Consider the following 115343-nt stretch of genomic DNA (forward strand, 5'->3'; position numbering starts at 1 on the left):
ACCGGGTTCCATTGCTGGAGGTTGGCCTGTTGCTCGCGGGCATCGAGCAACGGCAGTTCGACGACGCGCTGTTGCGGGTCAGCGACAATCGCCTGCAGCAGGTTCTGCCAGTGCCGGGCCAGACGCTCGATGGTCGCGGCGTCGAACAGGTCGGTGGCGTAGACCAGAATCGCCGAAAGGCCATCGGCCGTTTCCGTGGTGTCCAGCGTCAGGTCGAACTGTGCAGTGTGGTTGTCCCAGTCCAGACGCTCCACCTCCAGGCCCGGCAGTCGCTCGATGGCGCGCAGTTCACCGGCATCTTCGCTGTGGTGGTTGAACAGCACCTGGAACAGCGGGCTGTGTGACAGGCTGCGGCCCGGTTCCAGGGCTTCCACCAGTTGCTCGAACGGCAGGTCCTGGTGGGCCTGGGCCTGCAGGGTGGTCTGGCGCACCTGCTGCAGCAGTTCGGCGAACGACAGATCGGCACCAATCCTCGCCTCCAGCACCAGCGTATTGACGAAGAAGCCGATCAGGCGCTCGGTTTCAAGACGGTTGCGGCTGGCCACCGGCACCCCGACCCGCACCTGCGCCTGGCCGCTGTAGCGGTGCAGCAGGGTCTGGAACGAAGCGAGCAACAGCATGAACGGGGTCACTCCTTCGCGCTGGGAAAGCGCGCGCAGGCTACGGGCCAGTGCGGCATCGAGCACGATGTTCAGCTTCGCGCCCTTGAAGCTGCGCGTGGCCGGCCGCGGTCGATCGCTCGGCAGCTCCAGCACCGGCTGCTCGCCGCCCAGTTGCCGGCACCAGTAATCGAGCTGGCGCTCGCGCTCGCCGGCCTCCATCCACTGGCGCTGCCACTGGGCAAAGTCGGCGTACTGGATCGGCAGGGCCGGCAACTGAACTTCGCGCCCCTGGCTGTAGCCCGCATACAAGGCGATCAGCTCGTCGACCATCACCTGCATCGACCAGCCATCGGAAACGATATGGTGCTGAACCAGTACCAACACATGGTCTTGCGCCGCCAGCCGCAGCAGCCTGACCCGCAGCAGCGGCCCCTGGTCCAGGGCAAACAGGCGGCCGTTCTGGGCCTCGATACAAGCCTGGATCTGCGCCGCCGGATCGTCCCCTGCATACAGCACCTGGAGGTCGATATCGACACGGGCCTGCTCGGCAATAAGCTGACGCGGCTCGCCCTGCACCTCGACGAATGTGGTGCGCAGGCTTTCGTGCCGCGCCAGCAGGCTGTCGAAACTGCGCTGCAGCGCCGCAACGTCCAGCGCCCCGCGCAGGCGCAGGGCGGCCGGCAGGTGATAGGCACTGCTCTGCGGGTCCAGCTGCCAGAGGAACCACTGGCGCTCCTGGGCATACGACAGCGGCAATGGCCGGCCGCGCTCGACACAGGTGAACGGGGGCTCGCCGGCGGCCTGCCGCCCCCCCAGCGCTGCCACGAAGTCGCCCAGCCGGCTGCGCTCGAACAGGGTACGCAAGGCAACCTCCAGCCCCAGCACCTGACGCACCCGCGACACCACCTGGGTGGCCAGCAACGAGTGCCCGCCGATCTCGAAGAACGCATCGTCAAGCCCTACCCGCTCCAGCTTGAGCACGTCCTGCCAGATCGCCGCCACCTGTTGTTCCAACGCGCTTTGCGGCGCCACGTAAGTGTGCTGGGCCTGGCTGGCATCGACCGGTGGCAGGGCCTTGCGGTCCAGCTTGCCGTTGGGGCTCAGCGGCAAACGTTCAAGAAACAGCAGGTACGCCGGCACCATGTAGGCGGGCAGCACCGCGCGCAAGTGTGCGCCGATCGCTTCGCGCAACGCCGCCTGGGCCTGCGCCTCCAGTGCCTGGCGGCTGTCGCCGGGCACCACATAGGCAACCAGCTGCAGGCCGTCGGCAGCGGGCTGGGCCAGCACCACCGCCTCGCGAATGCCCGGTTGTTCGAGCAGGCGCGCCTCGACTTCGCCCAACTCGATGCGAAACCCGCGAATCTTGACCTGATGATCGATACGCCCGGCGTACTCGAGCACCCCTTCGGCATTGAAGCGGGCCAGGTCGCCACTGCGGTACAGGCGCCCACCCGGCTGCGCGGCGAATGGGTCGGGGATGAAACGCTCGGCCGTCAGGCCCGGGCGGTTGAAGTAGCCACGGGCGAGCAACTCGCCGCCGATCACCAGCTCCCCCACCACCCCTACCGGCGTCGGTGCGCCGCTTGCATCCAGCACATGGAGGCTGCGCCCGCCGAGCACCCGACCGATCGGCATGCTCAACGGGGTGCTGCGCACACCGCTGACATAATCATCGCATTCGAGGGTGGTGACACAGACCGTGGCCTCGGTGGGGCCATAGGTGTTGAGCAGCGCCACCTGCGACAATCCGGCCTGGCGCCAGGCTGCCACCCCTTCAGGTGGCATTGCCTCGCCGCCGATGTGCACGCGCCTGAGCTTGCCGTAATCGCGTGGGCCAGCGGCGGCAAAGTCCTTGGCCAGCAGGTTCCAGTAGGCGGTGGACAGGTCGGAAACGCTGACCTGCTTGTCGATGACCTCGTGGTAGTAGCGTTCGCTGTCCCAGAGTTCCTGGCCGCGCAGCACCACGGCAGCGCCGCAGATCAGCGCAGGGTAGAACTGCTCGACGAAGGCATCGAAGTTGAAGGTGGCAAACTGCAGGATCCGGTCGTCCGGCCCGAGCCTGGAGAACTCACGCGCGACCTGCGCATGCCCGGCCAGCGCCAGGTGGCTGATGCCCACTCCCTTGGGGCGCCCGGTGGAGCCGGAGGTGAACATCACATACGCCAGGTTGTGCGCATGGGCGGTATTGGCCAGGTCGCTGGCGTCGAGCTGGCGCCAGGCCGCATCCTGGTCCAGGCACAGGCTGCGCACCCCGCACGGCAGGCCCAGGCGCGCCAGCAACGGGGTCTGGGTCAGCACCAGCGGCGTGGCGCTGTCCTCGATCATGCACAGCAGGCGGTCCTGCGGGTACTGCGGGTCCAGCGGCACATAGGCGCCACCGGCCTTGAGCACCGCCAGCAGCCCGACGATCATGTCGATGCCGCGCTCCACCGCGATGCCGACCGGCACCTCCGGCCCTACCCCGCACGCCACCAGGTGGCGCGCCAGGCGGTTGGCACGCTGGTTGAGCTCGGCATAGCTCAGTTGCGTCGACTCGAAGATCAGCGCCAGGGCCTGCGGGCGCTGCGCCACCTGCGCCTCGAAACGCTGGTGCACGCGCAGGTCGGGACAGGTCAGCGGTGCACGCCCCCATTGCTCGAGCAGACACTCGCGCTCCTCGCTCGAGAGCAACGCCAGTTCGTCGAGGCGACACGTCGGGGTGGCGACCACGGCCTGCAGCAGGGCCACCCAGTGGCGTGCCATGCGCTCGATGGTCGCGGCCTTGAACAGGTCGCTGGCATAGGTCCAGGCCACCTGCAACTGGCCGCCCTGCTCGTAGGTGTCCAGGCTCAGGTCGAACTCGGTGGTACGGCTGCGCCAGTCGAGCATCGACAGTTGCAGGCCCCCGGCCAGCCTGAGCGCGGACACATCGGCCACGTGCGGCTGGTGGTTGAACATCACCTGGAACAACGGCGAATGGCTCAGGCTGCGCTCCAGTTGCAACCCTTCGACCAGGCGCTCGAATGGCAGGTCCTGGTGCGACTGCGCGCCGCTCACCGTGTCGCGGGTAGCCTGCAGCAACTCGAGAAAACTCATGTGCCCTGCCAGCGGGGTGCGCAACACCTGGGTGTTGACGAAAAAGCCGACCAGGCCTTCCAGCTCGCTGCGATTGCGGTTGGCCACGGGGCTGCCGAAGCGCACGTCGGTCTGCCCGGTGTAGCGATAGAGCAGCACGTTGAAGACCGCCAGCAGCACCATGAACAACGACACGTTGTGTTGCCGGGCAAAGCCACGCACCTGCTCGGCCAGCCCTGCGTCCAGCGTCAGGCAATGGCGCTCGCCGTCGAAGCTGGGCGACGAGGGGCGCGGGCAATCGAGCGGCAGTTCCAGCACCGGATGCTCGTCGCCGAGTTTTTCACGCCAGTACGCCAGTTGCCGCGCCTGCTCGCCGGCCTCCAGCCAGCGACGCTGCCACAGGCCGTAGTCGGCGTACTGGATCGGCAGCGCCTCGAACTGCGGCGCAAGGCCTTGGGCACAGGCGTCATAGCTGCGCGCGAACTCGTCGATCAGGACATTCATCGACCAGCCATCGGCGACGATGTGATGCAAGGTCAGCAACAGCACGTGCGCCTGTTCATCCAGCTTGAGCAGGCGCAGGCGCAGCAGCGGGCCCTGTGCCAGATCGAATGCACGCAGCGACTCCTGCTGCGCCTCGTGCTGCACCCGCGCTTCACGCGCAGCGGCCGGCACCGCGCTCAGGTCCAGTTGCTCCAGGCGCACCGCATGCTCCAACGGCACCTGCTGCACGCTGCCATCGGGCTGCGAGCGGAACACCGTGCGCAGCACCTCGTGACGCGCCACCAGCAGGCTGAACGCACGCTCCAGGGCCGCCACATCCAGCACGCCGTTCAGGCGTACCGCACCCGGCAGGTTGTAGGCGCCGCTGTGCGGGTCCAGCTGCCACAGAAACCACATGCGCTGCTGCGCATAGGACAACGCCTGGCGGTCCGGCACCTGGACCCCGGCAGGAATCGGGAACTGCGAAAAGTCCAGGCCTTCCTTGCTCAGGGCCTGCAGAAACAGGCTGCGCTTTTCCGGCGCCAGCTCGATGAAACGACAGGCCAGTTGGAGGGACTTCTCAGCATTCATCGAATGGTTTCCGTGCAGGGTGGATAGCGGGCAGCGCCCCGGTTATCCCTACGAAACGGATACACCCCAGGAAAAATTAAACACCGCCACGGCCCCCGTTCATTGCTCGCGGCTAAATCAGCCGTGCCGCTAGCCGTCTATCTAGGGAACCCGTAGCAAGAAGGTACATGCCATGACTTCCGCCTCCTCCCTGACCCGCGCCGTCGGGCGCGGCCTGCGCAAGCTGGCCGGCGCACAGCCCGAGCGCGCCTACCGCCTGTTCGATGTCACCCTCAAGCAACGCATCCAACTGAGCCCGTCGCTGAGCCGCCTGGTGTTCACCGGCCCGGACGTGGCCCGGATGCACACCCTGGCTGCCGATCAACGCGTCAAGCTGTTCTTCCCCGCCGCCGACGGCAGCCCGCCCGAACTGCCCAACGACCTGCACTGGAACGAAGCCCGCCGCGCCCTGGCCGAGGCCAGCCGCCCGCCCATGCGCACCTACACCATCCGTGCCCTGCGCCGCGAACAGGCCGAGGTGGATATCGATTTCGTACTGCACGGGGTCAACGGCCCCGCCTCGGCCTGGGCCACCCACGCCCGCACAGGCGACCGTCTGCAGATCCTGGCACCCAACCTGGCCTTCGCCGGCGACCCCGGGGGCTACGAATGGAACCCGCCCGCCGGGGTGCGCAACATTCTGCTGGTAGGCGATGAAACCGCCTTGCCAGCCATTGCCGGCATTCTCGAAACCCTCGCCGGGCAAGATGACCCGCCCCAGGTCGAAGCCTATGTCGAGGTGCCGCTGCAACAGGACTGCCTGGCCCTGCGCTGCAATGCCAGCACCACCTTGCACTGGCTGCCACGCGACCAGCAACAGCGTATCCAGGGCCAGGCCATGGTGCATGCCGTGACCCAGCTGGCCACCCTGCCCGCCAGACGCCCGCCCGCCGACACGCGCCTCGAGGAGGTGGACATCGACCAGCAGATCCTCTGGGAACGTGCCAGCGCCAGCCACCAGAGCTTCTACGCCTGGGTGGCCGGGGAATCGGCTGCGGTGATGCAGATCCGGCGCTTTCTGATCAACGAACACGGCCTGGACCGCAACGCGCTGACCCTGATGGGCTACTGGCGCGCCGGCCGCACGTTCGAGTAGGACCGCAGGCGTTTTCCAGGGCTCCGGGCGGCAGGCCGGGAGCCTTGGAAACATTTGCTTGCATTTTTTAGTGCAGGATTTCTGCTTCTCATTCGTCCTAACAATTACCACTGCACCCTTTCGAGCGAGCCTGAGCCCAGACACCCCGTGCTCCGGAACCTCATGCTCACCACACTCCGAATCGAAGTTGCCTGCCCAATGTCGAAAAAGTCACGTTCAAAACTCTGGTTTCTGGTCCACAGCTGGCTAGCCCTGCCGATCTGGTTCTTCGTGCTGATCGTCTGCTTCACCGGGACGCTGGCCGTGGTCAGCCAGGAAATCGTCTGGTTGGCGCAGCCCGAGGTCCGCGCCTCCAAACCCGACGGCGACCCGCCGATGCTGGGCTTCGACCAGGTGCGCGCCGCCGTCGAGGCCGCGCAGCCGGGGGTGTATGTCAGCACCATCGTGCGCCCGGACGAATCGCATTTCGCCCTGACCGTCAGCGTCACCTACCCCGACTCGCGCTCCACCACGCTCTACGTCAACCCGTACACCGGGGTGGTCCAGGGCGAGGCGGCGCAGTTCAACTTCCAGGCCTTTACCCGCGCCCTGCACGGCTGGTGGCTGGTGCCGTTCACCAATGGCTACAGCTGGGGCTGGTACCTGGTGTCGCTGCTGGGGCTGCCGATGCTGGCCTCGCTGGTCACCGGGCTGGTGGTGTACAAGCGCTTCTGGAAGGGCTTTCTCAAGCCGACCCTGCGCCTGAAGCACGGTGCGCGGATTTTCTGGGGCGACTTCCACCGCCTGAGCGGGATCTGGTCGATCTGGTTCATCGCCGTCATCTCGATCACCGGTACCTGGTTCCTGATCCAGGCGATTCTGTTCGACAACCAGATCTCGATTTCCAGCAACCAGGTGCTGCCGGTGATCGCCCGCGAGAACGTGCCCACCGCGCCCGCCGGCCAGCCGGCCCCGGTGCTGAGCCTGGATGCCATCGAAAAGATCGCCATCGAAAAGATCCCGGGGCTGGACGTGAGCTTCATCAGCCTGCCGAGCAACGCCTACAGCCACACCTCGGTGGGGGGGCGCAGCTGGTACCCGCTGATGTTCCAGACCGCATCGGTCAACCCCTACAGTGGCGTGGTCGAGGCCCATGAGCTGCTGTCCGACCGCAGCAAGCTCGAATTCGTCACCGAGTCGATGCGCCCGCTGCATACCGGCGATTTCGGGGGTATCTGGATCAAGCTGATCTGGTTCGTGTTCGGCCTGCTGCTGAGCATGATGGTGCTCAGCGGCCTGCTGATCTGGACCAAGCGCACCGCCATCGCCACGGCCACCGCCCTCAAGCGCAGCGAAAAACCGGCACGCGCCAAGCGCGCCGCCGCTGCCACCCCTACCCCTTCGGAGAGCCAGGCATGAGCAAGGCAATCGCTGCACAACCGCCTTCGCGCCTGCGCCAGTTCTGGCTGAAATGGCGTTTTCACATCAACATACTGCTGTTGTTGGTACCGCTGGGTTTCATGCCCAAGTACTTTGCTGATGCGGCCTTGTTTCGCGGTGACGTGGGCCTGGGCGAACGCGAGATCGGCGAGGTCCAGGTCGGCCCCTGGAGCCTGAAGCTGGCCGAGCTGCGCAACGAGGCGCCGCGCCAGGACGGGCCGGCCGGCTACATGAAGAGCTTCAACGCCAGCCTGTGCGAAGCCTGTATCCCACAGGTCAAGGCCACCTACCTGCGTATCGGCAAGCCGCGCAGCCTGCGCGCCGCCGGCGGGATCTTCTTCGGTTCCCCTTACCGCATGGGCGCCACGGTGCCGGTGCCGCTCAAGACCAGCCCCGACGCCGAACTGTGGGTGACCATGGAAGGCTGGGACGGCAGCATGCACCAGGGTTCGGTCCCGCTCAGCAAGGCTTCGCCAAGCACTGTCGCCTGGCTTCAAAAACAAGGAGGCAAATGATGCCTGTTTCTGACCTGCTGCGTCGCCTGGGTGGCGCGGCACTGCTCACTTCGCTCGCCACCTTCAGCAACCTGGCGCTGGCCCACAACCCGATCTGCGAATGCAAGCAGATCGAAGGCGGCCAGATCCAGTGCACCGGCGGCTTTTCCGACGGCAGCGGCGCCCCCGGCGTAACCCTCGACGTGATCGGCTACGACGAAAGCATCCTGGTGCCCGGCAAGCTGGGCGAAGACTCCAAGCTCACCTTCAAGCGCCCCGATGCCGAGTTCTACGTGCTGTTCGACGCAGGCCCCGGTCATGTGGTGGAAATCGACCAGGCCGACATCGAGGCACCATGAGCACCCCGACCACGACCCAGACCATCCGCCCGGCCGGTGCCGGCCATGAAACGCTGTACGTGCTGCTGTTCTGCGCCCTGGTGCTGCTGGTGGCCGGCGCGGTGGTCAGCTGGCGCGGCGAAACCACCGAAACCAGCGAAGTGGCGGCCCATCAGTTCGATGCGCGCCGCGACCTCACGGCCGGCGAGCAAGGGGTATACGCCGACCTGCGGGTTACCCTGGAGGAGATCCAGCTGCGTCAGCAGGAAGAACAGCGCCTGCCCACCCCGGCCGAGCTGGATGCCGAGGGCTACGCCCCGTTCGCCCGCGACGCCAGCGCCGTGAGCCGTGGCGGCCACACCTGGCAGTTGCTCGAAGGCGGCGCCTACCTGGGGCTCAGCCAGGCCAGCGAAGTGGCCGGCTCGTTCCTGATGCGCCTGGGCGCACAGCCCGACAGCCCGGCCGATATCTGGCTCAACCGCAGCACCGACCTCACCGCCCCCCACGACCTCAGCGACGCCGCCTTGAGCGCTGCGGGCTGGCAACAGGTCGTCGCGCAATTCGATGCCGGGGTCACTCGCCAGCATCGGCACTGAACCCACGGATACACCTGAGAGAAGACCGCCTGCCCATGTCTATTTCATCGTTTCTGGTCAACCGCCGACGCATCCTGGCCGGCGTGTTCGCCCTGTGCCTGGCGCCCCTGGCGCACGCCGAAGAGGCCAAGCGCCTGCGTATCGGCATCACCCTGCACCCCTACTACAGCTACGTGGCCAACATCGTCGGCGACAAGGCCGAGGTGGTGCCGCTGATTCCGGCAGGCTTCAACCCGCACGCCTACGAGCCACGCGCCGAGGACATCAAGCGCATCGGCACGCTGGACGTGGTGGTGCTCAACGGCGTGGGGCATGACGATTTTGCCGACCGCATGATCGAGGCCAGCGAAAAGCCTGGCGTGGCCACCATCGAGGCCAACGCCAATGTGCCGCTGCTGGCGGCCACCGGCATCGCCGCACGCGGCGCGGGCAAGGTGGTCAACCCGCACACCTTCCTGTCGATCAGCGCCTCGATCGCCCAGGTCAACAACATCGCCCGCGAGCTGGGCAAGCTCGACCCGGCCAACGCCAAGGCCTACACCGCCAATGCCCGCGCCTATGGCAAACGCCTGCGCCAGCTGCGTGCCGAGGCCCTGGCCAAGCTCACCAGTGCGCCCAATGCCGACCTGCGCGTGGCCACCGTGCACGCGGCCTACGACTACCTGCTGCGTGAATTCGGCCTGGAAGTCACCGCCGTGGTCGAGCCCGCCCATGGCATCGAACCGAGCCCCAGCCAGTTGAAGAAGACCATCAACCAGCTGCGCGACCTGGACGTGAAGGTGATCTTCTCGGAGCTCGACTTCCCGTCCACCTATGTGGACACCATCCAGCGTGAGTCCGGCGTGCGCCTGTACCCGCTGTCGCACATCTCCTACGGCGACTACAGCGCCGAAAAATACGAAAAGGAGATGACCAGCAACCTCGATACCGTGGTGCGCGCGATCCAGGAGGCCGGGGCATGAGCGCCATCGAGCCGATCACCCTTGCCAGCCAGGGCCCCGGCGTGGAGTTCGACGCCGTTGGCCTGACCCTGGGCCGCACCACCATCCTCGACCAGGTGAGCTTCAAGGTGCGCCCTGGCAGCGTGCATGCGCTGGTGGGGCCCAACGGCGGCGGCAAGAGTTCGCTGATCAAGACCCTGCTCGGCCAGATGCCCCACCACGGCCGCCTGAACCTGCACTGGGCCGGCGCCCCCGGTTGCATCGGCTACGTGCCGCAGGCCCTGGAATTCGACCGTGGCCTGCCGATGACCGTGGACGACTTCATGGCCGCCATGTGCCAGCGCCGCCCGGCGTTCCTGGGGCTGTCGCGCCACTACGCGGCGAGCATCGGCCAGGCGCTGGAGCGCGTGGGCATGCAGGACAAGCGCAAGCGGCGCATGGGCGCCCTCTCCGGCGGCGAGCGCCAGCGCGTGCTGCTGGCCCAGGGGCTGATTCCGGCGCCGCAAATGCTGGTGCTGGACGAACCGATGTCGGCGCTGGATGAAGCCGGCATCCGCATCTTCGAACAACTGCTGCTGGACTGGCGCGCCAGCGGCACCACCGTGCTGTGGATCGAACACGACCTGGAGGCGGTGAAACGCCTGGCCGATCACGTCACCGGCCTCAACCGGCGCATCCTGTTCGACGCGCCGCCCGAGCAGGCCCTGCGCCCGGAGGCGCTGCTGCAACTGTTTTCCACCCACCCGCGCAGCGCTGCGGTGACCGGGAGCCACGCCTGATGAACTATGAAGAATTTCGCCTGATGATCCAGGGCCTGGCGTCCTCGGGCTACCTGCCCGAAGCCCTGGCCTATGGCTTCGTGGTCAACGCGCTGCTCGCCGGCCTGCTGATCGGGCCGGTGCTGGGCGGGCTGGGCACGCTGGTGGTGGTCAAGCGCTTTGCGTTCTTCTCCGAGGCGGTGGGCCACGCGGCCCTGACCGGGGTGGCCATCGGCATCCTGCTCGGCGAACCCTATACCGGCCCCTACGGCAGCCTGTTCGGCTATTGCCTGCTGTTCGGCGTGCTGCTCAACTACCTGCGCAACCGCACCGGGCTGGCCCCGGACACCCTGATCGGGGTGTTCCTGTCGGTGTCGCTGGCGCTGGGCGCAAGCCTGCTGCTGATACTGGCGGGCAAGATCAACGTGCACATCCTGGAGAACGTGCTGTTCGGCTCGGTGCTGACGGTCAACGGCAACGACCTGCTGGTGCTGGCCATCGTCGGCGCGCTGGTGCTGGGCCTGAGCCTGCCGCTGTACAACCGCATCATGCTGGCCAGCTTCAACCCGCAGCTGGCGGCAGTGCGCGGGGTGGCAGTGAAGACCCTGGACTACCTGTTCGTGGTGCTGGTGACGCTGATCACCGTGGCCGCGGTGAAGGTCATCGGCGCGATCCTGGTGGGCGCACTGCTGGTGATCCCGGCCGCTGCCGCCCGCCTGCTGAGCCAGTCGCTCAAGGGGTTTTTCTGGACCTCGGTGGTGATCGCCACCCTCAGCACCCTGAGCGGCATCCTGCTGCCGATCGTGTTCGACCTGCCGTTGCCTTCGGGCGCCGCGATCATCCTGGTCGCCGGCATGGCCTTCGCCCTGGCCGCCATCGCCCGTGGCACCCTGCCCAGCCTGAAAGGAAACATCGGATGAAGCCGACATTTCGCCAACTGACCCTGGTACTGGCCCTGAGCGGCGCCTTCAGTGTTGCCGCACAGGCCGCCGAAGCCGCGCGCCCGGTGCAGGTACTGGCGTCCCTGCCCATCACCTACGGCCTTGGCCAGTTGCTGCTCGACGGCAGCGAGGTGAAGCTGCAACGCGCCGCCGCGGCCAACCTGCCCGGCTCGCGCCAGACCGCCTACTTCAGCGGGCGTGGGGCGCCGGCCCTGCAGAAGCTGGCCGTGAACGCCGATGCGGTGATCGGCCTGCGCTCGGTATGGGCGGACGACCCGCTGTACCCGATGGCGCGGCGCAGCAATATCCGCATCGTTGAAGTGGATGCCGCACGCCCGGTGGATGGCAGCCTGCCCGGCATTGCGGTGCAGCCGGGGGCGCCAAAGGACGGCCTGAACAGCCAGCCGTGGCTGTCGAGCAACAACCTGGGGCGCATGGCCGACGTGACCGCCGCCGACCTGGTGCGCCTGGCGCCGGCCGCCAAGCCGAAAATCGAGGCCAACCTGGCCACGCTCAAGCAGCAGTTGCTCAAGCTCAGTGCCGACAGCGAAGCGCGCCTGGGCGAAGTCGACAACCTCAGCGTGGTAAGCCTGTCGGAGCGCTTCGGTTACCTGATCGGCGGGCTGAACCTGGAGCAGGTGGCCTACAGCGTACCCGCCGAAGACCAGTGGACCCCCGAGGCACTGCAGCAGCTGACCGCCCTGCTCAAGGACAACGACGTGGCGCTGGTGCTCGACCACCGCCAGCCGAGCGAGGCGGTAGCTGCGGCAGTCGCCAAGGCCGGCAGCCGCCTGCTGGTGCTGGAGGGCGGCGGCGAAAATCCGGTGAGCGAACTGCAGGGCAGTATCGATGAAGTGATCAAGGCACTCGCCGCGAAGGCCTGAAGGTCGGCAAAAACAAAGCCCCAGTGCGCAACGCCTGGGGCTTTTCAGTTGCGCCGAACACCAGCGTGCGCGCGATCAGCGCGCCGGCAGCGGTTGCGGCACCGGCAGCGGCCTGCCAAGCAGCACACCGACCACCACGGCGAACACCAGCGCCGCCACCCCGGCGCTTTGCAGCACCGTCTCGAAGCCGCCGATGAAGGCGTGCTGCGCCAGCGGCGCGAGGGTTTCGCGCAGTGCCGGGTCGACCATAGCCAGCGCTGCCGGCAGGTCACCGGCGGCAACCCGGGTGGCCATGTCGCCGACCTTGTCCAGTTGCCCAGGCGCCACCCCTGCCACCGCCTCGCGCAGCAACTGCCCGCTGCGCGCCGCCAGGATGCCGCCCAGAATGCCGATGGCCAGCACGATGGCACCAAAGCGCGTGGTAGTGCTCAGGCCCGAGGCCATGCCGGTGCGCTCGCGCGGCACGCAGGCCATGATGTTCTTCTGCGTGTCACCGTTGAGCAGACCGGCCCCGGCGCCCAGCACGATGCTGGCCAGGGCGAAGCTCAGGTAGCCGCCATAGCTGGCCGCCGCGCCGCACAGCAGGTTGCCCGCGCCCACCAGCAGCAGGCCCAGGGCGAACACCTGGGCGCTGCTCAGCCGCGCCGACAGGCGCATGCCCAGGCGCGGGGTCAGCAGCATCGCCAGGGCAAACGGCAGCATGCCCGCGCCGGCGGCCAAGGCCGACAGTTGCAGGCCGTTCTGCAGGTACAGCGGCAGCAGGGTCATCATCACCTGGGCGCAGGCGGCGTAGGCGAACATGCCCAGCAATGCACCGATGAAGCGTGCGCTGCGCATCAGTTGCAGGTCGATCATCGGCCGCGCCTGATTGCGCTCCACCAGAATGAACAGGCCGAACAGGAACGCTGCGATCACCAGGCGCCCAAGGGTCTGGGCACTGCCCCAGCCGACCTGGTTGGCATCGATCAGCGCCCAGATCAGGTAGCCCAGGCTGCCGGCGAAGGTCAGGCTGCCAAACGGGTCCAGCCGCGCGGCGGCGCTGTCGCGGGACTCCTCGACACTGCGCCGCACCATCACCGCCAGCACCGCCACCAGCGGCAGGTTGATGTAGAAGATCCAGCGCCAGCCCAGGGTGCTGGCGATCAGCCCGCCCAGCAGCGGCGCGAAGGTGATGGTCGCGCCCATGCACGCGCCCCAGAACGCCCAGGCCCGCATGCGCGCCTCGGGCTCGTGGAAGCGGTGGCCGATGGCAGCCAGTGCCGAGGTCAGCAGCAACGCCGCGCCCACGCCCTTGGCGGCCCGTGCGATGTCGAGGAACACCAGGGTGGGCGCCGCGCCGCAGGCCAGCGAGGCGAGGCCGAACAGGCCCAGGCCCAGTTGCAGCATGCGCCGGCGCCCGAAGCGGTCGGCCAGGCTGCCGGCGGGCAGCAGCAGTGCGGCGAAGGCCAGCAGGTAGGCGCTGACCACCCATTCGATGTCGGCGAACGAGCCGGACAGGTCGCGGGCGATGCTCGGCAGGCTGACGGCGACGATATTGGTGTCGAGGATGATCAGGGCGCACACGGCCGAAGCCGTGAACAGGGTGAAACGGGCGGAGGACATTGCAAGGCTCCCGTGCAAGGCGATCTGGGGCCGGTGTCGCGGTGTCCGAGCAGGCTGCCGCGACAGGGCCGGTGTAGCCACCGGATGCTCATCGGCGCAGCGGCTTTGCCGCCACGTCACGCATCTTGTAGTGTTACTACACATTACCGCCGCTACGGCCTGGCCTTGTTAGCCAGGATCGCCTGCGTCATTAGCCTGCAGCTAACGAGACCCCATGGAAATCCGCCATTTCCGCTATTTTCTCAGCGTCGCCCGCCTCGGCCACTTCACCCGCGCCGCCGAGCAACTGGGCATCGCCCCGCCGACCCTGAGCCGGCAGATCCAGGACATGGAAAGGCAGCTGGGTGTGCGCCTGTTCGAGCGCAGCCAGCGCGAGGTGTGCCTGACCGCCGCCGGCGAGGCGCTGCTGCCCGAGGCCGAACAGGCGGTGCGCCAGTTCGATGCCGCGCAGCTGGGCGCACAACGGGCCGGGCGCGGTGACGTGGGGCGTATCGAGTTGGGGTATGTGGCCTCGGCGGCCTTTTCGGGGCTGCTCCAGCAGCAGGTGACGCGCTTCAGCCAGTCGCACCCGGGGGTGGTGCTGAACATCCGCGAGCAACCCATGGCCGAGTCCCCCGCGCTGGTGCGTGACGGTGTGCTGGATATCGCCTACGTGCGCACGCCGATGGACCTGCCCGACGAACTGGTCGCGATGGACCTGCACGAAGAAGGCTTTGTCCTGGCCCTGCCGGCCAGCTCGCGGTTGAACGAGCTGCCGCAGATCATGGCCGCACGCCTGGCCACCGAAACCTTCATCTTGCCCGAGCAGATCTCCGGCACCCTGGCCGTCGCCGCCCAGGGTGGCTTCGTGCCGCGCCTGGGGCCGCAGCCGGGTAGCCTGGTGGCGGTCATCACCCTGGTTTCGCTGGGCCAGGGCGTGGCGCTGGTGCCCGAGTCGGTGCTGCAACACATCACCCTGCCGCAGGTCAGCTACCGGCGCATCGCCGACAGCCAACCCACCTCGTGCCTCACCGTGCTGCATCGGCGTTTCGAGAAGGCGCCCGCGGTGATGCGCTACATCGAGGCCCTGCGCACCGGCCAGGGCTGATCGCACCCGCGCGCCTTACAGACGCTGCAGGGCCGCCGGCAAGGCGCGGGCGAAGCGCTCGGCCACGTCGTCCACCTGCGCGGCGGTAATGATCAGCGGCGGCAGAAAGCGCACCACGCAACCGTTGCGCCCACCCAGTTCGATGATCAGCCCGCGCTTGAGGCATTCGTTCTGGATCAGCGAGGCCAGCTTGCCGAACCCCGGCGCATGCCCCAGCGCATCGGCGGCCCCTTGCGGGTCCACCACCTCGACGCCGAGCATCAGCCCGCGACCGCGAATGTCGCCCAGGTGCGGGAAGTCGCGCTGCAGCACCGCCAGGTGCTCGCACAGCCGTGCGCCCATGGCCTCGGCGTGGGCGGCCACGTCGTGTTCCTTGAGATAACGCATCACCGCCGAGCCTGCAGCCATGGCCATCTGGTTGCCACGGAAGGTGCCGGCGTGGGCACCCGGCAGCCAGGTGTCGAGCCAGTCGCAGTACACCACCACTGCCAGCGGCAGGCTGCCGCCGATGGCCTTGGACAGCACCACCACGTCCGGCACGATGCCGGCGTGCTCGAAGGCGAACATCCTGCCGGTGCGGGCAAAGCCGCTCTGGATCTCGTCGACGATCAGCGCCACGCCCGCCTGCTCGGTGATGCGCCGCACGCCGCGCAGCCAGTCGAGGTCGGCCGGGATCATGCCGCCCTCGCCCTGCACCACCTCGACGATCACCGCCGCCGGCAACTGCACGCCGCCTTCGGGGTCGCTCAGCAGGTTTTCCAGGTAGCGCAGGTTGACCTGCACGCCCTGCTCGCCGCCCAGCCCGAACGGGCAGCGGTAGTCGTAGGGGTATGGCAGGAACTGAACGCCGTTGCCCAGCAGTGCGCCCATCGGTTTCTTCGGCCCCAGGCTGCCCATCAGGCTCAGCGCGCCCAGGCTCATGCCGTGGTAGCCGCCCTGGAACGACAGCACCGTGCTGCGACCGGTGGCAGTGCGTACCAGCTTGAGCGCGGCCTCCACCGCATCGGTGCCGGTCGGCCCGCAGAACTGGATCCGGGCCTGGGCGCTGAAGGCCGGTGGCAGCAGGCCGAACAGGTCCTGCACGAACTGGTCCTTGACCGGCGTGGTCAGGTCCAGGGTATGCAGCGGCAGGCCGTCGGCCAGCACCTGCTGGATCGCCTCGATCACCACCGGGTGGTTGTGGCCCAGGGCCAGGGTGCCGGCGCCGGCCAGGCAGTCGATGAACTGGCGGCCCTCGACGTCTTCGACGTAAAGCCCCTGGGCACGCTTGAGCGCCAGCGGAATGCGCCGCGGGTAACTGCGTGCATTGGACTCCTGCTGCTTCTGTCGCGTCAGCAGCGGCGAATCTTCGAAGTGATAAAGCGTTTCGCCAGGCTCGTCGGCTGAAGAAGCCGGCTGTGCCTGGGCAAGGCAGGTAGCGACTGACATCGGAAGTAACCCTCGCAAGCAAGCGGATGGTCCCGCCACGCGCCGATGGCCAGCGTTGTGTCGGGATGTGTACTCGCTTGAAAGACGCACCACCGCCCTGCGGATTTAGCGCGCGGGGCGGTCTTCTAGAAGGTTTTGTGCATCAGTTGCAGGTGCAGGCCATGAAATCCCAGCGCCTCACCGCTGGGCGAATAACCCAGGCGTGCGAAAAAATCCTGGGCCGAGGCGGTGCTGTACAGCGATGCATGGGTACAGCCCCAGCGGCGCAAGGCGTGTTCCAGGTCCAGCACCAGTGCCCGACCGATGCCATGCCCGGTGTGGTCGCGCTGCACGAAGCACTGGCAGATCTCGCCGCTGCGCAAGGCCAGCGCGGTAGCCACCGGGCGACCCTGCCAGCGCCCCAGGTTCAGGTACAGGGCCGGGTCGCCCAGCCAGTCGGTGATCTGCGCACGCTGCTTGCTGCGCGACCAGGCGTCGATCACCTGCAGGTCGCCGTGATGGTCCTGGTCGGCTGCGGTGGCGATGCTCTGCTGCATCAGCCGCTCGATCAGGGCGGCCTCGGCCGGCCGGGCCCTGGCAATGCGAATCCGTTCGTCCATGAGTGCTCCCTGGTGCTGTGCGGTCCACACCTTACGGGGGCGACCGGCGCCTGACGAGGCCGGCGGGGTTACATTTGATGTGCACGCAACGGCATCTGCAGCAACACGCGCAAGCCGTCGGCGTGGCTGTCGAACGTCAGCGAGCAGGCGCAGCGCTGCACGATCGCCTGCACGATCGCCAGGCCCAGGCCACAGCCTTCGCTATGGCCATTGCGCCAGAAACGCTGGGTCACATGCTGCAGGTTCTGTGCATCGATGCCCGGCCCATGGTCGCGCACCAGAAAGCCCACGGTGTTCGCCTCGACCTGAACATGCAGCTCCACCGGCGCATCGGCGGCGCTGTGGCGCAGGGCGTTGTCCAGCAGGTTGCGCAAGGCCGCCACCGCCAGCGCCGCGGGCATGTCGGGAAACACCTGGCCCGCCGGCGCCGCAGCCTGCAGCACGATGCGCCGGTTGTCGCCCAGGCCCGCATCCTGGATGGCCTGGCGGGCGATCTGCTCGGCGCTGTACTGCACGCCATCATCGAACGACAGGCTGCCCTCCACCCGCGCCAGCAACAGCAGCTGCTCCAGGGTACGGTGCAGGCGATCGGCGCCCTGCTCGGCATGCTCCAGGGCCTGCTCGCGCACCTTGCCATCGGTCATGCGGGCCACTTGCAGGTGGGTCTTGATCGCCGTCAGCGGGCTGCGCAGCTCATGCGCGGCATCGCCGGTCAGGCGCCGTTCGCGCTCGATGGTCTGGCCGATGCGCTGGAACAGCTGGTTCTGGGTTTCGAGCAACGGCTGCAATTCGCTGGGCAGGGCACGCACCTGCAACGGCTCCAGCGAATCGGGGCTGCGCCTGCGCAGTGCGTCGCGCATGCGGTTGAGCGGCGCCAGGCCCTTGCCCACCCCCAGCCACAGCAGCCCGAGGCTGCCCAGCAACGCCACCAGCACGGGTGCCGAGGCCGCCAGCAGGATCGAGCGGTTCAGCGCCTCGCGCTCCAGGTGCCGGTCGGCAGTGGTGATGCGCACATCACCGCGTGCATAGGTGAAGCTGCGCCACAGTGCGCCATCGATCTTCTGGTCGTGAAAGCCGCTGCGCTGATCGTCGAGGGTCTGGTCGGCATGGTTGTGGCTGCGCGCCAGGATCTCGCCGCGCAGCGAGCTGACCTGGCAGGCCATGCCGTCGGGGATGCTGAACTGGTCGGTGCTCAGGCGCGTGCCCTCGCCCTTGCTGGTCAGCGGCTGCGGCAACTGGTCAATCAGCCCGGCGACCATGCGCGCCGACGCCACCAGGCGCTGGTCGAGGGAGAACATCATCTGCTGACGCAGGTCGCACAGCATCCACGTCGCGGCCAGGGCCCAGATCAGGATGAAGGCAGTGCCCAGAATCAGGCTCAGGCGCAGGCGCAGGCTCATCGTTGCAACGCCTGCGGCACCTGGGCCGGCCCCAGGCGATAACCCAGGCCGCGCACGGTCTCGACGATGCCGTTGCCCAGCTTGCGGCGCAGGTGATGGATGTGCACGTTCAGGGCATTGCTTTCGACCTCGTCGCCAAAGCCGTAGACGCTGTCCTTGAGCTGCTCGCTGGACAGCACCCGGCCGCGGTTCTGCAGCAGGGCCTGGAGCAGCGCCTGTTCGCGGCGCGACAGGTCCACCGGCTGACCGGCCAGGTGCGCTTCGCAGCTGGAGGGGTCGAAGCTCAGCGGGCCGTGTTCGATGACGTTGACACAGCGCCCGGCCACGCGGCGCAGCAGGGTGTGCAGGCGCGCGGCCAGCTCGCGCAGATCGAAGGGTTTGAGCAGGTAGTCGTCGGCGCCGGCCTGCAGCCCGTCGACCCGGTCGGTGACCGCATCGCGCGCGGTCAGGATCAGCACCGGCAGGCTGTGGCCCTGCTGGCGCAGGCGTTGCAGCAGCTTGAGGCCGTCTTCGTCGGGCAGCCCCAGGTCCAGCACCATCACGTCGAAATGCGCGGCCTGCAGCATCGCCCGCGCCGCACTGGCGCTGGCCACGCGGTCGACGGTCAGGCCCTGGGCACTCAGGCCGGCAATGATGCCGCTGGCGATCAGGTCATCGTCTTCACAGAGCAGTACGTGCATGGGGCGGGCTCGGTCGTTGGCAGAAAGGCCCAGTGGGCCACAGGCGGATTAACCGGGGATTATGCCGCGCCCAGGCGCACACGTCGCCTGCGAGGCGACGGCTGCCCATCGGTTAACCCTGGGTTAATCCATGCCGGTCAGTCTTGCGGGCTTATCGCACTGCCAAGGCGTCGACATGCGCGTATTTCTGCTAGCCCTGCTGTGGCTGTTCAGTTCGCTGAGCCAGGCCCAGCCCTTCAACAACCCTTTTGCCCAGAGCGAATTCCTGCCCGTGGAAAAGGCCTTCGTGTTCAGCAGCGAGCGCCTGCCCTCGGGGCAGATGCGCCTGCACTGGCAGATCAGCGACGGCTACTACCTGTACCAGAAGCGTCTGAAGTTCGACGGCCTGGCCCCCGAGGCGGTACCACCATTGCCGCCGGCCCTGCCCCACAGCGACGAGTACTTCGGCGAAACCCAGGTGTACCGCGGCGAACTCGAGCTGCTGATACCGGCCAACGCCACCGGCCAGTTGCGCATGGGCTGGCAGGGCTGTGCCGACGCGGGGCTGTGCTACCCGCCCCAAACCAGCCCGGTCGACCTGGGCGGGCAGGCCGCAGGCGCCGAGCAGGCCAGCGACCAGGCCCTGGCCGGCAGCCTCGGCGAACACCCGCTGGCCTGGAGCCTGCTGGCCTTCTTCGGCCTGGGACTGCTGCTGGCCTTTACCCCCTGTTCGTTGCCGATGCTGCCGATCCTGGCCGGGCTGGTGATGGGCAACGGCGCCAGCACCCGCCGCGGGCTGGTGCTGGCAGGCGCCTACGTGCTGAGCATGGCGCTGGTGTATGCCGCCCTGGGCGTGGTCGCCGCACTGCTTGGCGCCAGCCTGCAGGCATGGCTGCAGCAGCCTTGGCTGCTGGGCAGCCTGGCCGCGCTGTTCGTGCTGCTGGCCCTGCCGATGTTCGGCGCCTTCGAGCTGCAGCTGCCCACCTTCGTGCGCGACCGCCTGGAGCGCGCAGGCCGCAACACCCGTGGCGGCAATCTGTATGGCGCGGTACTGCTGGGGGCCTTGTCGGGCCTGCTGATGGGGCCGTGCATGACCGCCCCGCTGGCCGGCGCGCTGCTGTACATCGCGCAGAGCGGCAATGCCGTGCATGGGGCGCTGGTGCTGTTCAGCCTGGGGCTGGGCATGGGCCTGCCGCTGTTGCTGCTGGTGACCGTGGGCAACCGCTACCTGCCACGTCCGGGGGCCTGGATGAACCGGGTCAAGGCGGTGTTCGGCTTCGTGTTCCTGGGCATGGCGCTGTACACCCTGCGCGCGGTGCTCGACCCTGCGCTGTGGCTGGGCCTGTGCGGGGCCTGGCTGATCGCGCTGGCCTGGGGCGCCTGGCCCGCGGTCCACACCCTGCGCGCCCTGCAACCGGCCGTGCTGCTGGCGGGCCTGTGGGGCGCCTTGCTGGTGGTGGGCGCGGCCGGTGGCGCGAGCAACCTGCTGCAGCCCCTGCAACCCTATGCCGGTGGCACCGGCAATGCCGTGGCTGCGCCCCACGCCGACGCCTTCACCACGGTGCGCACCCCGGCCGAGCTGCAGGCGCAGCTGGACGCCGCCAAGGCCCAGGGGCAGTGGGTGTTCCTGGATTACTACGCCGACTGGTGCGTGTCGTGCAAGGTCATGGAAAAACAGGTGTTCGCCCGCCCCGAAGTGCTCGCCGCGCTGGAAGGCGTGCGCCTGGTACGCCTGGACGTGACCGCCGATGCCCCGGCCAGCCAGCAGTTGCTGCAGCGCTACCAGGTGCCCGGCCCGCCGAGCATGCTGTGGATCGGCCCCGAGGGTGACGAGCGCCGGGCCAGGCGCATCACCGGTGAAGTCAACGCCGCCACCTTCCTGCAACACTGGACCGCCACCCGGAGCCAAGGCTGATGCTGACCGTTAACCTGGGCCCCCTGACCATCGCCCTCGACCACCTGCTGCTGCTCTGCGCCCTGGGCCTGGCCACGCTGGTGGGCTGGCGGGTGGCCAGGCGCGGCGGCGACAACCCCGAGGCCGCACTGTTTCGCCTGTTCCTGCTCGGCCTGCTGTGCGCCCGGCTGGGGTTCGTGGCGCGCTACTGGTCGATGTATGCCGAAGACCCGGTGCAGATCATCGACATCCGCGATGGCGGCTTTTTGCCCTGGGCCGGCCTGGTGGCGGTGCTGCTGGGGGCGGCCTGGTACGCCTGGCGCCAGGCGAGCCTGCGCCGGCCACTGGGCTGGGGCCTGTTCAGCGGCGCGCTGTTCTGGTTGCTGGCCAGCTGGGCCAGCCACCTCTACGAACAGGGCACGCAACTGCCGGACCTGGCCCTGCGCGATGCCCAGGGCCATTCGGTGGCGCTGCACAGCCACCGCGGCCGGCCGTTGGTGATCAACCTGTGGGCCACCTGGTGCCCGCCGTGCCGGCGCGAGATGCCGGTGCTGCAACAGGCCCAGCATGATTATCCGGACGTGACCTTCCTGTTCGTCAACCAGGGCGAAACCCCGCAGATCGTCACCAACTTCCTGGCCACCACCGGCCTGAACCTGTCCCATGTACTGTTCGATACCGGTGGCCAGCTGGCCCAGCAGGTCGGCTCCATGGCGCTGCCCACCACCCTGTTCTACGACGCCGAGGGGCGCCTGGTGGGCAGCCACCTGGGGGAGCTGTCCCGTGCCAGCCTGCGCCATGCCCTCGAATCCTTCGACCGCGATACCGCGCTCGCTCCCACCGTTCCAGCAAGGACGACACCATGAAAGTTTCCGCCATTACCCTCGCCCTGGGCATGTTCGCCACCCAACTGGCCGTCGCCGAAGAATTGCCCAAGGCCGTGCAGCAGATCGAGGCCAAGGGCGCCAAGGTCACCGGCAGCTTCGATGCGCCCAATGGCCTGAAAGGTTATGCCGCGCAGTTCCAGAACCGTGGCGTGGCCCTGTACCTGACCCCGGACGGCAAGCACGTGCTGGTTGGCAGCCTGTTCGACGAACAGGGCCAGGACCTGAGCGAGGCGCCGCTGGAGAAGCTGGTGTATGCGCCCATGGCCAAGCAGGTGTGGGCCAAGCTCGACAAGACCGCGTGGATTGCCGATGGCAAGGCCGATGCACCGCGGGTGGTGTACCTGTTCAGCGACCCCAACTGCCCGTACTGCAACATGTTCTGGCAGCAGGCACGGCCGTGGGTGGACTCGGGCAAGGTGCAATTGCGCCACATCATGGTCGGCATCATCCGCGCCGACAGCCCGGCCAAGTCGGCCGCGTTGCTGGCCAGCGCCGACCCGCAGAAGGCCTTGCAGGCCCATGAAAGCGCGGGCAAGGCCAGCACGCTCAAGCCGCTGGCGAAGATTCCGGCGCAGGTGCAGGCCAAGCTGGATGCGAACCTGGCGCTGATGGAGGAGCTGGGATTGTCGGCTACGCCGGCGATCTTCTACCTGGATGACAAGGGGCAGTTGCAGACCCAGCAGGGTGCGCCGCGGCCAGAGATGTTGGGGAAGATACTGGGCAAGCGCTGAGACTCACCACGCCAACAGATATCTGAAGCCGGGCACCAGGGCTGGCGATGCAAATCCCACAGGCCATTTTCTGCAACGCACCATGGCCTTTGGGGGTTGGGGTGGCGCTACAGCATCACCAGCGTCAACACCACCAGCAACGGCAACAGCACCGCACACGACCACGCCATGTACCCGAAGAAGCTCGGCATCTTCACCCCGCGCTGCTCGGCTATCGCCTTGACCATGAAGTTCGGCGCGTTGCCAATGTAGGTCATCGCCCCCATGAACACCGAACCCATGGAGATCGCCAGCAAGGTCTGCGGCATGCGCTCCATCAACACCTGCGCATCCCCAGCCGCCATGTTGAAGAACAACAAATAGGTCGGCGCATTGTCCAGGAAGCTCGACAAGGTCCCGCTCAACCAGAAGTACATGCTGTCGATCGGCTCGCCCTGCGCACCACTCACGCTCGCCACCAACCACGCCAACTGGCCGTCACTGCCGGCCCGCAATATCGCAATCACCGGGGCAATGGTGAGAAAGATGCCCGCAAATAACTTGGCCACCTCGACGATCGGCCCCCAGTCGAACTCGTTGGCAACCCGCAGGCCGCGCGGGGTGAACCACAACGACAGCAAGGCCAGTACCACCAGCAGGCCGTCACGCAACAGGTTCTGCACCTCGACCCGCGTGCCCATCAGCTCGACGCCAATCCCCGGTTTCCAGAGGCCCGACATCAATACCGCCAGCACCACGCCCGCCAACAGCAGGAAGTTGCGCTTGCCCAGCAGGCGCAACGGCGCATCCGGCGTCGGGTCTTCGGCCAGCATTTCGTTTTCGCGGCGATAGTAGTAGCGGTCGATCAGGTAGAACACGCCCAGCAACGGCACCGCCAGCAGCACCACCGGCAAGGCCATGTGCTGCAGGGTCCAGGCAAAGCTCACACCCTTGAGAAAACCCAGGAATAACGGCGGGTCGCCCAACGGGGTCAGGCCGCCGCCGACGTTGGCCACCAGAAAGATGAAGAACACCACCACGTGCGCGGTGTGCTTGCGGTTGTCGTTGGCACGCAGCAGCGGGCGGATCAGCAGCATCGCCGCCCCCGTGGTGCCCATCACCGAGGCCAGCACCGCCCCCAGCGCCAGCAACCGCGTGTTGAGCCACGGCGAGCCATGCAGGTTGCCCTCCACCACGATCCCGCCCGAAATGGTGAACAGCGCAAACAGCAGGATGATGAACGGCAGGTACTCGGCCAGCAGTACGTGCACGCCCAGCCCCAGGCTGGCGTGCCAGCCGAAGGCAAAGCAGAACGGCAGCGCGAACAGCAGCGTCCAGCCCAGGGTGATCTTGCCGAAATGGTGATGCCACAGCGGTGCGGCCACGATGGGCAGCAAGGCGATGCTCAGCAGGATGCCGGCAAACGGCACGCCCCACAGCAGGCCCATGCGCGCGCCATCGACCTCGGCGGCGCTGGCGATGCCCGGCAGGCACAGCAACAAGAGGGCCGCCAGCAGCGACAGACAGGAACAACCACGAAACAAAGCAGGGAAAAGGCGCATCGATACCGACCGTGTGCAGATGAACAGCAGCGCGCCAGCCCGAAGGCTGGCGCGCATGAGCGAAGCATGGATGCTAAACCAAAATGCCCCGCTCGGCTGCCTACAACGCCTCCAGCGAAGCCATCAGGTCACTCAGCCGGTCGACCTTGTCGTCGCTCAGCACCGTGGCCTCGAGGCCCTCCACATAGATCGCCAGTTCCTCCACGCTGCTGCATTCGAACATGGCCCGCAGCGGCACGTTCAGTTGCAGCACCTTCTGCACCCGCGAAGCAATCTGGGTGGCCAGCAGCGAATGCCCGCCCAACTCGAAGAAGTTGTCGCGCACCCCCACCCGCTCGACCTTGAGCACATCGGCCCAGATGTCAGCCAGTTGCTGCTCCAGTTCGCTGCGCGGCGCCAGGTAGGCCTGGCTGTGCTGCTGGCCGAACTCGATGGCCGGCAGCGCCTTGCGGTCGAGCTTGCCGTTGGCGTTGCGCGGCAACTCGGCCAGCCACGCCCAGTGCAGCGGCACCATGTACTCCGGCAGTTCGGCGCGCAGGCGCTGGCGAACCTGTTCCAGCAATGGCGCCGTGTCGGCACGGCTGTCGGCCGCCACCAGGTAGCCGACCAGGTGCTTGCCGTTTGCACCCTCCTGCACGCCCACCGCCGCGTCACGCACCTGGACCTGTTCATGCAGGCGTGCCTCGATTTCGCCCAGTTCGATGCGGTAGCCGCGAATCTTCACCTGGTGATCGATGCGCCCCACGTACTCCAGCACCCCGTCGGCACGCCGGCGTGCCAGGTCGCCGGTGCGGTACAGGCGCTCGCCCGGGGCGCCGAACGGGTGCGGGATGAACGCCTGGGCCGTGCGCAGCGGGTCGCCCACGTAGCCGCGCCCTACCCCGGTGCCGGCCACGCACAGCTCGCCCACCGCGCCTAGCGGCACCAGCTCGTGATCTTCACCGAACAGGTACAGGCGGTTGTTGTCGGTCGGCGTGCCGATCGGCAGGTAGCTGCCCTGGGTGGAGGCCGCATCGACGCGGAAGAACGCCACGTCATCGGAGCATTCGGCCGGGCCGTAGGCATTCACCAGGCCGACCTGCGGGTAGCGCTCCAGCCACTGCCAGGCCAGCTCCGGCGGCATCGCCTCGCCGGTGGGCAGCATCCAGCGCAGGCCGCTCAGGTGCTGGCGCTCGTTGACCAGCATGCCCTGGATCAGCGACGGCACGCTTTCGAGCACCGTGATGCCGGCGGCCTGCACATGCTCCAGCAGCCCTTGCGGATCGTGCGCGATGGCATTGGGCACGATCGCCACCTGCGCGCCGAACAGCGGCGCGGCAAGGAACTGCCACACCGAGATATCGAAGCTCTGCGAGGCGGTCTGCGCGATCACGTCCGCCTCGCCCAGTTGCAGGTACGGCACCTTGCTCAGCTGGTTGTTGAGCATGCCGCGCTGCTCGACCATCACGCCCTTGGGCAGGCCGGTGGAGCCGGAGGTGTAGATCACGTAGGCGAGGTTCTCCGGCGCGCTGTAGATGCCCGGGTTGGCTTCGCTGCCGTCGCCGGCCTGAATGTCCTCCCACACCAGCAGGCGCGGCCGCCCGGCACACCCCAGTTCGTCGAGCAGGGCCTGTGCCTGGGCCAGGCAGGCCCGGGTGCAGACGATCACCGGGGTGCGGCTGAGCTCGACGATGCGTTGCAGACGCGCGCCGGGCAGGCCCGGGTCCAGCGGCAGGTAGCCGGCGCCGGCCTTGAAGCTGCCGACGATCATGCCCAGCAGCGCCAGCCCGCGCTCGGCCAGCAGTGCCACCGGCTGGTCGACCTGCACCCCGGCCGCCACCAGGGCATGCCCGAGGCGGTTGGCCTGGCAGTTCAGCTCGGCGTAGCTGCACTGCTGTTCGAGGCAGCGTGCGACCACCCGCTCGGGATGCGCCGCCACCCTCGCCTCGAACAACGCCGCGTAGCTCTGCTGCAGCGGATAGGCATGCTCGCTGCGGTTGCAGTCCTGCAGCAGGAAGCGCTGTTCCTGCTCGCCCAGCAGTGCCAGCTGCGCCACATCGCCGTGCAAGCCCTCCATCAGCGCCAGCAGCAGGCGCTTGAATTCGCCCAGCAGGCGTTCGACGGTGGCGCGGTCGAAGTAGCGCTGGTCGAACGACAGGTGCAGGCCCAGGTCGTCGCCGGGGTAGCACACCGCCGTGAGCGGGAAGTTGGTGTGGGTGCGGCCCGAGTCGGAGGTTGCATTCAGGCTCTGGGCGCGGTCCAGCACCGCCACTTCGACCGGGGCGTTCTCGAACACGAACAGGCTGTCGAACAGCGGCTGGCCCTTGGGCAGTTCGCTGCATTCCTGGATGTTGACCAGCGGCAGGTACTCGTACTCGCGCACCTCCATGTTGCGTTCCAGCAGGCCCTGCAGCCACTGGCGCACCGAACACCGCTGGCCGGGGGCCGGCAGGGTGACACGCAGTGCGATGCTGTTGATGAACAGGCCCACGGTGTGCTGCATCTGCGGCAGGCTGACCGGGCGCCCGGCCACGGTCACGCCGAACACCACGTCACGCTCGCCGCTGAAGCGGCTGAGCACCAGCGCCCAGGCCGCCTGGGCGAAGGTGTTGACGGTCAGCTGATGGGCCTGGGCCAGCTCGCGCAGGCGTACCCCGTCCTCCACCGCCAGGCGCGTGTAGCAGTCGCCCACCTGCATGCCGCCGTGATCGCTCGCGTGCTCGCGCAGCAGCGGGCGGTCGCTTGGAAGGTAGGTGGTGCGCTCGAAGCCCTGCAGATTCTGCCGCCACCACTGGCGCGCCTCGTCCAGGCTCTGGTGCTGCAGCCAGCCGATGTAGTCGCGGTAGCGCGGCGGCGTCGCCAGCTGCGCCTCACGGCCCTCGCCCAGGGCCAGGTAGAGCTCGAAGAAGTCGTTCATCAGCAGCGAGCGGCACCAGGCATCGATGAGGATGTGGTGGTTGCTCATCATGAACCAGTACTGCGCCTGGCCCACGCGGATCAGGCGCAGGTGGAACGGCGCCTGCTGCAACAGCTCGAAACCGGCCTCGCGCTCCTGCTTGTGCAGGGCCTGCAGGCGTGCTTCGTGATCGGCCTGCGGGTCGGCGCTCCAGTCCTGATAGTCGATGGGCGTGGTGCCGGGCTTGTGAATGATCTGCAGCATGCCTTCGCCGGCATTCCAGCAGAACGAGGCGCGCAGGGCTTCGTGCCGCGCCACCACCGCCTGCCAGGCCTGGGCGAAGCGCTGCGGGTCGATCTCGCTGTTGATGCGGTAGCGGTCCTGCATGTAGTAGATGCCGGTGCCCGGTTCGAGCAGGGTGTGCAGCAGCATGCCCTCCTGCATCGGGGTCAGCGGGTACACGTCCTCGATCTGCGCGGCGGGCACCGGCAGGCTGTCGATCTGTGCCTGGGTCAGGCGCGCCAGCGGGAAGTCCGACGGCGTGAAGCTGCCGTTGGCGTCATCCAGGCAATGGACGATCAGGCTCGCCAGCTCGCCGAGGTAGGCGCGGGCCAGCTCTTCGATGGTCTGGGTGTCGAAGCGCTCGCGGCTGAAGGTCCAGCGCAGCTGCAACTGGCCGCCGTACACCTGGCCGTCGACGCTCAGCCAGTTGGGCAGCGGTGCGTCGAGGTCGTGGGCCAGGCCCGCGGGTTCGTCCACCGGCTGATACAGCGCCGCACTGCCGAACTGCTGGTCGAACTGGCCCAGGTAGTTGAAGGTGATGCGCGCCTGGGGCAGCGCGGCCATGGCTTCGCGGGTGGCGTCATCGGCCAGGTAGCGCAGTACCCCATACCCCAGGCCCTTGTGCGGCACGCTGCGCAGTTGCTCCTTGATCGCCTTGATCGAGGCCGCCTGCCCGGCGGCCTCCTCGATGTTCAGCGGGCTCAGGCGCAGCGGGTAGGCGCTGGTGAACCAGCCGACGCTGCGGCTCAGGTCGATCTCGTCGAACAGGGTCTCGCGGCCATGCCCTTCGAGCTGCACCAGCACCGAGGTATCGCCGCTCCAGCGGCACAGCACCCGGGCCAGCGCGGTCAGCAACAGGTCGTTGACCTGAGTGCGGTAGGCCGCGGGGGCCTGCTGCAGCAACTGGCGCGTCTGCCCCTGGCTCAGTTGCACGCTGACGGTGTGCGCCTGGCGGTGCAGGTTGGCACCCTGGGGGTGGTCGCACGGCAGCTCGCGGGTGGCGGCACTGAGCTGCGCCTGCCACCAGTGCTGCTCGTCACGCAGCGAGTCGCTGCCGGCATAGGTGGCCAGGCGTGCGGCCCAGTGGCTCATCGCGCTGGTCTTGGCTGCCAGCGGCTGGCCACGGTACAGCGCCTGCAGGTCTTCGAGCAGCACGCGCCACGACACGCCATCCACCACCAGGTGATGGATCGCCAGCAGCAGGCGCTGGGCGCCCTGCCCGTCCTCCACCAGCAGCGCACGCAGCAGCGGGCCGTCGGCGAGGTCGAGGCTGCGCTGCACATCGCTGTACAGGGCCTGGCAATCCTGCAGATCGGCCACCGAAGCCTGCCACAGCAGTGCGCGCGTATCGGCCGGGGCGTAGCTGGCGCGGCCCTCGCAAAAGCGCAGGCGCAGTGCATCGTGATGCGCCACCAGCGCCTGCAGGGCCTGTTCCAGCGCGTCGCCGGCCAGGCGTTCGGCAGGCGCCAGCAGCACGGCCTGGTTCCAGTGCTGCGGTTGCACCACGTCGCTGTCGAAGAACCAGTGCTGGATCGGCGTGAGCGCTGCGGCGCCGCTGAGCGGGCCCTGTTCGATCAACGTGGCCTGGCTGCGGCTGACCACCGTGGCCAGGGTCTGCACGGTCTGCTGCTGGAACAGGTCGCGGGCGCTGAAGTGCAGGCCCAGCTGGCGGGCGCGGCTGACCACCTGGATCGACAGGATCGAGTCGCCGCCCAGTTCGAAGAAGTTGTCCTGCAGGCCCACGCGCTCGACGTTGAGCACATCGCGCCAGATCGCGGCCAGTTGCTGCTCCACCTCGCTGCGTGGCGCCTCGTAGTGCTCGTGGCCCTGCTCCCTGTCCGGCAGCGGCAACGCGTGACGGTCGAGCTTGCCGTTGCCGGTCAGCGGCATCTGATCCAGCAGCACCAGGTGGGCGGGCACCATGTAGTCGGGCAGGTTCACCCGCAGTTGCGCCTTGAGGCTGTCGCGCAGCGCCGCCTGCTGTTCGGCGCCGGCCTGTGCCTGCTCGCACACCAGGTAGGCAGCCAGTTGCTTGCCGCCGGGCATGTCCAGCGCCAGCACCACAGCCTCGCGCACGTCGGCATGTTCCAGCAGGCGGCTTTCGATCTCACCCAGCTCGATACGGAAGCCGCGGATCTTCACCTGGTGGTCGATACGCCCCATGTACTCCACCAGCCCGTCGGCGCGCTGGCGCACCAGGTCGCCGGTGCGGTACAGGCGCCCGCCCCGCTGGCTGAACGGGTCGGCGACGAAGCGTTCGGCGCTCAGCCCAGGTCGATCATGGTAGCCCTGGGCCAGGCCTGCGCCACCGATGTACAGCTCGCCGATGGAACCCTGCGGCAGCAGCGCCAGGTCGGCATCGAGGATGTACGCCACGCGGGCGCCGATCACCCGGCCGATCGGCACGCTGCCGACGCCCGCTTCAAGGGCCGGTGGTGCCAGGCAGGCCAGCGGCATCACCACGGTTTCGGTGGGGCCATAGGCATTGAAGAACTGCGCCGGCTTGAACGCCTCGCGAATGCGTTGCAGGTGCTCGCCGTTCAGGGCTTCGCCGCCGGTGATGCACAGGCGCACCGGCAGCTGTTCGTCGCGGCTGGCCAGCCATTGCGCCAACTGGCTGCCGTAGCTCGGCGTGAAGCCCAGCACGCTGACCTGCTGCTGGCGGATCAGCGTGCAGATTTCCTCTGCGCCCCACTGCCCCTGGGCGCGCAGCACCACCCGTGCGCCGCTGAGCAATGGCACCAGCAGGCGCTCGGTGGCCGCGTCGAAGTTGATCGAATAGAAGTGCAGCTCGCAGTCGTCGCTGCACATGCCGAACGCCTTGATCACCGCCAGGCAGTGCATGGCGATCTCGCCATGGCTGACCACCACGCCCTTGGGCTTGCCGGTGGAGCCGGAGGTGTAGATCAGGTAGGCCTGATGGCCCGGCAGGCTGAGTGACGGCAAGGCCTCGGCGCTGTAGCCGTGCAGCGCCGCCGCGTCGTCGTCCAGGCACCAGCGGGCCACGCCGGGCGGCAGCTCGCCCAGCCTGTCGAACAGCGAGCGCTGGCCCAGCAGCAGGCCGATGCCGCTGTCCTGGATCATGTACTGCAGGCGTTCGAGGGGGTATTCCGGGTCCAGCGGCACGTAGGCGCCGCCGGCCTTGAGGATCGCCAGCAGGCCGATCACCAGCTGCGCCGAACGCTCCAGCGCCAGGCCCACCCGCACCTGCGGGCCCACGCCACGTTCGCGCAGCACCCGCGCCAGGCGGTTGGCCCGGGCATCGAGCTGGGCGTAGCTCAGGTGTTCGCCGGCAAAGGTCAGTGCCAGTGCATCCGGGGTGCGCTGGGCCTGTGCACTGAACAGGTCATGCACGGTGCGGTTCAGGCCCGGCGCTGCGGGGTCGCCGGCCAGGTTGTCGAACAGGGCCTGGCGCTCGCCCTGGCCCAGCAGCGGCAGTTCGCACAGGCGTTGCTGCGGGTCGGCCAGCAAGGCGTCGAGCAACCGCTGCCAGTGCGCCGCCATGCGCGCGATGCGCGGCGCGTCGAACAGGTCGCAACTGTAGGTCAGGCAGCAGCCCAGGCGACGGTCGAGGTCGGTGACTTCCAGGTTGAGGTCGAACTTGGTCGCCCGGGCGTCGTTGACCAGGTACTCCACCTGCATGCCGGCCAGTTGGCGGCTCTGCTGGAATTCCCAGCGCTGCACGTTGCACATCACCTGGAACAGCGGGTTGTAGGCGGCGCTGCGCGGTGGCTGCAAGGCTTCGACCAGGTGGTCGAACGGCAGGTCCTGGTGCGACTGGCCGTCGATCACGGTCTGACGCACCTGCTCGATCAGGTCGGCCACGCGCATCTGCCCGTCCAGCTGGCAACGCAGCACCTGGGTGTTGAGGAAGGCGCCGATCAGCCCCTCGCTTTCCGGGCGGATGCGGTTGGCCACCGGTGCGCCGATGCGCAGGTCGGTCTGCCCGCTGTAGCGGTACAGCAGCAGCGCCAGGGTGGCGGTCATGGTCATGAATAGGGTCAGGCCATGCTCGGCATTGAAGGCGCGCACCCTGGCGGCCAGCTCATCGCTCAGGTCGAAGCGGTACAGCTCGCCGCGGTGGCTCTGCACCGCCGGGCGCGGACGATCGGCGGGCAATTCCAGCACCGGGTGTTCATCGCCCAGCTGTGCGCGCCAGTAGTCCAGCTGGCGCTGGCGCTCGCCGGCCTCCAGCCACTGGCGCTGCCACACGCTGTAGTCCAGGTACTGCACCGGCAGCGGTTCGAGCGGCGAATCGCGGTCGTCGAGAAACGCTTCGTACAGCTCGCCCAGCTCGCGGGCAAAGATGTCCATGGCCCAGCCCTCGGTGACGATGTGGTGCAGGGTGAGCACGAAGTAGTGCTCCTGCTCGCCGGCCTTGACCAGGCAGGCACGCAGCAGCGGCCCGGTTTCCAGGTCGAACGGTTGGTGCGCCTGCTCGTCCGCCAGGGCCTGCAGTTGCTGCTTACGCTGCACCTGGTCGTGGGCCGAAAAGTCCAGCCAGTTCATCACCAGCCCGGTGTCGGGCGAAACGGCCTGGTACGGTACGCCATCGATGCTCGGGAAGGTGGTGCGCAAGGTCTCGTGGCGCACGATCAGCGCCTGCAGGGCCTGTTCGAAGCGGCTGACGTCCAGCACCCCGCGCAGGCGCGCCATGCCGCCGACGTTGTAGGCCGGGCTGTCCGGCTCCATCTGCCAGAGGAACCACATGCGCTGCTGCGAGTACGACAGCGGCACCGGCTGGCTGCGGTCGATGCGCGTTATTTCGCCTTGCAGGTTGTGCTGCCCGGCCAGTTGCAGGGCCTCGATGCGCGCGGCGAAGGCGCCCAGCGCGCTGGCTTCGAACAGGGTGCGCAGCGGCAGTTCGACGTCGCAGGCCTGGCGCGCGCGGGCGATGATCTGGGTGGCCAGCAGCGAGTGCCCGCCGAGGGCGAAGAAGTCATCGTCCAGGCCGACCCGCGCCAGGCCCAGCACATCGCACCAGATGGCGGCGATCTGCTGTTGCAGCGGCGTGACCGGGGCAACATGCACGCGCTGCTGCCAGCTCGGCTCGGGCAGCGCCTTGCGGTCGAGCTTGCCGCTGGGGCCCAGCGGCATCTGCGCCAGGTGCACCAGTTGCGCGGGCATCATGTAGGGCGGCAATTGCGCCGCCAGTGCGCTCAGCAATGCTTCGCCGCAGTCGTGCGCGTGGGTGTAGTAGCCGACCAGTTGCGGGCCGGCCGCCGTGTCGCGTACCAGCACCACGGCCTGCTCCACACCCGGCTGGGCCAGCAGGCAGGCCTGCACCTCTTCGGGCTCTACACGAAAACCGCGCAGTTTGACCTGCTGGTCGATGCGGCCCAGGTATTCCAGTGCCCCCAGGTCGGCCAGCCAGCGCGCACGGTCGCCGCTGCGGTACAGGCGCTGGCCGTCGGCGCCGGGCACGAAGCGTTCGGCGGTGAGGCCCGGCCGGCCCAGGTAGCCACGGGCCAGGCCCGCACCGCCCAGGCACAGCTCACCGGGCACCCCCACAGGCGAAAGCGCCAGCTCCTCATCGAGCACCTGGCACTGCACGTTGGCCAGGGGCCGGCCGATGGGCGAGCGCAGGCCGTCTTCACGGCGGCAGTGCCAGTGGGTGACATTGATCGCGGTTTCGGTCGGGCCATAGCGGTTGTGCAGTGCCACGTGCGGCAGTACCTGCAGCACACGGTCGCGCAGCGCCGCCGGCAACGCCTCGCCGCCGGAGAACACCCGGCGCAGGCTGATACAGGCGGCCGCCAGGGGCTCCTGCACGAACACCTGCAACAGCGGCGGCACGAAGTGCAGCGTGGTCACGCCATGCTGCTGCACCAGTTCGGCGATGCGCTGCGGGTCACGGTGCTCGCCGGGGCCGGCCAGCACCAGCGTGCAGCCCTGGGCCAGCGGCCAGAAGCATTCCCACACCGACACGTCGAAGCTGATCGGGGCTTTTTGCAGCAGCACGTCGTGGTCGTCCAGCGCATAGGTGGCCTGCATCCAGTGCAGGCGCTCGGCCAGGGCCGCATGGGTGTTGCCCACGCCCTTGGGCTGGCCGGTGGAGCCGGAGGTGTAGATCACGTAGGCCAGGTTGTCACCGTGCAGGTGCAGGCCCGGCGCCTGGCTGGGCCAGTTGTCCAGGTGCAGGGTGTCCATGGCGATGGTACTCACGCCCTCGACCTGGGGCAGGCGTTCGAGCACCTCGCTGTGGCTGAGCAGCAGGCTTGCGCCGCAGTCGGCGAGCATGTAGGCCAGGCGCTCGGCCGGGTAGTCGACGTCCAGCGGCACGTAGGCACCACCGGCCTTGAGAATCGCCAGCAGGCCCACCAGCAGCTGCGGCGAACGCTCGGCGGCAATCGCCACGCACACGTCCGGGCCCACGCCCTTGTCGCGCAGGTAATGGGCCAGGCGGTTGGCCTGGGTGTGCAGGCTCGCGTAGTCCAGGCTGCCGCCGGCCCATACCAGCGCGGTGCGCTGCGGGGTGCTGCGCGCCTGTTCGTTGAGTTGCTCCACCAGCCACTGGCCGGGGGCCGTTGCCGGGGCCTGGCCCCAGTCGAGCAGTTGGGCGCGGCCCGGGGCGTCGAGCAGGTTCAGCTCGGCCAGCGGCAGATGCGGCGCGCTGCTCACCTGCTGCAGCAGGCTGACCAGTTGCGCGGCCAGGCGCTCGATGCTGGCAGCGTCGAACAGCTCGTCGGCATAGTCGAAGGAAAGGCTGATGCGGCCCTGGTGGTCTTCTTCGCTGTGCAGTTGCAGGTCGAACTTGGCCTCGCGGCTGTGCCACGCCAGTTCGTCGGCCAACAGCCCCGGCAGGCGGCGCAAGGCGCCGAGGTCGCGCTGCTGGTGGTTGAACATGACCTGGAACAGGCCCTGCTCGCGGGCCTCGGGGAAGGCTTCGACCAACTGCTCGAACGGCAGGTCCTGGTTGGCCTGGGCTTCAAGGGTGCGCTGGCGCACCTGGGCCAGCAAGGCACTGAAGGGCTGGCGCGGGTCAAGCTCGGCACGCAGCACCTGGGGGTTGATGAAGAAGCCGACCAGGCCCTGGGTTTCCAGGCGCGGGCGGTTGGCATTGGGCACGCCGACACGGATGTCGCGCTGGCCGCTGTAGCGGTGCAGAAGGGTTTGCCAGGCCGCCAGCAACAGCATGAACAGGCTGGCATCGTGGGCCTGGGCCACCTGGCGCAGTGCAGTGCCCAGCGCCGGCTCAAGACGCAGGCTCAGGCGCTTGGCACTGTTGCGCTGCTGCACCGAGCGCGGGTGATCGGTGGGCAGGTCGAGCACCGGCTGCGCATCGCCGAGCAAGGCCTTCCAGTAGGCGAGCTGGCGGGTACTTTCCCCCTGGGCCAGCCACTGGCGCTGCCAGCTGGCATAGTCGGCGTAATGCACCGGCAACGTATTCAGTCGCGCCTGCTGGCCCTGGCAGGCGGCGGCATACAGGCGCGCGAATTCGCCCAGCAGAATGTTCATCGACCAGCCGTCGGCGATGATGTGGTGCAGGGTCACCCACAGCTGATGGGTTTCGTTGTCCTGGCGTACCAGGGTGACCCGCAGCAGCGGCCCGCGCTCCAGGTCGAAGGGTTGGCGCGCCTCGTCTTCGCGCAACTGCTGAACGCGGGCCGGGGTTTCGTGCCCCAGGTCCAGGCTGTGCACCTGCAACGCCAGGTTCGCCAGCACGCGCTGCACCGGTTGCCCGTGGTGGTCGGCAAACACCGTGCGCAGCGCTTCATGGCGGGCCACCAGCGCCTGGAAGCTGCTGCGCAGCGCGGCCTCGTCCAGTTCGCCGCGCAGGCGCAGGCCACCCGGGATGTTGTAGGCCGCACTGCCAGGCTCCAGTTGCCACAGCAGCCACAGCCGGGCCTGAGCCAGCGATTGCGGCAGCGCCTGTTCGCGGGGCAATTGCGCGATGACGCCCTGGGCCACCCCGCCGTCGATGTGCAGGCGGGCCACCTGGGCAGTGAAGCCTGCCAGGGTCGGCGCTTCGAACAGCAGGCTCAGGCTCAGTTCCAGCCCCAGTTCGTCACGCAGGCGCGCCGTGAGCTGGGTGGCGGCGATGGAGTTGCCGCCGAGCAGGAAGAAGTGATCGTCTTCGCCCACCTCGGCCACGTTCAGTTGCTCGCACCACAGCCGCGCGATCAGCGCCTGCAACCCGTCGCCGCTCGGCGCGGCGTGGCATGCGGCAGGCGCCTGGGCATCCGGGAAGCGGGCGTAGCAGTCCAGGCTGCCATCGTGCAGGCGCAGGCGGCAGGCCGAACGCTGCAACTTGCCGCTGGAGGTCTTGGGCAACGCACCGGGGTTGAGCAGCAGCACCACCGCCGGGGCCTGCTGGCAGGCATCGGCGATGACCTGGCGCAGGGTGCGGATCAGGCTCGCCGGCTCGATGACCTTCTGCACGTTGCGGCTGATCTCTACCGCGATGCCGATGCCCTCCTCGCCCTGGTCGTCGACGGCGAACACCGCCACGCGGCCCTTGCGCAGCACGTCGACCTCGCGCTCCAGGGTCTTTTCCAGGTCCTGCGGGTAGAGGTTGTGCCCGCGTACGATGAGCATGTCCTTAAGGCGCCCGGTGACGAACAGTTCGCCGTCACGCATGAAGCCCAGGTCGCCGGTGCGCAGCCAGGTGCGCCCGCCGTGCTCGACGAAGGTCTTTGCGCTGGCCTCGGGGTTGCGCCAGTAACCGTGGGCGATGCTCGGGCCGGCGGCCCAGATCTCGCCCACCTGGTTGTCGCCCAGCACGGCCAGGGTGTGCGGTTCGACGACCTGCACCGCGTGCAGCGGCTGGCTGAAGCCGCAGCTCATCTGCACGCTGCCCTCGCCTGCTTCGGCGCGGTTGTGCGCCAGTGCCGCGCTGTCCAGCGCCAGCGCGGGGATACCGCCGCCGCGCACGCTGCCACTGACGAACAGGGTGGCTTCGGCCAGGCCGTAGCTGGCGAAGAAACTCGAGGGCACGAAACCGCACGCGGCGAATTTGTCGGCAAAGCTGTCGAGGCTGTCCTGGCGGATCGGCTCGGAGCCCGAATAGGCCACGCGCCAGCAGCTCAGGTCGAGGCTGGCCAGCGCCGCACTGCTGACGCGCTCGTTGCACAGGCGGTAGGCGAAGTCCGGCCCGCCGCTGATGGTGCCGCGGTAATCGCTGATCGCCTGCAGCCAGCGCTGTGGCCGCGCCAGGAAGTAGGCCGGGGCCATCAGCACGCAGGGCACGCCGCTGAAGATCGGTTGCAGCAGGCCGCCGATCAGGCCCATGTCGTGGTACAGCGGCAGCCAGCTGACGATCACGTCGTCGGGGTTCACGTCGATACCGAAGCCGTGGCGGATCAGCACTTCGTTGGCCACCAGGTTGCCGTGGCTGACCTGCACGCCCTTGGGCAGCGCGGTGGAGCCGGAGGTGTACTGCAGAAAGGCGATGTCGTCCGGCTTGAGCGACGGGGCCTGCCACTGCTCGCCCAGGCCGGCGTCGAGGTGATCGACGCTGAGCAGCTGCGGCGCATCCTCGCCCTTGAGTGCATCCAGGGCCAGCAGGCTGTTGTGCAGGTTGTCGACGGTCAGCAGCAGGCGCGGCTGGGCGTCCTCGATGATCGACAGCAGGCGGGCCTGGTGGTGGGTGCGCGAGGATTCCGGCGGATAGGCCGGCACGGCGATAACCCCGGCATACAGGCAGCCGAAGAACGCGGCGACGTAGTCCGGGCCACTGGGGAACAGCAGGATCGCGCGGTCGCCCGGCACCGCACGCGCCTGCAATGCGGCGGCGATGCTGCATGCACGCAGGTGCAGGTCACGGTAGCTGAGCACGGCCTGGTCGCGGGCGTCTTCGGCGAGAAAGCGCAAGGCCACCCGCTCAGGGGTCAGCGCAGCACGCTGGGTGAGGGCCTGGACCAGCGTAACCGGGAGTTCGAAGGCGTCCGTCATGGAAAGTTCCTGCCAGTGTCTGTACGTGAAAATCGGCATCGCGGGGCGCAGGGAGCCGGGTGTTCGGGCACCGGCACACGCCCTTCAGGGGCCGAGGATGTACACAGGGGAACGGATGAACGGGTGAAATAATTAGGCGCCACTGTGGCGCGGCGACCGGTGATTTTCGAAGCGGATCACGGAGTGGTGCTTAGAACCAAAAAACAGTTTGAAGTATTACTTTTCGCATTTGACAATAATTATCATTAAGAATAGCTTGTCGCACGTCGTAGGAAGCATCTCCTCGCGGAGTGCTTCGCTTCCCTCTTCGAGAACAAGGTGAAATTTCCATGGCGGAACAACTGTCCACAAGTAAGTGCGATTCACCGTTACTCCAAGCGTTCGTCGACAATCGCAGCATTCTGGTGAAAATTGCCGCCCGGATCACCGGGTGTCGCTCACGCGCCGAGGATGTCGTGCAGGACGCTTTCTTCCGGCTCAGTGCAGCCCCGCAGATCACCTCGTCGTTCAAGGCGCAGTTGAGCTACCTGTTCCAGATCGTGCGCAACCTGGCCATCGACCATTACCGCAAGCAGGCGATGGAGCTGAAGTATTCCGGCAGCGAAGAGGAAGGTCTGAATGTGGTCATCCATGGTGCCTCGCCCGAAGCCACGCACATCAATTTCGCGACGCTTGAGCACATTGCCGATGCGCTGAGCGAGCTGCCGCAGCGCACCCGCTATGCGTTCGAGATGTACCGCCTGCATGGCGTGCCGCAGAAGGACATCGCCAAGGAGCTGGGCGTGTCGCCGACCCTGGTGAACTTCATGATTCGCGATGCGCTGGTGCATTGCCGCAAGGTGTCGCTGGCGCGGGGTGAGGTGGCCTGAAGGGGCCACCCTGCGCCGCTGCTGCCCTGTAGGAGCCGGCGTTGCCGGCGACCCTCCCTCCAGGCCAGATGCCGGGTGTCCGGCAGCACGAGCGCCTTGTGCTGGTTCGCCGGCAACGCCGGCGCCTACAGGATCGGTTGCCGGCCTATACCAGCCTGCAGCGCTCGAAGAAGCGCTCGCGTCCCAGGATCATCAGCGCCGCACGCTTGTGCGGGAAGTCGAATTCCTTCTCGCAGTGAAAGCACTGGTCATGCATGTACCCGATCATCTTGGCATTGTCGGCCCGAGGCTCGGCCACCACGCGCTGGGTGCGCGGGTCGTCCAGGAACAGGTAGTGCACCAGCGCCGACAGCCAGCTGGCCACCTTGTGCGGCCCGCGGTGCGTCTGCTCCCCTACCAGCATGTGAATGCCGCGGTCGTAGTCGTCGGCCGCATAGAACGGTGCAATCCGGTCCTCCTTGGCCCAGTAGGCTTCGAAGTAGGCAAACGGCTGGTCGTCGAAGCAGCCGATCAGGGTCAGTGTGTGCGGGTCGGCCTCAAGCTTGCTCAGGTAGTCGCGGTGCTGTTCGAGGCTGCCGCCCTCCTGCCAGAAGCTCAGCACCCGCGGGTTGTTCTGCCAACGGTTGAAGCGCTCCAGGTCGTGGTCGATTTCCAGGGTCCGCAACGAGATCCAGGCCCCCAGCCGCGCATCGAAGCGCCGATACACTTCCCCCCGCGGCTTGGGCGCACGGCGCGGATGACGCTTGCCGGCACTGATCTGCATCTGCTGCGGGTACACGCCCGACAGCGATTCGCCCAACCACGGTTGCGGCAACTGCCAGAACAGCGTGCGTTCGCAGCGGTAGCGCCCCGCCTGTTCGTCGGCCACCAGCAGGCCGCTGGCCAGTGCCGCCTCGGGCACCTGCGCCAGATGCCAGCACAGGCGCTGACACCCCGGATCGCGGGAAAACAGCCAGTAGCACGCGGCCCACAACGCCTGCTGTGGGCGCTCGGGGCAGGTGTATTCAAGGTGCACGTTGAGGTCGTCACCGCGCTCCAGACGCAGGCGCACCAATGGCGTGTCTTCGAGCACCAGGCTCAGGTGGCAGTCGGTTTCATCGGCGCTGAGGCTGCGCCAGCGCGGCAGGGACAACGCGCAGGTTGCGGTATCGGAAGGCATGGTCTTGGGCTCACGAAGTGGAAGAGACAATCTCACTGCTGTTGACGTGAAAACCGTGGGCGAATTTAGGGCGAATGGGCCGCGCTGACACCGATCTGGTAAGGCCCGAAAATGTCCTGCAACTGACCGTTCTCGTGCAGTTGCTGCAACAGACGGGCAAAGGCCTCGCCACTGATCGGTGCCTGGGGACGCAACAGTGCGTAATGGTGATAGGTCTGGTCGGTACGCTCGGAGGCCAGGAACTGGCCTCGGTAATCCTCGTGGCGCGCCAGAAAGTCGTACAGGTACGAACGGGTCACCAAGGCCACGTCGGCGCGGTCGCGCTGCACCATCATCAGGTTGCTGTCGTGGGAATAGGTCAAGGTGGCGCCGAATGTTTGCTGCAGGTACCTGGCGTCGGCATTGAAACCGGCGAAGGCGTAGTGATAGCCGCTGTACAACGCCAGGCGCTTGCCCTGCAGGCTGTCGAAGTAGCCCTGGCCGCGGCCTTCGATATTGTGCGTGACGAAGACTTCGGCATCTTCGAGGCCGAGATCGACCTTGACGAAGTCGATGCCTTTCCAGCCCCAGTCAGGGTTTTCGAAGATCGCCATGTCGATGCGACCCTCGTTGAAGTCGCGAAAGCGTCGCGGTATGGAGGTGGGCACCAGCGTGAAATGGTAGGTGTCCTGAAGCGCGTTCAAGGCCTGGATCAACTGCGCCAGCAGGCCGCTGTCGGTATCGCGTTCGGGATTGACGGTGTACGGCGGAAAGTGCGCTGCGCCGATCCTGATCTGCTCCTGGGCACACGCCGGTGTGGTCAGCCACGCCACCGCGAGCATCGACAGGGAGAGCACGACCTGTGGCAGTGACGCTGAACTCAAGGCAACACACTCTTTACGGGTTCGCGCCTAAACTAGGCGTTTTCCTACGCTTGCACAACTGGCAGAACCATCAGGCAAATGGCCACGGGATACCGCACAGGCAACAGATTGGCTACGCTCAGGCGAGTATCTGTCAAGGAGCCTGCCATGGGCCACTGGTTGGTGATCGACCTGGAAGCTACCACCGACGAGGGTGGCTGGCCGATCGAAGACATGGAAATCATCGAGATCGGCGCCAGCCTGGTCAACCGCGAAGGCCGCGAGGTGGACCACTTCCAGCGCTTCGTAAAACCCCGGCGGCGCCCGCTGCTGACGCCCTTTTGCCGTGAGCTGACGCATATCGCCCAGGCGGACATCGACGCCGCCGCCTCCTTTGCCAAGGTGTGGGACGGGTTCGAGCACTGGCTGCAGCATCAGCAGGCGCACCTGCAGGGCTGGGTCAGCTGGGGCGACTACGATCGCCGCCAGCTGCTGCAGGAATGGCAGGTGCACCAGGTGCACAGCCTGCTGGCCGACACCTGCCACCTCAACCTCAAGCAGCGCTTCGCCAAGGCCCGCCACCTGAAACGCCCGCCCGGGCTCAAGGGCGCGCTGGCCCTGGCCGGGCTGCAGTTTGTCGGGCAGCAGCACCGCGCCCTGGAAGATGCGCGCAATACCGCACGCCTGCTGCCGCTGAGCCTGCCGGCCCAGGGCGCCTGAAAGCGGATGACGCCACCGGGAGGCTTGGGCATACTGGCCAGCCCTTTTTTGCCCCTTTCAGGAGTCGCCCATGTTTAAGGTCAACGAGTACTTTGATGGCACGGTCAAGTCGATCGCCTTCACCAGCGCCGAAGGCCCGGCCACTGTCGGCGTGATGGCCCCGGGCGAGTACGAGTTCGGTACGGCCAAGCGCGAGATCATGCACGTGGTGTCCGGCGCCCTGATCGTCAAGCTGCCGGGCAGCGACAACTGGGAAACCTTTACCGCCGGCAGCCAGTTCAATGTGCCGGCCGACAGCAAGTTCCAGCTGCAGGTGAAGGTCGATACCGCCTACCTGTGCGAATACCGCGACTGATTCAAAGGCTTCGCCGACAAGGCCGGCTCCTGCAGGGGACTGCGGTCGTTGCAGGAGCCGGCCTTGCCGGCGAAGCGGCCATCAGCGTAAAAACGCCACGATGCTGTCCGCCGCCGCCCCCAGGTGGTGCGCATGGCTGAACCCCGAGGCCTTCAGCGGCTTCAAGTCATGATCCCCTGCCACCAGCCAGCACAGCTCGATGGCTGACGACAGTGCATACCCCTCCACCGTCTCGCGATTGCCCAGCGCATCACGCTCGCCTTGCACGATCAGGGTTGGCGTCTTCAGTTCGGCCAGGTGCGCCACCCGCGGCTTCTCGGGCTTGCCCGCGGCATAGAACGGGTACCCCAGGCACACCAGCGCATCCACCCCCAGTTCGTCCGCCACCAGGCTGGCCATGCGCCCGCCCATGGACTTCCCGCCGATCACCAGTGGCCCAGCGACCAATGGTCGCACCTGGGCCACCACTTCGCGCCAGCAGTCGAGCAGGCGGGCCTGGGGGTTTGGCGGCCTTCTGCCACCATCGAGCCGGCGCTGGGCCATGTAGGGAAACTCGAAGCGCAGTACCGCCAGCCCTTGCGCGGCAAGCCTCTGCGCCATGTCGGTCATGAACGCGCTGTCCATGGGTGCGCCCGCGCCGTGGGCCAGGATCAGGCACCCCAGGGGCGACGCATCTGCCTGATTTTGCGGGGCATCGTACAACCAGCCGCGTTGTTCGACCCACTGCGCCCATTGATCCCCGTCAATACCGGCCACTTGCCCATTACTCATGCTTGCCTCGCTGTTTAGCCTGCCTATAACCGTGGATGGGAACCCATACATGAACACAACCAGCAGTACCGCCTACAACTACCAGGTGGTCCGCCAATTCGCCATTATGACGGTGGTGTGGGGAATCGTCGGGATGGGGCTCGGCGTTTTTCTCGCCGCGCAGCTCGTCTGGCCTTCACTCAACTTCGACCTCCCGTGGACCAGCTTCGGGCGCCTGCGCCCCTTGCACACCAACGCGGTGATCTTCGCCTTCGGGGGCTGTGCACTGTTCGCCGCCTCCTACTACTCGGTACAGCGTACCTGCCAGACCGTGCTGTTCTCGCCACGCCTTGCCGCCTTTACCTTCTGGGGCTGGCAACTGGTGATCGTGCTCGCGGCCGTCAGCCTGCCGCTGGGTTATACCAGCTCCAAGGAATACGCCGAACTGGAATGGCCGATCGACATCCTGATCACCATCGTCTGGGTGGCCTACGCCGTGGTGTTCTTCGGCACCCTGATGAAGCGCACCACCAAGCACATCTACGTGGGCAACTGGTTCTTCGGTGCGTTCATCATCACCGTGGCGATCCTGCATATCGTCAACAACCTGGAAATCCCGGTCAGCCTGACCAAGTCGTACTCGCTGTACGGCGGCGCCACCGACGCGATGGTGCAATGGTGGTACGGCCACAACGCCGTAGGCTTCTTCCTGACCGCAGGCTTCCTGGGCATGATGTACTACTTCGTGCCCAAGCAGGCCGAGCGCCCGGTGTACTCGTATCGCCTGTCGATCGTGCACTTCTGGGCGCTGATCACCCTGTACATCTGGGCCGGCCCGCACCACCTGCACTACACCGCCCTGCCCGACTGGGCGCAGTCGCTGGGCATGGTGATGTCGCTGATCCTGCTGGCCCCGAGCTGGGGCGGCATGATCAACGGCATGATGACCCTCTCGGGCGCCTGGCATAAGCTGCGCAGCGACCCGATCCTGCGCTTTCTGGTGGTGTCGCTGGCGTTCTACGGCATGTCGACCTTCGAAGGCCCGATGATGGCGATCAAGACCGTCAACGCCCTGTCGCACTACACCGACTGGACCATCGGCCACGTACACGCCGGCGCCCTTGGCTGGGTAGCGATGATCTCGATCGGCGCGCTGTACCACATGATCCCGAAAGTGTTCGGCCGCGAGCAGATGTACAGCCTGGGCCTGATCAACGCGCACTTCTGGCTCGCCACCATCGGCACCGTGCTGTACATCGCCTCGATGTGGGTCAACGGCATCGCCCAGGGCCTGATGTGGCGTGCAGTCAACGCCGACGGCACCCTGACCTACTCCTTCGTCGAAACCCTGGTGGCCAGCCACCCTGGCTTCATCGTGCGGTTCGTGGGCGGTGCGATCTTCCTCACCGGCATGTTCCTGATGGCCTGGAACACCTGGCGCACCGTGCGTGCCCCAGCGGGCGAGACCGCCAACGCCACTGCGCAGCTGGCCTGAGGAGAACCTGATGAAACACGAAGTAATCGAGAAGAACGTCTTCCTGCTGGTGCTGTTGATGGTGTTTGCCGTCAGCATCGGCGGCCTGACCCAGATCGTCCCGCTGTTCTTCCAGGACGTCACCAACAAGCCGGTCGAAGGCATGAAGCCCTACACCGCGCTGCAGCTGGAAGGCCGCGACATCTACATCCGTGAAGGCTGCGTACAGTGCCACTCGCAGATGATCCGTCCGTTCCGCGCCGAAACCGAACGCTACGGCCACTACTCGGTAGCCGGTGAAAGCGTGTGGGACCACCCGTTCCTGTGGGGCTCCAAGCGTACCGGCCCTGACCTGGCCCGCGTCGGCGGCCGCTACTCCGACGACTGGCACCGCGCGCACCTGTACAACCCGCGCAACGTGGTACCCGAGTCGAAGATGCCGGCCTACCCGTGGCTGGTGGCCAACCCGGTCGACAGCAGCCATACCGAGACCAAGCTGCGCGTGATGCGCACCCTGGGCGTGCCCTACAGCGACGACGATATCACCGGCGCCGTGGCCTCGCTCAAGGGCAAGTCCGAGATGGACGCGCTGGTCGCCTACCTGCAGGTGCTCGGCACCGCGATCAAGAACAAGAGGTAAGCGCCATGGACTTCACACTGGATATCGGCCAGTTGCGCGGCCTGGGCACCCTGCTGGTAGCCATCGCCTTCATCGGCCTGGCGCTGTGGGTGTTCAGCGGCCGGCGTGACCGCGAGTTCGCCGAAGCGAGCCTGCTGCCGTTCGCCGACGATCGCCTTGTACCTGCCGCCAAAGAATCCGAATCGAGGAGTAACGGGCAATGACCACCTTCTGGAGTACGTACATCTGCGTACTGACCATCGGTAGCCTGATCGGCCTGACCTGGCTGCTGCTCAGCACCCGCAAGGGCCAGAGCAAGGGCACCACCGACCAGACCATGGGCCACAGCTTCGACGGCATCGAGGAGTACGACAACCCGCTGCCCAAGTGGTGGTTCTGGCTGTTCGTCGGCACCCTGGTGTTCTCGGTGGGCTACCTGATCCTGTACCCGGGCCTGGGCAACTGGAAAGGCATCCTGCCCGGCTACGAGAACGGCTGGACCGGCGCCAACGAGTGGCAAAAGGAAATGGACCGCGCCGACGCCAAGTTCGGGCCGATCTTCGCCAAGTTCGCCGCCATGCCGGTGGAAGAAGTGGCCAAGGACCCGCAGGCGCTGAAAATGGGCGGTCGCCTGTTCGCCTCCAACTGCTCGGTGTGCCACGGCTCGGACGCCAAGGGTGCCTACGGCTTCCCCAACCTCACCGACAATGACTGGCGCTGGGGCGGTGACCCGGAAACCATCAAGGCTTCGATCATGGGCGGTCGTCACGGCGTGATGCCGGCCTGGGCCGAAGTGATCGGCGAGCAGGGCGTGGCCGATGTGGCCGGGTTCGTGCTGACCAACCTCGATGGCCGCAGCCTGCCCAAGGACGCCAAGGCCGACGTGGAAAACGGCAAGCAGCTGTTCGCCACCAACTGCGTGGCCTGCCACGGACCGGAAGGCAAAGGCACCCCGGCGATGGGCGCACCTGACCTGACCCACCCGCAGGCATTCATCTACGGTTCGAGCTATGCCCAGCTGCAGCAGACCATCCGTTACGGCCGTCAGGGCCAGATGCCGGCGCAGCAGGACATTCAGGGCAACGACAAGGTCCACCTGCTGGCGGCCTATGTCTACAGCCTGTCGCAACCGGCAGAGAACGTAACTGCCAAGTGAAACGATGATGTAACTGAGCCTTGACTCAAACCGCCGCATCGACAACGGTGCGGCGGTTCCCACCGCCCCTTGCGACCAAGTGTCGCACCCCGCCGCACACCCGCCTTGCACCCCCCCTGATCGAGACTAAGCTTGTTGCCACAGTGGCTTGAAGTCTTGCACCTGAATGCACCTTTTTGGCGCACTTTCTGTTCGCGAGCCACCACCAAAGGCTGATGGATCCCGGCCCAAGTGCGAATTGCCTGCCCTGACCACGCAGGACGATAGTGCCAAGGCAGCTTAATGCGTGCACAACGAAAGCGGAATAATGGTGCACATTATCGCCTTGCGATTGTGTACACTTCCCACCGCCAATCGGCTGGAAACGCCGTAAAATCGGCCTTCGCAAGGTGCGGCGCGATTTCCATCGCGTTGCAATAACCACACGGTTTATACATACTTGCGCCGATTTTTTAACCAACAAAAACACCCAAACCGTGGAACCTTAGAATGAGCACAGCAATCAGTCCGACTGCTTATAACTATAAGGTCGTCCGCCAGTTCGCCATCATGACGGTGGTCTGGGGGATCCTTGGCATGGGCCTCGGTGTCTTCATCGCCTCGCAACTGGTCTGGCCTCAGCTGAACCTGGACCTGCCGTGGACGAGCTTTGGACGCCTGCGCCCCCTGCACACCAACCTGGTGATCTTCGCCTTCGGTGGGTGCGCACTGTTTGCCACTTCCTACTATGTCGTGCAGCGAACCTGCCAGACGCGACTGATTTCCGACAGCCTCGCGGCCTTCACCTTCTGGGGCTGGCAAGCGGTGATCGTCGGCGCGCTGGTTACCCTGCCGCTGGGCTACACCACGACCAAGGAATACGCAGAACTGGAATGGCCTATCGCCATTTTGCTGGCCATCGTGTGGGTTACCTACGGTGCGGTGTTCTTCGGCACCATCGTCAAGCGCAAGACCAAGCACATCTATGTGGGCAACTGGTTCTACGGTGCCTTCATCGTGGTGACCGCGATGCTGCACATCGTCAACCACGCCTCGCTGCCGGTCAGCCTGTTCAAGTCGTATTCGGCCTACTCGGGCGCGACCGACGCGATGATCCAGTGGTGGTACGGCCACAACGCCGTGGGCTTCTTCCTGACCACCGGCTTCCTGGGCATGATGTACTACTTCGTACCCAAGCAGGCCGAACGCCCGATCTACTCGTATCGCCTGTCGATCGTGCACTTCTGGGCGCTGATCACCCTGTACATCTGGGCAGGCCCCCACCACCTGCACTACACCGCGCTGCCCGACTGGGCGCAGTCGCTGGGCATGGCGATGTCGATCATCCTGCTGGCCCCGAGCTGGGGCGGCATGATCAACGGCATGATGACCCTGTCGGGCGCCTGGCATAAGCTGCGCACCGACCCGATCCTGCGTTTTCTGGTGGTATCGCTGGCGTTCTACGGCATGTCGACCTTCGAAGGCCCGATGATGGCGATCAAGACCGTCAACTCGCTGTCGCACTACACCGACTGGACCATCGGCCACGTACACGCCGGCGCTCTGGGCTGGGTAGCGATGATCTCGATCGGCGCGCTGTACCACATGATTCCGAAAATCTATGGCCGCGTGCAGATGCACAGCGTGGGCCTGATCAACGCGCACTTCTGGCTGGCGACCATCGGCACCGTGCTGTACATCGCCTCGATGTGGGTCAACGGCATCACCCAGGGCCTGATGTGGCGCGCCATCAACGACGACGGCACCCTCACCTACTCCTTCGTCGAAGCGCTGCAGGCCAGCCACCCGGGCTTTATCGTGCGTGCACTGGGCGGTGCGTTCTTCGCCTCCGGCATGCTGCTGATGGCCTACAACGTTTGGCGCACCGTCCGCGCCTCGCAGCCGGCCGAAGCTGAAGCCGCCGCTCAGATCGCTGTCGTTGGAGCTCACTGATGAAGCACGAAGTAGTCGAGAAGAATATCGGCCTGCTGGCCTTCTTCATGGTCATCGCCGTGAGCATCGGCGGCCTGACCCAGATCGTCCCGCTGTTCTTCCAGGACGTCACCAACAAGCCGGTCGAGGGCATGAAGCCCCGCGTCGCGCTGGAGCTGGAAGGCCGCGACATCTACATCCGTGAAGGCTGCGTACAGTGCCACTCGCAGATGATCCGTCCGTTCCGCGCCGAAACCGAGCGCTACGGCCACTACTCGGTAGCCGGTGAAAGCGTGTGGGACCACCCGTTCCTGTGGGGTTCCAAGCGTACCGGGCCTGACCTGGCCCGCGTCGGCGGCCGCTACTCCGACGACTGGCACCGCGCGCACCTGTACAACCCGCGCAACGTGGTGCCGGAGTCGAAGATGCCGGCCTACCCGTGGCTGGTGGAGAACACCCTCGACGGCAAGCTGACCGCCAGGAAAATGGAAGTGTTGCGCACCCTCGGCACGCCCTACACCGACGAGGACATCGCCGGTGCCCGCGACGCGGTCAAGGGCAAGACTGAAATGGACGCTCTGGTTGCCTACCTGCAAGGGCTGGGCACCATCATCAAAAGCAAACGGTGACCTTGATGGATATCGGGATGATTCGTGGCCTGGGCACCGTCGTGGTGATGGTGGCCTTCATCGGCCTGGCGTTGTGGGTATTCAGTTCTCGGCGCAAGTCCGAGTTCGACGAAGCGACCATGCTGCCCTTCGCGGATGATCCCGAAGCCAGCAAGCACGTCGAGCAAGCGCAAGCGAGCGCTTCTAGGAGTAACAAAGAATGACTACCTTCTGGAGTCTGTACGTCACCGTTCTGAGTCTGGGTACCATCTTTGCCCTGACCTGGCTGCTGCTGTCCACCCGCAAGGGCCAGCGCAGCGAAACCACCGAAGAAACCGTGGGCCACGCCTACGACGGCATCGAGGAATACGACAACCCGCTGCCCAAGTGGTGGTTCATGCTGTTCGTGGGCACCATCGTGTTCGCCCTGGGCTACCTGGTGCTGTACCCGGGCCTGGGCAACTGGAAAGGCCTGCTGCCGGGCTACCAGTACCTGGACAACGAAAACAAGGTGGCCTTTGCCAACGGCGAGTCGGGCTGGACCGGCGTGCACGAGTGGGAAAAGGAAATGGCGCGTTCGGATGCCAAGTTCGGGCCGATCTTCGCCAAATTTGCAGCGATGCCAATTGAAGAAGTGGCCAAGGATCCGCAAGCCCTGAAGATGGGTGGCCGCCTGTTCGCCTCCAACTGCTCGGTATGCCACGGCTCCGACGCCAAGGGCTCCTACGGCTTCCCCAACCTGACCGACGACGACTGGCGCTGGGGCGGCGAGCCCGAGACCATCAAGGCCACCATCATGGGCGGTCGTCACGGCGTGATGCCGGCGTGGGCCGAAGTGATCGGCGAGCAGGGCGTGGCCGATGTGGCCGGGTTCGTGCTGACCAACCTCGATGGCCGCACCCTGCCCAAGGACGCCAAGGCCGACGTGGAAAACGGCAAGAAGCTGTTCGCCGCCAACTGCGTGGCCTGCCACGGGCCGGAAGGCAAAGGCACCCCGGCGATGGGCGCGCCCAACCTGACCCATCCGCAGGCGTTCATCTACGGCTCGAGCTACGCCCAGCTGCAGCAGACCATCCGTTACGGCCGCCAGGGCCAGATGCCGGCGCAGCAGGACATTCAGGGCAACGACAAGGTCCACCTGCTGGCGGCCTATGTCTACAGCCTGTCGCACCAGCCAGAGAAAACCGCCGAAGCGCAGTGAACATGCCCCGGCTGTGAAAAGGCCCCGCCAGTGTTGCTGGCGGGGCCTTTTTATTGGCGCAGGCCCCTTCTGCCGGCTAGCCGGCCAAGGGGCCGGATCTGCCACCCACGTGACTCAGGTCAATTGACAAGCTCCACTACACTATCGCCCGCCACTAACCAACGCGACCAAAGGTCGCACTGCACCCTGTACCGCAATGACAGGCGTATCATGCGCCCTAGAGCAGCAACAACTTCTGACTGCGGTCGGCATGTACTGGCCGCGGCACTTTTCCACTGCCGTGGGACTCAATGATGAGCAAACAGATTCCAGTACATGACGTCACCCCACCTGCCAAGAAAGATGCCGGCGGCGTCGACCTCTATGCCGCACGGGAAAAGATCTACACCCGCGCCTTCACCGGCCTGTTCCGCAACCTGCGCATGGCCGGCGGGGCCCTCCTGTTTCTGCTGTACTTCGGTACCGTCTGGCTGAACTGGGGCGGGCACCAGGCCGTGTGGTGGAACCTGCCCGAGCGCAAGTTCTACATCTTCGGCACCACCATCTGGCCCCAGGACTTCATCCTGCTCTCGGGCATCCTGATCGTCGCGGCCTTCGGCCTGTTCTTCATCACCGTGTTCGCCGGGCGCGTGTGGTGCGGCTATACCTGCCCGCAAAGCGTGTGGACATGGATCTTCATGTGGTGCGAGAAGGTCACCGAAGGCGACCGCAACCAGCGCATCAAGCTCGACAAGGCGCCCATGAGTGCCAACAAGCTGGTGCGCAAGCTGGCCAAGCACAGCCTGTGGCTGAGCATCGGCTTCGTCACCGGCATGACCTTCGTCGGCTACTTCAGCCCCATTCGCGAACTGAGCATCGAATTCTTCACCGGCCAGGCCGACGGCTGGGCCTACTTCTGGGTCGGCTTCTTCACCCTGGCCACTTACGGCAACGCCGGCTGGCTGCGTGAGCAGGTGTGCATCTACATGTGCCCGTATGCGCGCTTCCAGAGCGTGATGTTCGACAAGGACACGCTGATCGTGTCGTACGACCCGCGTCGCGGCGAAACCCGCGGCCCGCGCAAGAAGGACATGGACTACAAGGCCAAGGGCCTGGGCGACTGCATCGACTGCACCATGTGCGTGCAGGTGTGCCCGACCGGCATCGACATCCGCGACGGCCTGCAGATCGAGTGCATCGGCTGCGCCGCCTGCATCGATGCCTGCGACACCATCATGGACAAGATGGAGTACCCGCGCGGGCTGATCAGCTACACCACCGAGCACAACCTGTCGGGGCAGAAGACGCACATGCTGCGCCCACGCCTGATCGGCTACTTCGTGGTGCTGCTGGTGATGATCGGCCTGCTGGCCACCGCCTTCCTCATGCGCCCGCTGGTGGGCTTCGACGTGAGCAAGGACCGCGTGCTGTACCGCGAGAACGCCCAGGGCCGCATCGAGAACGTGTACAGCCTCAAGGTGATGAACAAGGACCAGCGCGACCACGTGTACGTGCTCGATGCCTCCGGCCTGCCGGACCTCAAGCTCGAAGGCGCGCGGGAGATCCGCGTGGCGGCCGGCGATATCGTCAGCCTGCCGGTACAACTGTCGATGGCACCGGAAGATCTGCCTTCGACTGCCAACGAAGTCACCTTCACCCTCAAGGACGCCGACGACAACGGCACCCAGGTCGAAGCCAAGAGCCGTTTCATCGGCCCCAACATTCGCTAAGAGAGTAGAGACATGCCTGCAAACGCCTCCAGCCCCTGGCACCACCACCTCTGGCCGTGGATCATCATCGGCGTGCTGGCCACGTCGGTGACCTTGAGCCTGACCATGGTGACCATCGCGGTGAACAACCCGGACAACCTGGTCAACGACAACTACTACGAGGCTGGCAAGGGCATCAACCGCTCGCTGGACCGCGAGCTGCTGGGGCAGAGCCTGAAGCTCAAGGCCAGCGTGCACCTGGACGAGCTGACCGGCGAAGTGGACCTGCGCCTGAGCGGTGACAGCCAGCCGCAGACCCTGGAGCTGAACCTGATCTCGCCGACCCAGCCGGAGAAGGACCGCAAGATCATGCTGACCCGCAGCGAAAGCGAGCCCGGACGTTACCTGGGGCAGTTGAGCGACAAGGTCGAGGGCCGGCGTTTCGTCGAGCTGCTGGGTACCGAAAAGGGCCAGGTATGGCGCCTGTTCGAAGAAGAGCAAGTGGCGCACGACACCACGCTGATGCTGGGTGACGAGGCGCTGCAAGGGGCTGAACACCTCGAGAAATGAGTCGACTGCAATCGCGGGTCAAGCCCGCTCCCACAGGTTTTCGGTGCTCAGACACCCTGTGGGAGCGGGCTTGACCCGCGACAAGGTCACCACCCATCTGCGATAGATAACAATGACCAGCCCCACGCCTTGCTACCACTGCGCCCTGCCCGTCCCGGCCGGCAGCCACTTCACCGCCGTGGTACTCGGCGAACCCCGTGCATTCTGCTGCCCCGGCTGCCAGGCCGTGGCCGAAGCCATCGTCGCCGGCAACCTGGAAAGCTACTACCAGCACCGCAGCGAAGCCAGCGCCAACCCCGACGCGCTGCCCGTGCAACTGGTCGACGAACTGGCCCTGTACGATCGCAGCGACGTGCAGAAGCCTTTTGTGCGCCACACCGGCGAACTCGCTGAAACCACCCTGATGATCGAAGGCATCAGTTGCGCCGCCTGCGGCTGGCTGATCGAAAAGCACCTGCGCAACCTGCCGGCGGTGGCCGAGGCGCGACTGAACCTGTCCAACCATCGCCTGCAGGTGCAATGGGCCGACAGCCAGCTGCCGCTCTCGCAACTGTTGGGTGAACTGCGCCATATCGGCTACGCCGCCCACCCCTACCAGGCCGACCGCGCCGCCGAGCAGTTGGCCAGCGAGAACCGCACCGCCCTGCGCCAGCTCGGCGTGGCCGGCCTGCTGTGGTTCCAGGCCATGATGGCAACCATGGCCACCTGGCCCGAGTTCAACATCGACCTGAGCCCGGAGCTGCACACCATCCTGCGCTGGGTGGCACTGTTTCTCACCACGCCCATCGTGTTCTACAGCTGCGCGCCGTTCTTCAAGGGCGCCGCCCGCGACCTGCGCACCCGCCACCTGACCATGGACGTCTCGGTGTCGCTGGCCATCGGCCTGGCCTACTTCGCCGGCATCTGGACCGCCATCACCGGCAGCGGCGAGCTGTATTTCGATGCGGTGGGCATGTTCGCGCTGTTCCTGCTGGCCGGGCGCTACCTGGAACGCCGTGCCCGCGAGCGCACCGCCGCAGCCACCGCGCAACTGGTCAACCTGCTGCCGGCCTCGTGCCTGCGCCTGGATGCCGACGGCAACAGCCAGCGCATCCTGCTGCGCGAGCTGCAGACCGGCGACCGGGTCCTGGTACACCCGGGCGCGGTGCTGCCCGCCGACGGGCGCATCATCGACGGCCAGTCGAGCGTCGACGAATCGCTGCTGACCGGCGAGTACCTGCCGCAACCGCGCCAGCGCGGCGATGCGGTGACGGCCGGCACGCTGAACATCGAGAGCGTACTGACCGTGCAGGTGCAGGCCCTGGGCCAGGACACCCGACTGTCGGCCATCGTGCGCCTGCTCGAACGCGCCCAGTCGGAAAAACCTCGCCTGGCCGAGATCGCCGACCGTGCCTCGCAGTGGTTCCTGCTGTTCTCGCTGGTGGCCGCCGCGGCCATCGGCCTGCTGTGGTGGGAACTGGACCCCTCGCGGGCGTTCTGGATCGTGCTGGCCATGCTGGTCGCCACCTGCCCCTGCGCACTCTCGCTGGCCACCCCCACCGCGCTCACCGCGGCCACCGGCACGCTGCACAAGCTCGGCCTACTGCTCACCCGCGGCCATGTGCTGGAGGGCCTGAACCAGATCGACACGGTGATTTTCGACAAGACCGGCACCCTCACCGAGGGGCGCCTGACATTGCGCGCCATCCGCCCGCTGGGGACGCTGGACGCCGACCAGTGCCTGACCCTCGCCGCCGCCCTCGAAAGCCGCTCCGAGCACCCGATCGCCCGGGCCTTCGGGCGCACCATCACGGTCGCCGACGACGTGCAGAGCACGCCGGGGCTGGGTCTTGAGGGGCAGGTGGAGAACCGCCGCCTGCGCATCGGCCAGGCCAACTTCGTGTGCGCCCTGAGCCACAGCGCAGCGCCGGCGATGCCCGACGAACCCGGGCAGTGGCTGCTACTGGGCGACAGCCACGGGCCGCTGGCCTGGTTCGTGCTCGACGACCGCCTGCGCCACGACGCCGCCGACCTGCTGGCAGCCTGCCGTGCCCGCGGCTGGCAGACCCTGCTGCTGTCGGGCGACAGCTCGCCGATGGTGGCCAGCGTCGCCGCCGAGCTGCGCATCGACCAGGCCGTCGGCGGCCTGCGCCCGGACGACAAGCTGCAACGGCTCAAGGCCCTGCAGGCCAAGGGACACAAGGTGCTGATGCTGGGTGACGGGGTCAACGACGTGCCGGTGCTGGCCGCGGCCGACATCAGCATTGCCATGGGCTCGGCCACCGACCTGGCCAAGACCAGCGCCGATGCGGTGCTGTTGTCCAACCGCCTGGAGGCGCTGGTGCAGGCTTTCGGCCTGGCGCGCCGCACGCGCCGGATAATCATCGAGAACCTGCTGTGGGCTGGCCTGTACAATGGCCTCATGCTGCCGTTCGCCGCACTGGGCTGGATCACTCCGATCTGGGCGGCGGTCGGCATGTCGGTCAGTTCGCTGATCGTGGTGCTCAACGCCCTGCGCCTTACGCGCATCCGCGAGCTGCCTGCCACCGCCCCTATCGTCGACGCCGCACACCCCGCGACGGCCTGACCCGGAGACCCCATGCCCGCGCTCTACGTCATGATTCCCGCCGCGCTGCTGATCGTCGCGATTGCCGTGTACATCTTCTTCTGGGCCGTGGACAGCGGCCAGTACGACGACCTCGAAGGCCCGGCCCACAGCATCCTGTTCGACGACCAGGACCCCAAGCACCAGGCCGCCCTGGACCAGGCCGAGCCGCGCAAGCCCGACGACAGCGGCGCCCCGCCCCATGCTTGACCTGTTGCCGCTGCTGAGTTCGGCGCTGATCCTCGGCCTGCTGGGGGGCGGCCACTGCCTGGGCATGTGCGGCGGCCTGATGGGCGCACTCACCCTGGCCATCCCCAAGGCGCAGCGCAGCCGGCGCTTTCAGCTGCTGCTGGCGTACAACCTGGGGCGCATCCTCAGCTATGCCGCTGCCGGCCTGCTGCTGGGCCTGGCCGGCTGGGCGGTGGCGGGCGGACCGCTGGCCACCGGCATGCGCGTGCTCGCGGCGCTGCTGCTGATCAGCATGGGCCTGTACCTGGCCGGCTGGTGGAGCGGCCTGACCCGCATCGAAAGCCTGGGGCGCGGCCTGTGGCGGCACATACAGCCGGTGGCCAATCGCCTGCTGCCGGTGTCGAGCCTGCCGCGCGCGCTGCTGCTGGGCGCGCTGTGGGGCTGGTTGCCGTGCGGGCTGGTGTACAGCACCCTGCTGTGGGCCGCCAGCCAGGGCAACGCCACCCACAGCGCCCTGCTGATGCTGGCCTTCGGCCTGGGCACCTGGCCGGTGCTGCTGGCCACGGGGCTGGCCGCCGAGCGCACCAGCGCCCTGCTGCGCAAGCGCGGGGTACGCGTGACGGGGGGCCTGCTGGTGATCCTGTTCGGCCTGTGGACCCTGCCGGGGCCGCACCAGCACTGGCTCATGGGGCACTGAACACCCGTTGATACAAATCAACACGCCCTGACACAACGCTCCCTAGACTCCGGACACTGCCGCCATTCCAGGGACTGCCACCATGCTCGACGCCCTCCACTGGGACCCCGACCTTATTCGCCGTTACGATCTGGCGGGCCCGCGCTACACCTCCTACCCGACCGCCGTGCAACTGCACAGCCAGGTCGGCTCGTTCGACCTGTTGCACGCCCTGCGTGACAGCCGCCGCGCCGCGCGCCCGCTGTCGCTGTACGTGCACGTGCCGTTCTGCGCCAACATCTGCTACTACTGCGCCTGCAACAAGGTGATCACCAAGGACCGCGGCCGCGCCCAGCCCTACCTGCAGCGCCTGGAGCAGGAAATCCAGCTGATCGCCTGCCACCTGGACCCGCGCCAGACCGTGGAGCAGTTGCACCTGGGCGGCGGTACACCGACGTTCCTCAGCCACGCCGAACTGCGCCAGCTGATGACGCACCTGCGTCAGCACTTCAACCTGCTGGATGATGATTCGGGCGACTACGGCATCGAGATCGACCCGCGCGAGGCCGACTGGTCGACCATGGGGCTGCTGCGCGAACTGGGCTTCAACCGTGTCAGCCTGGGCGTGCAAGACCTCGACCCGGTGGTGCAACGGGCCATCAACCGCCCGCAAAGCCTGGAGCAGACCCGCGCGATCATCGAGGCCGCGCGCACCCTGCAGTTTCGCTCGATCAACCTCGACCTGATCTACGGCCTGCCCAAGCAGAGTACCGAAGGCTTTGCACGCACCGTCGAGGAAGTGATCAAGCTGCAGCCCGACCGCCTCTCGGTGTTCAACTATGCGCACCTGCCCGAGCGTTTCATGCCCCAGCGGCGCATCGACAGCAGCGACCTGCCGGCGCCTGCGCTGAAACTGGAAATGCTGCACAACACCATCGAGCAGCTGACCGAGGCAGGCTATCGCTACATCGGCATGGACCATTTCGCCCTGCCCGACGACGAACTGGCCATTGCCCAGGAAGAGTCGACCCTGCAGCGCAACTTCCAGGGCTACACCACCCACGGCCACTGCGACCTGATCGGCCTCGGCGTGTCGGCTATCAGCCAGATCGGCGACCTGTACTGCCAGAACAGCAGTGATCTGAACGAATACCAGAACACCCTCGGCGCCTCGCAGTTGCCCACCAGTCGCGGCCTGATCTGCAACGAGGACGACCGCATCCGCCGCGCGGTGATCCAGCAGCTGATCTGCCATTTCGAACTGGAGTTCGAGACCATCGAGCGCGCCTTCACCCTCGATTTTCGCGGTTACTTCAACGCGCAGTGGCCTGCCCTGCTGAGCATGGCCAAGGACGGCCTGATCAGCCTGGATGCCAACGGGATCAAGGTGTTGCCGGCGGGGCGCCTGCTGGTACGCTCGGTATGCATGGTGTTCGATGCCTACCTGGACCTGCACAACCGCCAGCGGTTTTCGCGGGTGATTTGAATCAGCCCATCAACTCGAACACCTTCGCGACCTGATCAAGGCTCAGGTTCTCCTGCTTCATGGCCTTGTTCAGGTTGGCGGTGGCGGTGGTGATTGCCCCCGTCAGCGTGGCGATCTCACCCTGCAGCGATGAGACCTTTTGCCGCATCTGCTCGGGGGTCAGGGAGTTGTCTCGCATGACGGCCTGCATCTGCTGCATCTTTTCAGCCAGTTGCTGCTGCAGCTTGCGGATGGTCTTGAGGGTCTGCTGGATGGTCTGGGGCAGACCGCTTTCCTCGATGTCCTTGTTGCCGCCGCTGCTTTTGGACGCCTGCAGGCCCGCCAGGGACAGGTTGACCCTGACCCCCTCCTTGGCAGGAGCCTCGGCCGGTTGGGCGCTCTGGGCACCGTCGACATTGGTCTTGGCGACAGGGGGTTTGAGCTGGGTTGCAGCGCTATTCAGAGGATTTGAATCGATAGAGAGCATGGACAGTCTTTCCTGTTAAGGACACTATTCCAGGTCATCGGCCAAACATCGCCGATCTTGAGCCCAGCACGCACCAAAAGCGCGCACGCTGGCCTGAACCCGGCCGTCTGAGTTACCCTTACGGCTTATGTGTGCTTTCCCCAGAAGGATCGAATGAAAATGTCCGAGCCAGTTAAACTGCGCCCTCACAACCAGGCCCATTGCAAGGATTGCAGCCTGGCGCCCTTGTGCCTGCCTCTTTCGCTGAATCTGGAAGACATGGACGCACTGGACGAAATCGTCAAGCGCGGGCGTCCGTTGAAAAAAGGCGAGTTTCTGTTCCGCCAGGGCGACAACTTCGGCTCGGTTTACGCCGTGCGCTCCGGCGCCCTGAAGACCTTCAGCCTGAGCGACGCGGGCGAGGAGCAGATCACCGGCTTCCACCTGCCCAGCGAACTGGTCGGGCTGTCGGGCATGGACACCGAGGCCTACCCGGTATCGGCGCAGGCCCAGGAAACCACTTCGGTGTGCGAGATCCCCTTCGAGCGCCTGGACGAGCTGTCGGTGCAACTGCCGCAGCTGCGTCGCCAACTGATGCGGGTGATGAGCCGCGAGATTCGCGACGACCAGCAGATGATGCTGCTGCTGTCCAAGAAGACTGCGGACGAGCGCATCGCCACCTTCCTGGTCAACCTGTCGGCGCGCTTTCGCGCACGCGGCTACTCGGCCAACCAGTTCCGCCTGAGCATGTCGCGCAACGAGATCGGCAACTACCTGGGCCTGGCGGTGGAAACCGTGTCACGGGTGTTCACGCGCTTCCAGCAGAACGGCCTGATCGAGGCCGAAGGCAAGGAAGTACGCATCATCGACCCGATTCAGCTGTGCGCCCTGGCCGGCGGCTCGCTGGACAGCTGACACCTGGCGCAGCAGGTATACTGGCTGGCGTTTGCCCTTCAGGATACCTGCCCCATGCCGACCGATGCGTTCGACCTCAAATCCCTGATCCGCCCGGTAACGGACTTTCCCAAGCCGGGGGTGATCTTTCGCGACATTACCCCGCTGTTCCAGTCCCCTCGGGGCCTGCGCCACGTTGCCGACCAATTCATCGAACGCTATGTCGAGGCTGACTTCAGCCATGTCGGGGCGCTGGATGCGCGCGGCTTCCTGATCGGCTCGATCATTGCCCACCAGCTCAACAAGCCGCTGATCCTGTTTCGCAAGCAGGGCAAGCTGCCGGCCGATGTGCTGGCCGAGGGTTACCAGACCGAATATGGCGAGGCGTTTCTGGAAGTGCATGCCGACAGCCTGTGCGAGGGCGATGCGGTGCTGATCATGGATGACCTGATCGCCACCGGCGGCACCCTGCTGGCAGCGGCCAGCCTGATACGGCGCATGGGGGCGGCCGTGTTCGAGGCGGCGGCGATCATCGACCTGCCGGAGCTGGGCGGCTCGCAGAAGCTGCAGGCGGCAGGGGTGCAGACGTTCTGCCTGACCGAGTTTTCGCTCAGCGAATATTGAGCGCGCACTGACCCCTTCGCCAGCAAGGCTGGCTCCTACAAAGGCCGCATGCTCTTGTAGGAGCCAGCCTTGCTGGCGAAGGGGCCCCGCACGCTCACAGCGTGATCGGCTTGCGCCCCGCGAACGAATGGGCCAGCGTTCCGCCATCCACCAGTTCCAGCTCCCCGCCCAGCGGCACACCATGGGCGATGCGTGAAGCCACCAGCCCCTTGTCCGCCAGCAGCTGCGCGATGTAATGCGCCGTGGCCTCCCCTTCCACCGTGGGGTTGGTGGCCAGGATCACCTCAGTGAAGCTGCCCTGCTCGGCAATGCGCGCCAGCAACTGCGGAATCCCGATGGCCTCCGGCCCCAGGCCGTCCAGTGGCGACAGATGCCCCTTGAGCACGAAGTAGCGGCCGCGATAACCGGTCTGCTCCACCGCGTACACGTCCATCGGCCCCTCCACCACGCACAGCAGGGTGTCGTCACGCCGTGGGTCGGCGCACTGCGGGCACAGCTCCTGCTCGGTCAGGGTGCGGCACTGACGGCAATGCCCCACCCCCTCCATGGCCTGGCTCAACGCCTGGGCCAGGCGCACGCCGCCGCTGCGGTCACGCTCCAGCAGTTGCAGGGCCATGCGCTGGGCGGTTTTCTGACCCACACCCGGCAGCGTGCGCAAGGCGTCGATCAGTTGGCGAATCAAGGGGCTGAAGCTCATGGTAAAAGGCCTGGCAGATCATCGGTTGAACGGAAAAACGACGATGGGAGCGACAACCGACTGGCTGTGCTCCCACCGAGGGTCACGCAGGCAATGCCTCAGAACGGCATCTTGAAGCCCGGCGGCAGTTGCATGCCGGCGGTCATGCCACCCATCTTTTCCTGGCTGTTGGCCTCGACCTTGCGCACCGCATCGTTCACGGCCGCAGCGATCAGGTCTTCCAGCACTTCCTTGTCTTCCTGCATCAGGCTGTCGTCCAGGCTGATGCGCTTGACGTCATGGCGACCGGTCATCACCACGCTGACCAGGCCGGCGCCCGATTGGCCGGTCACTTCGGCGTTGGCCAGCTCTTCCTGCATCTTGGCCATTTTTTCCTGCATCTGCTGTGCCTGCTTCATCAGGCCGGCCATGCCACCTTTCATCATGGGAATCACCTCGGTATCAAGTTACTTGGCACACCGCGGCAGACCGCGGTGCTGGGGTAAACGGATTAGTCGCCCTGGGCCACCAGGGCGTCGACAGGTTCAATAGTATCGTGACGCACGGTGGCGCCGAACTGCTGGATCATCTGCTGGATGAACGGATCGTTCTCGATCGACGCCTCGGCCTCGCGCTGACGGTCGGCACGCTTGCGCGACGCGGCCTGGGCCGGGGTTTCCTGCTCGGGGCGGATCAGCTCGATGCTCAGGTTAAGGGTACGCCCAAGGTGCTGGTTGAGCGCATCGTTCAGGCGCCGCTGCTGGGTGGCGTTGAACAGGGCGCTGTGCGCCGGGTCCAGGTGCAGCAGCCAGTTGTCGCCGTCCATCGCGATCAGCGTGCAGTTGGCGGCGATGCTGGCGGTCATGCCCGAAATCGGCAGCAGCGGGAACATCTCCAGCCATTGCAACGCCAGGCCGGTGGCCGGTTGCGCGGCAGGCTCTGGCTCGGGCTCCGGTGCAGGCTCCGGCGCGGTCTCGCTGGCCAGTTCGTCCAGGTAGCTGTAGCCCACCGGGTCGATCTCGGCGTCGTAGTAATCTTCGTCCAGCGGTGGCTCGTCGTCGCGCTCCATGCCCGCCGGGCTATAGCTGGCGTGGTCGGCGATCGGTGGCTCATCGTGATGCGCGATGGCCGGCGCGGGCGCGGCTGGCACGGACGCAGCAATCGCCTCGGGTTCAGGTTCGGGCTGCGGCTCGGGTTCCGGTTCGGGTTCAGGCGCCGCAGCGAGCTCGGGCGCAGGCGCGGCCGGCTCGTTCCAGGGCAGGTCGACCTCGGGCACGGGCGGCTCGGCAACCTGCGCTTGCAGTACTGGCGCAGCCTGCACCGGCGGCTCGGGTTCGGGCTGCGGGCGGGCAACAGGTTCGGCAACGGGCGTGGGCACGACTGGTGCAGCCACCACCGGCGCGGCGACCGCTGCCACCGCGGGTGGGGAGTCAGCTGTGGCCTGGCTGATCCCCGTCGACTTTAGCGTCGGTGTCGGCGCATCGACGGTGTCGGCCGGGCGGAACGCCAACATGCGCAACAGCACCATCTCGAAGCCGCCACGCGGGTCGGGGGCCAGCGGCAGATCGCGCCGGCCGATCAGGCCCATCTGGTAATAGAACTGCACATCTTCGGCCGGCAGAGCGCCGGCCAGCGCCAGCACACGGTCACGATCACCCTGGCCGTTGTCCACCGCCTCGGGCAGCGCCTGGGCCACCGCCACGCGGTGCAGCACATTGAGCATTTCAGACAGCACGCCGTTCCAGTCCGGCCCCTGCTCGGCCAGGTGCCGCACGGCTTCGAGCAGGGCTCGTGCGTCCCCTTCGAGCAGGGCCTGGAGCACGCCATAGACCTGGCCGTGATCGAGGGTGCCGAGCATGGCGCGCACATCCGCCGCCAGCACCTTGCCTTCGCCAAAGGCGATGGCCTGGTCGGTGAGGCTCATGGCATCGCGCATCGAACCGTCGGCGGCGCGACCCAGCAACCACAGGGCGTCGTCTTCGAACGGCACGTTCTCGACCCCGAGCACATGGCTCAGGTGCTCGACCACCCGCTCGGGGGTCATGTTCTTGAGCGAGAACTGCAGGCAGCGCGACAGGATGGTGGCGGGCAGCTTCTGCGGGTCGGTGGTGGCAAGAATGAACTTGACGTAGGGCGGCGGCTCTTCAAGCGTCTTGAGCAAGGCGTTGAACGAGTGGCTGGAGAGCATGTGCACTTCGTCGATCAGGTAGACCTTGAAGCGCCCGCGGCTTGGCGCGTACTGCACGTTGTCGAGCAGCTCGCGGGTATCCTCGACCTTGGTGCGGCTGGCGGCGTCGATCTCGATCAGGTCGACGAAGCGCCCCTCGTCGATCTCGCGGCACACCGAACAGGTGCCGCACGGTGTCGAGGTAATGCCGGTTTCACAGTTGACGCATTTGGCGATGATGCGCGCGATGGTGGTCTTGCCCACCCCGCGGGTACCGGTGAACAGGTAGGCGTGGTGCAGCCGCTGGTTGTCCAGCGCATTGATCAGGGCCTTGAGCACATGGGTCTGGCCGACCATTTCGCGGAACGAGCGCGGACGCCATTTACGTGCAAGAACCTGATAACTCATCGAAAACCGTCGGATAGATAGACCAAAGACCGCTAATCCTAGCGGAGCAGGGGCAAAAATGCATCCGCCGTGCATGGGCATGCCGGCCAGTCACCGTTGATCGGACAACGGCCCGGGCTGGCCGGTTGCCTGTCCTCTGACTGAACACGCGCCAGGCAAAGCTTGGTAACCTATGTGCCAATCGTGAAACAAACTGATATATGTCAGCACGACTTATCAGTCATTTCCTACAAGCTAGGCTAAGCTTTATGCCGTTCGTGCCGACCTTGTTCAAGAACGGCATCCATCGTGCAGATGCGCTGCACAAGCAGCGACAAAACAGTCAAACTTATGGCGGTATTTTTTTAACTCGGCGAAAATGCGAAAAACCAGCCCAGAAATAAACAAAATATTGACACTATCAGTTTGATATCACACATTAGCATCCTAGCAGTGTGACAGACCTTATCTGCCCCAGCAGTTGATCAGATAGCCGTAGGCCGGGATTACACATATGAGTCATGCAGACGACATTGGAAATCTGTTCACCAGGTTTGGGGCAAGTGCGGACAGCTATAAAGAAATCGACACCGAGTTCGAATACCTCGAACCCGCGCTGACGGTGGCTGAACCGATCACACCTGCTGCCGCGCCCGAGCCGGTTGCCCCGGTGGCCGCGACCCTGGCGGCCCTGAAGCTGCCGCCGACCCTGGCATCGGTACCTGCGCCGGTACAGGCACCTGCTCCTGCGCCGGTAGTCGTTGCAGTGCCCCCGCCCGTGAAGCGTATACCGCCCGCCCCCGAACCGGCTGCACAGCCCGCCGGCGCACCCCTGTCGCTGCGTGAACAACTCGAAGCGGCGGCTCGCCTGCGCCATGCCACGGCCCAGGGGCTGAATCAGGGTGCACTGGAGCATGCCATGCACAAACCGGCACCGACACGCCCCCAGGCCAGCATCATCGCTGTGGTTGCGGCCAAGGGTGGTGTGGGCAAGACCACCTTTGCCGCCGCGCTGGCCAAGCTGCTGGAGCGCCCGCACGGTCGCGTGGTGGCACTGGACCTGGACCCGCAGAACAGCCTCGCCAGCCAACTGATGCTGCCGCGTACCGCCCCCGGTCTGAGCCAGGCCACCGACAGCGACGAACCCTGGAGCATCCACTGCCACCCAGTGCCCGACTCGACCGCCGAATGCCTGCCATTCGGGCACGCCGACGCCACCCAGTTGCGCAGCCTGGAGCAGCGCCTGGCCAACCAGCCTGGCTGGCTGCTGCAGCAATTGGCAACGCTGGCACTGACACCCGCTGACGTACTGATCATCGACCTGCCCACCGGCGCCACCCCATGGCTTGCGCCAGTGCTGGAGATGGCCGACCAGGTGGTGGCCCTGACCCTGCCGACTCCCGCCGCCTACCGCGTGCTGGATGAACTGCAGGCCTGGCTTGCGCCCCTGCACCAGCGCAGCCCCGCGCCGCGCTGCGGCTACCTGATCAACAAGGTCGACCCCACCCGCGCGCTGGACCTGGACATGTGCCAGGTACTGCGCCAGCGCATCGGTCGCGAGCTGCTGGGCATGGTCCGTCTCGACCACAGCCTGGACGAAGCCCAGGCCTTCGAATTCGATCCGTTCGTCAAGGTGCCCGACAGCCCTGCCTGCCAGGACCTGCGCGACGTGGCGCATGCCCTTGGCGCCCACCTCGCCCATCACCACCAACAGTCCGGTACCCCATGACCGCCCCCTTAGACCAGGCGTCTGCAGTGCAGGCGCCCAACACGGTTGCGCGCTTGAATGTCTGGCTCGAACGCTTCGGGCAATGGCCCGCCCCGGTGCTGCGCGCGCTGAAGATCGGTGCCGGCCTGATCGGCGCCCTGCTGCTGGTGGCCGTGGTCACCGCCCCCCTGGAGCTGGAGCGCCAGTTCGCCTTCGCCGCCCTGTGCTTCGCCGGCCTGCTGATACTGCGCAAGCTGCCCGGGCGCCTGCCGGTGCTGGCCATGGTGGTGTTGTCGCTGGTGGCCACCCTGCGTTATGTGTACTGGCGCGTCACCGACACGCTGGGCTTCGACAGCTGGCTGGACATCGTGTTCGGCTACGGCCTGGTGGCAGCAGAGTTCTATGCCCTGGTGGTGCTGGCGTTCGGCTACATGCAGACCGCCTGGCCCTTGCAGCGCAAGCCCAAGATTCTTACCCAGGACCCCAAGGACTGGCCCACGGTGGATGTGTTCATCCCCACCTACAACGAAGCGCTGAGCATCGTGAAGCTGACGATCTTCGCCGCCCAGGCCATCGACTGGCCGCGCGACAAGCTGCGCGTGCACGTGCTGGATGATGGCCGCCGCGACGATTTTCGCGAGTTCTGCCGGCAGATCGGGGTCAACTACATCGTGCGCGCCGACAACGTCCACGCCAAGGCCGGCAACCTCAACGAGGCCCTGAAGGTCACCGACGGCGAGTACATCGCCATTTTCGACGCCGACCACGTGCCCACGCGCTCCTTCCTGCAGGTGGCGATGGGCTGGTTCCTCAAGGACCCGAAACTGGCCCTGCTGCAGACCCCGCACTTCTTCTTTTCGCCCGACCCGTTCGAGAAGAACCTCGACACGTTCCGCTCGGTGCCCAACGAGGGCGAGCTGTTCTACGGCCTGGTGCAGGACGGCAACGACCTGTGGAACGCCACCTTTTTCTGCGGCTCGTGTGCAGTGATCCGCCGCAGCCACCTGCTGGAAGTGGGCGGCGTGGCCATCGAGACGGTGACCGAAGATGCGCACACCGCGCTCAAGCTCAACCGCAAGGGCTACAACACCGCGTACCTGGCGATCCCCCAGGCTGCGGGCCTGGCCACCGAGAGCCTGTCGCGGCACATCAGCCAGCGCATCCGCTGGGCACGCGGCATGGCGCAGATCTTCCGTACCGACAACCCGTTCATCGGCAAGGGCCTGAGCTTCGGCCAACGCGTGTGCTACGTGAACGCCATGCTGCACTTCTTCTACGGTCTGCCGCGCCTGGTCTTCCTGACCGCGCCGCTGGCGTACCTGATCTTCGGCGCGCAGATCTTCCACGCCTCGGCGCTGATGATCACCGCCTACGTGCTGCCGCACATCTTCCACGCCAGCCTGACCAACTCGCGTATCCAGGGGCGCTTTCGCCATTCGTTCTGGAACGAGGTCTACGAGTCGGTGCTGGCCTGGTACATCATGCGCCCGGTACTGGTGGCGCTGATCAACCCCAAGCTCGGCGGCTTCAACGTGACCGACAAGGGCGGCATCATCGACAAGGAATACTTCGACTGGGAGCTGGCGCGCCCCTACATCATCCTGCTGACCCTGAACCTGATCGGCATGGTGTTCGGTGTGGTGCAACTGATCTGGGGCGACCCGGCCGCAGCCATCACCATCATCATCAACCTGGCCTGGACGATCTACAACGTGATCATCACCAGCGCTGCCGTTGCGGTTGCCAGTGAAACCCGCCAGGTGCGTTCCGAGCCGCGCGTGCGCGCCGAGCTGCCGATTCAGGTGCAGACCGCCGACGGCACCACCATCGACTGCACCACCGTGGACTTCTCGCAAAAGGGCGTGGGCTTCAAGCTTCCCGAGGGCCAGAGCCTGCACAAGGGCCAGGACATCCAGGTGATCCTGATGCGCAAGCAGCAGGCCTGCGTACTGCCGGCCACCGTGGTGTTCAGCCGTGGCGCCATGGTCGGGGTGCAGTTCAAGCCGCTGACCTTGCGCCAGCAGAGCGACTTCGTGCGCCTGACCTTCTCGCGGGCCGACACCTGGGCCGCAACCTGGGGTGGCAGCAAGCCCGACACCCCGTTGAGCGCCCTGCACGATGTGAGCCGCATCGGCGTGCGCGGCATCATGGACCTGGCCCAGGCGACCCTCAGCGCCTTGCGCCATCGTCGCTACAAGCGCAAGCAAGCCCCCACCCACCTCGAACCTTCGTTGGACTCGCAATGACCGTCATGCTTCATACCGACCAACAAGTGAACCTGTCGCGCCGTTCTCGCCGTCTGCTCGCCGGCTCGCTGCTGTGCCTGGGCAGCCTGCTGCAACCTGCCCAGGCCGATGAGGTCGCGGCCAGCGCAGCGGCGCCCGCCACGGAGCCCGCCGCCAGCGAAACGGCGCCGGCGGCACCGGATGCGGCCGGCGAAAAGTACCAGCTCAGCCTCAAGCAGCTGGGCAAGAACTACACCATGAGCCTGCGTGGCGTGGAGTCGACCGACACGGTCAACTTCGACGTGCGGGCCGACGAGGTGGTGACCGGCGCGCAACTGACCCTGCAATACACCTATTCGCCAGCGCTGCTCAGCGACCTCTCGCAGATCAACATCATGGTCAACGACGAAGTGGCCGCCAGCCTGCCGTTGCCCAAGGAAAACGCCGGCGTCCTGCAAAAGCAGGTGATCGACATTCCGCCGTACCTGATCACCGAGTTCAACCGGCTCGGCGTGCAGTTGATCGGCCACTACACCATGCAGTGCGAAGACCCGCTGCATTCGAGCCTGTGGGCCAAGATCAGCAACGAAAGCCAGTTGAGCCTGCAGGTCAAGCCGGTGGTGCTGCCCAACGACCTGGCCCTGCTGCCGCTGCCGCTGTTCGATCGTCGCGACCCACGCGCCCTGAGCCTGCCGTTCGTGTTTGCCGTGGCCCCCGACAACACCACCCTCGAAGCGGCGGGCGCGGTGTCGTCGTGGATCGGTGCACTGGCCAGCTACCGTGGCGCAAACTTCCCCACCAACCTGCACAGCCTGCCCGCCAGCGGCAACGCGGTGGTGCTGGTCAACACCGCCGAGGCCAACCAGGTCGAGGGCCTGACGCTGCCCGACCTCAAGGGCCCGACCCTGTCGCTGGTGAGCAACCCCAACGACCCGCACGGCAAGCTGCTGGTCATCGCCGGACGCGACAGCGCCGAACTCAAGCGCGCCGCCACCGCCCTGGTGATCGGCTACCGCAGCTTCTCCGGCCCCAGCGTGCAGATCGACACCGTCAATGCGCTGCAGCCACGCCAGCCGTATGACGCGCCCAACTGGCTGCCGACCGATCGCCCGGTGCGCCTTGGCGAGCTGATCGACCCGCGTCAGCTCAATGTGTCGGGCTACAACCCCGGCATGATCACCGTGCCGGTGCGCCTGCCACCCGACCTGTTCAACTGGCGCGAACAGGGCGCCCGGCTGGACCTCAAGTACCGCTACACCCCACAACAGACCTCGTCCAACTCTTCGCTGCTGGTGAGCTTCAACGACACTTTCATCAAGTCGATGAACCTGCCCTCGATCGAGCGCCTGGGCGGCGGCGACAGCCTGCTGGCAGCCCTGAAGAAAGACGACAGCATCGCCCGCGAGGCGAGCATGCTGCTGCCGCTGGACTCGGTCGCCCTGCAGTCGCGCCTGCAGTTCCGCTTCATGTACGACTACATCAAGCAGGGTGAATGCCGCGACATCATCATCGACAACATGCGCGGCGCCATCGACCCGGACTCCACCCTGGACCTGAGCGGCTACGACCACTTCATCGCCATGCCCAACCTGGGCGTGTTCAAGGACAGCGGCTTCCCGTTCACGCGCCTGGCCGACCTGTCCGACTCGGCGGTGATCCTGCCGGACAACGCCGGCAGCGCCGACTGGAGCGCCTACCTCACCGTGCTCGGACGCTTTGGCGACTCCACCGGCTACCCGGCCACCGCCGTCACCGTGGCCCAGGCCGGCCAGGTCGATGCCCTGGCCGACAAGGACCTGCTGGTGCTGGCTTCCGGCGACAACCAGCCACTGCTCAAGACCTGGGCCGACTACCTGCCCAGCAGGACCCAGGACGCCAGGCATTACGTGGAGTTCTCCGACCTGCCGATGCGCCTGCGCGAATGGATCAGCCCCGATCCCAAGGCCAACCTGCGCGCCGCGCGCGGTGCGCTCACCTTCACCGGCGAGAACCGCAGCTCGTACGTCACCGGGTTCGAGTCGCCGCTCAAGAGCGGGCGCAGCGTGGTGGTGCTGTCCAGCCCGCAGCCGCAGAACCTGATGGAGGTCACCGACGCCCTGATCGGCGGCGAACAGTACACCCAGGCACTGCAAGGCAGCCTTGTGGTGATCAACGGCAGGAATGTCGAATCGCTGGTGGCCGAGCAGGCTTACTACGTGGGGCACCTGGGGCCGTTCCGTTACATCCAGTGGCTGCTGTCCCAGCATGTACCGGCGCTGCTGCTGTTGACCCTGCTGGGGGTTGCCCTGGTCAGCCTGGTGGCGTTCTTCTCGCTGCGCGCCCAGGCCAAACGTCGCCTCAACATCGAGTAATCGCATGCCTCTGCCAACCGGACACACCGCACCGTTGCCCGCCAGGCGTTCGCGCTCGCTGCTGCGCCGCCTGCTGGGCGCCAGCGCCCTTACCCTGCTGCTGCCCGGCGTGAGCCAGGCCAACAGCTGCCAGGCCGACCCCTGGCCGTTGTGGCAGGTGTTTCGCCAGCACTTCGTGCAGCCCGACGGGCGCGTGCTCGATGCCAGCACGCCGCAGCAGCACAGCTCGTCCGAAGGCCAGTCCTACGCGATGTTCTTTGCCCTGGTGGCCAACGACCAGGCCAGCTTCGACAAGCTCTGGCTGTGGGCCAACAACAACCTTGCCGGTGGCGACATCAAGCAGAACCTGCCGGGGTGGATCTGGGGCCTGGACGACAAGGGCCAGTGGCGCCTGCTGGACCACAACTCGGCCTCGGACGCCGACCTGTGGTTCGCCTACGCGCTGAGCGAGGCCGCGCGGCTGTGGAACACCCCGGCCTACAACGCCCAGGCTGCCCAGCTGCTGGCCAATATCAAGGCCCGCGAAGTGGCCGAGCTGCCGGGCCTGGGCATGATGCTGCTGCCCGGCGTGGAGGGCTTTGCCAAGCCCGATCACTTCTGGCAGCTCAACCCCAGCTACCTGCCGGTGCCGGTGCTGCGACGCCTGGCGGTGGTCGACCCCAAGGGGCCGTGGAGCCAGATCGCCCGCAGCACCGCCAGCCTGATCAAGGGCGTGAGCCACAACGGCTATGTGGCCGACTGGGTGGGCTACCGTGGCACCGGCCCGGACAAGGGCCTGTTCGTGATCGACCCGGTCAAGGGCGAAACCGGCAGCTACGACGCCATCCGCACCTACCTGTGGGCCGGCATGACCCCGGCCAAGGACCCACTGGCCAAGCCGATCCTCGACAGCCTCGACGGCATGGCGCGCAGTGTCGCGACCCACGGCGTACCGCCAGAGAAAGTGCAGGTGCAGGCCAACACCAGCAGCGGCGATGGCCCGTTCGGCTTTTCTGCCGCCCTGCTGCCGTATTTCAAGGCGCGCCAGCAGCCCTGGCTGCAGGAACAGCAGCGTGCCCGTGTCGACCAGCTGATGAGCAAAAGCCTGAGCCCCGAAGCGCTGCAGGCCAGACAACCCCCTTACTACGACTTCGTGCTGAGCCTGTTCGCCCTCGGCTTCATGGATGATCGTTACCACTTCCTCGACGACGGGAAGCTGCAACCACTCTGGGAGACTTCATGCCCTCGCGCCGCCAAACCCTAGCCATTGGGGTGCTTGCCGCCCTGATCCACAACAGCAGCTTTGCCGAGCTCAGCGAGAACGGCAAGGTCCTGCTGGAACAGGGTCAATACTGGCAGGCCCGCAAAGACACCACCCGCGCCACCGAGGCATGGCGCAAGCTGCTGCTGATCGATCCGCAGCAGGCCGACGCGTTGTACGGCCTTGGCCTGCTGGAGCTTGATGGCAATCGCCCGCAGGGCGCCAAGCGCTACCTCGACCAGCTCAGGCAGGCGCACCCCGGCGAGCGTCAGACCCTGTTGCTGCAACAGGAGATCGCCCTGCACAGCGCCGATAACACCGCGCAACTGGAGCAGGCCCGCCAACTCGCCGAATCGGGCGAGCTGGATCAGGCCGTGGCGGCATACCGCACGCTGTTCGGTGGCAGTGCACCCCAGGGCGAGCTGGGCCTGGAGTTCTACAGCTACCTGGGCTACACCGCCACCGGCTGGCAGGAAGCGCGCCAGGGCCTGGAGCGCCTGCAGGGCCAGTCGCCGGACAACCCCAAGATCAAGCTCAACCTGGCCAAGCTGCTGCTGCGCAACGAAAGCACGCGGGTGGAGGGCATTCGCCGGCTGGCGTCCTATGCCAACGACCCGGTGATCGGCAGTGAATCGATCGAGGGCTGGCGCCAGGGCCTGTCCTGGCTGGGTGCGCCGCGCCCCGCCGAAGTGCCGTTGTTCGATGCCTACCTCAAGGCCTACCCGGACGACGAAGAGATCCGCAACCAGCTCAAGAGCGGTGCCCGTGCCAGCCAGGCCAGCGCCGTCCAACGCCAGAACAGCCACCTGGTGCGTGGCTTCAAGGCGCTGGACGCCAACGACCTGCCCCAGGCCGAGCAGTCGTTCCAGGCCCGTTTGCGCGAGCAGGCGCAGGATGCCGACGCCCTCGGCGGGCTGGGCATCGTGCGCCAGCGCCAGGGCCGCCTGGGCGACGCCGATGCACTGTTCAAGCAGGCCATCAGCCGTGGCAACAGCAGCCGCTGGCAAAGCGCCCTGCAAGGCAACCGCTACTGGGTGCTGCTGGACCAGGCCAATGCCGCCCGCGACGCCGGCAATCCGCAAGACGCCCGCGAGCTGCTGCAACGCGCCATCGCGATGAACCCGCGCCAGGTGCAGGGGCCTATCAGCCTGGCCGACCTGCAGGCCGCCCAGGGTCAGTTCGACAGCGCCGAAACCACCTATCGCCAGGCCCTGAGCCTGGATGCCGGCAACCCCGATGCGCTGCGCGGGCTGGTCAGCGTGCTGGCGCAGAACGGCAAGCTGGGCGAAAGCCAGCGCCTGATCGACGGGCTCAGCGATGCCCAGCGCGAACGCCTGGGCGACCTGCGCGTGCTGCGCGCGGCCATCGCCGTAGGCCAGGCCCGCGACGCCGAGCGCAGTGGCGACCTGGCCGGCGCTCGCAAGGCGCTGGAAGAGGCCGTGCGCAACGACCCGCAGAACGTGTGGGCGCGTTACGACCTGGCGCAGGTCTACCTCAAGAGCGATGCCTCCGGCAAGGCGCGCCAGACCATCGACGAGATGCTCAAGGCCAACCCGCAGCGGGCCGAGGCGCTGTATGCCAGCGCGCTGTTCTCCAGCCGCCTGGGCGAGTGGCAGTCGGCCCAGCGCAGCCTGGCGCAGGTGCCCGCGGCCCAGCGCAGCGCCGCCATGCACACCCTGGCCGAAGAGATCGAACTGCACCTGCTGACCCGCCAGGCGGCAGACCTGGCCAAACAGGGCCAGCGCCAACAGGCCATGAAGCTGCTGCAACGCGCCGAACCGGCAGCGGCCAACAACCCCGGCATGCTCTCGGCGCTGGCCGCGACCTATATCGATATCGGCCAGACCGAACATGCGCTGGGCATGCTGCGCACCGCCATTGCCCAGAGCAGCACGCCCTCCCCGTCCCTGCGCCTGGCCTATGCCGGCGCACTGCTCAAGGCCGGCGACGACGTGCAGGTGAACCAGATTCTGCGCGAGCTGCGCAGCCAGCCACTGCAGGCCGGCGACCAGCGCAGCTACGACGACCTGGTGTTCCAGTACACCGTGCGCCAGGCCGACCTGCTGCGTGAAAAGGGCGACCTGGTGGCCGCCTACGACACCCTCGCCCCGGCCCTGGCGCAACGCCCGCAAGACCCGCAGGCAGTGTCGTCGCTGGCGCGCATGTACCTGGACAACCGCAACCCGGCCAAGGCGGTGGAGCTGTTCACCCCGCTGCTGCGCCAGTACCCGGACAATGCCGACGTGCAGATGGGCGCCGCCCAGGCCTTCGTACAGGCCGGCGATGCCGACAAGGCCGAGCGCGCCGTTGAAAAGGCCCTGCAACTGGCCCCGCAGAACCCGCAGATTCTCACCAGTGCTGCCGGCTATTACCGTGGCCGCGGCAAGCTGGCCAAGGCCGAGCAGTTGTATGCCCAGGCCCTGGCCTTGCAGGCGCCGCCGGAGCAGAACGTGCTCAACCCCTTCGGCCAGGCGATTGCCGTCAACCCCTTCGTCGGCCAACCGGGCCAGCGCAAGCAGTCGCGCCTGAGCGAAACGGTGCTGGCCGAGATTCCCGAGCCGGCACAGACCCAGGTCAGCAGCCGCGCCAACGAGGCGTTCGACGCACCGGTGCTGCTGGCCAGTCGCGACAGCGAACCTGGCCTGCGCACGGCCAGCCAGGCCACGCCGCAGCTCGCCACGCCGGCACCGGTCGACCCGCGCGCCGCGCTGCAGACCGAGCTGGATACGATTCGCGAGGCGCGCAGCCCGCAAATCAAGCAGGGCGTCACTTTCCGCGGTAACGACAGCGAATCGGGGCTGGGCAAGATTACCGATGTGGAGGCGCCGCTGGAGATCAGCGTGCCGTGGAACGACGATCGACTGGCCCTGCGCATCACGCCTGTGTCGCTGAACGCAGGGGGGGTGAAAAACGAGCTGAGCGCCAATTCGCGCTTTGGTGGGATCACCAGCGAAATGGCCAGGAACATACTCGCCATGCCGCTACCCGACCTGCTTGCAGAAGCAGAGGACTTCTACATCGACAGCCCCGGCTCGCAGAAGGACAGCGGCGTAGGCGTGGCCGTAGCCTACGAGAACCCGTCGCAGGGCCTCAAGGCAGACCTGGGCGTGAGCCCGGTAGGCTTCCTGTACAACACCGCCGTGGGCGGCATCAGCCTGGATCGCCCCTTTGCAGAAGGCAGCAACTGGCGCTACAACCTCAACCTGTCCCGGCGCTCGGTCACCGACAGCCTGACCTCCTTCGCCGGAGCCCGCGACAAGCGCACCGACCTGCAATGGGGTGGCGTAACCTCCAACGGTGGTCGTCTGCAGCTGGGTTATGACAATCAGACCTACGGCATGTACGGCTATGGTTCCTGGCACAAGCTGCTGGGTCACGACGTGGAGTCCAACACCCGCAGTGAACTGGGCAGCGGCATCTACTGGTACCTGCTCAACAATCAGGATGAACGCCTCACCGCAGGCCTGAGCGTGTCCGGGGCGCATTACGCGAACAACCAGAGCTTCTTCACCTACGGCCACGGCGGCTACTTCAGCCCGCAGAACTTCTTCTCCATCGGTGTGCCGGTCAGCTGGGCGCAGCGGGGACCGAACTTCAGCTACCAGGTGCAGGGTTCGGTGGGCATGCAGCACATCGAGCAGGACAGCGCACCGTACTTCCGCGACAGGCAGTCACAAGCGGCGCTGGAACGAATTTCCCAGGCCTTTGCCACGGACGGTACGACCCTGCGCACCACCTATGCCTCGCAGAGCAAGACCGGCATCGGCTACTCGCTGGGCGCCAGTGGCGAATACCGGCTGGGCGATGGGTTCTTCTTCGGCGGCACCCTGGGTGTGGACAACGCCCGCGACTACCAGCAATGGACCGGTGGCCTGTACCTGCGCTACCTGTTCGACGACGGCCGCGGCGCCATGCCGTTGCCCGTCAACCCGTACCGTTCCCCTTATTCGAATTGATTTGCAGGAGTATCAACCATGGCTAGTTCACTTCTCGCAGGCCTGACCATTCTGATGATCGGCGACAGCCACCTGGCGACCCCCGATTACCTGATCAAGAGCCTGCACGACAACCTCGTGCAGCAAGGTGCCCAGGTGCACTCGCTGGGTATCTGCGGCGCCAATGCCGGCGACTGGCTCAAAGCCACCCCTGGCACCTGCGGCGGTGCCGAGCGCCGTGGCACCGAAAAGCCCGTGGTACTGGGCAGCAAGGCGGCCACCCGGCCGATCGGCGACCTGATCAAGGCCGACAAGCCGGACCTGGTGGTCGTGGTGATGGGCGACACCATGGCCAGCTACACCAAACCGGCCTTCCCCAAGGCCTGGCTGTGGCAGCAGACCACCAGCTTTGCCAAGGAAATCGCCAACACCGGGGCCAAGTGCGTATGGGTCGGCCCCAACTGGGGAACCGAAGGCGGCAAGTACGGCAAGACCTACGCCCGCGTCGAACTGACCTCCAAGTTCCTCGCCGCCAACGTGGCGCCGTGCGACTACGTCGACTCGCTCAAATTCTCCAAGCAAGGCGAGTGGGCCACGGTCGACGGTCAGCATTTGACCGCCCCGGGCTACCTGGCCTGGAGCAAGAAGATCAGCGAAGAGATCGTCAAGGCGCCGGTCGTGACGAGCATCAAGAAATGAAGCGCGCCCTGCACGCTGTACTGCTGGCCCTGCCCGCCGCCTTCGGCGCGGGACTGGCCCAGGCGGAGATCGCGCTGTACCCCACCGGCCCCAGCGAAGACTCGGCGTTCTTGCGCTTCGTCAACGCGGCCCCCGGCACCCTGCAACTGGTGGCGGACGGCTCCAGGGCCAGCCTGCAGCTGGACGCGGCCAAACCGGTGTCGGCGTACCTGCCGGTACCAGCCAACAAGGCCATCAAGGGCACCCTGAGCCGTGACGGCCAGCGCTCGGCCCTGCAGCTGAGCGTTGCTCCTGGCGAATTCGCCACGGTAGTCGCCCTGCAGGACGCCAGCGGCATCCGGCAACGCGTGGTACGCGAGCAACCCGACGACTTCAATGCGCTGAAGGCTTCGCTGGCCTTCGTCAACCTCGACCCTTCCTGCCAGGGCGCAAGCCTGCGCCCTGCCGGGCGCACGGCGGACCTGTTCAAGGACGCGCCAGAGGCCAGCGTGCAGCGTAGATCGATCAACCCGGTGAAGCTGTCGGTGCAACTGGTGTGCGCCAATGCCAACGTCGGCGGCCCGGTGGACCTGGGCGAACTCAAGGCCGGCGAGCGCTACAGCGTATTGCTGCTGCCCACGGCGAGCGGCCCGCAGCTTGTGCCCGTCACGGACACGCTCTCCAACTGATCGGACGTCTTCACCACCATGGTATTCGCCTCACTCGAGTTCCTGACGCTGTTTTTGCCGATCTTCATGCTGGTGTACGCGCTGAGCCGTCCGGCCTGGCGCAACGGCGTACTGCTGATCGGCAGCTGGCTGTTCTATGGCTGGCTGAGCCCGCTGTTCCTGCTGCTGCACATGGCGCTGACCGTGGTCGCGTGGGTTGGCGGGCTGCTGGTGAACCGCAGCCATGAAGACTCGCGCGGGCGCATACGCCTGCTGGCCGCGCTGATCGTGTTCAATACGCTGGTGCTGTGCTGGTACAAGTACGCCAACATCCTGGCCGCCAACTACAACGAGCTGATCACCTATTACGGTGCATTGCCGATGGAGTGGCAGCGGGTGGCGTTGCCGGCGGGGCTGTCGTTCATCGTGCTGCAGGCGATTTCCTACCTGGTGGATGTGCACCGCCATACCGTGCCGGTAGAGCGCAGCTTCGTGAACTTCGCCACCTACATCTCGATGTTCGGCCACTCGATCGCCGGCCCGATCATCCGCTACGACTGGGTACGCCGCGAGCTCAACCAGCGCTACTTCAACTGGCAGAACTTCTCGCTGGGCGCGCGCCGCTTCATGATCGGCATGTGCATGAAGGTGCTGGTGGCCGATACCCTGTCGCCGCTGGTGGACGTGGCCTTCCACCTGGACAACCCGTCGTTCCTGGACGCGTGGCTGGGCTGCCTGGCGTATTCGCTGCAACTGTTCTTCGACTTTGCCGGCTACAGCTGCATGGCCATCGGCCTGGGCCTGATGCTGGGCTTCCACTTTCCCGAGAACTTCAACCGGCCGTACCTGGCCAGCAGCATCCAGGACTTCTGGCGGCGCTGGCACCTGTCGCTTTCGAGCTGGCTGCGCGACTACCTGTACATCGCCCTGGGCGGCAACCGTCACGGCACCTGGAACACCTACCGCAACCTGTTCCTGACCATGGCCATTGCCGGCCTGTGGCATGGCGGGGACAGCTGGAACTACCTGCTGTGGGGCTCGGCCCACGGTATCGCGCTGTGCGTCGACCGGGCCTGGAGCCGTTCCAGCCTGCCGGCGATCCCCAAGGTGCTGTCGCACACCCTGACGCTGCTGTTCGTGTGCCTGGCCTGGACACTGTTCCGCGCCCCGGACTTTCATACGGCGCTGTCGATGTACGCCGGCCAGTTCGGCCTGCACGGCTTTGCCCTGGGCGAGGCACTGGCAGCCACCGTACGCCCGGTGCACGGCCTGGCGGCGTTGCTGGGCGTGGCGTGCATCATCCTGCCGATCTGGCAGGCACGCGCCGAGCACCGCTTCGCCAGCCGCGCGTGGTTCGTGCATGCCGCTGCCCTGTGGCCCGTGGCCGGCTTCGTGCTGTCGTTCGCGTTGATCGCCAGCCGTGATTCGGTCCCCTTCCTGTACTTCCAGTTCTGATGACGATGAAGACACCTCCTCCCAGTACAGCGCCCACGCCCCCCAGTGCACTGGCCCTGCGCACCAGCCCGATCGCCGGCGTCACCCTGGCGCTGTTCCTGGGTGCCGGCCTGCTGTCTTGTGGCTGGCTGGTGGCCAGCGGCAAGCTCGAGCTGATGCCCGACAAGCACCTGTCCAATGGCCAGGTGCTGCACGGCGAAATCACCCACCGCATTGCCAAGGAGCTGGCCAAGGCGCCGCTGCCGAGCGAGGCCGCCGACCTGGAACGGGCCGGCAGCTGGCTGCTGCTGGGCGACACCGGGCCGCGGGTGCGGCCGGGCTGCACGCAGTGGCTGTTTCTGAGCGATGAACTCAAGCTCGACCGGCACGCGGCCGACAACGCCCAGGCCAAGGTCGATGCGGTGATCGCCCTGCAACGCAGCTTGCAGCAACGGGGTATCCGCCTGCTGGTGAGCGTGGTGCCGGACAAGAGCCGTATCGCCGCCAGCGAGCTGTGCGGGTTGACTCGCCCCACGGCCTCGCAGGCGCGCATCCAGCAGTGGGCGCAGAAACTCCAGGCGGCCGGCGTGACCACCCTGGACCTGACTGCCAGCCTGCAGCCGCTGGGCGCCAGTGCGTTCCTGCGTACCGATACCCACTGGAGCGAAGCCGGCGCCCAGGCCGCTGCCCAGGCCATTGCCGAGCAGGTCAAGGGCATGGGCTTGAGCGCCACCCCCAGCAAGACCTTCGACACCCGCCAGGAGCCTCTGGCACCGCGCCCCGGGGACCTGGTGCGGCTGGCCGGCATCGATTGGCTGCCAGTGGCCTTGCAGCCGCCGCAGGAACAGGTGGCGCCAACGGTCATCACCGAGAGGGCCGAGGCCGTCAGCGATGCGGGCGACAATCTCGATGACCTGTTCGGCGACGACAACCTGCCGAACGTCGCGCTGATCGGCACCTCGTTTTCGCGCAACTCGAGCTTTGTCGGCTTTCTGCAACGTGCGCTGTCGGCACCTGTGGGCAACTTCGCCAAGGACGGCGGCGAATTCTCCGGGGCCGCCAAGGCCTACTTCGACAGCCCGGCGTTCAGGCAGACGCCGCCACAGCTGGTGATCTGGGAGATACCCGAGCGCGACCTGCAGACGCCCTATGCGGGTGACGTGCAGCTGCCCCCCAGGCCATGAGGCACCACGCCCGCTGCGCGCGTTGACACGGCGCGGCGGGCGCTGGCGAATGCTCAGGCAAGCTTTTTCAGATCTGCCGCTGAATCGAACGTGGTGAAGTGGTAGATGCCGTGGATCTTCTCCAGCTGGCAACACCAGCCCTCCTGCTCGCCGGCTTGCACCACGAACCTCAGTTCTTCGATACCCGCCATATTGGCGGCAGCTTCGAGCAGGGTCTTGACGCGCTTTTCGACAAGGGCGTCGTAGGCCAGTTCGTATGACTTCTCCCAGGTGGCGTCGGCATTGCGAAATCGCTTCCAGTTATCGTCCTTGAGCACCTTGCAAAAGGCCACGCGCTGAACTTCGCCGGTATTGGACAGGTCGAGGGACAACAGGCAGAGGGTCATGGTGGGCTCCCATAAGCAGTGAAATTCCCTTGCAACCTAGTCACTCGCTTTTCATCCATCAATGCTAAATGGCCATCACCTGAGAGTTAAAATAATTCAATAATTTACCAAAAAACAGCAACTAAACAACTTAGCCAAGGCCATGTAGGAAAGTTACTACGCAAAGAAACACGAGCTATAAAGTCTTTTTATGGAACAAAGGGCTTTCAGGCACTTTAAAATAAACAGAAACATTCAAAGGCGTGCCGTTTCGGCGCAATTACAGCGTCTTGAAGCGAGCGCTGCGCTTCTGCAATCATGCCCGCCGGGCGCTGCCAGCGGGCAGCGTCGTCCCTTAGCGCACCGCACAAAGGAATGACTCAATGATCAGGGTATTGCTTTCGCTGGACCTCACCAACAAGGAATCGGAACGAGACAACTTCAACAACTTCCTGGCAGAACAACAATGGAAGAAGTTGAAGGATGTGGATACCGTCTGGGCCATCGAGTACGACGATTTCAGCCAGACCAACGAGCAACATGTGACAAGCGTCAAAAGAGACCTGTCCAAAGTGCTGCTCACCGCGGCACGGGAATTCAAACCGGACCGTATTACCTACGTTGCACAGATAGCCAACATTGAATGTATCGGGCGCTATATCTACCGGGAGGGTGGCGATTACAAGGCGTTCATTTACGAGCCCTGCTGATAGCGCTGAAGAGAGTGAGGTGTCTGCGACAGTGATAAGGTCGCAGGCATTTTTCGTGCGCGCGAAGGGAAAGCAGTGCACTGCATGCGTATTCGGGGGAAAGGGAACTGGGTAGAGGCGGCCCCTGGCAGACAAGGGCTTGCGTTATGGAGGCAACCCCACCAGCCACACCCCGGCACACGATGTTCCCGCTGTGGCTGCTCCCTTCCGGGCCTGACCAGGTTTACGGGTAATCGTTGCGGGGGGACCGATGGGGTCACCATAACGATGCTCGCCTGGCAGCGAGCGGGGCCATTGTACCGGTCTGACGCGAAGTTACAACCTCTGTACCGTGAAAAAACCACTCTGGCTCAAGGACTTGTGACTGCCGCCGGGGCATCGCCCTGGATCAAGCAGTGAATGAAGTGCAGCTTGGCCACCACCGGCGCACTCAGCACGAACGGGTAGAAGTCGGTCTGGCCCATGCTGCGTGACAGCTCGTTGAGCATCGCCGACAGCTCCACCCAGGCATTGATGAACGCCAGGAACGCAGGCGCCCCAGGGTGCTCGGGCTGGTACAAGCTGCGGGCATCGAACGGCGGATAGTCCAGGTCCATCACCGAGGCGTCCATGCCCAGCGCAAGGGCGGTGTCCACCGCATCGGTCATGTGCAGGTAGTGCGCCCAGGTTTCGGCCCAGTCCTCCCAGGGGTGCATGGTGGCATAGGCGCTGACGTGGGCGACGGCCCAGTCCAGCGGAGCACCTTGCTGGTAGTGGCGCTCCATGGCCTGGGCGTAGCTGGCGCGCTCGTCGCCGAACAGGCGGCGGAAGTCCTGCAGCCAGGCGCTGCTGGCCACCAGACGGTCCCAGTAGTAATGCCCGATCTCGTGGCGCAGGTGGCCCAGCACGGTCCGGTAGGGCTCCTGAAGCTGCACGCGCACCTGCTCGCGCCAGTCGTCGTCGGCTTCGCGGATATCCAGGGTGATCAGGCCGCCAGCGTGGCCGGTGGTGGGGGGATTGCCGGCAATGTCGATGCCGATGAAGTCGAAGGCGATGCCCTCGCCGGCTGCGCCTTGCTTGGGCGTGACCGGCAACCCCAGGTGCAGCAGTTGCGCAATCAGGCGGCGCTTGGCGGTTTCCAGCTTGCGCCAGCGCAAGTGGTTTTCGGTGAACGACAGGTCGGGGATGGTGCGGTTGAGGCGACAGGCCAGGCAGAACACTTCGGGGTCGTCGGCAGCCAGCAGCCAGTTGCAGCAAGCCGGGGTGTCGAGGTTGGCGCAACGCTTGAGCGGGCCGAGTTCTGGCTGGCCGTCCAGGTACCACTGGCCGTCCACAGCGGCCGGCAGCAAGGTACCGACATGGTGGGTATCGGGCCAGTAGCCCAGCGACGCCTGGCAGGCCAGGCATTGGCTGTTGCGAAAGAACACGGACTGTCCGCACTCGCATTGCCACACGCGCGTGCTGCGGCGTGACTGGCTGACGAAGGGTGCGGCGATACGGGCGACGAGCTGTTCGAAGAATGGGTACATGGGGCCACCTCCTGGCTGGAGCCTAGCCTACACCATGTGCGTGACAGCGCTTGCGGTGTGCCTGACGCACCGTGCGCTCAGGTGTTGCGAGCGCTTCGCGCTCGATCGCGGGTCAAGCCCGCTCCCACGCCCTTCGGGCAGAAGCGGGCCGCGTGACCGCTACACCGCTATGCCCTGCTCCGACAGAAACGCCACGAACGCATCTTCATCCAACACCCTGAGCCCCAGCTCAGTAGCCTTGGCCAACTTGGAGCCTGCCCCCGGGCCCGCCACCACGCAGTGGGTCTTGGCCGAAACAGACCCCGCCACCTTGGCCCCCAGGCTCTCCAGCTTGTCCTTGGCGACATCCCGGCTCATGCGCTCCAGCGAACCGGTCAGCACCCAGGTCTGCCCCGCCAGCGGCAAGCCCTGGGCAACCTTCTTCTCGCTCTCCCAGTGCATGCCGAACTCGCGCAGTTGCGCCTCGACGCTGCGCGCCAGTGCCTGGTTGGCCTCGACCAGGAAGAACTCGCGCACCGCATCAGCCTGCTTGGCTGCCAGCGCCTGGCGCAGGTCGATGCCGTCGGCGGCAATGATGCGCTCAAGGCTTTGCAGCTTGGCCACCAGCTTCTCGGCACCCGTCGGGCCGACAGAAGGGATGTCGAGCTTGGCGATCAACCCGGCCAGGGTCGTACTGGCCGCGAATTCGGCGGCCAGCTCGCCCTCCTCCTGCAACTGCAGGCCGTTCTCGAGCAGTTGCGCGATGACGCTGCGGTTATGTTCGTCCTCGAAGAAGTTGTGGATCTCGTGCGCCACTTCCAGGCCGATATCCGGCAGGTAGGTCAGCACCTGCGGCAACGCCACCATCACGCGCTGCAACGAGCCCAGCGAGCGCGCCAGCACCTTGGCGGTCTCCTCGCCCACATCCGGGATGCCAAGGGCGTAGATGAAGCGTGCCAGGCTCGGGCGCTTGCTGTCGGCAATGGCAGCCAGCAGCTTGTTGCTGGACACCTCGGCAAAGCCTTCGAGGTCGACGATGTCTTCGAATTTCAAGCGGTACAGGTCTGCCGGCGAGGCAATCAGCCCTTCATCCACCAACTGCTCGACGCTCTTCTCGCCCAGGCCCTCGATGTCCATGGCGCGGCGCGACACGTAGTGGATGATCGCCTGCTTGAGCTGCGCGCGACAGGCCAGGCGGCCGACGCAGCGGTACACCGCGCCTTCGCTGACGGTTTCCTTGCCCTTGCTGCGCTTGACCAGCTGGGTGCGCTCGACCTGCGAGCCACACACCGGGCACTGGGTAGGGATGTGCACCGCACGCGCATCGGCCGGGCGACGCTCGGTAACCACCTGCATGACCTGCGGGATGACATCACCGGCACGGCGGATGATCACCGTATCGCCGATCATCACCCCCAGGCGCGCCACTTCGTCCATGTTGTGCAAGGTGGCATTGGCCACGGTCACGCCGGCCACCTTGACCGGCTTGAGCCGTGCGACGGGCGTTACCGCACCGGTGCGACCAACCTGGAACTCGACGTCGAGCACCTCGGTCAGCTCTTCCATGGCCGGGAACTTGTGCGCTATCGCCCAGCGCGGCTCACGGGCACGAAAGCCCAGTTCGCGTTGCGAGGCCAGGCTGTTGACCTTGAACACCACCCCGTCGATCTCGTAGGGCAGCGCGTTGCGCCGCTCGCCGATGTCACGGTAGTAGTCCAGGCATTCCTTGATGCCGGCGGCATGCCGCAGTTCGCGGCTGATGGGCATGCCCCAGCCCTTGAGCTTTTCGAGGGTGCCGATGTGGGTGTCGGCGATCGCCTCGGACACCTGGCCCACGCCATAGCAGCAGAACTCCAGGGGGCGGCTGGCGGTGATCTTCGAATCGAGCTGGCGCAGGCTGCCGGCGGCGGCGTTGCGCGGGTTGGCGAAGGTCTTGCCGCCGATCTCGGCCTGGGCTGCGTTCAGCCGTTCGAAGCCCTCCTTGCTCATGAACACTTCGCCGCGCACCTCCAGCACCGCCGGCCAGCCCTTGCCCTGCAGCTTGAGCGGCACGTTGCGGATGGTGCGCACGTTGACGCTGATGTCTTCGCCGGTGGTGCCGTCGCCACGGGTGGCGCCCTGCACCAGCAGGCCGTCACGGTACAACAGGCTGACCGCCAGGCCGTCGAGCTTGGGTTCGCAGCTGTAGTCCACCGCCGCCCCTGCGCCGAACAGGTCGCCGGTCGGCAGGTCGAGGCCTTCGACCACGCGCCGGTCGAACTCGCGCAGGTCACTTTCCTCGAAGGCGTTGCCCAGGCTCAGCATCGGCACCTCGTGACGCACCTGGGTGAAGGCCGAGAGCGCCGCGCCGCCCACCCGCTGGGTGGGGGAATCGGGGGTGACCAGCTCGGGGTGTTCGGCCTCCAGGGCCTGCAGCTCGCGGAACAGGCGATCGTATTCGGCGTCCGGGACGCTTGGCTCGTCGAGCACGTAGTAGCGGTAGTTGTGCTGGTCGAGTTCGGCGCGCAGTTCGAGGATGCGGGTTTGGGCGGTCATGTGTGTCGTCTCTTGCAAAGCAAAAGAGCAGCTCGGGGCTGCTCTTGGCGTTCAAATCGGTGGATCGGCGGGGCAGCTTTCGCCGGCAAGGCCAGCTCCTGCAGGGAGCGGCCATACCTGTCAGCGTTTCTGGGTCAGGGCGCGGCGCTCGAACTCGACGATGCGCTGGCGGTAGTGTTCGATGGTCTGCGCGGTCATCACGCTGCGCTGGTCATCCTTGAGCTCGCCGTTCAGTTCATGGGCCAGCTTGCGCGCCGCCGCCACCATCACGTCGAACGCCTGCTTGGGATGGCGCGGGCCCGGCAGGCCAAGGAAGAAGCTGACCGCACGGGTGCTGAAATGGTCGATGTCGTCCAGGTCGAAGACCCCAGGCTTGACCGCGTTGGCCATGGAGAACAGCACTTCGCCATTGCCGGCCATGCTTTCGTGACGGTGGAAGATGTCCATCTCGCCAAAGCGCAGGCCGCTTTCCAGGATGTTCTGCAGCAGTGCAGGGCCCTTGAAGCCGCTCTCGTCGCGGGCAATCACGCTGATCACCAGCACTTCCTCGACCGGCGGCAGGTCCTTGCCTTCGCTGGCACCGAAGCCGGTGCTCTTGGGGCTTTCGTCCGGGAAGTCGTCGTCGGCATTGCCGAACAGGTCAGACTCGCGTGGCTCGGCCGCCAGGTTCAGGTCGCCCTGCTGCGGCTCGCTGGTACGTTTGGCGCGCTTGGACCCCTTGCCCACCTTCGGCTCGCGCTGCTCGCGCGCAGCCGTCATCGACGGCAGGTCGTGCTCGTCGAGCTGGGGCTCCTTGTGGTCGTCAAGCACCCGCGGCGGGCCCAGCACTTCGGCGCTGGTCTCTTCGTCCGGCAGGTTGGAGAAGCTGCGGTCCAGACGGAATTTCAACTTGCCCTTGCCGCCGCGCATGCGACGCCAGCCGTCAAAAAGAATACCGGCAATGACTATGATGCCGATGACGATCAGCCACTCGCGCAGACCGATTTCCATGTAATCCCGTGCCTCTGTGAAAAATGCTGAAAAATAAAGGGTTTAAACCCCTTTAAAACGTGGCGCCAACTCTATGTTCTGACAGGCGTTTTACCCACGCATAGAAAAATTTACATTAAGCTAGCACGACCAAAGATAACTTTACACCGTCTGTCGCAACTGACAGGGGCATTTGCTGCAAGTTCGTGCGTTATATCCGTTTTTCAGGCGTCGACCATGGCCATCGCCTCCTCCACGTCCACCGCCACCAGCCGTGAGCAACCGGGCTCGTGCATGGTCACCCCCATCAGTTGATCGGCCATTTCCATGGCGATCTTGTTGTGGGTGATATAGATGAACTGCACGGTCTGGCTCATCTCCTTGACCAGGCGCGCATAGCGTCCGACGTTGGCATCGTCCAGCGGCGCGTCGACCTCGTCGAGCATGCAGAACGGTGCCGGGTTCAACTTGAAGATGGCAAACACCAGGGCCAGGGCCGTCAGCGCCTTCTCGCCGCCCGAGAGCAGATGGATGGTGCTGTTCTTCTTGCCTGGCGGGCGCGCCATGATCGTTACCCCTGTATCGAGTAGATCTTCGCCCGTCAGTTCCAGATAAGCGCTGCCACCACCGAAAACTTTTGGGAAAAGTGCCTGTAATCCGGCATTTATCTGATCAAAGGTATCCTTGAAGCGGTTGCGGGTTTCCTTGTCGATCTTGCGAATCACGTTTTCCAGGGTATCGAGGGCCTCGACCAGGTCGGCATCCTGGGCGTCGAGGTAGCGCTTGCGCTCGGACTGCTGCTGGTACTCGTCGATGGCCGCCAGGTTGATCGCGCCCAGGCGCTGGATGCGCGCATCGATGCGCTCCAGCTCAAGTTCAGCCTCCTGCTCGCTGGCCTCGGCCAGCAAGGTCGCCAACACGCCTTCCAGATCATAGCCGTCAGCCTGCAACTGTTCCTGCAGGGCCTTGCGCCGCACACTCAGCCCCTGCCATTCCATGCGGTGCTGTTCGAGCTGACCGCGCAGCAGCTGAGATTGCTGTTCGGCCTGGGTACGACGCTTTTCGGCCTCGCGCAGTTCGCGGTCGGCCTCGTCCATGTGCAGGCGTGCCTGACGCATTTCCTCGTCGACACTCATGCGCTTTTCCAGCAGCGCCTCGAGCATCATGCGCAGCTCTTCGAGAGGCGCCTCGCCCTCCTCCAGGTTCAGGCTCAGTTGTTCACGTTTTTCGTTCAGGCGCTCCGACTGCAGCTCCAGGCGCTCGAGGGCCTGGCGCGTGGAGTCGTGCTGGGCACGCAGCGAGCCCAGGCGCACCGCCAACTGATGGGCGTGGTCCTTGTGCTGGCGGGCTTCCTGGCGCACGCGGTCGAGGCGTTCGCGCAGGTTGTCGCGCTGGGCCAGCAAGGCCTCGCGCTGTTCGGTGTCGTGGGCCATCAGGTCGAGGGCTTCCTGCAGGTGCAGGCGCGACTCGCCCAGGCTTTCGTGTTCGATGGCGCGCTGTTCCAGCAGCTCGGCCAGCTCTTCTTCAAGGCGCCGGCGGCGCAATGTCAGTTGCTCGGCGCGGGCCTTGCCGGCCGACAGACGGGCCTTGAGCTCACCTTGCTGGCGGGCTTCTTCCTGGGTGCGACGACGCAGTTGTTCACGGCTGTCTTCCTGCACGCGCTGCTGTTCACGCAGGGCCAGCAACTGCGCTTCGAGCTGCTCCAGGGCAGCTTCCTGCTCCAGACGCTCCAGGCCCAGCAGCTCAAGCTCCTGCCCACGGGCCAGCACGCCACCCTGGGCATCGTTGCCACGGCTGACCCGCAGAAAGTGGCGCCCTACCCAGTAGCCGTCGCGGCTGATCAGGCTTTGGCCGTCGGCCAGCTGGCCGCGCAGGCTCAATGCCTGCTCGAGGCTCTCGACCGGCTTGACCTGGCCCAGCCAGGGGGCCAGGTCAACGCCGCCCTGTACTTTGTCCAGCAGGCTGCCGGCAAGGCGCTTGCTGGTGCCGGCGGCCTCCAGCAGACGCAACTCGCCCTGCTCGAAGCCCGTCAGGTCGAGCCCGGCCAGGTCGTCCACCAGTACCGCGTGCAGGTCGGCGCCCAGCACGGTTTCCACCGCCAGCTCCCAACCCGGCTCCACGCGCAGGCCTTCAGCCAGGCGTGGGCGTTGCTCCAGGCCCTGCGCGCGCAACCAGTCGAGGGTACCGCTGCCTGGGTCCAGCGCGGCCTGCTGCAAGGCTTCGAGCGATGCCTGCCGGCCACCCAGGCGCTGCAGTTCACCCTGGGCCTGCTGCTGCGCCTGGGCGGCCTGCTGCAATTGCTCGCGCAGCGCGTCGAGGCGCTCGATCACCTGCTGTTCTTCCAGGTGCAGGTCTTCGAGCAGCAATTCGCTGCTGGCCAGTTGTTCGTTCAGTTCCAGGATGGCCGCATCTTCAGGGTCGGCGCTCAACTGGTCGCGTTCTTCGCCCAGCTTGCGCTGGCGCTCCGAGACGCGCTCCAGGCTCTGCTCCAGCTGCTGGATGCGTGACTGCTGCACCTCGGCCTGGCGGCGCGGCTCGGCGGAGCGGGTGTTGAAGCTGTCCCACTGCTCCTGCCAGCCATGCATGGTGGTCTCGGCTTCCTCAAGGGTCGCGGCGGCCTCCTCGGCTGCCGCCAGCGACAGTTCCTGCTCGGGCTCGATCATCTCCAGCTCTTCGCCCAGGGTCGCCAGCAAGGTACGGTCGTGGCCCAGGTGCGATTCGGTTTCCAGACGCGCGCGTTCGGCTTCCTTGAAGTCATCCTGCAACTGGCGCAGGCGCTGCTGGCCATGCTGGATGTTCTGCTCGACCCGGGCGATGTCGCCGCCTACCGAATAGAAGCGCCCCTGGACCAGGTTGAAACGCTCCGACAGGTCGTGGTGACCGTCGCGCAGGCGCTCGATGCTCGCATCGGCATTGCGCTGCTCGGCCACCAGGGCCTCGAAGGCCACTTCCTGGTCGCCGATGATCGCCTCGCGCTGGCCCACCTGATCGTTCAGCGCACGCCAACGCAGGGCCGCCAGCTGGGCCTTGAGCTGACGCTCCTCGGCCTTGTATTCCTTGTATTTCTCCGCTGCCTGGGCCTGGCGGTGCAGGCGTTCGAGCTGACGCTCCAGCTCTTCGCGCAGGTCGGTCAGGCGCTCCAGGTTCTCGTGGGTGCGGCGGATGCGGTTTTCGGTTTCGCGGCGGCGCTCCTTGTACTTGGAGATGCCGGCGGCCTCTTCGATGAAGTTGCGCAACTCTTCGGGCTTGGCCTCGATCAGCTTGGAGATCATGCCCTGCTCGATGATCGAGTAGCTGCGCGGGCCCAGGCCGGTACCCAGGAAGATATCGGTGATGTCGCGCCGACGGCACTTGGTGCCGTTGAGGTAATAGGTGTTCTGCGCGTCGCGGGTCACCTTGCGCCGGATCGAGATCTCGGCATAGGCGGCATACTCGCCCACCAGGGTGTTGTCACTGTTGTCGAACACCAGTTCGATACTGGCCTGGCTGACCGGCTTGCGGCTGGTGGAGCCGTTGAAGATGACGTCGGTCATCGACTCGCCACGCAGGTTTTTCGCCGAGCTTTCGCCCATCACCCAGCGCACCGCATCGATGATGTTGGACTTGCCGCAGCCATTGGGGCCGACCACGGCCGCCATGTTGCTGGGGAAGTTGACGGTAGTCGGGTCGACAAACGACTTGAACCCCGCCAGGCGAATGCACTTGAGGCGCATGCTCAGCCAGCAACCAGCGAGGACAGCACCAGCGTGCAACTGCGCTCGCAGTACTGCGTCAGCACCTCGCGGATACGCGGCAGGTCGCCACCCACCACCGCTTCGAGCAGTTGGGCGAACAGCACCAGGAAGTCGTTCATGTTGGCCTTGCGCTGGTCCAGCGCCAGGTAATAGGTGCGGCTCATGGCCGGCTGCAGGTTCTCGACGGTTTCCTGCAGGTAGGGGTTGTTGGCGAACGGGTACGCGGCGCGCATCACCGCGAAGCTCTCTTCGACGAAGGCCTTGATGTCCTGGCGCGCACTGGCGGCGTGCAGACGCTGCTGGATGACCAGAAACGGTGCAAGTTCGGCTTCGCTGCGCGGCGCACTGGCCACGGCATTGCCCAGCAGGATGTACAGCTCGCTCATCAGGGTGCAGAGGCTGCGCACGTTGTGCTCGTTGAGCGCCGTAACCTGCGCGCCACGGCGCGGCAGGATGGTCACCAGGTGCCGGCGCTCGAGTATAAGCAGTGCCTCGCGCACCGAGCCACGGCTGACATTGAGCGCCTGGGTGACCTTCTGTTCCTGGATGCGCTCGGCAGGTTTGAGCTCACCGCGGATGATCCGCTCGGCCAGGTAATGGGCAATTTGCTCGGAGAGGCTGTCCGGCGCCTTGAACGTCATGGTTTTCCTTCAAAATCATTGAACTGTGCACAAGCGCCGATTGTAGCGCACTTGCCTGCACCTCGCGCAGCGGCACAGGCACGCAGTTGGCACGATTGAAGCAAAACAATCGTCAACCCGGCCCCGGTTCTATGCTGAATACAGAGGCTATCGAGGATGACAGGATCAGCACGCACAAAAAGCTGACCTTGAAGTCAGAAAGCAGTTGACCGGCAAGTCAAGTCTGCCTACAGTCGACCCCGTCCACTCAACAACAATAATTCGCTTGTGAGGCCTTCCGTGATCCAGTTTCTACTCAACCAGGAGCTGCGCAGTGAGCATGCCCTGGACCCCAACCTGACGGTGCTCGAGTACCTGCGCGAGCACCTGGGCAAACCCGGTACCAAGGAAGGCTGCGCGAGCGGCGATTGCGGCGCCTGCACCGTCGTGGTCGGTGAACTGGCTGCAGATGAACACGGCCGGCAGCACCTGCGTTATCGCAGCCTCAATTCGTGCCTGACGTTCGTCTCGTCGCTGCATGGCAAGCAGCTGATCAGCGTCGAAGGGCTCAAGCACCAGGGCAAGCTGCACAGCGTGCAGCAGGCCATGGTCGACTGCCATGGCTCGCAATGCGGCTTCTGTACCCCGGGCTTCGTGATGTCGCTGTTCGCCCTGCAGAAGAACAGCGACGCCCCCGACCTGCACCGCGCCCAGGAGGCCCTGGCCGGCAACCTGTGCCGCTGCACCGGCTACCGGCCGATCCTGGCAGCCGCCGAGCAGGCCTGCTGCCAGGCCGCCCCCGACCAGTTCGACAGCGCCCAGGCACAGACCATCGCCCGGCTCCAGGCGATTGCGCCCAAGGAAACCGGCGAACTCAACAGCGGCGACAAGCGCTGCCTGGTGCCGCTGACCGTGGCCGACCTGGCCGAGCTTTACGGCTCGCACCCCGAAGCCCGCCTGCTGGCCGGCGGCACCGACCTGGCGCTGGAGGTCACGCAGTTCCACAAGACCCTGCCGGTGATGATCTACGTGGGCAACGTCGCCGAGATGAAGCGGGTCGAGGCCTTTGACGATCGCCTGGAAATCGGCGCCGCCACGCCACTCACCGACTGCTATGACGCGCTGAGCCGTGAATACCCCGACTTCGGCGAACTGCTGCACCGCTTCGCCTCGCTGCAGATCCGCAATCAGGGCACCCTGGGCGGCAACATCGGCAACGCCTCGCCGATCGGCGATTCGCCGCCCCTGCTGATCGCCCTGGGTGCGCAGATCGTGCTGCGCCGGGGTCAGGACACACGCACCCTGGCGCTGGAAGACTATTTCATCGACTACCGCATCACCGCACGCCAGGAAAGCGAGTTCATCGAGAAGATCATCGTGCCGCGGGCCAACCTGGCCTGGGCGTTCCGGGCCTACAAGGTGTCCAAGCGACTGGACGACGATATTTCGGCGGTGTGCGCCGCCTTCAACCTGCGCATCGACAACGGCGTGGTGGCCGAGGCACGTATCGCCTTCGGCGGCATGGCCGCCATCCCCAAGCGCGCCCGCGCCTGTGAAGCCGCCCTGCTCGGCAAGCCGTTCAACCAGGCCGGCATCGAGCGCGCCTGCCAGGCGCTGGGCGAAGACTTCACCCCGCTGTCGGACTTCAGGGCCAGCAAGGAATACCGCCTGCTCGGCGCGCAGAACCTGCTGCGCAAGTACTTCATCGAACTGCACACGCCGCACATCGAAACCCGGGTGACCGCCTATGTCTAACCATCCTCACGTGGCCAGGAGCCAGGCCGAACTGGCCGAGCTGTTCGCCCAGGGCCTGACCAGTGGCGTCGGGCGCAGCATCAAGCACGACAGCGCCGACAAGCATGTGTCCGGCGAGGCGATGTATATCGATGACCGCCTCGAATTCCCCAACCAGTTGCATGTGTACGCTCGCTTGTCGGACCGCGCTCATGCACGGGTGCTGAGCATCGACACCCGCCCGTGCTACGCCATCGAAGGCGTGCGCATCGCCATCACCCACGAAGACATCCCGGGCCTGAAGGACATCGGCCCGCTGCTGCCGGGCGACCCGCTGCTGGCCATCGACACCGTCGAGTTCGTCGGCCAGCCGGTGCTGGCCGTGGCCGCCTGCGACCTGGACACCGCCCGCCGCGCAGCGATGGCCGCAATCATCGAATACGAAGACCTGGAGCCGGTGCTGGATGTGGTTCAGGCCCTGCGCAAGAAGCATTTCGTGCTCGACAGCCACACCCACCAGCGCGGCGATTCGGTCACCGCGCTGGCCAGCGCCCCGCATCGGGTGCAGGGCACCCTGCATATCGGCGGCCAGGAACACTTCTACCTCGAAACCCAGATCTCCTCGGTGATGCCCACCGAGGATGGCGGCATGATCGTGTACTGCTCCACGCAGAACCCCACCGAGGTGCAGAAGCTGGTGGCCGAAGTGCTGGACGTGCCGATGAACAAGGTCGTGGTGGACATGCGCCGCATGGGCGGCGGCTTCGGCGGCAAGGAAACCCAGGCCGCCAGCCCCGCCTGCCTGTGCGCGGTGATCGCGCGCCTGACCGGGCAGCCGACCAAGATGCGTCTGCCACGGGTCGAGGACATGCTGATGACCGGCAAGCGCCACCCCTTCTATATCGAATACGACGTGGGGTTCGATGACAGCGGCCGCCTGCATGGCATCAACCTGGAACTGGCCGGCAACTGCGGCTGCTCGCCGGACCTGTCGGCCTCGATCGTCGACCGTGCGATGTTCCACTCCGACAACGCCTACTACCTGGGCGACGCCACCATCAACGGCCACCGCTGCAAGACCAACACCGCCTCCAATACCGCCTACCGCGGCTTTGGCGGCCCGCAGGGCATGGTTGCCATCGAAGAGGTGATGGACCGCATCGCCCGCCACCTGGCACTGGACCCGCTGGCGGTACGCAAGGCCAACTACTACGGCAAGACCGAGCGCAACGTCACCCACTACTACCAGACGGTCGAGCACAACATGCTCGAGGAGATCACCGCCGAGCTCGAAGCCAGTAGCGACTACCAGCAGCGCCGCGAGTCGATCCGCCGCTTCAACGCCAACAGCCCGGTGCTGAAAAAGGGCCTGGCGCTGACCCCGGTGAAGTTCGGCATCTCGTTCACCGCCAGCTTTCTCAACCAGGCCGGTGCGCTGGTGCACATCTACACCGATGGCAGCATCCACCTCAACCACGGCGGCACCGAGATGGGCCAGGGCCTGAACACCAAGGTGGCCCAGGTGGTGGCCGAAGTGTTCCAGGTGGACTTCAGCCGCATACAGATCACCGCCACCAACACCGACAAGGTGCCCAACACCTCGCCCACGGCGGCGTCCAGCGGCGCCGACCTGAACGGCAAGGCGGCGCAGAACGCAGCCGAAATCCTCAAGCAGCGCCTGGTGGCATTTGCCGCGCGCCAGTACAAGGTCAGTGAAGAAGACGTCGAGTTTCGCAACGGGCACGTGCGCGTGCGCGATGAAATCCTCACCTTCGAGAGCCTGGTGCAGCAGGCCTACTTTGCCCAGGTGTCGCTGTCGAGCACCGGCTTCTACAAGACCCCGAAGATCTACTACGACCGCAGCCAGGCGCGCGGGCGCCCGTTCTACTACTTCGCCTTCGGCGCGGCGTGCGCCGAGGTGATCGTCGACACCCTGACCGGCGAGTACAAGATGCTGCGCACCGACATCCTGCATGACGTGGGCGCCTCGCTGAACCCGGCCATCGACATTGGCCAGGTGGAGGGCGGGTTCATCCAGGGCATGGGGTGGCTGACCACCGAGGAACTGGTGTGGAACGCCAAGGGCAAGCTGATGACCAGCGGCCCGGCCAGCTACAAGATCCCGGCGGTGGCGGACATGCCGGTGGACCTGCGGGTGAAGCTGGTGGAGAACCGCAAGAACCCCGAGGACACGGTGTTCCATTCCAAGGCGGTGGGCGAGCCGCCGTTCATGCTGGGGATCGCGCCGTGGTGCGCGATCAAGGATGCAGTGGCCAGCCTGGCGGATTATCGCGAGCAACCGCAGATCGATGCCCCGGCCACCCCCGAGCGGGTGCTGTGGGGCTGCGAACAGATGCGCAAGGTGGTGGCGGGCCGGCAGGCGACTGCCGAGGTGGAAACCGTTACACCGTAGTGCGCCTTTCGCCGGCAAGGCCGGCTCCTACAGGGCGCGATTGCTGTAGGAGCCGGCCTTGCCGGCGAAGAGGCCCGATCAGGCACTGAAGAGGCAACCGACTATGCACACCTGGATCAACGCCCTGTCCGACCTGCACACCCGGGGCGAACCCTGCGTGCTGGTGACCATCATCGAAGAGCTGGGCTCCACCCCACGCAATGCCGGCTCGAAGATGGTCGTCAGCGCGACCCAGCTGTTCGACACCATCGGCGGCGGGCACCTGGAATACAAGGCCATGCACATCGCCCGGCAGATGCTTGCCGAAGGCCGCGAAACCACCCACCTGGAGCGCTTCAGCCTCGGCGCCAGCCTTGGCCAGTGCTGCGGCGGCGCCACCGTGCTGCTGTTCGAGCCCATGGGCGGCGTGCAGGCGCAGATCGCGGTATTCGGCGCAGGCCATGTCGGCCGCGCTCTGGTACCCTTGCTCGCCGCGCTGCCCTGCCGGGTACGCTGGATCGATTCGCGCGAGCAGGAATTCCCCGACATCATCCCCACGGGGGTGAGCAAGGTCGTCAGCGAGGAACCGGTCGACGAGGTCGATGAACTGCCCGCCGGCAGCTATTGCATCGTCATGACCCACAACCATCAACTGGACCTGGAACTGACCGCCGCGATCCTCAAGCGCAACGATTTCACCTGGTTCGGCCTGATCGGCTCCAGGACCAAGCGCGTGAAGTTCGAGCACCGCCTGCGCGAGCGCGGCTTTGCCGCCGACAGCCTGGCACGCATGCGCTGCCCGATGGGCCTGGCCGAGGTCAAGGGCAAGCTGCCGATCGAGATCGCCGTGTCCATCGCCGCCGAAATCATCGCCACCTACAACGCGAACTTCGGCCAGCATACCGGCTCGGCCACCACCCAACCCATTGCCAAACTGCTGCCGCCGTCACGGCGCAGCCAAGCCATTTGACGAGAGCCACATGAGCGCAACCCGCAAAGCCTACCGTGCCGCCCTGCTGCACAGCCTCGCCGACCCTGCCGAGGTGGGCGTCGAAGCATCGTATGAATATTTCGAAGACGGCCTGCTGGTCATCGACCAGGGCAAGATCAGCGCCATCGGCCACGCCAGCGAACTGCTGCCAGGCCTGGACGCCGACATCGAAGTGGTGCACTACCAGGACGCCTTGATCACCCCGGGGTTCATCGATACCCATATCCACTTCCCGCAGACCGGCATGATCGGCTCCTACGGCGAGCAGTTGCTGGACTGGCTGAACACCTACACCTTCCCGTGCGAGCGCCAGTTCGAAGACAAGGCTCACGCCGACAAGGTGGCCAAGCTGTTCCTCAAGGAGCTGCTGCGCAACGGCACCACCTCGGCGCTGGTGTTCGGCAGCGTGCACCCTGCCTCGGTCAACGCCCTGTTCGAGGAAGCCGAGCGCCTGGACCTGCGCCTGATCGCCGGCAAGGTGATGATGGACCGCAACGCCCCCGACTACCTGACCGACACCGCCGAGTCGGGCTACGCCGACAGCAAGGCGCTGATCCAGCGCTGGCACGGCAAGGGCCGCCTGCACTATGCGGTGACCCCGCGCTTTGCGCCCACCAGCACCCCGCAACAGCTGGCCCTGGCCGGCCAGTTGCTCAAGGAGTTCCCGGACCTGTACCTGCACACCCACCTGAGCGAAAACCTCAAGGAGATCGAGTGGGTCAAGGCGCTCTTCCCCGAGCGCAGCGGCTACCTGGATGTGTACGACCATTTCGAGCTGCTGGGCGAGCGCTCGGTGTTTGCCCACGCCGTTCACCTGTGCGATGCCGAATGCCAGCGCCTGGCCGAGACCGGTTCGGCCGTGGCGTTCTGCCCGACCTCCAACCTGTTCCTGGGCAGCGGCCTGTTCAACCTGCCCCAGGCCGAGCAGCACAAGGTCAAGGTCGGCCTGGGCACCGACGTGGGCGCCGGCACCAGCTTCTCGCTGCTGTACACCCTGAACGAAGCCTACAAGGTCATGCAGTTGCAGGGCGCGCGCCTGAGCCCGTTCAAGTCGCTGTACCTGGCCACCCTGGGCGGTGCTCGGGCTTTGAACCTGGAGGAACGCATCGGCACCCTGCAACCGGGTAGCGACGCCGACTTCATCGTGCTCGACTACAAGGCCACCCCGCTGCTGGACTACCGTCTCCAGCAGTCCGGCAGCATCGAGGAGACCCTGTTCGTGCTGACCACCCTGGGCGACGACCGTACCATTCGCGAAACCTTTGCTGCCGGGCGCAGCGTGCACCAGCGCTAAGGCGTTCGAAACAGGCCGCGGTACAACGCGCCGCCGATCACTGCCCCGATCAGCGGCGCCACCCAGAACAGCCACAGCTGATGCAGCGCCCAGCCACCGACGAACAGCGCCGGCCCGGTGCTGCGTGCCGGGTTAACCGAGGTGTTGGTAACCGGTATCGACACCAGGTGGATCAGCGTCAGCGCCAGCCCGATGGCGATCGGCGCAAAGCCGGCCGGCGCCCGCGAATCGGTGGCGCCCATGATGATCAGAATGAACATCGCGGTCATCACCACCTCGCTGACAAAACCTGCCCCCAGCGAGTACTGCCCCGGCGAATGCTCGCCATAGCCGTTCGAGGCAAGCCCGTTCGACAGCTCGAAGCCGGCCTTGCCGCTGGCGATGAGGTAGATCACACCGGCAGCCAGGATGGCGCCCACCACCTGGGCGATCACGTATGGCACCAGGTCCTTGAGCGGAAACCGCCCGCCCACGACCAGGCCCAGCGATACCGCAGGGTTGAGGTGACAACCGGAGATATGACCGATGGCGAATGCCATGGTCAGCACAGTCAGCCCGAAGGCCATGGAGACACCGACCAGGCCAATGCCGATCGGAAAAGACGCAGCCAGTACCGCGCTGCCACAACCCCCCAACACCAACCAGAACGTCCCTATCAATTCAGCTCCCATGCGTTTGCTCATGGGCATCGACATCAGTCAGTCCTCAAGAAGTGGTACGCCTGAAGCGCAAGCCCAACTGCTTGATGAAGGTTTGCGGGAGTGCAACAGATAGAAATCTAGCAGAGGTTGGCTCAAGTGCCAGCAGCCCTGAAAGCATCGCGGGTCAAGCCCGCTCCCACAAGGACCGAGACAATCCTGTGGGAGCGGGCTCGACCCGCGATTGCAGGCGACGCAGTATCAGCCCTTGGCCGGCACCGAGCTGCCGCGCTTCTTGGTTTGCAGCAGGTGCGAGAACACCGCGTGCAGGTCATCCGACGCACTCTCCTCGTCGAGGTTGAGCTTGCTGTCGATGTGGTCCATGTGGTGCATCATCAGGCTCACCGCCTGGGCCGCATCACGCGCCTCGATAGCGTCGATCAGTTGCATGTGCTCGTCATACGAGCAGTGCGAGCGGTTGCCGCTTTCGTACTGGGCAATGATCAGCGAAGTCTGCGATACCAGGCTGCGCTGGAAGCTGATCAGCGGTGCATTGCCCGCCGCTTCCGCCAGCTTGAGGTGAAACTCGCCAGACAGGCGAATGCCGGCACCCCGGTCGCCGCGCGAGAAGCTGTCGCGCTCCTCGCGCACCATCTGGCGCAGTTCGTTCAACTGCTCGGCGGTGGCGTGCTCCACTGCAAGTTCGGTGATGGCACGCTCGACCATGCGCCGCGAAAAGAACACCTGACGCGCCTCTTCGACGGTCGGGCTGGCCACTACCGCACCGCGATTGGGGCGCAGCAGCACCACGCTTTCGTGGGCCAGGCGCGACAGCGCACGCCGGATGATGGTGCGGCTGACGCCGAAGATCTCGCCCAGGGCTTCCTCACTCAACTTGGTACCCGGCGCCAGACGTTGTTCGAGGATTGCCTCGAATATGTGCGCGTAAACGATATCGTCCTGGGTGCCGCTACGACCGGCCTTGCCGGTGCGCGTGGGTTTCTTGAGGGGTTGCAGCTGTTCGTTCATGGGCGCTCGAGCACGGAGATCCACCTATCGGACCCTGACTGTAATACCAGCCAGTAGGGCGATGGCAAGTCCTGGATAGAAAATTAGACGTTCATGGTATTGACGCATTGTACACAGGCTTGGCGATTTCTGCAGAGTGCCATCACGTTATAGCCGTGGCGACAATTTACCTGCACACACCGACAAAAACATTATTTGCATTATTTGTATACAAACGCATAATCCAGCCGTGCAACTTCCTGACCCGCAGGTCAACAACAGGTCCGGTCGCCATGCCCTCCCCCTCGCAGAGCCCCCAGTCAACGCGCAGGACAAGCTCTGAACAACAAGAAAAGACGTGAGGAGTACACGCTGTGGAAAGCCGCAAACCCCAAGCCCCTACGCTGGATCTTGCCCCACCGCTCGAAACGAGCTGGCTGGAGCGGATTTTCAAACTCAAGCTGCACGGCACCACTGTCAGGACCGAACTGATCGCGGGTGTAACCACCTTCATCACCATGGCCTACATCATTTTCGTCAACCCCAACATCATGGCCGACGCCGGCATCGACCACGGCGCCGCGTTCGTGGCCACCTGCATCGCGGCGGCGCTCGGCTGCCTGCTGATGGGCCTGTATGCCAACTGGCCGGTGGGCCTGGCACCCGGCATGGGGCTGAATGCCTTTTTCACCTACACGGTGGTCGGCACCATGGGCTACACCTGGGAGGCCGCGCTGGGTGCGGTGTTCGTATCGGGTGTGCTGTTCATGCTGCTGACGCTGTCGCGGGTGCGCGAATGGCTGCTCAACAGCATCCCGCTGAGCCTGCGTCACGCCATGGGCGCGGGTGTGGGGCTGTTTCTCGGGGTGATCGGGCTGAAGACGGCCGGCATCATCGTCGCCAGCCCAGCCACCCTGATCAAGCTCGGCTCGCTGCACGAGCCTGGCCCGCTGCTGGCGGCGGCGTGCTTCCTGATGATTGCCGTGCTCAGCTATCGCCGGGTGTTCGGCGCGATCCTGATCAGCATCATCGCCGTGACACTGGCCGGCTGGGCCCTGGGCCTGGTGGAATATGGCGGCGTGTTCTCGCTGCCGCCGAGCCTGGCGCCCACCTGGATGGCCATGGACGTGGCGGGCGTGTTCAACGTCAGCATGATCAGCGTGGTACTGGCGTTTCTGTTCGTGCACATGTTCGACACCGCCGGCACGCTGATGGGCGTGGCCCAGCGCGCCAACCTGGTGAACGCCGAGGGGCGCATCGAAAACCTGTCGCGGGCGCTCAAGGCCGACAGTGCATCGAGCGTGTTCGGAGCAGTGGTGGGTGTGCCGCCGGTAACCAGCTACGTGGAAAGTGCTGCAGGTGTGGCGGCCGGCGGGCGCACGGGGCTCACGGCCGTGGTGGTCGGCCTGCTGTTCGTCGCGGCGATGTTCTTTGCGCCGCTGGCGGGCATGATCCCGGCGTATGCCACCGCCGGCGCACTGATCTATGTGGCAATGCTGATGATGGGCAGCATGGCGCACATCAACTGGGATGAAGCCACCGACAGCATTCCGGCGATCGTCACGGCGATCATGATGCCGCTGACATTCTCGGTGGCGGACGGCATTGCGCTGGGCTTCATCACCTATGTGGTGCTCAAGGCCGGCACCGGGCGCTACAGGGAGATCTCGGCGAGCCTGTGGGTGCTGTGTGCGATCTTTGTGGCCAAGTTCGTGTTCCTGTAAGCACTGCGTCGGTTCAAGGAGCCTCGCCTTCGGGCGGGGCTTTTTGTTGCCTGTGCCGATCTGCCAGCGAACAGCCCTGCAGGCACGCCCTCGAAACCGAGGCAAAAAAAAGCCCGCCAGTGAGAGCGGGCAAGGACCTACGAAGATTCATCTAGCGACCAACTAGCTTCCGCGATAGGTCGAGTAACTGTACGGCGAGATCAGCAACGGCACGTGGTAGTGATCCTGCTCGGCGCTGATGCCGAAACGCAGCACCACCACATCCAGGAACGCCGGCTCCGGCAACTGCACACCACGGGCACGATAATAGTCACCGGCACTGAACTGCAGCTGGTACACACCGCTGCGGTAATCCTCACCCTGCAGCAGTGGCGCATCGCAACGGCCATCGCTGTTGGTCAGCGCCGTGTTCACCAGCTCAAGCTGCTGGCCTTCGACCCGGTACAGCTCGACCTTGATCGAGCTGCCAGGGCAGCCATGTGCGGCATCCAGTACATGCGTGGTCAAACGTCCCATTGCGTGCGCCTCGTTTCAATCTATGGGCAAAAAATACCCGCACGGCACCGGGATGAAGCAGGGCAGCGTGCGGCTGTCGGATTATTAAGACATTTTCAGCTAAAATTGTACACAATAAATTCGACGATTTTGTTAGCCTGCCGAGCGTGCCCTGTAAATACGCCATCAGTCGCAAAGCCGCGCGCCTGGCGGACGCTATCGTCATTTACTGACCAATCAGGCAGGTTTCTTGCAACCTTTTTCAAGGGCGAATGGCGGAAGAAATGAGAAAAAACAGGCTTACAAATCGTCAATAAAGTTGTATACAATCACTCCATCGTTGTGGCCGATGACCTGACTCAGACACCACACCCCCGTTTTCACGTACAAGAAGGAAGGCTGCAGTGAGCGCTGATTATCCTCGCGACCTGATCGGTTACGGCAACAACCCACCCCATCCGCGCTGGCCGGGGAATGCCCGCATCGCTTTGTCTTTCGTGCTCAACTATGAAGAAGGTGGCGAACGCAACATTCTTCACGGGGACAAGGAATCCGAAGCCTTCCTTTCCGAGATGGTCTCGGCGCAGCCCCTGCAGGGCGCCCGCAACATGAGCATGGAATCGCTTTACGAGTATGGCAGCCGCGCCGGTGTGTGGCGCCTGCTCAAGCTGTTCGAAGACACCGGCGTGCCGCTCACCGTGTTTGCCGTGGCCATGGCCGCCCAGCGCCACCCCGACGTGATCCGCGCCATGGTCGCCGCCGGCCATGAGATCTGCAGCCACGGCTACCGCTGGATCGACTACCAGTACATGGACGAGAACCAGGAGCGCGAGCACATGCTCGAGGCCATCCGCATTCTCACCGACCTCACCGGCGAGCGCCCGCTGGGCTGGTACACCGGCCGTACCGGGCCCAACACCCGCCGCCTGGTGATGGAGGAAGGCGGCTTCCTCTACGACAGCGACACCTACGACGACGACCTGCCCTACTGGGAACCCAACAACCCCACCGGCAAGCCGCACCTGGTGATCCCCTACACCCTGGACACCAACGACATGCGCTTCACCCAGGTGCAGGGCTTCAATTGTGGCGAGCAGTTCTTCCAGTACCTCAAGGACGCCTTCGACGTGCTCTACGCCGAAGGTGCCGAGGCGCCGAAGATGCTCTCGATCGGCCTGCACTGCCGCCTGATCGGCCGCCCGGCACGCATCGCCGCGCTCAAGCGCTTCGTGGAGTACGCCAAGAGCCATGAGCAGGTGTGGTTCGCCCGGCGCGTGGACATCGCCCGCCACTGGCATGCCACCCACCCTTTCCAAGCCGAGAGCGCCAAATGACCGACTTCAAGACCCTCAAGCCTTCGACCCTGGACCGTGCCGCGTTCGTCGCCGCCTTCGCCGACATCTACGAGCACTCGCCGTGGGTCGCCGAAAAAGCCTACGACCTGGGCCAACTGCACGAGCTGGACCAGATCGAAGCCGTGCACCAGCGCATGAGCGACATCCTGCTCAGCGCCGATCACGCCAGCCAGCTGGCCCTGATCAATGCTCACCCGGACCTGGCCGGCAAAGCCGCCGTCCAGGGCGAACTGACCGAATCGAGCACCAACGAACAGGCTGGCGCCGGCATCCACCAGTGCACCGCCGAAGAGTTCGCCCGTTTCACCGAACTCAACGACGCCTACAAGGCCAGGTTCCAGTTCCCGTTCATCATGGCGGTAAAAGGCAGCAACCGGCACCAGATCCTCGCCTCGTTCGAGAAACGCATCCACAACTCGGTCGAGGCCGAGTTCAAGGAAGCCCTGGCGCAGATCAACCTGATCGCCCTGTTCCGCCTGCAGCAGCTGTAACCGGCACGCCTTGGCAGGCACTGGCCTGCCGGCATTCGCCAAAGCCCCGACAACACATAATTAGAGAACACCCGCATGCGCACTTTAGTGATTGAGCCCCTGACCAAAGAAGCCTTCGCCCCTTTCGGTGACGTGATCGAAACCGACGGCAGCGACCACTTCATGATCAACAACGGTTCGACCATGCGCTTCCACAAGCTGGCCACGGTAGAAACCGCCCAGCCCGAGGACTCCGCCATCATCAGCATCTTCCGCGCCGACGCGCAGGACATGCCGCTGACCGTGCGCATGCTGGAGCGCCATCCGCTGGGCAGCCAGGCCTTCATCCCGCTGCTCGGCAATCCCTTTCTGATCGTGGTCGCGCCCGTTGGCGATGTACCTGTATCGGGTCTTGTCCGCGCCTTTGTCAGTAATGGCAGGCAGGGCATCAATTACCATCGCGGCGTCTGGCACCACCCGGTGCTGACGATCGAAAAGCGGGATGACTTCCTGGTGGTTGATCGCAGCGGTTCCGGCAACAACTGCGACGAACATTTCTTCAATGAGGATGAGCAACTGATCCTCGCACCCCACCAATAAGAGAAGGTCGGTCACTGGCCTGCGGTGACCGGCAAGAGGTAAAGACTGTGGAAGCACATCTGTTGGAATGGCTGAACCTGAGCGTGCGCTGGGTTCACATGATCACTGGCGTGGCCTGGATCGGCGCGTCGTTCTATTTCGTATGGCTGGAGAACAACCTCAACCGGGCCAACCCGCGCGACGGTCTGTCGGGCGACCTCTGGGCGATTCACGGTGGCGGTATCTACCACCTGGAAAAGTACAAGCTGGCCCCGCCGAAAATGCCGGAGAACCTGCACTGGTTCAAATGGGAAGCCTACTTCACCTGGATGTCGGGTATTGCCCTGCTGTGCCTGGTGTTCTACTGGAACCCCAGCGTCTACCTGCTGGCCCCCGGCAGCACCCTGAGCGGTGGTGAAGGGATCGCCATCGGCGTCGGTTCGCTGATCGCCGGCTGGTTCATCTACGACGTGCTGTGCGACTCGCCCCTGGGCAAGCGCCCCGGCCTGCTCGGCCTGGTGCTGTTCGTGCTGATCATTGCGGCCTGCTACGGCTTCAGCCAGGTGTTCAGCGGCCGTGGTGCGTACCTGCACACCGGCGCGATCATCGGCACCATCATGGTCGGCAACGTGTTCCGCATCATCATGCCGGCCCAGCGTGCACTGGTCGCCGCCATCGAGAAGAACGAAACCCCCGACCCGACCCTGCCGGCCAAGGGCCTGCTGCGTTCGCGCCACAACAACTACTTCACCCTGCCGGTGCTGTTCATCATGATCAGCAACCACTTCCCAAGCACCTACGGCAGCCAGTACAACTGGCTGATCCTGGCCGGGATCGCGATTGCAGCGGTGCTGGTGCGTCACTACTTCAACACCCGCCACAACAGCGCCAAGTACGCCTGGACCCTGCCCGTCGGCGCCCTGGCGATGATCTGCCTGGCCTACGTCACCGGCCCCAAGCCGATGCCGACCGCGCCTGAGCAGGCCGCTGCCAAGGTCCAGTACCAGCCGCTGCCGGAAACCGCACTGGGTGGCAAGACCGCTGCCGAGAAAGCCGCCGAACAGGCCGCCAACCCGGCACCTGCCGCCACCCCGGCCGAAGCGCCCGCCACTGCCACCGCTGCGGCGGACAGCGGCAACTTCGACAAGATCCACAGCGTCATCCAGGAACGCTGCACCGTGTGCCATTCGGCCAAGCCGACCAGCCCGCTGTTCAGTGCCGCCCCGGCCGGCGTGATGCTCGATACCCCGCAACAGATCCAGCAACTGGCCCCACGCATCCAGGCACAGGCCGTCGCCAGCCAGATCATGCCCCTGGGCAACATCACCCAGATGACCCAGCAGGAACGTGAACTGATTGGTGCATGGATCGCCAAGGGTGCTCCAACCAACTGATACAAGCTTCAAGCGGCAAGCTACAAGCTGCAAGCCAGGCGCGGCCTCCTGCTTCTTCGCAAGCAGGGCGCCTGAGCCTGCAGCTACCCAGAATAAAAACAAAACCTGAGGTGCTGCATGTCCGAGTCACGCAAGGCGTACATCCCCGTTGCGCCGCCACGACAGCCACTGCCCCTGCTGCAACTGATCCTGGTGGGTTTGCAACATGTTCTGCTGATGTACGGAGGTGCCATTGCGGTGCCGCTGATCATCGGGCAGGCCGCCGGGCTCTCTCGTGAAGAAATCGCATTCCTGATCAATGCCGATCTGCTGGTCGCCGGTGTCGCCACCGTGGTCCAGTCGCTCGGCATTGGCGCACTGGGCATCCGCATGCCGGTGATGATGGGCGCCAGCTTCGCCGCCGTCGGCAGCATGGTGGCCATGGCCGGCATGCCCGGCGTGGGCCTGCAGGGGATTTTCGGCGCGACCATCGCCGCCGGCTTCTTCGGCATGCTGATCGCCCCGTTCATGTCCAAGGTGGTGAGGTTTTTCCCGCCACTGGTCACCGGCACGGTGATTACCTCCATCGGTCTGTCGCTGTTCCCGGTCGCCGTCAACTGGGCCGGCGGCGGCGCGGCGGCCGCGCCGTTCGGCTCGCCGATCTACCTAGCCGTGGCCGGCCTGGTGCTGACCACCATCCTGCTGATCAATCGCTTCATGCGTGGCTTCTGGGTGAACGTGTCGGTACTGATCGGCATGGGCCTGGGCTACATCATTGCCGGCGCCATCGGCATGGTCGACCTCAGCGGCCTGGCCCAGGCCCCCTGGGTACAGGTGGTCACCCCGCTGCACTTCGGCATGCCCACCTTCAGCCTGGCGCCGATCCTGTCGATGTGCCTGGTGGTGGTGATCATCTTCGTCGAGTCCACCGGCATGTTCCTCGCGCTGGGCAAGGTCACCGAGCGTGAAGTGACCCCCGGCATGCTGCGTCGCGGCCTGTTCTGGGACGCCGGCGCCTCGTTCGTGGCAGGCTTTTTCAACACCTTCACCCACTCCTCGTTCGCACAGAACATCGGCCTGGTCCAGATGACCGGCGTGCGCTGCCGCTACGTGACCGTGGTGGCCGGGCTGTTCCTGATCGTGCTCAGCCTGCTGCCCAAGGCGGCATTCCTGATTGCCTCGATCCCGCCGGCGGTACTGGGCGGCGCCTCCATCGCCATGTTCGGCATGGTCGCGGCCACCGGCATCAAGATCCTGCAGGAGGCCGACATCGGCGACCGGCGCAACCAGTTGCTGGTGGCCGTCAGCGTCGGCATGGGGCTGATCCCGGTGGTACGTCCGGAGTTCTTCGCGCAGATGCCGCAATGGATGGAGCCGATCACCCACAGCGGCATCGCCATGGCCACCGTCAGTGCCCTGGTACTGAACCTGCTGTTCAACGTATTGGGCGGCGCCGAACGCGCCGCGCACAACGACGCCGTGCACCAGCACTGATACACGGGGCGGCGCCTGCCGCCCCGCTCAACCCGAGCACCACGCAGTACCGTCGGCCCCTGGGAGTGGGCCGCTCGGGGCGCGTTTGCGCCGAAAAAACCGCAATCCAACAATAACAATAGCCGGGAATAACCACATGAAACGCATCACCTCTTCCCTCTTGCTGGGCAGCAGCTTGCTGGCCACGCTTCCTGCGGTAGCGGAGGACCTGCTGCTCTGGCACACCAACAGCCTGACGTATCTGTACGGCAAGGACTTTCAGGTCAACCCGCGGATCCAGCAGACGGTGACTTTCGAGCACGCCAACAAATGGAAGTACGGCGACAACTTCCTGTTCGTCGACAAGATCTTCTACAACGGCGGCCAAGACCGTAACAAGGGCAAGAACACCTACTACAGCGAGATCAGCCCGCGCCTGTCGTTCGGCAAGATCTTCGACCAGAAGCTGGAGTTCGGCCCGATCAAGGACGTGCTGCTGGCCATGACCTACGAAACCGGTGAAGGCGACAACGAGGCCTACCTGATCGGCCCGGGCTTCGACCTGGCCATCCCCGGCTTCAACTACTTCACCCTCAACTTCTACCAGCGCAACACCGAAGGCAGCCGCCCGGGTGATCGCGTGTGGCAGATCACCCCGGCGTTCTCCTACACCATCCCCATGGGCCGGTCCGACCTGCTGATCGATGGCTACATGGACTGGGTGGTGGACAACGACGAAAGCCGTCGCGGCACCTACCACGCCAACCTGCACTTCAACCCGCAGGTCAAGTACGACCTGGGCAAGGCGCTGAACATCGGCGCCAAGCAGCTGTACGTGGGTATCGAATACAGCTACTGGAAGGACAAATACGGCATCGAGGACAGCGATCGCCTCAAGACCAACCAGAGCGTGACCAGTGCGCTGATCAAGGTTCACTTCTAAAACCTGATCGAACGCACAGTTTTTGTCGCACACGCTCCATAACGGAGCACTTGAGGGACGGCGCGCAAGCCAGTAATCTGCGCGCCCCCTCGCTCAGGGTAGGACCCCTCCTACCTGCGTTTACTGACCGCTCAGTCAATGAATTCGGGCGGTTGGTAAGCGTATTGCCAGCCTCACGCCCCTTGTTCAACTGTTCAGAAAGACGTCGAGCAGGCCCGTTGCGCCAACCCGCCAAGGTTGGCTCAGCTCTTGCGAACGCGCTGTGGCCGATCGAAAAAAGCTGACCAAAAAGACAACACGTTGAACCAGAACGGCGCCGACACAGAGTGCCGAACCAATCAAGGGAGCACGCAATGCGCATTACCAACAGCCTGATGCTTGCAGGCGGCCTGCTGGCGGCAAGTACCGCCACCGCCGGTGACCTGCTGCAGTGGCAGAACAACAGCCTGACTTACCTCTACGGCAAAGACTTTACGGTCAACCCGCAGATCCAGCAGACCTTCACTTTCGAGCACGCCGATGCCTGGAAGTACGGCGACAACTTCCTGTTCATCGACAAGATCTTCTACAACGGCAAGAAGGACGGCAACGTCGGCCCGAACACCTACTACGGCGAGTTCACCCCGCGCCTGTCGTTCGGCAAGATCTTCGACCAGAAACTGGAGTTCGGCCCGGTCAAGGATGTGCTGCTGGCCATGACCTACGAGTTTGGCGAGGGAGACAACGAGTCGTACCTGATCGGCCCAGGCTTCGACCTGGCCATCCCCGGCTTCGACTACTTCCAGCTCAACTTCTACCAGCGCCACACCGAGGGCAGCCGCGCCGGTGACAACGTTTGGCAGATCACCCCGGTGTGGTCGTACACCATTCCCGTGGGCAAGTCGGACATCCTGATCGACGGCTACATGGACTGGGTGGTGGACAACGACGAAACCCGGCGTCGCGGCACCTATCATTCCAACCTGCACTTCAACCCGCAGATCAAGTATGACCTGGGCAAGGCCCTGAACCTGGGCGAAAAACAGCTGTACGTCGGTTTCGAATACGACTACTGGAAAGACAAGTACGGCATCAAGGACAGCGACGCCTTCGATACCGACCAGAACACCGCGAGCCTGCTGGTGAAAGTGCACTTCTGACCGGGTTGCGTTCTTCGCCGGCAAGGCCGACTCCTACAGACGGCTCACTCCTGTAGGAGCCGGCCTTGCCGGCGAAGAGGCCATCAGCCCCGGATGGCCTTCCAGAGCTTGCCCACCACCGCAACCACCGCCAGCACCGCAGCCCCCGCCACTACGCCCACGCCGGCATTGAGCAAGGCCGTCGTCAGCGCCCCGCCACGCCCTTCGCCGAAGGCCTCGATGGCATGATGCAGCGGCGCGATGCCATGCACCAGAATCCCCCCACCTACCAGGAACATCGCCGCGGTGCCGATCACCGACAGGCTTTTCATCATGTAGGGCGCCGCACTCAAAATGCCGTTGCCGATGGCCTTGGCTGCACGCGAGGCCTTTTGCGTCAGCCACAGGCCCAGATCATCCAGCTTGACGATCCCCGCCACCAGCCCGTACACGCCGATCGTCATCACGATCGCGATGCCCGACAGCACGATGATCTGCTGGGGCAGTGGCGCATCGGCCACGGTGCCCAGCGTGATGGCGATGATCTCGGCCGAGAGAATGAAGTCGGTACGCACCGCGCCCTTGATCTTGTCTTTCTCGAACGTCACCAGGTCGACCGCCGGGTTGGCCACTGCTTCGGTCAATGCCGCATGCCCGGCCTTGGCCTCCTCGGCGCTGTGCAGAAACCTGTGCGCGAGCTTTTCGAACCCCTCGAAGCACAGGTAGGCGCCGCCGAGCATCAGCAGCGGGGTTACCGCCCACGGGATGAATGCGCTGATCAGCAACGCAGCCGGCACCAGGATCAGCTTGTTCAGGAACGAGCCCTTGGCCACCGCCCACACCACCGGCAGTTCCCGCTCGGCGCGCACACCCGTGACCTGCTGGGCATTGAGCGCCAGATCATCACCCAGTACGCCGGCGGTCTTCTTGGCCGCGACCTTGGTCATGACCGAGACATCGTCGAGTACCGTGGCGATATCGTCGATCAGTACCAGCAAACTGCTTGCAGCCATGATTCATGTTCCATTGAGGTGAGATGGCGCCAAGCTTAGCCTGTCGATGGGCAAAAGGGGCGACCTTGAGCGCTTCGCGAACGCGGTGCTACCATGCGCAACCGCCTGCCCAGGCCTGTTGCCGCACGCGGCCAGATACAAGGAACAGCGCCACCATGAGCACCATTCGCGAGCGCAACAAAGAACTGATCCTGCGGGCCGCCAGCGAGGAGTTCGCCGACAAGGGCTTCGCTGCCACCAAGACCAGCGACATCGCGGCCAAGGCCGGCCTGCCCAAGCCCAACGTCTACTACTACTTCAAATCCAAGGAAAACCTCTACCGCGAGGTGCTCGAAAGCATCATCGAGCCGATCATGCAGGCCTCCACCCCGTTCAATGCCGACGGTGAGCCGCAAGAGGTGCTCAGTGCCTACATCCGCTCCAAGGTGCGCATCTCCCGCGACCTGCCCTTCGCGTCCAAGGTGTTCGCCAGCGAGATCATGCACGGCGCGCCGCACCTGAGCGCCAGCCAGGTCGAGCAGCTCAACGTGCAGGCACGGCACAACATCGAATGCATCCAGGGCTGGATCGAGCGCGGCCTGATCGCCCCGGTCGACCCGCACCACCTGATGTTCAGCATCTGGGCTGCAACCCAGACCTATGCCGATTTCGACTGGCAGATCTCGGTGGTCACCGGCAAGGCCAAGCTCGAGGACAGCGACTACGAGGCGGCGGCGCAGACCATCATCCGGCTGGTGCTCAAGGGCTGTGCGCCGGACGCCTGATCGCGTTGACTGCTTCGCCGGCAAGGCCGGCTCCTACAAGGCTCGCGCAGACATGTAGGAGCCGGCCTTGCCGGCGAAAGGGCCCTACGCCGCCACCCCCGCATCCGCCGTCAACCCCGCCTCTTCGATCGCACTGATCGCGCACTGCTCGTCGATATCCGACGTATCACCACTGATACCGATCGCGCCCAGCACTGCCCCGCTCTGATCCCGAATCAGCACCCCACCCGGCGCCGGCACCACCGGGCTCTGGCCCAACCCGTTGAGCGCGGCAAAGAACGCCGGGCGCTGCTGCGCGTCCAGCGCCAGCAGGCGCGAGCCCTTGCCCAGCGCAATCGCGCCCCACGCCTTGCCCATCGCCACCTGCGGACGCAGCAGGCTGGCGCCGTCCTCGCGCTGCAGGGTCAGCAGGTGCCCACCGGCATCGAGCACCACCACGGTCAGCGGCGCCGCCGAAATCCTGCGGCCGGCCGCCAGCGCGCCATTCACCAGGCTCACCGCTACTTTCAAGCTCAGAACGTTCATCCAAAGGTCCTCTTGTTGTTAGAAGCCCACGTGGGCAATTGAAAAACCAATACAACAAATAGAACACAATGAAGAATATTTTTGTATACAATAATTCACTCCATCCGACCAAAACCCGTCACAACCCCTTTTTTACGGGGTAACGACGAAAGCACCCGGTGGCGGATGAAAATGGATTGACCAGAGTCGCCTGCCGTGAATACACTCTGTCGAAAAGCAATTTGTATACAATTACAAAATCTAAGAGGCACAAAACCATGAGCAAAATGAGAGCAATCGATGCAGCCGTGCTGGTCATGCGCCGTGAAGGCGTCGACACCGCATTCGGCATCCCGGGCGCCGCGATCAACCCGCTGTATTCGGCCCTGAAGAAAGTCGGCGGCATCGATCACGTCCTTGCTCGTCACGTGGAAGGTGCCTCGCACATGGCCGAGGGCTACACCCGTACCAAGGCCGGCAACATCGGCGTGTGCATCGGCACCTCCGGCCCTGCCGGCACCGACATGGTCACCGGCCTGTACAGCGCCTCGGCCGACTCCATCCCGATTCTGTGCATCACCGGCCAGGCGCCCCGCTCGCGCCTGCACAAGGAAGACTTCCAGGCCGTCGACATCACCAGCATCGTCAAGCCGGTCACCAAGTGGGCCACCACCGTGCTCGAACCTGGCCAGGTGCCGTATGCGTTCCAGAAAGCCTTCTATGAAATGCGCACCGGCCGTCCTGGCCCTGTACTGATCGACCTGCCGTTCGACGTGCAGATGGCCGAGATCGAATTCGACATCGACGCCTACCAGCCGCTGCCGGTGAGCAAGCCGTCGGCCAACCGCGTGCAGGTCGAGAAGGCCCTGGCCATGCTCGACTCCGCCGAGCGTCCGCTGCTGGTGGCCGGTGGCGGCATCATCAACGCCGATGCCAGCGACAAGCTGGTGGAATTCGCCGAACTCACCGGTATCCCGGTCATCCCGACCCTGATGGGCTGGGGCACCATCCCTGACGACCACCCGCTGATGGTGGGCATGGTCGGCCTGCAGACCTCGCACCGCTACGGCAACGCGACCATGCTCAAGTCGGACGTGGTGCTGGGCATCGGCAACCGCTGGGCCAACCGCCATACCGGCTCGGTGGATGTGTACACCGAAGGCCGTCGCTTCATTCACGTCGACATCGAACCGACCCAGATTGGCCGCGTGTTCACCCCGGACCTGGGTATCGTGTCCGACGCCGGCGCCGCACTGGACGTGTTCCTGGAAGTGGCCCGCGAGTGGAAAGCCGCCGGCAAGCTCAAGGACCGTGGCGAGTGGCTCAAGGACTGCCAGCAGCGCAAGGCCAGCCTGCACCGCAAGACCCACTTCGACAACGTGCCGGTCAAGCCGCAGCGCGTGTACCAGGAAATGAACCAGGTGTTCGGCAAGGACACCTGCTACGTCAGCACCATCGGCCTGTCGCAGATCGCCGGTGCGCAGTTCCTGCACGTGTACAAGCCGCGTCATTGGATCAACTGCGGCCAGGCCGGCCCGCTGGGCTGGACCATTCCTGCGGCACTGGGCGTGGTCAAGGCCGACCCGTCGCGCAAGGTCGTGGCACTGTCGGGCGACTATGACTTCCAGTTCATGATCGAAGAGCTGGCGGTGGGCGCGCAGTTCAACCTGCCGTACATCCACGTGGTGGTGAACAACTCCTACCTGGGGCTGATCCGCCAGGCCCAACGCGGCTTCGAGATGGATTACTGTGTACAGCTGGCGTTCGAGAACCTCAACGCCCCGGAACTGAACGGCTACGGTGTGGACCACGTCGCGGTTGTAGAAGGTCTGGGTTGCAAGGCACTGCGCGTGTTCAAGCCGGAAGAAATCCAGCCGGCCCTGCGCAAGGCCCAGCAGATGGCCGAAGAGTTCAAGGTGCCGGTCGTGGTCGAGGTGATCCTCGAGCGCGTGACCAATATTTCCATGGGTACCGAAATCAACGCGGTCAACGAGTTCGAAGACCTGGCGCTGGTCGGCAACGACGCGCCAACCGCGATCTCGCTGCTCGACTGACTGTTGTAGCGGCCCTGCTGCCCCCGCGCACAGGGCCCACTTTTGCAAGGAGACAACCATGCCTCGTTTCGCCGCCAACCTGTCCATGCTGTTCACCGAGCAGGACTTTCTCGCCCGTTTCAAGGCTGCTGCCGACGCCGGCTTCAGCGGGGTCGAGTACCTCTTCCCGTACGATTTCAGCTCGGCTGAAATCAAGCAGCACCTGGACAGCAACGGCCTGACCCAGGTGCTGTTCAACCTGCCGGCCGGCGACTGGGCCAAGGGTGATCGCGGCATCGCCTGCGACCCGTCCCGTGTCGAGGAATTCCGTGCCGGCGTGGACCTGGCCATTGCCTACGCCCAGGTACTGGGCAACACCCAGGTCAACTGCCTGGCCGGTATTCGCCCACAAGGCCCGGACTGCGCCACGGTGCGCAAGACCTTCGTCGACAACCTGAAGTTCGCCGCCGACAAGCTGCAGGCAGCAGGCATCAAGCTGGTGATGGAGATGATCAACACCCGCGACATCCCGGGCTTCTACCTGAACACCACCAAGCAGGCGCTGGAGATCCAGGCCGAAGTGGGCAGCACCAACCTGTTCCTGCAGTACGACATCTACCACATGCAGATCATGGAAGGTGACCTGGCCCGCACGATGGAAGGCAACCTGGCCAAGATCAACCACATCCAGCTGGCCGACAACCCGGGCCGCAACGAGCCGGGCACCGGCGAGATCAACTACCGCTTCCTGTTCGAGCACCTGGACCGTATCGGCTACCAGGGCTGGGTAGGCTGCGAATACAAGCCGCTGACCACCACCGAAGCGGGCCTTGGCTGGCTCAAGACCCACAACGCGATCTGAACCCCACATAACCCCTGTAGGAGCCAGCCTTGCTGGCGAAGGGGCCTGACCGAACACCTCATGGCCCCATTCGCCGGCAAGGCCGGCTCCTACATGTACAAAAACAAGAGGTAATTGTAATGGCTAAAATCGGATTCATCGGCACCGGCATCATGGGCCTTCCAATGGCTCAGAACCTGCAGAAGGCAGGTCACAGCCTGTTCCTTTCCTCGCACCACGGCGCCGCGCCGACCGACCTGATCGCCGCCGGCGGCGTGGCCCTGGCCAACCCCAAGGAAGTGGCCCAGGAAGCCGAGTTCATCATCGTCATGGTGCCGGACACCCCGCAGGTCGAAGCCGTGCTGTTCGGTGAAAACGGCGTGGCCCAGGGCATTGGCCCGAACAAGGTGGTGATCGACATGAGCTCGATCTCCCCTACCGCCACCAAAGCCTTCGCCGAGAAGATCAAGGCCACCGGCGCCACCTACCTCGACGCCCCGGTGTCCGGTGGTGAAGTCGGCGCCAAGGCCGCGACCCTGAGCATCATGGTCGGCGGTTGCCCCAAAGCCTTCGAACGTGCCCAGCCGCTGTTCCAGGCCATGGGCAAGAACATCACCCACGTGGGTGGCAGTGGTGACGGCCAGACCGCCAAGGTCGCCAACCAGATCATCGTGGCCCTGAACATCCAGGCCGTTGCCGAAGCCCTGCTGTTCGCCGCCAAGAACGGCGCCGACCCGGCCAAGGTGCGCGAAGCACTGATGGGCGGCTTTGCCTCCTCGAAAATCCTCGAAGTGCACGGCGAGCGCATGATCAAGGGCACCTTCGACCCGGGCTTTCGCATCAGCCTGCACCAGAAGGACCTGAACCTGGCCCTGCAGGGTGCCAAGGAGCTGAACATCAACCTGCCCAACACCGCCAATGCCCAACAGGTGTTCAGCACCTGCGCGGCCATCGGTGGCGCCAACTGGGACCACTCGGCGCTGGTCAAGGGCCTTGAGCACATGGCCAACTTCTCGATCCGCGGCGACAAGTAAGCGTCAAGCGGCAGGTTTCATGCGGCAAGACCGGCAGACCGCGCATCGGTCCGCTGTCTCTTGCAGCTTGTAGCCTGAAGCTTGCCGCGCTAAAGAGCACCACCCGCCCTTGGGCCCGTCTGCACGGAGGCAGGCCCAGGGGCGTTTTCGATTCTGCAAAACAATAAGATTTGGGAGCCTGCCATGTCGGTCGATCCGCAACACTTTCTGCGCGAGCTGTTCGCCACGGCCATCGATGCCGCGCATCCACGCCAGGTGCTCGAAGCCCACCTGCCCAGCGACCGCAGCGGCCGCGTCATCGTCATCGGCGCCGGCAAGGCCGCCGCCGCCATGGCCGAAGTGGTCGAGCGCAGTTGGCAGGGCGAGGTCTCGGGCCTGGTCGTGACCCGCTACGGCCACGGCGCCAGCTGCAGCAAGATCGAAGTGGTCGAAGCCGCCCACCCGGTACCGGACGCCGCCGGCCTGGCCGTGGCCAAGCGTGTGCTGGCGATGGTCAGCGACCTCAGCGCCGACGATAGGGTGATCTTCCTGCTCTCCGGCGGAGGTTCCGCCCTGCTGGCCCTGCCCGCCGAAGGCCTGACCCTGGCCGACAAGCAGCAGGTCAACAAGGCCCTGCTCAAATCCGGCGCCACCATCGGCGAGATGAACTGCGTGCGCAAGCACCTCTCGGCGATCAAGGGCGGCCGCCTGGCCAAGGCCTGCTGGCCGGCCACGGTGTACACCTACGCGATTTCCGACGTACCCGGCGACCTCGCCACCGTGATCGCCTCCGGCCCCACCGTGGCCGACCCGAGCACCTCGGCCGAAGCGCTGGCGATCCTCAAGCGCTACAACATCCAGGCCCCGGCCGCCGTCACCGCGTGGCTGAACAACCCGGCCTCCGAAACCGTCAAGGCCGATGACCCGGCCCTGGCCCGCAGCCACTTCCAGCTGATCGCCCGCCCCCAGCAGTCGCTGGAGGCCGCTGCGGTAAAGGCGCGCCAGGCCGGCTTCAGCCCGCTGATCCTGGGTGACCTGGAGGGTGAGTCGCGTGAAGTGGCCAAGGTGCATGCCGGCATCGCGCGCCAGATCGTGCAGCACGGCCAGCCACTGGCGGCGCCCTGCGTGATCCTGTCGGGCGGCGAAACCACCGTCACCGTGCGCGGCAATGGCCGCGGCGGGCGCAACGCCGAGTTCCTGCTCAGCCTCACCGAAAGCCTCAAGGGGTTGCCCGGCGTGTACGCACTGGCCGGTGACACCGACGGCATCGACGGCTCCGAAGACAACGCCGGGGCCTTCATGACCCCCGACAGCTATGCGCGTGCCCAGGCCCAGGGCCTGTCGGCGGCGGACGAGCTGGACAACAACAATGGCTACGGTTACTTCGCCGCGCTCGACGCCTTGATCGTTACCGAGCCCACGCGCACCAACGTCAACGATTTTCGCGCCATCCTGATTCTCGAGACCGCACAACATGACGCCTGACAAGAAAGTCAAAATCCTCGCCACCCTCGGCCCCGCGACCAAAGGCATCGACGACATCCGTCAGCTGGTCGAAGCCGGGGTGAACATCTTTCGCCTGAACTTCAGCCACGGCGAGCACGCCGACCACGCCATGCGTTTCGAATGGATCCGCGAAGTGGAGCGCCAGCTCAACTACCCGCTGGGCATCCTCATGGACCTGCAGGGCCCCAAGCTGCGTGTCGGGCGTTTTGCCGAAGGCAAGGTGCAACTGCAACGCGGCCAGGCCCTGCGCCTGGACCTGGATGCCACACCGGGCGATGCACAGCGGGTCAACCTGCCCCACCCGGAGATCATCGCCGCGCTGGAGCCGGGCATGGACCTGCTGCTCGATGACGGCAAACTGCGCCTGCGCGTGACCGCCAAGCACGCCGACGCCATCGACACCGAGGTGCTCAACGGCGGCGAACTGTCCGACCGCAAGGGCGTGAACGTGCCCCAGGCGCTGCTCGAGCTCAGCCCGCTGACCGAAAAGGACCGTCGCGACCTGACCTTCGGCCTGGAACTGGGCGTGGACTGGGTGGCCCTGTCGTTCGTGCAGCGCCCTGAAGACATCATCGAGGCGCGCCAGCTGATCGGCGACCGGGCCTACCTGATGGCCAAGATCGAGAAGCCCTCGGCGGTCACGCAACTGCGCGAGATTGCCCAGTTGAGCGACGCGATCATGGTCGCCCGTGGCGACCTGGGCGTGGAAGTGCCGGCCGAAAGCGTGCCGCAGATCCAGCAGCGCATCATCACCACCTGCCGCCAGCTGGGCCGCCCGGTGGTGGTGGCCACGCAGATGCTCGAGTCGATGCGCTTCAGCCCGGCCCCGACCCGCGCCGAGGTCACCGACGTGGCCAACGCCGTGGCCGAGGGCGCCGATGCGGTGATGCTGTCGGCCGAGACCGCCTCGGGCGACTACCCGCTCGAAGCGGTGCAGATGATGAGCAAGATCATCCGCCAGGTCGAAAGCGGCCCGGACTACCAGGCCCAGCTGGACGTGGGCCGGCCACAGGCCGAGGCCACGGTGTCGGATGCGATCAGCTGCGCGATCCGTCGCATCAGCGGCATCCTGCCGGTGGCGGTGCTGGTGAACTACAGCGAGTCGGGCAACTCGACCCTGCGCGCAGCGCGTGAACGGCCGCGTGCACCGATCCTCAACCTGACCCCCAACCTCAATACCGCACGGCGCCTGAGCGTAGCCTGGGGCGTGCATTCGGTGGTCAACGATCGGTTGCGCCAGGTGGACGAAGTGGTGTCCACGGCACTGGAGATTGCCCAGGCCCAGGGCATGGCCAGCCGTGGCGACATCCTGTTGATCACTGCCGGTGTGCCTTTTGGCAAGCCGGGGTCGACCAATACGCTGCGGATCGAAACCCTGCTCTGACCGCTTCGCCGGCAACGCCGGCTCCTACACACGGCACAGACCCTGTAGGAGCCGGCCTTGCCGGCGAAGAGGCCCGCACTGACACACACCACACCGTGGGACAACAAAGCCCGAAGAGGCGCCCCACTCCACTCACCCTGACCCACTGCCATGTACACCAAGAACTTCGTCAACCCGTGCCCCGACTGGGCCACCGCCTTGCTCAACGGTTTCAGTCAGGTGCTGCTGCAGCGCAACCCGCTGTGCGGCCTGCTGTGCCTGCTGGCCATCCTGATTACCGCCCCCGAACTCATCGGCGGTGCGCTGCTGGGCGCCCTTGCCGGGCTGCTCACCGCGCAGCGCCGCGGCTACAACCGCGCCGACCGCCAGGCCGGCCTGTACAGCTACAACGGCGTGCTGCTGGGCCTGCTGCTCAGCCACGCACTGCCCTGGTCGGCCCTGCTGCCCCCGCTGATCATCGCCGCCGCGGGCCTGAGCAGCATGCTGGTGCACCAGTGGCTCAAGCGCAAAAGCCCTCGCCTGCTGCCCGCCTACACCGCGCCCTTCGTGCTGATCGGCTGGGCGGTACTGGCGCTGGCCGAGCCTTCCAGCGCCGGCTACGCCCCGGTCGCGGCCAACCCGCTGTTCGCCCTGGGCCGCGGCCTGGGCCAGATCTTCCTGCTCGACCAGCCGCTGGCCGGCCTGCTGATTGCCCTGGGCCTGCTGATCGCCAACCGCTACGCCGCCGCCTGGGCGCTACTGGGCGCCGCCCTGGGCGGCAGCGTGGCGCTGCTCGGTGGCGAGGCCGGCGCCGGCTACTACGGCCTGTACGGCTTCAATGCGGCGCTGGCCGCGCTGGCCTTCAGCCAGACCCGCGCACAACCCTGGCGGCCGTTGCTGGCCATCGTTCTGGCCATCGTGCTGCAACCGCTGCTGGGCCTGCTGCCGGTGCCGGGCCTGACCGCGCCGTTCATCCTCGCCTGCTGGCTGCTGCAACTGGGCACCGCTGCCCGACGTCGCCCGCTTGCACAGCTGCGGGCCAGCCCCTAGGCTCTGCTCCATCTTGTAATGGAAAGCGCCCATGAGCACCCCTTCGAGCTGGCGCGAGCGGCTCTACGTCATCGTCTTTCAAGCCGACACCGTGGCCGGCCGGCGCTTCGACAGCATTCTGCTGCTGATCATCCTGGCCAGCCTGATCACCGTCATCCTCGACAGCATCGACGAGGTCCACCAGGGCTACGCCGGGCTGCTGGCCTGGATCGAGTGGGGCTTTACCGCCATCTTCCTGGCCGAATACCTCACCCGCCTGTACTGCTCGCCCAAGCCGCTGCGCTATGCCTTCAGCTTCTACGGGCTGGTGGACCTGCTGGCGATCGTGCCGGGCATCATCGCCATCTACTACAGTGACGCGCAGTACCTGCTGATCATCCGCGTGATCCGCATGCTGCGCATCTTCCGCGTGCTCAAGCTCGGCCCGTACCTCAAGCAGGCCAACTACCTGATGTCGGCGCTGCGCGGCAGCAAGCAGAAGATCATCGTGTTCCTGGTCAGCGTGTCGACCCTGGTCACGGTGTTCGGCACCCTGATGTACGTGGTCGAAGGCCCGGAACACGGCTTCACCAGCATCCCCAAGGGCATCTACTGGGCCATCGTGACCCTGACCACCGTGGGCTTTGGCGACATCGTGCCCAAGACCCCGCTGGGCCAGGTG

General features: G+C 65.7%; 88 protein-coding genes and 1 other RNA gene (1 of these 89 running past the window's edge). 62 read left to right on the forward strand and 27 right to left on the reverse strand.

Translation table 11 applies throughout. The features are described 5' to 3' along the window. A partial coding sequence (locus NP552_RS22015; protein WP_274097155.1) for a non-ribosomal peptide synthetase occupies positions 1–4730 on the reverse strand: 4730 nt, incomplete at its 3' end. Between the two features lie 172 nt (positions 4731–4902). Between NP552_RS22015 and NP552_RS22020 the strand changes: the two genes are divergently transcribed. The 9 genes from NP552_RS22020 (at position 4903) to NP552_RS22060 (ending at position 12236) form a co-directional block, all read left to right on the forward strand. Then, positions 4903–5865 carry a siderophore-interacting protein gene (locus NP552_RS22020; protein ID WP_274097156.1) on the forward strand — a complete coding sequence of 321 codons (963 nt, stop codon included), beginning with the start codon at positions 4903–4905 and terminating at the stop codon, positions 5863–5865. 198 nt (positions 5866–6063) lie between these two features. After that, positions 6064–7263, forward strand: a complete 1200-nt coding sequence (locus NP552_RS22025) for a PepSY-associated TM helix domain-containing protein (RefSeq protein ID WP_253087311.1) — start codon at positions 6064–6066, stop codon at positions 7261–7263. Further along, complete coding sequence (locus NP552_RS22030; RefSeq protein ID WP_078480229.1) at positions 7260–7799, forward strand: thiamine pyrophosphate-binding protein; 540 nt, start codon at positions 7260–7262, stop codon at positions 7797–7799. The genes NP552_RS22025 and NP552_RS22030 overlap by 4 nt, the downstream gene beginning before the upstream one ends. Next, the gene (locus NP552_RS22035) at positions 7799–8137 is read left to right on the forward strand and encodes a hypothetical protein (protein WP_043862411.1); all 339 of its coding nucleotides are present in this window, start codon (positions 7799–7801) and stop codon (positions 8135–8137) included. The genes NP552_RS22030 and NP552_RS22035 overlap by 1 nt, the downstream gene beginning before the upstream one ends. Continuing rightward, positions 8134–8712 carry a DUF6162 family protein gene (locus NP552_RS22040; RefSeq protein ID WP_054915566.1) on the forward strand — a complete coding sequence of 193 codons (579 nt, stop codon included), beginning with the start codon at positions 8134–8136 and terminating at the stop codon, positions 8710–8712. The genes NP552_RS22035 and NP552_RS22040 overlap by 4 nt, the downstream gene beginning before the upstream one ends. Positions 8713–8747: 35 nt before the next feature. Beyond that, positions 8748–9674 (forward strand): metal ABC transporter substrate-binding protein, encoded by a 927-nt coding sequence (locus NP552_RS22045; RefSeq protein WP_274097157.1) that lies wholly within the window; start codon positions 8748–8750, stop codon positions 9672–9674. Then, on the forward strand, positions 9671–10432 hold the full coding sequence (locus NP552_RS22050) for a metal ABC transporter ATP-binding protein (protein WP_274097158.1): 762 nt from the start codon (positions 9671–9673) through the stop codon (positions 10430–10432). Before NP552_RS22045 ends, NP552_RS22050 begins: the two co-directional genes overlap by 4 nt. Then, complete coding sequence (locus NP552_RS22055; protein WP_043862407.1) at positions 10432–11331, forward strand: metal ABC transporter permease; 900 nt, start codon at positions 10432–10434, stop codon at positions 11329–11331. The genes NP552_RS22050 and NP552_RS22055 overlap by 1 nt, the downstream gene beginning before the upstream one ends. Beyond that, complete coding sequence (locus NP552_RS22060) at positions 11328–12236, forward strand: metal ABC transporter solute-binding protein, Zn/Mn family (RefSeq protein WP_043862406.1); 909 nt, start codon at positions 11328–11330, stop codon at positions 12234–12236. The genes NP552_RS22055 and NP552_RS22060 overlap by 4 nt, the downstream gene beginning before the upstream one ends. Positions 12237–12311: 75 nt before the next feature. Here the strand turns inward: NP552_RS22060 and NP552_RS22065 are convergent, their stop codons facing one another. Then, positions 12312–13838: an MFS transporter gene (locus NP552_RS22065; protein WP_054915568.1), complete on the reverse strand. Its 1527-nt coding sequence runs from the start codon at positions 13836–13838 to the stop codon at positions 12312–12314. 214 nt (positions 13839–14052) lie between these two features. On the opposite strand from NP552_RS22065, the gene NP552_RS22070 reads away from it, so the two are divergent. Next, positions 14053–14925 (forward strand): LysR family transcriptional regulator, encoded by an 873-nt coding sequence (locus NP552_RS22070; RefSeq protein WP_100634398.1) that lies wholly within the window; start codon positions 14053–14055, stop codon positions 14923–14925. A 15-nt stretch (positions 14926–14940) separates the two neighbouring features. Here NP552_RS22070 and NP552_RS22075 read toward each other — a convergent pair whose 3' ends face one another. The 4 genes from NP552_RS22075 to NP552_RS22090 all read right to left on the reverse strand — a co-directional run bounded on the left by NP552_RS22075 (position 14941) and on the right by NP552_RS22090 (position 19032). Continuing rightward, a complete protein-coding gene (locus tag NP552_RS22075; RefSeq protein WP_274097159.1) occupies positions 14941–16353 on the reverse strand; it encodes an aspartate aminotransferase family protein in 1413 nt (470 codons plus the stop codon). 125 nt (positions 16354–16478) lie between these two features. Further along, on the reverse strand, positions 16479–16952 hold the full coding sequence (locus NP552_RS22080) for a GNAT family N-acetyltransferase (protein WP_116053305.1): 474 nt from the start codon (positions 16950–16952) through the stop codon (positions 16479–16481). 68 nt (positions 16953–17020) lie between these two features. After that, positions 17021–18352: an ATP-binding protein gene (locus tag NP552_RS22085; RefSeq protein ID WP_274097160.1), complete on the reverse strand. Its 1332-nt coding sequence runs from the start codon at positions 18350–18352 to the stop codon at positions 17021–17023. Beyond that, a complete protein-coding gene (locus NP552_RS22090) occupies positions 18349–19032 on the reverse strand; it encodes a response regulator (protein WP_043862400.1) in 684 nt (227 codons plus the stop codon). The genes NP552_RS22085 and NP552_RS22090 overlap by 4 nt, the downstream gene beginning before the upstream one ends. A 175-nt stretch (positions 19033–19207) precedes the next feature. On the opposite strand from NP552_RS22090, the gene dsbD reads away from it, so the two are divergent. The 3 genes from dsbD to dsbG are packed head-to-tail and all read left to right on the forward strand — an operon-like array spanning position 19208 to position 22523. Further along, the gene (dsbD, locus tag NP552_RS22095; protein ID WP_043862399.1) at positions 19208–20926 is read left to right on the forward strand and encodes a protein-disulfide reductase DsbD; all 1719 of its coding nucleotides are present in this window, start codon (positions 19208–19210) and stop codon (positions 20924–20926) included. Further along, complete coding sequence (locus NP552_RS22100; RefSeq protein WP_043862398.1) at positions 20926–21771, forward strand: TlpA family protein disulfide reductase; 846 nt, start codon at positions 20926–20928, stop codon at positions 21769–21771. The genes dsbD and NP552_RS22100 overlap by 1 nt, the downstream gene beginning before the upstream one ends. Then, positions 21768–22523 (forward strand): thiol:disulfide interchange protein DsbG, encoded by a 756-nt coding sequence (gene dsbG, locus NP552_RS22105; RefSeq protein WP_043862397.1) that lies wholly within the window; start codon positions 21768–21770, stop codon positions 22521–22523. The genes NP552_RS22100 and dsbG overlap by 4 nt, the downstream gene beginning before the upstream one ends. 107 nt (positions 22524–22630) lie before the next feature. Here dsbG and NP552_RS22110 read toward each other — a convergent pair whose 3' ends face one another. After that, entirely contained in the window at positions 22631–24004 is a 1374-nt protein-coding gene (locus NP552_RS22110; protein ID WP_229590412.1) for a sodium:proton antiporter, read from the reverse strand. Between the two features lie 160 nt (positions 24005–24164). Further along, the gene (locus tag NP552_RS22115; RefSeq protein WP_274097161.1) at positions 24165–37115 is read right to left on the reverse strand and encodes a non-ribosomal peptide synthetase; all 12951 of its coding nucleotides are present in this window, start codon (positions 37113–37115) and stop codon (positions 24165–24167) included. Between the two features lie 329 nt (positions 37116–37444). Here NP552_RS22115 and NP552_RS22120 point away from each other — a divergent pair, with 329 nt between their 5' ends. After that, a complete protein-coding gene (locus tag NP552_RS22120) occupies positions 37445–37984 on the forward strand; it encodes an RNA polymerase factor sigma-70 (RefSeq protein WP_043862395.1) in 540 nt (179 codons plus the stop codon). A gap of 145 nt (positions 37985–38129) precedes the next feature. Here NP552_RS22120 and NP552_RS22125 read toward each other — a convergent pair whose 3' ends face one another. Further along, positions 38130–39143 carry a GNAT family N-acetyltransferase gene (locus NP552_RS22125; protein ID WP_274097162.1) on the reverse strand — a complete coding sequence of 338 codons (1014 nt, stop codon included), beginning with the start codon at positions 39141–39143 and terminating at the stop codon, positions 38130–38132. A gap of 65 nt (positions 39144–39208) precedes the next feature. Next, entirely contained in the window at positions 39209–39964 is a 756-nt protein-coding gene (locus tag NP552_RS22130; protein WP_213607514.1) for a substrate-binding periplasmic protein, read from the reverse strand. 189 nt (positions 39965–40153) lie between these two features. Between NP552_RS22130 and NP552_RS22135 the strand changes: the two genes are divergently transcribed. Beyond that, entirely contained in the window at positions 40154–40705 is a 552-nt protein-coding gene (locus NP552_RS22135) for an exonuclease domain-containing protein (protein ID WP_043862393.1), read from the forward strand. Between the two features lie 70 nt (positions 40706–40775). Continuing rightward, a complete protein-coding gene (ppnP, locus tag NP552_RS22140) occupies positions 40776–41060 on the forward strand; it encodes a pyrimidine/purine nucleoside phosphorylase (RefSeq protein ID WP_043862392.1) in 285 nt (94 codons plus the stop codon). A gap of 81 nt (positions 41061–41141) precedes the next feature. On the opposite strand, the gene NP552_RS22145 is transcribed toward ppnP, so the two are convergent. Continuing rightward, positions 41142–41831 (reverse strand): alpha/beta fold hydrolase, encoded by a 690-nt coding sequence (locus tag NP552_RS22145; protein WP_043862391.1) that lies wholly within the window; start codon positions 41829–41831, stop codon positions 41142–41144. Positions 41832–41880: 49 nt separating this feature from the next. Here NP552_RS22145 and ccoN (NP552_RS22150) point away from each other — a divergent pair, with 49 nt between their 5' ends. The 14 genes from ccoN (NP552_RS22150) (at position 41881) to hemN (ending at position 55972) form a co-directional block, all read left to right on the forward strand. Next, on the forward strand, positions 41881–43305 hold the full coding sequence (gene ccoN, locus NP552_RS22150) for a cytochrome-c oxidase, cbb3-type subunit I (protein ID WP_043862390.1): 1425 nt from the start codon (positions 41881–41883) through the stop codon (positions 43303–43305). A 10-nt stretch (positions 43306–43315) separates the two neighbouring features. Then, positions 43316–43924 carry a cytochrome-c oxidase, cbb3-type subunit II gene (gene ccoO, locus NP552_RS22155; RefSeq protein WP_043862389.1) on the forward strand — a complete coding sequence of 203 codons (609 nt, stop codon included), beginning with the start codon at positions 43316–43318 and terminating at the stop codon, positions 43922–43924. 5 nt (positions 43925–43929) lie between these two features. After that, positions 43930–44127: a cbb3-type cytochrome oxidase subunit 3 gene (locus NP552_RS22160; protein WP_043862388.1), complete on the forward strand. Its 198-nt coding sequence runs from the start codon at positions 43930–43932 to the stop codon at positions 44125–44127. Continuing rightward, a complete protein-coding gene (gene ccoP / locus NP552_RS22165) occupies positions 44124–45059 on the forward strand; it encodes a cytochrome-c oxidase, cbb3-type subunit III (protein ID WP_043862387.1) in 936 nt (311 codons plus the stop codon). Before NP552_RS22160 ends, ccoP (NP552_RS22165) begins: the two co-directional genes overlap by 4 nt. A gap of 489 nt (positions 45060–45548) precedes the next feature. Continuing rightward, positions 45549–46991 carry a cytochrome-c oxidase, cbb3-type subunit I gene (gene ccoN, locus NP552_RS22170; protein ID WP_043862386.1) on the forward strand — a complete coding sequence of 481 codons (1443 nt, stop codon included), beginning with the start codon at positions 45549–45551 and terminating at the stop codon, positions 46989–46991. Beyond that, on the forward strand, positions 46991–47599 hold the full coding sequence (ccoO, locus tag NP552_RS22175) for a cytochrome-c oxidase, cbb3-type subunit II (RefSeq protein ID WP_043862385.1): 609 nt from the start codon (positions 46991–46993) through the stop codon (positions 47597–47599). The genes ccoN (NP552_RS22170) and ccoO (NP552_RS22175) overlap by 1 nt, the downstream gene beginning before the upstream one ends. 5 nt (positions 47600–47604) lie before the next feature. Continuing rightward, entirely contained in the window at positions 47605–47802 is a 198-nt protein-coding gene (locus tag NP552_RS22180) for a CcoQ/FixQ family Cbb3-type cytochrome c oxidase assembly chaperone (protein WP_043862418.1), read from the forward strand. Then, positions 47799–48779 (forward strand): cytochrome-c oxidase, cbb3-type subunit III, encoded by a 981-nt coding sequence (ccoP, locus tag NP552_RS22185; protein WP_043862384.1) that lies wholly within the window; start codon positions 47799–47801, stop codon positions 48777–48779. The genes NP552_RS22180 and ccoP (NP552_RS22185) overlap by 4 nt, the downstream gene beginning before the upstream one ends. A gap of 293 nt (positions 48780–49072) precedes the next feature. Continuing rightward, on the forward strand, positions 49073–50488 hold the full coding sequence (gene ccoG, locus NP552_RS22190) for a cytochrome c oxidase accessory protein CcoG (protein ID WP_058542067.1): 1416 nt from the start codon (positions 49073–49075) through the stop codon (positions 50486–50488). 12 nt (positions 50489–50500) lie between these two features. Next, positions 50501–51037, forward strand: a complete 537-nt coding sequence (locus NP552_RS22195; RefSeq protein WP_043862382.1) for a FixH family protein — start codon at positions 50501–50503, stop codon at positions 51035–51037. A gap of 112 nt (positions 51038–51149) precedes the next feature. Next, positions 51150–53603 (forward strand): heavy metal translocating P-type ATPase, encoded by a 2454-nt coding sequence (locus NP552_RS22200; RefSeq protein WP_078480239.1) that lies wholly within the window; start codon positions 51150–51152, stop codon positions 53601–53603. 12 nt (positions 53604–53615) lie between these two features. After that, positions 53616–53831, forward strand: coding sequence for a cbb3-type cytochrome oxidase assembly protein CcoS (gene ccoS, locus NP552_RS22205; RefSeq protein WP_054915579.1), 216 nt, complete (start codon positions 53616–53618; stop codon positions 53829–53831). After that, positions 53824–54507, forward strand: coding sequence for a sulfite exporter TauE/SafE family protein (locus tag NP552_RS22210; RefSeq protein WP_043862379.1), 684 nt, complete (start codon positions 53824–53826; stop codon positions 54505–54507). The genes ccoS and NP552_RS22210 overlap by 8 nt, the downstream gene beginning before the upstream one ends. Before the next feature lie 82 nt (positions 54508–54589). After that, the gene (hemN, locus tag NP552_RS22215) at positions 54590–55972 is read left to right on the forward strand and encodes an oxygen-independent coproporphyrinogen III oxidase (protein WP_274097163.1); all 1383 of its coding nucleotides are present in this window, start codon (positions 54590–54592) and stop codon (positions 55970–55972) included. 1 nt (position 55973) lies between these two features. Here hemN and NP552_RS22220 read toward each other — a convergent pair whose 3' ends face one another. Then, on the reverse strand, positions 55974–56438 hold the full coding sequence (locus NP552_RS22220; RefSeq protein WP_043862377.1) for a hypothetical protein: 465 nt from the start codon (positions 56436–56438) through the stop codon (positions 55974–55976). A 159-nt stretch (positions 56439–56597) separates the two neighbouring features. On the opposite strand from NP552_RS22220, the gene fnrA reads away from it, so the two are divergent. Together fnrA and NP552_RS22230 are read left to right on the forward strand one after the other, a co-directional pair. Then, positions 56598–57332 (forward strand): Crp/Fnr family transcriptional regulator FnrA, encoded by a 735-nt coding sequence (fnrA, locus tag NP552_RS22225; RefSeq protein WP_043862376.1) that lies wholly within the window; start codon positions 56598–56600, stop codon positions 57330–57332. A gap of 54 nt (positions 57333–57386) precedes the next feature. Further along, on the forward strand, positions 57387–57935 hold the full coding sequence (locus NP552_RS22230; protein ID WP_054915581.1) for an adenine phosphoribosyltransferase: 549 nt from the start codon (positions 57387–57389) through the stop codon (positions 57933–57935). Positions 57936–58029: 94 nt separating this feature from the next. Here the strand turns inward: NP552_RS22230 and recR are convergent, their stop codons facing one another. The 3 genes from recR to dnaX form a co-directional block, all read right to left on the reverse strand. Next, complete coding sequence (recR, locus tag NP552_RS22235) at positions 58030–58632, reverse strand: recombination mediator RecR (protein ID WP_043862374.1); 603 nt, start codon at positions 58630–58632, stop codon at positions 58030–58032. A gap of 98 nt (positions 58633–58730) precedes the next feature. Continuing rightward, positions 58731–59057: a YbaB/EbfC family nucleoid-associated protein gene (locus NP552_RS22240; protein WP_010226011.1), complete on the reverse strand. Its 327-nt coding sequence runs from the start codon at positions 59055–59057 to the stop codon at positions 58731–58733. A gap of 65 nt (positions 59058–59122) precedes the next feature. Further along, on the reverse strand, positions 59123–61186 hold the full coding sequence (gene dnaX, locus NP552_RS22245; RefSeq protein WP_274097164.1) for a DNA polymerase III subunit gamma/tau: 2064 nt from the start codon (positions 61184–61186) through the stop codon (positions 59123–59125). 493 nt (positions 61187–61679) lie between these two features. Between dnaX and bcsQ the strand changes: the two genes are divergently transcribed. The 9 genes from bcsQ to NP552_RS22290 are packed head-to-tail and all read left to right on the forward strand — an operon-like array spanning position 61680 to position 76588. Further along, complete coding sequence (gene bcsQ, locus NP552_RS22250) at positions 61680–62894, forward strand: cellulose biosynthesis protein BcsQ (RefSeq protein ID WP_274097165.1); 1215 nt, start codon at positions 61680–61682, stop codon at positions 62892–62894. Beyond that, entirely contained in the window at positions 62891–65119 is a 2229-nt protein-coding gene (bcsA, locus tag NP552_RS22255) for a UDP-forming cellulose synthase catalytic subunit (protein ID WP_043862371.1), read from the forward strand. The genes bcsQ and bcsA overlap by 4 nt, the downstream gene beginning before the upstream one ends. Continuing rightward, the gene (gene bcsB / locus NP552_RS22260) at positions 65116–67449 is read left to right on the forward strand and encodes a cellulose biosynthesis cyclic di-GMP-binding regulatory protein BcsB (protein WP_274097166.1); all 2334 of its coding nucleotides are present in this window, start codon (positions 65116–65118) and stop codon (positions 67447–67449) included. Before bcsA ends, bcsB begins: the two co-directional genes overlap by 4 nt. Positions 67450–67453: 4 nt before the next feature. After that, the gene (gene bcsZ / locus NP552_RS22265) at positions 67454–68692 is read left to right on the forward strand and encodes a cellulose synthase complex periplasmic endoglucanase BcsZ (protein ID WP_274097167.1); all 1239 of its coding nucleotides are present in this window, start codon (positions 67454–67456) and stop codon (positions 68690–68692) included. Then, a complete protein-coding gene (locus NP552_RS22270; protein ID WP_274097168.1) occupies positions 68668–72645 on the forward strand; it encodes a cellulose biosynthesis protein BcsC in 3978 nt (1325 codons plus the stop codon). The genes bcsZ and NP552_RS22270 overlap by 25 nt, the downstream gene beginning before the upstream one ends. An 18-nt stretch (positions 72646–72663) precedes the next feature. Next, positions 72664–73323, forward strand: coding sequence for an SGNH/GDSL hydrolase family protein (locus NP552_RS22275; RefSeq protein WP_043862368.1), 660 nt, complete (start codon positions 72664–72666; stop codon positions 73321–73323). After that, positions 73320–73991 (forward strand): alginate O-acetyltransferase AlgF, encoded by a 672-nt coding sequence (locus NP552_RS22280; RefSeq protein ID WP_274097169.1) that lies wholly within the window; start codon positions 73320–73322, stop codon positions 73989–73991. Before NP552_RS22275 ends, NP552_RS22280 begins: the two co-directional genes overlap by 4 nt. A gap of 18 nt (positions 73992–74009) precedes the next feature. Next, positions 74010–75425 (forward strand): MBOAT family O-acyltransferase, encoded by a 1416-nt coding sequence (locus NP552_RS22285; protein WP_043862367.1) that lies wholly within the window; start codon positions 74010–74012, stop codon positions 75423–75425. Next, positions 75425–76588 (forward strand): alginate O-acetyltransferase AlgX-related protein, encoded by a 1164-nt coding sequence (locus NP552_RS22290; protein ID WP_274097170.1) that lies wholly within the window; start codon positions 75425–75427, stop codon positions 76586–76588. The genes NP552_RS22285 and NP552_RS22290 overlap by 1 nt, the downstream gene beginning before the upstream one ends. Positions 76589–76641: 53 nt before the next feature. Here the strand turns inward: NP552_RS22290 and NP552_RS22295 are convergent, their stop codons facing one another. Continuing rightward, positions 76642–76974 carry a hypothetical protein gene (locus NP552_RS22295; RefSeq protein ID WP_043862365.1) on the reverse strand — a complete coding sequence of 111 codons (333 nt, stop codon included), beginning with the start codon at positions 76972–76974 and terminating at the stop codon, positions 76642–76644. A 362-nt stretch (positions 76975–77336) separates the two neighbouring features. On the opposite strand from NP552_RS22295, the gene NP552_RS22300 reads away from it, so the two are divergent. Continuing rightward, positions 77337–77663, forward strand: coding sequence for a hypothetical protein (locus NP552_RS22300; RefSeq protein ID WP_058542033.1), 327 nt, complete (start codon positions 77337–77339; stop codon positions 77661–77663). Between the two features lie 156 nt (positions 77664–77819). Here NP552_RS22300 and ffs read toward each other — a convergent pair. The 6 genes from ffs to NP552_RS22330 all read right to left on the reverse strand — a co-directional run bounded on the left by ffs (position 77820) and on the right by NP552_RS22330 (position 87029). Next, positions 77820–77916, reverse strand: an RNA gene (gene ffs / locus NP552_RS22305) — signal recognition particle sRNA small type. Between the two features lie 97 nt (positions 77917–78013). Further along, positions 78014–79171, reverse strand: a complete 1158-nt coding sequence (locus NP552_RS22310; protein WP_274097171.1) for a zinc-binding metallopeptidase family protein — start codon at positions 79169–79171, stop codon at positions 78014–78016. 159 nt (positions 79172–79330) lie between these two features. Continuing rightward, entirely contained in the window at positions 79331–81685 is a 2355-nt protein-coding gene (ligA, locus tag NP552_RS22315; RefSeq protein WP_229590429.1) for an NAD-dependent DNA ligase LigA, read from the reverse strand. A gap of 120 nt (positions 81686–81805) precedes the next feature. After that, positions 81806–82675 (reverse strand): cell division protein ZipA, encoded by an 870-nt coding sequence (zipA, locus tag NP552_RS22320; protein ID WP_274097172.1) that lies wholly within the window; start codon positions 82673–82675, stop codon positions 81806–81808. Between the two features lie 203 nt (positions 82676–82878). Further along, positions 82879–86367, reverse strand: coding sequence for a chromosome segregation protein SMC (gene smc / locus NP552_RS22325; protein ID WP_274097173.1), 3489 nt, complete (start codon positions 86365–86367; stop codon positions 82879–82881). A 2-nt stretch (positions 86368–86369) separates the two neighbouring features. Then, positions 86370–87029, reverse strand: a complete 660-nt coding sequence (locus NP552_RS22330) for a GntR family transcriptional regulator (protein WP_043862359.1) — start codon at positions 87027–87029, stop codon at positions 86370–86372. 279 nt (positions 87030–87308) lie between these two features. Here NP552_RS22330 and xdhA point away from each other — a divergent pair, with 279 nt between their 5' ends. The 4 genes from xdhA to guaD all read left to right on the forward strand — a co-directional run bounded on the left by xdhA (position 87309) and on the right by guaD (position 93419). After that, entirely contained in the window at positions 87309–88763 is a 1455-nt protein-coding gene (xdhA, locus tag NP552_RS22335) for a xanthine dehydrogenase small subunit (protein WP_054915592.1), read from the forward strand. Then, positions 88756–91155, forward strand: a complete 2400-nt coding sequence (gene xdhB, locus NP552_RS22340) for a xanthine dehydrogenase molybdopterin binding subunit (protein ID WP_274097174.1) — start codon at positions 88756–88758, stop codon at positions 91153–91155. Before xdhA ends, xdhB begins: the two co-directional genes overlap by 8 nt. 103 nt (positions 91156–91258) lie before the next feature. Next, positions 91259–92104, forward strand: coding sequence for a xanthine dehydrogenase accessory protein XdhC (xdhC, locus tag NP552_RS22345; RefSeq protein ID WP_043862356.1), 846 nt, complete (start codon positions 91259–91261; stop codon positions 92102–92104). A gap of 10 nt (positions 92105–92114) precedes the next feature. Continuing rightward, complete coding sequence (gene guaD / locus NP552_RS22350; protein WP_058542039.1) at positions 92115–93419, forward strand: guanine deaminase; 1305 nt, start codon at positions 92115–92117, stop codon at positions 93417–93419. On the opposite strand, the gene aqpZ is transcribed toward guaD, so the two are convergent. Together aqpZ and NP552_RS22360 are read right to left on the reverse strand one after the other, a co-directional pair. Then, a complete protein-coding gene (gene aqpZ / locus NP552_RS22355; protein ID WP_054915596.1) occupies positions 93416–94114 on the reverse strand; it encodes an aquaporin Z in 699 nt (232 codons plus the stop codon). The two genes, guaD and aqpZ, sit on opposite strands and share 4 nt — an antisense overlap. 204 nt (positions 94115–94318) lie before the next feature. Then, a complete protein-coding gene (locus NP552_RS22360; protein WP_054915597.1) occupies positions 94319–95086 on the reverse strand; it encodes a GntR family transcriptional regulator in 768 nt (255 codons plus the stop codon). A 353-nt stretch (positions 95087–95439) separates the two neighbouring features. Here NP552_RS22360 and NP552_RS22365 point away from each other — a divergent pair, with 353 nt between their 5' ends. Beyond that, on the forward strand, positions 95440–96789 hold the full coding sequence (locus NP552_RS22365) for an NCS2 family permease (RefSeq protein WP_054915598.1): 1350 nt from the start codon (positions 95440–95442) through the stop codon (positions 96787–96789). Positions 96790–96951: 162 nt separating this feature from the next. Here NP552_RS22365 and uraH read toward each other — a convergent pair whose 3' ends face one another. Beyond that, the gene (gene uraH, locus NP552_RS22370; protein ID WP_043862351.1) at positions 96952–97305 is read right to left on the reverse strand and encodes a hydroxyisourate hydrolase; all 354 of its coding nucleotides are present in this window, start codon (positions 97303–97305) and stop codon (positions 96952–96954) included. Positions 97306–97688: 383 nt separating this feature from the next. Between uraH and puuE the strand changes: the two genes are divergently transcribed. From puuE to NP552_RS22405, 7 genes are all read left to right on the forward strand, one after another. Continuing rightward, positions 97689–98618 (forward strand): allantoinase PuuE, encoded by a 930-nt coding sequence (gene puuE, locus NP552_RS22375; protein WP_043862350.1) that lies wholly within the window; start codon positions 97689–97691, stop codon positions 98616–98618. Next, positions 98615–99130 carry a 2-oxo-4-hydroxy-4-carboxy-5-ureidoimidazoline decarboxylase gene (gene uraD / locus NP552_RS22380; protein WP_274097175.1) on the forward strand — a complete coding sequence of 172 codons (516 nt, stop codon included), beginning with the start codon at positions 98615–98617 and terminating at the stop codon, positions 99128–99130. The genes puuE and uraD overlap by 4 nt, the downstream gene beginning before the upstream one ends. Positions 99131–99205: 75 nt before the next feature. Beyond that, on the forward strand, positions 99206–99709 hold the full coding sequence (locus tag NP552_RS22385) for an ureidoglycolate lyase (protein WP_043862348.1): 504 nt from the start codon (positions 99206–99208) through the stop codon (positions 99707–99709). 47 nt (positions 99710–99756) lie between these two features. Beyond that, complete coding sequence (locus tag NP552_RS22390; RefSeq protein WP_274097176.1) at positions 99757–101082, forward strand: urate hydroxylase PuuD; 1326 nt, start codon at positions 99757–99759, stop codon at positions 101080–101082. Positions 101083–101199: 117 nt separating this feature from the next. Further along, complete coding sequence (locus NP552_RS22395; protein ID WP_043862346.1) at positions 101200–102555, forward strand: nucleobase:cation symporter-2 family protein; 1356 nt, start codon at positions 101200–101202, stop codon at positions 102553–102555. Between the two features lie 136 nt (positions 102556–102691). Next, entirely contained in the window at positions 102692–103477 is a 786-nt protein-coding gene (locus NP552_RS22400; protein WP_043862345.1) for an outer membrane protein OmpK, read from the forward strand. 353 nt (positions 103478–103830) lie between these two features. Then, positions 103831–104616 (forward strand): outer membrane protein OmpK, encoded by a 786-nt coding sequence (locus NP552_RS22405; RefSeq protein ID WP_043862344.1) that lies wholly within the window; start codon positions 103831–103833, stop codon positions 104614–104616. Between the two features lie 83 nt (positions 104617–104699). Here the strand turns inward: NP552_RS22405 and NP552_RS22410 are convergent, their stop codons facing one another. Next, positions 104700–105608 (reverse strand): DUF808 domain-containing protein, encoded by a 909-nt coding sequence (locus NP552_RS22410; protein ID WP_054915600.1) that lies wholly within the window; start codon positions 105606–105608, stop codon positions 104700–104702. Between the two features lie 155 nt (positions 105609–105763). On the opposite strand from NP552_RS22410, the gene NP552_RS22415 reads away from it, so the two are divergent. Further along, positions 105764–106372, forward strand: coding sequence for a TetR/AcrR family transcriptional regulator (locus NP552_RS22415; protein ID WP_043862341.1), 609 nt, complete (start codon positions 105764–105766; stop codon positions 106370–106372). Between the two features lie 84 nt (positions 106373–106456). Here the strand turns inward: NP552_RS22415 and NP552_RS22420 are convergent, their stop codons facing one another. After that, complete coding sequence (locus tag NP552_RS22420; RefSeq protein WP_054915601.1) at positions 106457–106897, reverse strand: GlcG/HbpS family heme-binding protein; 441 nt, start codon at positions 106895–106897, stop codon at positions 106457–106459. Positions 106898–107154: 257 nt separating this feature from the next. On the opposite strand from NP552_RS22420, the gene gcl reads away from it, so the two are divergent. From gcl to NP552_RS22455, 7 genes are all read left to right on the forward strand, one after another. Next, positions 107155–108930: a glyoxylate carboligase gene (gcl, locus tag NP552_RS22425; RefSeq protein WP_043859896.1), complete on the forward strand. Its 1776-nt coding sequence runs from the start codon at positions 107155–107157 to the stop codon at positions 108928–108930. 58 nt (positions 108931–108988) lie between these two features. After that, complete coding sequence (hyi, locus tag NP552_RS22430; RefSeq protein WP_054915603.1) at positions 108989–109771, forward strand: hydroxypyruvate isomerase; 783 nt, start codon at positions 108989–108991, stop codon at positions 109769–109771. Positions 109772–109890: 119 nt separating this feature from the next. Then, a complete protein-coding gene (locus tag NP552_RS22435; protein ID WP_116053261.1) occupies positions 109891–110784 on the forward strand; it encodes a 2-hydroxy-3-oxopropionate reductase in 894 nt (297 codons plus the stop codon). A 183-nt stretch (positions 110785–110967) separates the two neighbouring features. Beyond that, positions 110968–112248 (forward strand): glycerate kinase type-2 family protein, encoded by a 1281-nt coding sequence (locus NP552_RS22440; protein WP_274097177.1) that lies wholly within the window; start codon positions 110968–110970, stop codon positions 112246–112248. Continuing rightward, positions 112238–113653 carry a pyruvate kinase gene (gene pyk, locus NP552_RS22445; protein WP_043859892.1) on the forward strand — a complete coding sequence of 472 codons (1416 nt, stop codon included), beginning with the start codon at positions 112238–112240 and terminating at the stop codon, positions 113651–113653. Before NP552_RS22440 ends, pyk begins: the two co-directional genes overlap by 11 nt. Positions 113654–113803: 150 nt before the next feature. Beyond that, entirely contained in the window at positions 113804–114682 is an 879-nt protein-coding gene (locus NP552_RS22450; RefSeq protein ID WP_058542041.1) for an urea transporter, read from the forward strand. Between the two features lie 31 nt (positions 114683–114713). Next, positions 114714–115343, forward strand: partial view of an ion transporter gene (locus NP552_RS22455; RefSeq protein ID WP_043859890.1) — the 5' portion only. The gene runs 195 nt beyond the window's last position; only the first 630 of its 825 coding nucleotides appear in the window; its start codon is at positions 114714–114716; its stop codon lies beyond the right edge, outside the window.

Source organism: Pseudomonas sp. 8209, from assembly GCF_028682105.1.
GTDB lineage: Bacteria > Pseudomonadota > Gammaproteobacteria > Pseudomonadales > Pseudomonadaceae > Aquipseudomonas > Aquipseudomonas palmensis.

Excerpts from the sequence above, each read along its gene's own strand:
- NP552_RS22020 (WP_274097156.1), top strand. The coding sequence starts at position 4,903 with ATGACTTCCGCCTCCTCCCTGACCCGCGCCGTCGGGCGCGGCCTGCGC.
- NP552_RS22025 (WP_253087311.1), top strand. The coding sequence starts at position 6,064 with ATGTCGAAAAAGTCACGTTCAAAACTCTGGTTTCTGGTCCACAGCTGG.
- NP552_RS22030 (WP_078480229.1), top strand. The coding sequence starts at position 7,260 with ATGAGCAAGGCAATCGCTGCACAACCGCCTTCGCGCCTGCGCCAGTTC.
- NP552_RS22035 (WP_043862411.1), top strand. The coding sequence starts at position 7,799 with ATGCCTGTTTCTGACCTGCTGCGTCGCCTGGGTGGCGCGGCACTGCTC.
- NP552_RS22040 (WP_054915566.1), top strand. The coding sequence starts at position 8,134 with ATGAGCACCCCGACCACGACCCAGACCATCCGCCCGGCCGGTGCCGGC.
- NP552_RS22045 (WP_274097157.1), top strand. The coding sequence starts at position 8,748 with ATGTCTATTTCATCGTTTCTGGTCAACCGCCGACGCATCCTGGCCGGC.
- NP552_RS22050 (WP_274097158.1), top strand. The coding sequence starts at position 9,671 with ATGAGCGCCATCGAGCCGATCACCCTTGCCAGCCAGGGCCCCGGCGTG.
- NP552_RS22055 (WP_043862407.1), top strand. The coding sequence starts at position 10,432 with ATGAACTATGAAGAATTTCGCCTGATGATCCAGGGCCTGGCGTCCTCG.
- NP552_RS22060 (WP_043862406.1), top strand. The coding sequence starts at position 11,328 with ATGAAGCCGACATTTCGCCAACTGACCCTGGTACTGGCCCTGAGCGGC.
- NP552_RS22065 (WP_054915568.1), bottom strand. The coding sequence starts at position 13,838 with ATGTCCTCCGCCCGTTTCACCCTGTTCACGGCTTCGGCCGTGTGCGCC.
- NP552_RS22070 (WP_100634398.1), top strand. The coding sequence starts at position 14,053 with ATGGAAATCCGCCATTTCCGCTATTTTCTCAGCGTCGCCCGCCTCGGC.
- NP552_RS22075 (WP_274097159.1), bottom strand. The coding sequence starts at position 16,353 with ATGTCAGTCGCTACCTGCCTTGCCCAGGCACAGCCGGCTTCTTCAGCC.
- NP552_RS22080 (WP_116053305.1), bottom strand. The coding sequence starts at position 16,952 with ATGGACGAACGGATTCGCATTGCCAGGGCCCGGCCGGCCGAGGCCGCC.
- NP552_RS22085 (WP_274097160.1), bottom strand. The coding sequence starts at position 18,352 with ATGAGCCTGCGCCTGCGCCTGAGCCTGATTCTGGGCACTGCCTTCATC.
- NP552_RS22090 (WP_043862400.1), bottom strand. The coding sequence starts at position 19,032 with ATGCACGTACTGCTCTGTGAAGACGATGACCTGATCGCCAGCGGCATC.
- dsbD (WP_043862399.1), top strand. The coding sequence starts at position 19,208 with ATGCGCGTATTTCTGCTAGCCCTGCTGTGGCTGTTCAGTTCGCTGAGC.
- NP552_RS22100 (WP_043862398.1), top strand. The coding sequence starts at position 20,926 with ATGCTGACCGTTAACCTGGGCCCCCTGACCATCGCCCTCGACCACCTG.
- dsbG (WP_043862397.1), top strand. The coding sequence starts at position 21,768 with ATGAAAGTTTCCGCCATTACCCTCGCCCTGGGCATGTTCGCCACCCAA.
- NP552_RS22115 (WP_274097161.1), bottom strand. The coding sequence starts at position 37,115 with ATGACGGACGCCTTCGAACTCCCGGTTACGCTGGTCCAGGCCCTCACC.
- NP552_RS22120 (WP_043862395.1), top strand. The coding sequence starts at position 37,445 with ATGGCGGAACAACTGTCCACAAGTAAGTGCGATTCACCGTTACTCCAA.
- NP552_RS22125 (WP_274097162.1), bottom strand. The coding sequence starts at position 39,143 with ATGCCTTCCGATACCGCAACCTGCGCGTTGTCCCTGCCGCGCTGGCGC.
- NP552_RS22130 (WP_213607514.1), bottom strand. The coding sequence starts at position 39,964 with ATGCTCGCGGTGGCGTGGCTGACCACACCGGCGTGTGCCCAGGAGCAG.
- NP552_RS22135 (WP_043862393.1), top strand. The coding sequence starts at position 40,154 with ATGGGCCACTGGTTGGTGATCGACCTGGAAGCTACCACCGACGAGGGT.
- ppnP (WP_043862392.1), top strand. The coding sequence starts at position 40,776 with ATGTTTAAGGTCAACGAGTACTTTGATGGCACGGTCAAGTCGATCGCC.
- NP552_RS22145 (WP_043862391.1), bottom strand. The coding sequence starts at position 41,831 with ATGAGTAATGGGCAAGTGGCCGGTATTGACGGGGATCAATGGGCGCAG.
- ccoN (WP_043862390.1), top strand. The coding sequence starts at position 41,881 with ATGAACACAACCAGCAGTACCGCCTACAACTACCAGGTGGTCCGCCAA.
- ccoO (WP_043862389.1), top strand. The coding sequence starts at position 43,316 with ATGAAACACGAAGTAATCGAGAAGAACGTCTTCCTGCTGGTGCTGTTG.
- NP552_RS22160 (WP_043862388.1), top strand. The coding sequence starts at position 43,930 with ATGGACTTCACACTGGATATCGGCCAGTTGCGCGGCCTGGGCACCCTG.
- ccoP (WP_043862387.1), top strand. The coding sequence starts at position 44,124 with ATGACCACCTTCTGGAGTACGTACATCTGCGTACTGACCATCGGTAGC.
- ccoN (WP_043862386.1), top strand. The coding sequence starts at position 45,549 with ATGAGCACAGCAATCAGTCCGACTGCTTATAACTATAAGGTCGTCCGC.
- ccoO (WP_043862385.1), top strand. The coding sequence starts at position 46,991 with ATGAAGCACGAAGTAGTCGAGAAGAATATCGGCCTGCTGGCCTTCTTC.
- NP552_RS22180 (WP_043862418.1), top strand. The coding sequence starts at position 47,605 with ATGGATATCGGGATGATTCGTGGCCTGGGCACCGTCGTGGTGATGGTG.
- ccoP (WP_043862384.1), top strand. The coding sequence starts at position 47,799 with ATGACTACCTTCTGGAGTCTGTACGTCACCGTTCTGAGTCTGGGTACC.
- ccoG (WP_058542067.1), top strand. The coding sequence starts at position 49,073 with ATGAGCAAACAGATTCCAGTACATGACGTCACCCCACCTGCCAAGAAA.
- NP552_RS22195 (WP_043862382.1), top strand. The coding sequence starts at position 50,501 with ATGCCTGCAAACGCCTCCAGCCCCTGGCACCACCACCTCTGGCCGTGG.
- NP552_RS22200 (WP_078480239.1), top strand. The coding sequence starts at position 51,150 with ATGACCAGCCCCACGCCTTGCTACCACTGCGCCCTGCCCGTCCCGGCC.
- ccoS (WP_054915579.1), top strand. The coding sequence starts at position 53,616 with ATGCCCGCGCTCTACGTCATGATTCCCGCCGCGCTGCTGATCGTCGCG.
- NP552_RS22210 (WP_043862379.1), top strand. The coding sequence starts at position 53,824 with ATGCTTGACCTGTTGCCGCTGCTGAGTTCGGCGCTGATCCTCGGCCTG.
- hemN (WP_274097163.1), top strand. The coding sequence starts at position 54,590 with ATGCTCGACGCCCTCCACTGGGACCCCGACCTTATTCGCCGTTACGAT.
- NP552_RS22220 (WP_043862377.1), bottom strand. The coding sequence starts at position 56,438 with ATGCTCTCTATCGATTCAAATCCTCTGAATAGCGCTGCAACCCAGCTC.
- fnrA (WP_043862376.1), top strand. The coding sequence starts at position 56,598 with ATGTCCGAGCCAGTTAAACTGCGCCCTCACAACCAGGCCCATTGCAAG.
- NP552_RS22230 (WP_054915581.1), top strand. The coding sequence starts at position 57,387 with ATGCCGACCGATGCGTTCGACCTCAAATCCCTGATCCGCCCGGTAACG.
- recR (WP_043862374.1), bottom strand. The coding sequence starts at position 58,632 with ATGAGCTTCAGCCCCTTGATTCGCCAACTGATCGACGCCTTGCGCACG.
- NP552_RS22240 (WP_010226011.1), bottom strand. The coding sequence starts at position 59,057 with ATGATGAAAGGTGGCATGGCCGGCCTGATGAAGCAGGCACAGCAGATG.
- dnaX (WP_274097164.1), bottom strand. The coding sequence starts at position 61,186 with ATGAGTTATCAGGTTCTTGCACGTAAATGGCGTCCGCGCTCGTTCCGC.
- bcsQ (WP_274097165.1), top strand. The coding sequence starts at position 61,680 with ATGAGTCATGCAGACGACATTGGAAATCTGTTCACCAGGTTTGGGGCA.
- bcsA (WP_043862371.1), top strand. The coding sequence starts at position 62,891 with ATGACCGCCCCCTTAGACCAGGCGTCTGCAGTGCAGGCGCCCAACACG.
- bcsB (WP_274097166.1), top strand. The coding sequence starts at position 65,116 with ATGACCGTCATGCTTCATACCGACCAACAAGTGAACCTGTCGCGCCGT.
- bcsZ (WP_274097167.1), top strand. The coding sequence starts at position 67,454 with ATGCCTCTGCCAACCGGACACACCGCACCGTTGCCCGCCAGGCGTTCG.
- NP552_RS22270 (WP_274097168.1), top strand. The coding sequence starts at position 68,668 with ATGCCCTCGCGCCGCCAAACCCTAGCCATTGGGGTGCTTGCCGCCCTG.
- NP552_RS22275 (WP_043862368.1), top strand. The coding sequence starts at position 72,664 with ATGGCTAGTTCACTTCTCGCAGGCCTGACCATTCTGATGATCGGCGAC.
- NP552_RS22280 (WP_274097169.1), top strand. The coding sequence starts at position 73,320 with ATGAAGCGCGCCCTGCACGCTGTACTGCTGGCCCTGCCCGCCGCCTTC.
- NP552_RS22285 (WP_043862367.1), top strand. The coding sequence starts at position 74,010 with ATGGTATTCGCCTCACTCGAGTTCCTGACGCTGTTTTTGCCGATCTTC.
- NP552_RS22290 (WP_274097170.1), top strand. The coding sequence starts at position 75,425 with ATGACGATGAAGACACCTCCTCCCAGTACAGCGCCCACGCCCCCCAGT.
- NP552_RS22295 (WP_043862365.1), bottom strand. The coding sequence starts at position 76,974 with ATGACCCTCTGCCTGTTGTCCCTCGACCTGTCCAATACCGGCGAAGTT.
- NP552_RS22300 (WP_058542033.1), top strand. The coding sequence starts at position 77,337 with ATGATCAGGGTATTGCTTTCGCTGGACCTCACCAACAAGGAATCGGAA.
- NP552_RS22310 (WP_274097171.1), bottom strand. The coding sequence starts at position 79,171 with ATGTACCCATTCTTCGAACAGCTCGTCGCCCGTATCGCCGCACCCTTC.
- ligA (WP_229590429.1), bottom strand. The coding sequence starts at position 81,685 with ATGACCGCCCAAACCCGCATCCTCGAACTGCGCGCCGAACTCGACCAG.
- zipA (WP_274097172.1), bottom strand. The coding sequence starts at position 82,675 with ATGGAAATCGGTCTGCGCGAGTGGCTGATCGTCATCGGCATCATAGTC.
- smc (WP_274097173.1), bottom strand. The coding sequence starts at position 86,367 with ATGCGCCTCAAGTGCATTCGCCTGGCGGGGTTCAAGTCGTTTGTCGAC.
- NP552_RS22330 (WP_043862359.1), bottom strand. The coding sequence starts at position 87,029 with ATGACGTTCAAGGCGCCGGACAGCCTCTCCGAGCAAATTGCCCATTAC.
- xdhB (WP_274097174.1), top strand. The coding sequence starts at position 88,756 with ATGTCTAACCATCCTCACGTGGCCAGGAGCCAGGCCGAACTGGCCGAG.
- xdhC (WP_043862356.1), top strand. The coding sequence starts at position 91,259 with ATGCACACCTGGATCAACGCCCTGTCCGACCTGCACACCCGGGGCGAA.
- guaD (WP_058542039.1), top strand. The coding sequence starts at position 92,115 with ATGAGCGCAACCCGCAAAGCCTACCGTGCCGCCCTGCTGCACAGCCTC.
- aqpZ (WP_054915596.1), bottom strand. The coding sequence starts at position 94,114 with ATGTCGATGCCCATGAGCAAACGCATGGGAGCTGAATTGATAGGGACG.
- NP552_RS22360 (WP_054915597.1), bottom strand. The coding sequence starts at position 95,086 with ATGAACGAACAGCTGCAACCCCTCAAGAAACCCACGCGCACCGGCAAG.
- uraH (WP_043862351.1), bottom strand. The coding sequence starts at position 97,305 with ATGGGACGTTTGACCACGCATGTACTGGATGCCGCACATGGCTGCCCT.
- uraD (WP_274097175.1), top strand. The coding sequence starts at position 98,615 with ATGACCGACTTCAAGACCCTCAAGCCTTCGACCCTGGACCGTGCCGCG.
- NP552_RS22385 (WP_043862348.1), top strand. The coding sequence starts at position 99,206 with ATGCGCACTTTAGTGATTGAGCCCCTGACCAAAGAAGCCTTCGCCCCT.
- NP552_RS22395 (WP_043862346.1), top strand. The coding sequence starts at position 101,200 with ATGTCCGAGTCACGCAAGGCGTACATCCCCGTTGCGCCGCCACGACAG.
- NP552_RS22400 (WP_043862345.1), top strand. The coding sequence starts at position 102,692 with ATGAAACGCATCACCTCTTCCCTCTTGCTGGGCAGCAGCTTGCTGGCC.
- NP552_RS22405 (WP_043862344.1), top strand. The coding sequence starts at position 103,831 with ATGCGCATTACCAACAGCCTGATGCTTGCAGGCGGCCTGCTGGCGGCA.
- NP552_RS22410 (WP_054915600.1), bottom strand. The coding sequence starts at position 105,608 with ATGGCTGCAAGCAGTTTGCTGGTACTGATCGACGATATCGCCACGGTA.
- NP552_RS22415 (WP_043862341.1), top strand. The coding sequence starts at position 105,764 with ATGAGCACCATTCGCGAGCGCAACAAAGAACTGATCCTGCGGGCCGCC.
- NP552_RS22420 (WP_054915601.1), bottom strand. The coding sequence starts at position 106,897 with ATGAACGTTCTGAGCTTGAAAGTAGCGGTGAGCCTGGTGAATGGCGCG.
- gcl (WP_043859896.1), top strand. The coding sequence starts at position 107,155 with ATGAGCAAAATGAGAGCAATCGATGCAGCCGTGCTGGTCATGCGCCGT.
- hyi (WP_054915603.1), top strand. The coding sequence starts at position 108,989 with ATGCCTCGTTTCGCCGCCAACCTGTCCATGCTGTTCACCGAGCAGGAC.
- NP552_RS22435 (WP_116053261.1), top strand. The coding sequence starts at position 109,891 with ATGGCTAAAATCGGATTCATCGGCACCGGCATCATGGGCCTTCCAATG.
- NP552_RS22440 (WP_274097177.1), top strand. The coding sequence starts at position 110,968 with ATGTCGGTCGATCCGCAACACTTTCTGCGCGAGCTGTTCGCCACGGCC.
- pyk (WP_043859892.1), top strand. The coding sequence starts at position 112,238 with ATGACGCCTGACAAGAAAGTCAAAATCCTCGCCACCCTCGGCCCCGCG.
- NP552_RS22450 (WP_058542041.1), top strand. The coding sequence starts at position 113,804 with ATGTACACCAAGAACTTCGTCAACCCGTGCCCCGACTGGGCCACCGCC.